Origin of the sequence: Flavobacterium sp. ALD4, assembly GCF_002836475.1 — a bacterium.
Taxonomy (GTDB): domain Bacteria; phylum Bacteroidota; class Bacteroidia; order Flavobacteriales; family Flavobacteriaceae; genus Flavobacterium.
Genome location: NZ_PJBJ01000030.1, coordinates 692,056 through 807,398 on the forward strand (window position 1 = coordinate 692,056; position 115,343 = coordinate 807,398).

The following is a 115,343-nucleotide window of genomic DNA, read 5'->3' on the forward strand; positions in this document are numbered from 1 at the left end:
TATGCGCCACTAAATCATCCCTACTGCTGTCTTCAGTAATAAATGTTCTTAATTTAGCATCTTTAATCGCTACTTTCTCAGTACGGATCTTAACTGAAAGTACTTCTTCTAAGGAATCCTCATTTAAATTATCTGCGTTTTTGAGAATATAATTTTTCTTTCTTTGATTTAAAAAATCCTGAGCTGCTTCCACTAAGCCATAGAATGATGTTTCAGCCGTATTAGGAATATATGAAAAAACAGTATTGTCCGTATCTTGATCTATGGCACTAAGAACTGCTGGCAAAATTAATCTTCCCAGATTTTTTCTTTCTTGATATATTTCAGCATCACTTCCTCTAGAGAAATAGATTCTTTCAAAAGAACAGGCTTTTTTCACTGTTGGTGTCAAAATTTCCTGCATCGAAACAGTCCCGTTTTTCTTGATTATTAATGCTTTTCCCGGGTCTATTTCATGTACCGCTTCAAAAGGGACATTAAAAACCGTTTGAATAACTGGTCTTTCAGAAGCTACTACTACTACTTCATCATCCTGATAAAAATAAGCGGGACGTATCCCAGCAGGGTCTCTAAACACAAATGAATCTCCATGTCCCAGAAGTCCTGCCATAGCATAACCACCATCTAAGTTTTTAGAAGCCCTGGTTAATATTTTTGCTACATCTAATTTTTCCGCAATAACCGGAGAAGCTTCTCTTTTTGATAAACCGTCATTTTTACATTCTTGGTATAAATCAGTCACTTCATCATCAAGAAAATGACCTATTTTTTCCATTACGGTAACAGTATCCGCCATCTCTTTTGGATGTTGACCTAATTCAACCAGACTCTGAAAAAGTTCCTTTACATTAGTCATATTAAAATTCCCGGCTAATATCAGGTTCCTGTGCATCCAGTTGTTCTGACGCAAAAAAGGATGAACACTCTCGATACTATTTTTCCCGAATGTTCCGTAACGAACATGCCCTAAAAACAATTCCCCTACGTACGGAATATTTGCTTTTTGAAGCGCCACATTATCCGCATATTCAGGATGTGCAGCCATTTCCTCATTTACTCTGTCATTTATCTGAGCAAACACATCTTGGATTGGTTGCGCATGATTCGATCGCACTCGACTAATATATCTTTCACCTGGCTCCATATCAAGCTTTATACTTGCAAAACCAGCACCATCTTGTCCACGGTTGTGTTGCTTTTCCATTAGGAGATACATTTTCTGTATTCCGTAGAAAGCAGTCCCGTATTTTTCTTTATAAAATTCAAGCGGTTTAAGTAGTCTAACTAAGGCTATCCCACATTCATGTTGTAAAGCATCGCTCATCGTGTTGTAGTTTGTTGTGTTGTTGTTTTCTAAAATAAAATCCTACAAATAGTTTGTAAGACTAATAATCAAAAAAGCCCCGTTTCCGGGGCTTTAAGACATTATAATTCTATATCAAATTGTGTTAAGGATTTGAATTGTTTCAATCTTGACACTACTTCCTTCTTATCCAAATCAATCATTCTTTCTGTACCAAATTTCTCGACACAAAAAGAAGCTAAGTTAGAGCCATAAATAATGGCATTTTTCATATTTTCGAACGACACGTTTTCACTTTGTGTAATAAATCCTGCAAACCCACCCGCAAAAGTATCTCCCGCTCCTGTTGGATCAAAAACCTCTTCCAATGGTAAAGCCGGTGCAAAGAAAACCTGAAGATCATGAAACAGTAAAGCACCATGTTCTCCTTTTTTAATCACAACATATTTTGGCCCCATAGCTTGAATTTTGGCCGCTGCTTTAACCAACGAATACTCTCCGGAAAGTTGTCTTGCCTCCTCATCATTGATTGTAATTACATCTACACGTTTCATTACATCAAGTAATTCAGGCAATGCACAATCTATCCAGAAATTCATGGTATCTAAAACAACTAATTTTGGTTTCGTTTCCATTTGGTCCAAAACTCCGCTTTGTACTAATGGATGCAAGTTCCCAAGCATCACAACATCGGCATTTTTATAGTCCTCTGGAACTTTAGGCTGGAAATCAGCCAAAACATTTAATTGTGTCTCTAAAGTATCTCTTGTATTTAAATCGTTATGATAACGACCGCTCCAAAAGAATGTTTTCCCTCCTTTAACTACTTCAAGACCAGAAATATCAATATTTCTTTCAAGGAGTAAATCCAAATATTCCTGCGGAAAATCATCGCCCACTACAGAAACTATCGCTGATTGCAAATTAAAAAAAGAAGCGGAAAGACCTATATAGGTTCCTGCACCACCTAAGATCTTATCTGTTTTACCAAAAGGAGTTTCAATTGCGTCGAAAGCGACCGTTCCGACAATCAATAATTTGTTCATTTTATGAGTTTGGAATTAAAGCGCAAAGGTAGTTTATAAGTTACAATATTGCAAAGGTTCAAACTCGGAAAGTTTTCATAAAACTTTTCCTTCTTCCTTCTCATAAAAAGCATCTATTGACAACGGAGTGCTTTGTGTAGCCATAACGGCAAGTACGTCACATCTTTCATTCTGCGGATGATTATTATGCCCTTTTATCCATTTAAAATCGACTTGATGATTTCTATAAGCCACTAAGAGACGCTTCCATAAATCAGCATTTTTTCGATCTACAAATCGTTTTTTCTCCCAACCAAAAACCCATTTTTTCAATACTGAATCAACTACATACTTGGAATCAGAAACGACAAGTACTTTTGTATTTGGATTCTTTAATTTTTCCAGGCCTACAATTACTGCTAACAACTCCATCCTATTATTAGTCGTTAGCCTAAACCCTTCATAAAATTCTTTGCTGTAGGTTTTACCCATTTTCACGCTTTCCATAACTACTCCATATCCTCCTTTACCAGGATTTCCTTTAGCAGCACCATCCGTATATATATGTACGTCGTAATTCATTATAGTTAAAATAGATTTGTGCAATATTAGAAATGAAACTTTAAATACCTACTCCAATAATCCCGCGATTACCTTAGGGAAAAATTCCTGCTCTAATTCATGGATTTTTTCAGCGATATCTTCTGGCGTTTCGGTTCCAGTTAAGGTTACCTTTTTTTGAAAAACAAGTCCACCTTCATCATAATTTTCGTTTACATAATGAATACTTATACCGGTTTCCTTTTCCTTATTCTCAACAATTGCCCTATGAACATTCATTCCGTACATCCCTTTTCCACCATATTTTGGCAGCAATGCAGGGTGTATGTTTATAATTTTATTGGGATAAGAAACAATAATATTTTGAGGGAATTTCAATAAAAACCCAGCAAGAACAATTAAATCCGGAGCAATTGTGTTTATCGTTTGTAATACCTTTCCTTCAATTAGTTCTTCTTTCGAAAAAACCTCTGTTCGTATTTTATTATTTTCTGCTCGTTCAATTACCTTGGCAGTTGGGTTGTTTGTCAAAACTGCCACCACTGTTCCAGTTTCACTTGCAGCAAAATACTTTATAATATTTTCAGCATTAGTACCCGATCCGGAAGCAAAAACAACTATTTTTTTCATAATCCACCTAAGTTTAGATTACGCAAAAAAAGGAATAAAAAATGAAAATAAATAACATTAGGAAATCTTTGTTAAAATTTATTTTATAATTTAGTTGACACATTTATCAACTTATTCGTTGTTTTAAAATAAAGTTTTTTATTTTTGCCAACAAATTAAATTCTAAAATTAAAGATTATGTCAGACATTGCATCAAGAGTAAAAGCGATTATCGTAGACAAATTAGGTGTTGACGAAAACGAAGTTGTAACAGAAGCAAGCTTCACTAATGATTTAGGGGCTGATTCATTAGACACTGTTGAGCTTATTATGGAATTCGAAAAAGAATTTGACATTCAAATTCCAGATGATCAAGCAGAAAACATTGCTACTGTTGGTCAAGCTATTTCTTATATCGAAGAAGCTAAAAAATAATAATTTAAACACCCGCCTACTATCATGTATGCGGGTGTTATTATTTTTTTTTAAAAATTAAATTCAAGATTGATTTTCAATCAAAAGATATTTATTGTAATACCCATGGCTCTTTTGTAATAATAATACAGTGAAGAAAGCATGGGTTTTATTTGTTTAAAGATAACAAAATATATACGTTATGGTATTAAAGCGAGTTGTTGTGACGGGTTTAGGAGCTCTTACTCCTATTGGAAATAATGTTCAAGAATATTGGAATGCTCTTATCAACGGTGTTAGCGGAGCTGCCCCAATAACTTATTTTGATCCTGCTAAATTTAGAACTCATTTTGCATGCGAATTAAAGAACTTTAATGCTGAAGATTTTTTAGACAGAAAGGAAGCCAGAAAAATGGACCGATATGCGCAATATGCCATGGTTGCTTCTGAAGAAGCTGTGACTGACGCTGGATTTGATTTTGAGAAACTGGATAAGGACAGAGCAGGAGTAATTTGGGGATCAGGTATCGGTGGATTAGAAACTTTTCAAATAGAAATGTTGAACTTTGCTGCGGGTGATGGTACTCCAAAATTCAACCCTTTCTTTATTCCAAAAATGATTTCGGATATCGCTTGCGGTCATATTTCAATAAAATATGGCTTTAGAGGACCTAATTTCGCAACTGTTTCAGCTTGTGCTTCTTCTACAAATGCAATAATTGACGCGTTTAACTATATTAGATTAGGACATGCAGATGTAATGGTAACCGGAGGTTCTGAAGCTGCAGTAACAATAGCAGGTATGGGTGGATTTAATGCCATGCATGCATTATCCACAAGAAATAATGATCCAAAAACGGCTTCCAGACCAATGGACAAAGACAGAGACGGCTTTGTTTTAGGGGAAGGTGCGGGAGCATTAATTCTTGAAGAGTACGAACACGCAATCGCTCGTGGCGCAACTATTTATTGCGAAATTGGTGGTGGAGGTATGTCTGCTGATGCTTATCACATTACAGCACCCCATCCTGATGGGTTAGGTGCGAAAAACGTAATGCTAAACTGCTTGAGAGATGCGGGATTAAAACCGACAGATGTTGACGGAGTCAACATGCACGGTACTTCGACTCCGCTGGGAGATTTAGCAGAATCTAAAGCAATCACACATGTATTTGGTGAACACGCCTACACAATGAACTTAAATTCAACAAAATCCATGACTGGTCACCTTTTAGGTGCGGCTGGAGCTGTTGAAACTATCTCCTCTATTCTTTCTATGAAATACGGAATAGTTCCTCCAACAATAAATCATTTTACAGATGATGAAAATATTGACCATAAACTGAACTTCACTTTTAATGTTGCACAAAAAAGAGAAATGAATGTTGTCATGAGCAATACGTTTGGTTTTGGTGGACATAATGCTTGTGTATTAGTTAAAAAATTAGACTTGTAATCTAAATGAATATAATAAAAAAAATATTTTCAAAATCCCGTTCAGTAGAAGACGGGATTTTTTTTGATTCCATTCAAACTATTTTAGGCTTCTCCCCTAAGAACATAGATCACTACAGAAAAGCATTTACGCACCGTTCCACTAGTAAGCTTAATACTGAAGGGCACCCCATTAATTACGAACGATTGGAATTTCTAGGAGACGCCATGTTAAGCTCAGTGATTGCAGCTCATCTGTTTAACAAAGCACCGCAAGGAGACGAAGGTTACCTCACCAAAATGCGTTCAAAAATTGTCAGCAGAGAACACTTGAATGAATTAGGTAAAGATTTAAATCTAATTCGGTTTATCGAAAGTAAGGTTCCTGTACAGCATTTTGGAGAAAACATACACGGCAATATTTTTGAGTCTTTAATAGGAGCAATTTACCTAGATAGAGGTTATGAATACTGCGAAAAATTCATTCAAAAAAGAGTAATTGTTCCCTATGTGGATATTTCCCGCTTAGAAGGAAAAGTAATCAGCTACAAAAGCTTGGTTATAGAATGGTGTCAAAAAGAGAAAAAAATATTTCATTATGATATTTATGAAGACAACGGAATAGACGGGACACGTTTCTTCGGCGTAAAATTAAGTATCGACGGTAAAGTAATTGCAAAAGCAAGAGCTACCTCAAAAAAGAAAGCAGAAGAAAAAGCATCTCAGCGCACCTATTTTGCTCTACAGGAAAAAATAGATAAGAAATAACATCTATTTATATAAAGCTATTACGTTTTCGTTAGCAAATTAAACAAAACAACCTGAATTAGTACATCATAACTTATTTGGATACATTACATTTACAACTTATTTTATCATCAAATGGCAATTCATAAACTGAATCTTGGCGAATTTGACGAAGTAGATTACCATCTTATTGCTATACATACTTCATTGGAGGATTATCGAATAGCCTATTTCATCAACCAAAAGCTTCCTATAAACTTAGGTAAAAGTAAGGATGAAGTTCAAATCAGCATAAAAGAAGGAGAGACAAAATTTTCCCGATTTTATTATTATGATTCAGAAAATGTAATTTCCTGGAATTTGATTCAAAACAAAAACGAAGTATCGCAACAAAAAAAAGATCCTGTCCAAAATTTATTTTCACATATAGCACTGGAAATTTCTACAAAAGTGTACTTACTTCCAGAATTTAAAAAAGCAGATTATTTTTTAAAAATTGAACACACAGAAGACACGATGAATGTCTCAAAAATAAGAACAATATTAAATACCATTGATAGCATATCCGCTGTTTATACTGTAGATACAAATCAAATAAAATCAAAAAACAATTTAATTTTTTAACACAAATGATTTCAAACAAAAAAACCAAAATTGTAGCGACACTAGGGCCTGCATGTAGTACAAGAGAGATTATAAAAGACATGATTGACGCAGGAGTAAATGTGTTTAGAGTAAATTTTTCTCACGCCGATTATGCTGATGTCAAAGAAAAAATGAAAATCATTAGAGATCTTAATGATGAGTATGGATACACAACGGCAATACTTGGAGACTTACAAGGACCAAAGCTTCGTGTAGGAGTAATGAATGAAGGAGTTGTGGTACATGACGGTGATTTAATTACGTTTACAACGGCTGAAGACATTCTTGGAACGGCACAAAAAGTGTTCATGAAATATAAAAACTTTCCAAATGATGTTAATCCCGGAGAAAGAATTTTATTGGACGACGGAAAACTTATTTTCGAAATTGTCGAAACTGACAAAAACACAGAAGTAATTGCCAGAGTAATACAAGGTGGAGAATTGAAGTCTAAAAAAGGGGTAAACCTACCTAATACAAAAATATCTCTTCCTGCAATGACAGAAAAAGATATTGCTGATGCTATTTTTGCCATTGAACAAAAAGTAGATTGGATTGCACTTTCTTTTGTAAAAACACCTCAAGATTTAAAAGACCTACAAAATCTGATTGCGGAACATTCCGATTATAAAATTCCGATTATTGCCAAAATCGAAATGCCGGAAGCATTAGAAAATATAGATAAAATCGTTGCTTATTGTGATGGATTAATGGTAGCTCGTGGTGACCTTGGGGTTGAACTTCCTGCACATGAAGTACCTTTAGTTCAAAAAGAATTGATTCGCAAAGCAAAAATGGCGCGAATTCCAGTTATTGTCGCTACTCAAATGATGGAGACAATGATTACTAGTTTAACTCCGACAAGAGCTGAAGTAAATGACGTTGCCAACTCCGTAATGGATGGTTCGGATGCCGTAATGCTTTCAGGAGAAACTGCTACAGGTAATTATCCCGTACAAGTAATCGAGAAGATGACACAGATTATTAAAGCTGTTGAAGACTCTCCGTTAATTCAAGTGCCTCAGAACACACCGCAAATAAAAACAAAGCGTTTTATCACTAAAACAATTTGTCGTCATGCTGCAATTATGGCTGACGCAATCAAAGCGAAAGCAATTTGCACTTTGACAAATAGTGGTTATACGGCATTTCAAATATCTGCTTGGCGACCATCAGCACATATATTAGTGTTTACATCAAACAAAAGAATCGTTACACAACTGAGTTTGTTATGGGGAGTAAAATCATATTACTATGATAAGATCGTAAGTACTGATGACACCGTAACTGATGTTAATGAAATCGCAAGAGAAAAAGGATACGTATCTAAAGGTGATTTCCTTATCAATTTAGCCGCAATGCCTATTAAAGAAAAAGGAATGGTCAATACCATGAGAGTTTCAGAAATAGAATAATCAAAATTATAGTATATCAGAAACCGTCTTGTCAGAAATTAAACAGGACGGTTTTTTTGTGCTTAATTTTATTTTACCTTTGCAAAAATAAATTTTACTTAAGATGAATTATAAAACTAAAAATCCGTTTTTAACTAATAAATCTTTTTCAGCTACAACAGCATCAAGAAAAGAAGAAGTGCACCATGCCTCTGTTATTGGTTACGACCAAGAAATGACTTTGTCAGGCACAATGAATAAAACATTACTGTTATTTTTGTTGCTTACTGCCTCTGCCATGGTGATTTGGTGGATGGCATTTAATGGCACAAATCCCATAGTACCGGCAATTGGCGGCGCTATAGCAGGATTAGTTCTGGTAGTTATTGCTGCCTTCAAACCACAATACTCCCCTTATTTAGCGCCTGGATATGCCTTATTCGAAGGTCTGTTTATTGGTGGAATCTCTGCTATTTTTGAAGCTAAATATCCTGGAATTGTAATACAGGCGGTTGGCGCAACATTCGTAACATTTGCAGTCTGTTTGGGATTATATAAATATAGAATTGTAAAAGTAACAGAGCAGTTTAAATCAGTTGTAGTGGCGGCCACTCTTGCTATTGCCACTTATTACATTATTTCGTGGGTAGTTTCGATGTTTACTAGCTTTGCACCTGTTCACCATGGCAATTCGATGATGAGTATAGGAATTAGTGTATTTGTAATTATCATCGCCGCTTTGAATTTATTCTTGGACTTTGATAGAATTGAAAAAGGTGTGGAACAAAAAATGCCTAAATATATGGAGTGGTTTGGCGCGATGGGACTAATGATTACTCTTGTTTGGTTATACATTGAGTTTTTAAGATTGCTTTCTAAACTTTCAAGTAACGACTAATCAAAATTTGACATTAAAAAAAAACCCTTTCCATTGCTGGAAAGGGTTTTTTTATGCTGCTTTTTCAAAAGCTATAAAATGAGATAATTTCCCTTTTAAATTAAATACTGGAAACCCTTTGATAAGACATATATAGATTTCACCATTCTTATTATAATTCACAACTGTTTTCTCAAAAGGTTGCTGTAACTGGATTGCTTGTCGGATTTCACTAGAAGTTGTTAAATTAGAGTTGTCCCCTTGAAACATTTTCGGGCTTTTCCCTATCACTTCTTTTTCTATATATCCATTCATTTTAGTCATATTATGTGACGCAAACACGATTTCTAATTTAGCGTCAGTAACGATGACTACTTCCTCTTTCAGCATGTTTTTGAAATCCCAATCATTTTCTGTCCATTTACTATTACTTGCAATTACACTTAGTTTATTACAATCTTCATAGATTTTCTTTACTTCATCTAAGTACTCACGGTGAAAGTTCCATGACATAACAGGTGTAACAGCAATATCAAGGCTATTATAATACTTTGCGAGTGCGATATCGTATTGTTTAAAATCTATCATAGAAACTATTTTAGAGCAAATATAATTTTAATTAAAAAAATAAAACACTATTTCACATCATTTAACTATTGTTGAAGATGATTAAGTGCCACTTAAAAAGCAAATTTCAACTGTACCACGACAGCTTTCTTTAGCTCTGTATTTAAATTATTTAAGGAAATCCCTAGCAATCGCACGGAATCTTTCATGCGTTCCTGATACAAAAGTTCTTTTATCGTTTCTAAGATTAAACCCTTGTCAGAAATAAAATAAGGTAAGGTTTTACTTCTAGTTTGTTGAGTAAAATCACTGTATTTTATTTTCAAAGTAACCGTTTTACCAGAAATATTTTGTTTTTTAAGTCTTATCTCTAATGTATTTGCAATATGTTCAAGTTGCTCCATCATAAATATCTCTGACGAAAGATTGATATCAAAAGTATGCTCCGCAGCGACTGATTTCGTAATTCGATTTGATTTCACCTCGCTATTATGAATCCCCCGCACTACATTATAATAGAAGCTTCCTGATTTCCCAAAATGTTTTTCCAGAAATTCCAAAGTTTTGCTTTTTAACTCAACACCCGTAAATATTCCCAATTGATACATTTTTTCGGTAGTCACTTTTCCAACACCATAAAATTTACGAATGGGTAACTCTTCCAAGAAATCAATTACATCCTCTGGATTTACTGTTTTTTGTCCATTGGGTTTGTTGTAATCACTGGCGATTTTAGCAACAAATTTATTCACTGATATTCCTGCTGATGCGGTTAGCCCTACTTCATTAAAAATACGCAAACGAATTTCTTCCGCCAACAGACTGGCACTAGGGTTTCCTTTTTTATTTTTGGTAACGTCTAAATAAGCTTCGTCCAGTGAAAGCGGTTCCACCATATCAGTATATTCCCTAAAAATGGTATGAATTTTGCTCGAAATCTCTTTGTAGCGATCGAATCGCGGACTGACGAAAATAAGTTCAGGACAGTTTTTCTTTGCCATAAATCCACTGATAGCACTTCTGACGCCAAATTTCCTTGCTTCATAACTCGCTGCCGCAACAACACCTCGATTTTCAGAACCACCAACAGCGACAGGTTTCCCTCGCAAGGAAGGATTATCCATTTGCTCAACAGACGCGTAGAAAGCGTCCATGTCGATGTGTATAATTTTTCTATTTGAAGTGATCTCGGACATGATACAAATTTAAATAGGTTTTCTATTAAAACATTCTATTGGACTATAAATATTTGATACATTTGAATTCCTCATAGTCCAGTCCAGAAGCGTCGGAAAAAGGGGTATTCCTATTATTTTTTCTGTAACCTGAATTTACTTCAGATTAAAAAATAAAAGAATGTAATGTACAATCGTAATAAGCTACTACTACAAAAAAAAAATATAATTTCAAATGATAGAAATAGAACGAAAATTTTTAGTCACATCAGATCTATTTAAAGAAGAAGCTTTTTCTCAAAACCGCATTAAACAGGGCTATTTAAGCTCAATTCCTGAACGGACAGTTCGAGTTCGAATAAAAGGGGACAGAGCCTACATAACGATAAAAGGAGCGTCAAACGAGACGGGTATGTCCCGTTTTGAGTGGGAAAAAGAAATTCCTGTAACCGATGCCGAAAAACTACTGTTACTGTGCGAAAAAGGGGTTATTGACAAAACTCGCTTTGAAGTAAAAGTAGGCAGCCACACGTATGAAATAGATGAATTTTACGACGAAAATAAGGGCTTAGTTATTGCCGAAATAGAGCTTCAGTCTGAAAGTGAAAATTTTGAAAAACCAAGCTGGCTAGGAAAAGAAGTGACGAATGACAATCGCTATTACAACTCTAATTTAAGCAACAATCCATTTGTAAATTGGAGCTAATTATTTTTTAAAAACCTCAATCGTTACCGTCATAACCCCTGCGCCTTTGTTTTTTGCTATTTCCATGAACGCTTTTTTAGAAAGGTCAATATTTCTGGATTTTACAAACGGTCCTCTGTCAGTTACCTCTACGATAACAGATCGTCCATTACCTTGATTCGTAATTCTTAATTTAGTTCCAAAAGGAAGTTTTTTATGAGCAGCAGTATATTTATTCCTATCAAATAATGCCCCACTAGCTGTTCTCCTACCGTGAAACTTATCAGCATAATACGAGGCATGGGCATCTTTTTTGTACACGACTAATTCACCTATCGTATCTTTTTTGACTTCTTGCTGAAGTATTACTACTTTGGACTTTTTAATAGTGTCTTTGGATGCTATAGTCTTTGGAATGGCAGATTGTTGAATTAACGTTTTTTGATTATTTATAGTTTGGCTTTGACTACTCACCAATGCAACAATTGTAAATAAAAATAGGACTGTTATTGATTTTCTCATTATTAACTTTTTAGTTCGAATCTGTTTAAACAAAAACCATACCTTGATGAAAAAAGCCCTATAAATAGGGCTTTTTTATGATTTTTTAGAACCACATTGACCATGGAATTCTACTCAATATAAGCAATAATCCCAATCCGTAAAAAATAGAAAAGGTCTTAAATTTAAAGTCACTTGTTGTCAATTTTTTGTGTTTTGTCCATCCTATGGTGATTAATGCAATCGCAATAATATTAATTAAAGGATGCTCTAACGAAGTCAATCGCAATGCTTTATCAGACATTTGTCCCAATGAAGCAAAACCAAGCGGAGAAACAAAATACAAAATCAATCCGATTAATAATTGAGTATGCGTTCCTATCAATCCGAAAACTGCAATTTTTCTGTCTTTGGCAGTAAATTCTTTTTTGGAAAACATCCCAATAAAAGCATTAACTACTGCAATCACCAATAATAAAAGAGCGATATAAGCCCAACCTGAATGAAACTTTTGAATAAATTCGTACATAAAGTAAATGTTATTTTTTAAAAACAAATATAAACAAAAAAGGTGTAAAAAACCACTTATTGCTATAAGCTAAAGTGGCTGCCTAATTAATATTATATAAAAAACTGCCTAAAATTAATTTTAGGCAGTTTTTATAAATTTAGATTAAAGTCCTACAAAAATGGATGTAATACTTTATCTACTACTTGAATTACTACATTAGTACCTTGAATATTAAACGTTTTAATTGTACCATTAGTAGTCCCTACTACATCGTTAATTTTTACAGTACCAACTAAAATTGTAAATTTATTAGGCGTATATAAAGTTGTAATCAAAACGTCAGCAGAAGTAGAGTATGAAGTAGTTGAACTTGGAGCTCTATTTCCATTCTCTACATGATATTTCAAAATATTTGTTACTTGACCGCCCGTTTTTCTGTTAATCCCTGATATAATTTTAAATTCATCTCCTGCATCCATCAATTCAAGAATACTCCGTTCACATGTCATAATTACTATATTTTTATAGCAACTATCCTAGTAAAAAGACTAAATACGACTACAACTAGCAAAATACAAACAAACTCAATGAGAGCTTTGTACTACTAGCCTGTTTTTTAAAATACAAATATTACTAAACAAAAAAGCCCTCATTTCTAATCGAAATGAAGGCTTTTAAGAATAAAAAATTTGATATCAAAAATAGAATTATTCGAAAGAATATCTCACACCAACTTGCATTTGCCATCTTGAAGATTGCAATCCTAAATCATCAACTTGATTGATTCTATTGGCATTATTAGGATCAAAACTAAATGTTGGTGTCGTTTTATCTGCTAAGAATCCTTTTTGTTCAAGTAACTGAACTTGACCAAATGATACAAAATATCTCTTATCCCAATTTTTGTTAAGTAGATTAGTGAAGTTAAACACATCAGCTGTCAACTCTATCTTGTGACTCTTTTTGTTAACATTTATTGAGAATTCATGTGCTAATTTTAAATCAACAACATGACTCCACTTTAAACGATCGGCATTTCTTTCAGCATACTTACCTTTACGGCCTCTTAAGTAGCTATCTCCTTCTATAAAAGCACTAAGTGCTTCCCACTGTTGATCAGCTGTAAAATTTGAATTTGAAACTAAGTTTATATCTGCTCTATTACCCGGCACGAAAATCAATGCTGAAGAACTAAATGTATCTTGCAGCAAGTTTCCTCTATCATTGTAAACATAACTAAACGGTGATCCTTGAGATCCTTCGTAGAAAAGTCCAATTGTAGTTTTCATATTTTCAGACCACTTGAATTTTACAGACGAATTGCTCAAAAATCTATGTCCCTGATCAAAATCAGATCTTGAAATTCTATCAATTGCATTAGAACCATTTACTGTTTCAATGTTATTCCACTGAGAACTGTTTTGAGAAGATGTAGCATCTAACAATACAGTAGATTTCCCATAGGCATAAGTTGCAGAAATATTAGCATCAACAAGATCAGATGCGAAATTTTTAGTTACTGTGATTGATGAGTTCCAAGCTTTACCTGCGCTTGTATTTGAACCTAAGAAAATACCAACGTACGTATTATCAATACGGTTATTTCTTTCATTATATCTTGGTCTTGTATCAGCTCCAATTAAATTTGAGGTTGAATTACCAAGATTTACGTTTTCATAAGTAACCGCAGATATATTATCGTTATAAATAATCTCACCAGAAACCACAAATCCTGCTGGCAATTTTTGATCTACTGCAAAGCTCGCTTTAAACACTTGAAGTAATTTGAAGTTTTTAGCAAACAAATCAACATTTCCTCCCAGCTTTCCACTTCCAGGCAATGGACCTAGAGCAGTACCGTTATTATTAAGCTGGCTTTCTACACTTGTATCTGGATTGAAATTAGGCGTTCCCTTACTAATATCAATTGCACCTTGAGAAACTCCATTATTATTATATGCACCACCTGGCCATACTAAAGGTAATCTAGAAGTAAAAATACCTAGACCTCCTCTAAATTGAGTAACTCTGTCTCCATTTAAATCATAATTAAATCCAACACGAGGAGAATAATGAGCTGTAGTAGCTATTCTATCACCAACTATTGCACCTTGAAGATTTTTACCTGCAGCGTTTAACAAAGGTATCGTTCTAGTTTTTAAATCACTATTTACAGTCCCTTTATCCCAAACCGGTACATCAACTCTTAAACCGTAAGAAAGTTTAAAGTTATTAGTAATTTTAAAATTATCTTGAATATAAGCCCCAAATTGGGTAACATTAAATTCTGCAGCTCCTTGAGAGTCATCCCCTGAACCACCAAATAATGAATACCCTAAACAGTATCTATCTGGTTTAGCGTCATCCAAAAAGTCTTGCAGAGTGCTATACCTGTAATAACCAAAGTTTCTTCCAACAAACACATTTTTAGCGTAAGAAAATTCATTGTGAGTTCCTATCGAAATATTATGTTTCCCTACATTGATTTCAAAGTTGTCAGACACTGTAAGAATTCTTTACTTTAATAAATTTGCGGTTGAAAATGCCTCAGCTCCAAAATACATCCTTCCTGAACCATCAATGATTTCTACACTAGGAAAAGGATCACCAATAGGGTCTCTGTTATCATCTACTACTGTATAACCGATCACTAAATTATTTGAGAATTTATTACTGAAACGTGAATTTAATTCAAGCGCTGTAGAATTTGTTGTAGAAACAAAGTTTTGAGAACCATTCAAGAAATTTATACCTCTTGAAGAAGATCTATTTGGTGAAAAATTAGTTGCTTTTACATAACTATTTTTAACAGATAATTTATGGTTGTCATTAATATTCCAATCTATTTTAGCAATCAACTTATCACTTACTAATGTACTTATATTATTAGTAAAAGAACCTGGATTATAATTATAATTATCTCCTAAGTAATTTACAAGTTCTGGTATTCTAGCGCCACTGTTCCCTAAATAATCTTTGATATCAAAAGGATTTGGTGTAGCATTATCTTGTCTTTCGTAATTGATAAAATAAAACAATTTATTTTTTGTAATAGCACCACCGGCTCTTACACCATAAGTTTGAGCAGAAAAGTCAGCTAATTTTTCTCTTGTACTAGTACTTCCAGCTTCTGGAGGAGTTTTCCCTGCTAATGCTTGATCTCTGTAGAAAAAATAAGTAGATCCTTCAAAATTATTTGATCCAGAACGAGTAATAGCACTAATTGCGCCTCCTGCAAATCCAGATAATTTAACATCAAATGGAGAAACACTTACTTGGAATTGTTCAATTGGATCAAGAGATATTGGGCTAACTTCCGTTTGACCGCCATTAGTACCGTTCGAAGATAATCCAAAAAATCATTATTAACAGCTCCATCAATATAGATCGCATTATACCTATTATTTTGACCTCCAATAGACAAAACATCATCTCCACTAATCTGTGCCTGCGGAGTTAACCTTGCAAAGTCAGCTATATTTCTTGACAATGATGGCAGCTTAGGAATTGAAGCAGAAGAAGTAGCCGAGCTTGACATTCCGTAATCGCTTTCTATATCGTAAGGCAACATAATACTAGTAATTGTGGAATTCGTTTTTACTTTGTTGCCTTAGTGTACATACATTAATCCTTAAAAATAGTGTTAAAAAAAATATTCACAAATCTATTTGCTCCTAAAAGAGTCCATACTAAAGCTCACACAACATTTGGAGTCACTGCTTGTAAAAACAATAAATTTAGCTGTAACTATTAAATTGGCTATAGTTGAGTTGATAATTACGATCTCCACTAATAAGAGTAATGGATGAAGCATACTATGAAAAAGCAAGAATAACATATTAGGATTTAGGTGTAATAACATATTAATAGAAAGCATAAAAAAAACCACGCTTTAAAGCGTGGTTTTGACATTTAATTGGTTTAAAAATTCAAACATGAATTAATTTCAACATTCTAACTAAAGTTAGTTTCCAGTAAATTATTAAAAAAAATACTTTTTACTTAGAAAGAATACCTAGCTCCTACTTGAAGTCTCCACGTTTGAGTAAAGGTTGAGTTATAATCGTATGTACTAACTGGGTATTCACCACTAACTTTATTAAATGAGTAAGAAGGAACATTGTTAGCATCTTTTCCCTCATATTTTAAAATTTGACCCCTACCAGAGATATTGTTGTTTTTATCAACACCCCATTCTGAATTTAACATATTCCCTACATTTATAAAATCCATACTAAATTGTAGCGTATTAGTTCTTCCACCTACTTTAAAATAATATTCACGTAATAATCTTAAGTCAAAACTATTAACCCACGGGCTAAGGGCAGCATTGGCTTCAGCATATTTACCTTTATTCGCTTTCAAATAGCTATCTTGTTCCATAAAGTTAAAGAATGCATCTTCGCTAGCAGTGTCGATGAATTTAATATCCCCTTTCGCTTTTGGTATGTAAATTAAATCTGCAGCAATGCCATCTCCGTTCATATCATTCGAATACGTAAAGCTATTTCCGTAAGGAGAGTAACCTGAATAGAACAAATTAATAAAAGAAGCAGATTTTAAAATATCATTTGACCAAGGAAGTTTATACGATACAGATGCAATTACTTTGCTTGGCACCACATATTGAGAACGTTGAAGGTCTGGCAAATGTGGCCCATTAACTGTAACTAATCCATCATATGCAGAACGTGCATTACTACCAGGCATGCCAGAAATCTCCTGAGATTCAGTATAAGTATATGCTGCCATTAATTTCAAATCCTCTATTGGTTCTGAATTAACTGTAATATTTCCTATAGTACTAAAACCTTTGCTTGTGTTTGATAACACGTATGCATTTCTTCTATTATAACTAATATCTGCCCTAGCTGGGTAAACATACCTGTCATCAGCACCAGAAAAACGATCCCATGTGGAATCTGGCTGCTTTAAATCATAGTTTTTAAGCATCACACCATTCATAGTTTTTGTATAAATTCCTTCAACAGTAACTGATAATGGGAAAGAAACAGGAACTTGGTAATCTAAGGCTAGAGAAGATTTCCATACTTGTGGCATTTTAAAATTAGGATCTACACCATTAATATCGCGTGGTAAAACACCATCCTCAGGAGTAATTGTATTTGGCAAATTTAATCTTTGAATCATTTCATTTACATCAGTAATCATTGGGCCTGCTAAACCCGCTAAGGCTGGATCAACCTTTTTCACAGAACCATCGAAATTATATGTGGTAGTAGCTGCATAACTTCCCTGAACCATACCTGAGTTGGTTGGCATGTTGGTGAAAAAAACCAATGGCAATCTTCCAGAAAAAATACCAGTTCCTCCACGAAGTTTCATTGATTGATCTCCTTTTATATCCCATGAAAAACCAACTCTTGGAGAGAACTGAACATTGGCATCTGGCCATTTACCAGTATCAATTTTTCTTCCACCAAAATCTAGGTCATAAATAGAGTTATTTCTTAGAATATTATCTTCATACTTCAAATAATCGGCACGGATCCCATAAGACAACTTAAAGTTAGGATTAACATCCCAATCATCCTGAAGATAAACTCCAAATTGATTGAAAGCAACTTCAGCAGTTGGATTTAACTCGCCATCGTAACCATAAGTCAGCGCAAAGTCTCTTGGAGCAGCTTGATTTATAAAATCATCAACACTAGCATAACGATAATAACCTGTCCCATTTCTCATATAAGAATTATTTGCCAACTGGTGCTCAAAACTTAGACCACCTGTTATTTTATGGTTATCTAAATAATAGGTCAAATTATCTGTAATTGTGAATGTGTTGTTGTTAACGGCATTATTCCAAGTAAATAGCTCATAGCCAGCAGATATATAAGGTTCAAGAACCTGTGCTCCAGCTGTTGTTACCCCATTCATGATATCAATAAACGGAAAAGGAGAAGAATTTGAACCACGTGCATCTTGTATTTTTGAAGATGTAATAAGGAGCTGATTTGAAAACTTATCTGAAAATCTACTATTTAAATCTAATGAAAGTGAATTCACAATGTTATCCGTAGAATAGATAGAATTAGAAAAAGCCATGGAATATTGTGATATACGATCCATTGCTCTGTTACGGACACCAGCATCTGTTGAGTTACCATTAGTTGGGCTCCATCCTTGGTTTTTAGTATGGTTATAACGCACACTCAATTTGTTTGCATCGTTGATATTCCAGTCAAGACGTACAAGAATTTTTTTATTAGTTTCATCAGCAGGATAATCACTATATGAACCTGCATCATAGCCATAGTTAGTACTTAAATGCTCTTTCACCCTTTCCATATCCGCAATACTAGTGCGTGAAAGTAATAAATCAAGGTTTGCAACACCATCTTCTGAAGGTCTCCAATTAACAACTTGTCCTGGACGAACTATAGATTCTGCATTAACAAAAAAGAATAATTTATTTTTAATAATTGGACCTCCAAAAGTGAAACCTTTAGTTGTTGTTGATGCCTCAGGGCGTAATCCAAAATCAGCATCGCCAATTTTATTGCCTCGCATATCTTGGTTGGTGAAATAAGTATAAGCAGTACCTTTAAATTTGTTAGTTCCCGATTTAGTTATAGCATTGATACCACCACCAATAAAATTAGATTGACGCACATCAAAAGGAGCTATTACTACTTGAATTTCTTCAATAGCATCTATTGAAATTGGACTTCCTCCACCTGGTAGGCTAGAACTCAATCCAAAGTTGTTGTTAAAGTTAGCGCCATCAATTGTAAAGTTAGTCGAACGACCGTCTCCACCAGCAATGCTCATTCCATTAGCATATGGAGAAAGACGAGCAATATCAGTAATACTCCTATTAATTGTTGGCATAGCCGTTATTTGCGCATTAGATATGTTGGTTGTTGCTCCTGTTTTATCTCCTGAAAACTTTGTTCTCTTTGTAGAAATAACAACTTGATCTAAAAAAACATTTTCCTCATTTAAAATAACATTATGAAGATAAGCTGAACCTAGCCTAATCGTAATATTATTAGTTGTGTTTTTACCATATCCAAGATAAGATACTTCAACACTGTAAGGGCCACCAACACGCATCCCTGGTAAATTGTAATTTCCTTCGGAATTTGTTACACTACCGTAGGTGGTGCCTGAAGGAGTATGAGTTGCAATTACTGTTACGCCTACAAGAGGTCCTACAGCATCTGTAACTCTCCCAATAATACTAGATGAAGTGACCTGAGCCATCATAACTGAAGAACATAATAATGTTACAGTCAGTAATAAAAGCCGATTAATTTTTTTCATTGTCTCCATTTTTTGTTTTTTGTTATTTTTGCCAAAATTATAACAATTTTAACTAAAAAGGTTAACACAGTGTTAAGAAAAAACTTTCGTTTTATTGATTTTGGATAAATAAAAACTACTAATTTCATTTATTTTGCTTAATTAGTACGGAATTAATAATTTTAATTAATTTTAATAATTAATACTTTTAATTAAATGAAAAATTAATAGGAATACGATAAAAGTGAAAGGACCTTTTTTTTACTTAAAATCAGATCTTTACACCTGTAAAAAAGGCAACTTATTTCTTCAAAAACAATCCAAAACAAATGCAGCCGAACCTCCTTTATTGTTTTTTTAGAAATTGTAAAACAAGCTATAATTCCATGTTCTTCCGAAACCAAAATTTACATTATTGGACGTATCAATTCCCTTAAACAGTTGAGCATCCTTATACGTTTGGTATGAGACAGCGGTATCAAAATCCGTCTGACTTTTTATGATATCCGTTTTTGATTCTGAGATATAAACCGCATCCAAAACGTTATTCACATTTAATCTAAAAAGAACCGAGTCACCTCTATTTTGACCCAATAGCAACTTATAAGAGACACCGGCATCAACTAAACCATACGACGGCAATTTCAAAGAGCCTTTATCTGATACACTTGTTAAATATGTTGGATAAAATCAGCATATAAATTGGTAGCATAAAGATAGTTCGCATCTATTTTCACCCTTTTTACCAGCTCATAAGTTGCACCAATTGCCGCTGTACTTTGCGCCGCATTACCCACTTTAACTTTATCCAAATACAATACGTTTGCACCTGCTCCAAATAATTGATTGGAAAGAGTATATCTCGTACTTGTCGCATTTCCGTTATAAAACCAATTGCCATAAGACAACATACCGTTGACCATCAATTTATTTATAGGCTTAAAATTGAAGTCTAACTCTACCCCCTGATGCGTTTTACTTAAACCCTCATATAAAAAATAACCATTAGGGTTTTCTAAAGTACCCGCAACTACAGTACGATCGCCCACAGTCTGAAAACGGTCTTTCCAGGTCGTTCTGTATAAGTTTAGATTTGTAGTGAATTTTGAAGAATGAAATCCGTACCCTGATTCCATACCTACAATTTTTTCGTTGGTTAAATTATCATTTACATAATTTCTACCAAAAGGATATACCGCATACATAAAAGGTTGTTTTGAATAATACCCTGAATTCACAAATAGATTATGATTCTCATTAATATTATAATTCAAGCACGCTTTAATGTTTCCACCCACTATTTTCTTGAAATCGGTTTCTTGATTTCCACTTGCGTCTGTAAATCTAAAATAATCAATTCTTTTGAAGACTTCTTGGAAAAGGCACCTTGTACAAAGGCAGTTAAATTGTTTTTAGAATACTCTAATTGAGCAAATGCCCCTAACCAATTTATTTTACTGTCTGTATCACAAGTTATCTTTTCCTGATAATCTGAATTCCAAAATGGATTAATACTTGGCCTTACACGATAGGTATTTGTAATAATATTAGGTTGCGGAGCATTAATATCTCCATCGGAATCCGTTAAATTATCTCTATAGGCATCCCCTCCTAATAAATCATTTAAAACACGAAAGTGACTTCCTTTATAAGTTCTTAAATCCACTCCGACATCTAACGTGATCCCTTCAGCAATTTTTGTATTTAAACTTGCCGCCCCGTCATACCAGTTATGCAAATTCGTATAAGCAGCCTTAGTGATACCTGTTGCATTATTGTACGCATACGGATTTGCCGCAGTACCCGAACCCGTTCTTCCGGACTCATCAGAGTTTATATACAATCCATTAGTCAAAATCCTAGTTTGACGAACTCCGTTAATTAAAATAGCATTACCACTGTTCCATGCGTAAATCTTATCATAATCACGACTTCCGTCACTGTTTGCAAAATTATCATCCGTGTATTGCAACCCTCTTATTCCTCCGCTATCTGATGTTCCACCACCGCCTGCCCACGAACCGTATAAAACCGCAGAAAGCTTCGTTTCCTCGGATATTTCAAAGCCCTAGCTGAATGACGCCACCGGCTTATGATAATAGTTCGTTCTCATGTTGAACGCTTCGCCATTTAAATATTCGACATCTATATTTAGCTTTCTATTTGGTTCACCGCTAGCTCCATATTTCAAATAGTCTGCAATAGAGATGTTGGTAGTTTTTTGATCATGCCAGTAAGTACTACCAGTAAAAATAAACTGAAAACTATTTTTAAGATTTAATTCATAGCCTAAGCCAATAAAGTAATTTTTTGCTCTAAATTGAGTTCCATCAACGTAACCGTCACCACGAGTTTGGCTAAATAGTACTACAGCCGAAAGTCCATTGGCCATTTTTCTTTTGGAATAAGTGGCTTTATATTTAAAATAATAATTATTCCCAAAAGTAGAACTGACCGTTCCACCCTCTTTGTTATCAGCCGTTTTTATTATTATAAAACAAAAGCCCCTGTTTTTGAAAAACAAGAGCTCTACATCATATCGGTTTTAGTGAAAAATTAAAAGAAATATAATTCCAACTCTTTCCTTTAACCTCACAATTCTATTTATTCTTCAAATAATAATCCAAAAGAAATGAAGTTGAACTATCGTGATTGCTTATTTCTTTCGAATTAAGTTCTTCTAGAATAGAGTTGGCCAGTTGCTTTCCAAGCTCCACTCCCCATTGATCAAAACTAAAAATATTCCAAATCACTCCTTGCACAAAAATCTTATGTTCGTACAATGCGATTAAAGACCCTAATGCTTTTGGAGTCAATTTTTCAATTAAGATGGTGTTCGTAGGCTTATTTCCTGCAAAAACTTTAAAAGGCAATAGGAATTTTGCTCTCTCGGCATCAAGTCCTTGTTTATCAAATTCAGCCTTTACCTTTTCTGCTGTTTTTCCGTGCATTAGAGCTTCCGTTTGTGCAAAATAATTAGACATCAGTTTATCATGATGCTCTTCATCGCCATACAACGGTTTTACAAATCCAATGAAATCTGAAGGGATTAACTTCGTTCCTTGATGAATTAACTGGAAAAAAGCATGTTGCGCATTAGTTCCGGGTTCTCCCCAAATAATAGTTCCAGTCTCGTAGTTAACAGGTATCCCGTCTCTACCCACACTTTTACCATTACTTTCCATTGTTCCCTGTTGTAAATAAGGAGCTAGTTTTTGAAGATATTGTGTGTAAGGAATCAACGCTTCGCTCTCCGCTCCAAAAAAATTATTGTACCAGATACTCAACAAGGCAAGAACAACCGGCATATTCTGATCAAAATCAGCCGTTTTAAAATGGTCATCCATTTCATTTGCACCACTTAACAATTCATCAAAATTATCAAAGCCTATCGCTAAACTTATGGTTAACCCAACGGCACTCCATAATGAAAAACGACCGCCAACCCAATCCCACATCGGGAAAACATTTTCTGAATTAATTCCAAATTCAGTCACCTTTTGAATATTGGTGGAGACAGCCACAAAATGTTTGGCTATATCTTCTTGCGTTGTTCCAAATTCCTTAGATAAAAACCATTCTTTGATGGTTTCGGAGTTTGTTAACGTCTCTTGAGTTGTAAACGTTTTAGAAACAACAACAAAAAGGGTTGTTTCAGGATTCAGCTTCTTTATGATTTCATTTACATGATCTCCATCTATATTCGAAACAAAATGAACATTAAACTGATTTTTATAAAACTGCAATGCTTCAACAACCATCGCCGGACCTAAATCAGAACCCCCAATACCAATATTTACAATATCAGTGAAAGGCTTCCCTGTGTATCCCGTTCTTTCTCCTGCTATTATTTCATTCGAAAAAGCTTTAACCTTTCTTTTTACATCATAAATTTCAGGAACTACATTTTGCCCGTTTACATTTATAACCGCTGATTCTTTTGCTCTTAAAGCAGTATGAAGCACCGCTCTGTTTTCAGTTTGATTAATTATCTCCCCGGCAAAATAATCCGAAATTGCCTTTTTTAGACCAACCTCATTTGCCAATTCCAATAAAAGGTCTATTGTTTCTTGATTGATAATATTTTTTGAATAATCTATTAGAAAATCATTCCATTTCAGGTGAAACTTTGCTGTTCTACTAACATCCACTTGAAACATCTCCTGCATCGTGGCATTTCGCATATCATCAAAGTGCTTTTGTAGATTTTTCCAAGACGCTGTATTTGTGGGGTTTATTGTATTTAAAGCCATTTTTATTTTAATTCAAGTATTAATCCTGTTTTGGCAAAAATACTGAAATTAGTTTTAATTGCTTAACCCTTTTAATTTATATCACAATTTAGCGGGAATTGAAAAGATATTATCATCGTAAAAAAGAAGGGAGGGCCATTATTTAATATAAATAATGGCCCTCCCTAATAAATCATCTTATCATAAATTAACTCAAAGGAAACCCATTAATTTATAAATTACCAACGCTGTCTAACTCAAACTTCAACGGCTCAATAGTCGTTAAAAAACGAGCTCTATTAGCACTTCTCATTGGCTCTCCTCCTGGTAATTTTAACTTTAGGGCATCAACTTGTCTTCCGTTTTTCCAAAAACGATAACATACATGAGGTCCCGTCGCCAGACCTGTACTACCGACCCTACCAATAACATCTCCTTGATTTACATGTTGACCACGTCGAACCAAAATTTTTGACATGTGTAAGTATTGAGTCGAATACGTCCCATTGTGTTTCACTTTGACATAGTTACCGTTTCCTGCAGTATACCCTGTTCTTTCCACCGTGCCTGAAGCAGTAGTAGTAATTGGCGTTCCTCTTGGTGCGGCATAATCGGTTCCTTTATGTGCTTTCCATCTGTGCTGTACAGGATGATACCTATTCATGGAAAACCGGGAAGTCAATCTGCTGAATTTAATAGGTGTTTTAAGAAAGAAATTTTTTAAGGTTTTTCCATCCTCGTCGTAATACCCTACTTGCCCAGAGGCGGCATTTTGAACATATGGGAAGGCATAAATAATTTTTCCCTTATATTCGAAAAACGAAGCTTCCAGATCCTCAACGCCATTATAAACAGAATCATTAATAAATCTTTCCGTAAAAGTAACGGCAAAACGATCCCCTTTCTTTAGTTTAAAAAAGTCAATAGACCATGAATATATTTTTGTGATTCTACTCGCTAAAGCAGCCTCTACTCCGGCATTCCCAAGAGTTTCAGATAACGACCCTTTTAAAACGCCGCCTATAGTTCGTCTTCTGATAGTAATTGGTCTCGTTTTTTTATAAGCCACTATCGTAGTATCACGAAAATCGAATACATAGTAGTTCAAAGCATCTGGTTGATACACAAAAACCTGTAGCTTATTTGTTTTATCTTTTGACCTAAGCATCGTGTAAGCTCTGTTAGGTCTAATGTAACGAACATTAAAAGTATCCCTCACGCTTTTTACGATCTCGAACACTTTTCGGTCGCCGATGTTTTGTTTACTTATAATTGTACCAAAATTATCTCCCCTTTTAATGGTATCCTGAACGACATTAAATTCAGAATAATTAAATCCAAAATCAGAATTCTCTGCTATCGGTTTAACGGTTTTAACTTTAGTCTTTGCTTCTGGTTTATCATTGGATTCATTGCATGATAGTATTGATGTTAATACTATTAAAATAATTAATACTTTCTTCAAACCGTATTTTGTTTTTTAATTCAACTTATATTTCTACACCCCAATTTGCCAATTCCTCAGCGCTCCACAACTCTGGAAAGAATATCCTTCGCTGGTATTTTGGGTGCATGTATTTTCTCCAATCACTTCCTCCCGTTGCCTCTCCAGTACCTTTTCCGCTTTGGTCAATATATTTAATGGCAACATTCAAATGCTGCATGACCCAGGTGATATTAACGGTATGGTCAAAATGACGCATCGCTTTTATCAACTCAGGGTTTTTCTGGTCGCCATCTGGAAGTTGTTTGAATTTCTGCCAGATATTAATGGAGTTGTACTCTTCCATGTGGTCCAAGAAGGTTTTTTTGTATTTTCTTTCAAATTCTTCTAACAAGTACGACTTCTTGCCTGTTGCGTAGTCTTTACCCGCGGCTTGCCAATATAAATGTTCAAAAGCATGTTCGTAAGGAGTATCTCTATCGATAGAGCCTCTGTACCTATTATCAATAAGGTTAATCAAGTCAGTAGAAGAAAATTCAATTAATCTGTACTGGGCACTTTGAAAACCACTAGCAGGAGTCAAGGTGTTCCTGAACTTCATATATTGTTCCACTTCCATACCATTTTCCATAATACTGAAAGAGGTGGTGAGCATATCAAAATACCGACTGATTCTCATTAATCTTTCTGCGAAGAAATCAGTTTTAATATTTTGACAATAGGCAATTTGATTCATTTCCCAAAGAATCATCTTGAATATCAATTCATTCACTTGATGATACATTATAAAAACCATTTCATCCGGAAGTGTTGTCCTCTGAGTTTGTATATTTAATAAGGCATCGGTCTGGATATAGTCCCAATACGTTATTGGTTTGGACCAAAGTAAGCCTTCTAAGTGCGTTTCTGTTTTTTGGTCTATGGATGCATATTTTTTCTCAATTTCGTTTAAAATAGCTTCTGCATTCTGACTAATGTTCATTATCTTTTTATTTTAAATGGATTGTTCAGTCCTTTAAATTCATCCAAGTCCGCTTTTATTGACCCTACTGCTAAATCAGCTTTTATTCGAATAGGTAACCTGTTGTCGTCGTCTGAAATCCAAACCGTTAGACTCTCCTGTTCTTTAAAAACACGACCTGATTGCACCAAAGGTTTAAAGACCATGGATGACACAACACCAAATTTAGTCGTAATATCTTCACGACCTACAAACTTTAACTTAAATTTTGTGGTTTCATCATCAATAAACATATTAATGACAATAGACTCTCCTTGATTGATTTTATCAATATTAGGATAATTCCTCAAATAATAAAATGCAGATAAGATGTCTTGAGTATTTTTTGGAGTGACAAAAGTTTTTTCGTTTCTGTTTTTATAATCTTTCACCAAAACACTACTGGCTGATTGATTAAAAAAACCTTCTTGATTTTTAATATACCCTCCTTCATTGATCTTCCTCAAATACTTTAGGGGATTACCGGATTCCTTATCGATATAACTTTCATACAAGTCGTCCACTTTGAAAAAAAAGCGAGACATTCCTGTCGTATATCCTTTACCTACAACATGGAACGTTTTTTTATTGTTTACTACGGCGTCTTTGACCTCCAGCGTTGCATACCCAGCATTTACAAAACCATAATGGATTCGGAATTTAAACCATTCACCTACATCGTAAGCGTCTTCTTGAGGAGCATCGAAACTTACCGTTAATATCAATAATAAGAATAGTATATATTTTTTCATAACTTACTTTGTCTGTTTCATTAACTGAACTTGCAAATTCTGTTCCAAATATATTAAAACAAAAAAACTCAGTCAAATAATGACTGAGTTTTTATGCTATTAACTAACCAAAAAACTATAAATTATGAAATTTATATCAATACGGAAGGAAACCACCCCTTCCTTTTTGCGAGTGCAAAGGTAGTTAACAAAACTACATTTTTAAACAAAAAATGAAGTTTAACACATCATCAATAAAATCACATGTTGTTCGTCCTTTATTTTTTAACATAATGTAAAAAAAATAGGTTTTTACAGCGTTCCTCGCAATGCTTGCTCTCTCTCTATAGACTCAAACAACGCTTTGAAATTACCCGCCCCGAAGCCTTTGGCCCCCATTCGTTGAATAATTTCAAAAAACAAAGTCGGTCTGTCTTGCACTGGTTTTGTGAAGATTTGCAATAGATACCCTTCTTCATCTGCATCTACCATTATAGCCAGCTTCTCTATTTCATTTAAATCCTCCTTCATCATTTTCATGTGGTCTCCCAATCGTTCTGGAATCGCTTGATAATATGTATGAGGTGGAGCAGACAAAAATTCCACACCTCTGGCTTTTAGCTGACTTATTGTTTTAATGATATCATCGGTTGCAATGGCAATATGTTGTATTCCCGGTCCACCATAAAAATCAAGGTACTCCTCAATTTGCGATTTTTTCTTACCTTCTGCAGGTTCATTGATTGGAAACTTAATGCGTCCGTTTCCGTTGCTCATTACCTTACTCATCAAGGCTGAATATTCTGTGTTAATTTGTTTGTCATCAAAAGAAAGGAAATTCACAAACCCCATTACATCTTCATAGAACTTAACCCAGGTATTCATTTCATTCCAACCTACATTCCCAACCATATGGTCAATGTATTTTAATCCGGTTGGCTCTGGATTGTAATCAGATTTCCATTCTTTATAACCCGGCAAGAAGATACCCTTGTAATTTTTACGCTCAACAAAAATATGAACGGTTTCTCCGTAGGTATAAATCCCCGAGCGCACCACTTCACCAAATTCATCTTTTTCAACTGTAGGCTCCATAAAAGAACGAGCACCACGCTTCATTGTTTCTTCGTAAGCACTAGTGGCATCTTCCACCCAAAGAGCAGCTACTTTCACTCCATCTCCATGCTTTCTCAAATGGTCATTTATAGGAGAGTCTTGAGTTAAAGGTGTAGTAAGAACGATTCGCACCTTGTCTTGCATCAACACATAAGAAGTCCGATCTTTCACTCCTGTCTCTAAACCTGCGTAGGCTAATGACTGGTACCCGAAAGCCGTTTTATAATAGTGTGCTGATTGTTTTGCATTTCCTACATAGAATTCTACATAATCGGTTCCTAATAAAGGAAGGAAATCTTGTGCTCCTTCAAATATTTTTTCCAGTCCGTATTCTACTGATTTTACTTCTTTATCCATTTTTATATATTTTTTATAATTCGGTTTTTTATTATGACCGAAAATGTTGTTGATTGTTCTAAAGCCTAGCCCTGATAACAGTGAAAATCCTTTTTTGAGGTTTTTTAACCGAAAAAAGATTGTAACGAATAGCAGGAAAAAGCTCCTTATTTAAATTGACATACTAAGTGAGTTTGTGTGCTTCCATACAATGACTTACTCAACCCAAGATTTATAGTACTCACCATCATCAATTCCCATCGCTTCTTCTGTTACCATAAGCGTCCTAAAAGTATCAACCATTACGGCCAACTCATGTGTTTCCTTATGACCGATGCTTCTTTCCATCGCTCCCGGTGCAGGACCGTGTGGAATCCCTTTTGGGTGTAGTGTGATATGCCCCTGTTCAATGTTATTTCTACTCATGAAATCACCGTCAACATAATACAGTACCTCATCACTATCTACATTACTATGATTGTAAGGAGCGGGAACTGATTTTGGATGGTAATCATACATCCTTGGCACAAAAGAACAGATCACAAAGGCGGATGTTTCAAATGTTTGATGCACTGGTGGCGGTTGGTGAACACGTCCTGTTATTGGTTCAAAATTATGAATGCTAAATCCGTATGGATAATTATAGCCATCCCAACCCACTACATCAAAAGGGTGAGTGGCATAAACTACCTCATGTATCATTCCTTCTTTTTTAATTTTAATAAGAAAATCGCCTTTTTCATCATGAGTCTCGAGCTCCGTTGGCAAAATAAAATCACGCTCACAAAATGGAGCATGTTCTAAGTGTTGCCCCGACTCATTTTTGTATCGTTTTGGCGTATAAATTGGCGCAAAAGATTCTACATACAGCAATCGATTGACCGCTGTATCAAAATCAATTTGATATATAACCCCCCTTGGGATAATGAGGTAATCTCCATACTCAAACGGGATATTTCCCATCATAGTACGTAATTTCCCCTTGCCTTTGTGAATGAAGATCATTTCATCAGCATCCGCATTTTTATAAAAATAATCACGCAATGATTTCTGTGGTGCCGCTAACCCTATAGTGCAGTCTTTGTTGACAAGTAGTGCTTTTCGACTGTCGAGAAAATCATCTTCTGGTTTTAGATCAAATCCCTTTAGCAATAAGGATTTAATGTTTTTGCCAATGGCAATTTTAGGCTCTACAGAATAGGACTTAAGAATTTCTTTTACTTGTGTAGGTCGGTGAACATGGTACAACAAGGCAGAATTACCGCTAAACCCTTCTGTTCCAAAAAGTTGCTCGTAATAAAAACCTCCTTCAAGTTTTTCAAATTGTGTGTGTCTTTTTTGAGGGAAAGTCCCTAATTTATGATAAAACGGCATAATAAATTTAAATTAGAAGATTAGAAATAAAATAATTAGAAAATTAAACACCTTTTCTAATTAAACCGATATTACAGACTTAGATAATGACATAATTAGACCATTTTCCCAATTAATAAAATCCAATTAAACAACTTAAATATATTATCTAATTTCCTAATTGACCTCATTATCTAATTGACCTCTTACTCAGGATTTCTCTTGATGAAGAATTGAAGATAATCCAATAAACCTAGCCATTTAGTTTTCATTATAACAAATATCGGGATTTATATTGATATATATTAAATTTAAAATAAAAATCCAACACTAAACCATGTATACCCTTTTTTGGTTTCCGGAGACCATGTATGTTTAATTTCTATTGGGCCAATGATCGTTTCTAAACCATAACCAACTGCATAACCTGAATATTTAGGCAGCGAAACCCATCCAACGGATTCAAACAACCGGTCTCCCAGGTTCGCGAAATTTGCAGAAAAATTCAAATGATTTTTTTTATAAAACTCATAATCAATGGTCCCTGTCGACTTAATATAACTATTAGCTGCTATACTCAAAAAATCATATCCATAAAAATGCCTGAAATTATTGATTTGATTGTAGCCGTATCCTCCAAGTACAAAGTTGAAAAATGTAACACTATCATTTCCAAATGAAAACCCAGCTTCTGTTTGAATTTTAAGCGTTGTGTTTTTAAGGATTGTAGCCGCGAATCCAAAATCAGTTTTTGCAATAGAAAACTGGTTAAACATATTTGTATAGTCAGAAGAAACTAAAAAAGACTGTATGTCTCCAGAAAAATACCACCCTTGTTTAGGAAAATACTTATCGTCAAATGAATCATAATTCATGTAAGCAAAAAGACTTAAGTAATCACTTTTATCGATCACAGGATTACTATTAGCCAATGTTCCTGATTTAATTTTTAAAAGCTTATACTCTAACCCTCCTCCGATAAGAAATTTTTGCACAAATAAAGATTGAAAATAAACTTGATTTGTCATGTCCGAAAAATCAACATTGATTGAATTCACTCCCAAAACATCAAAATCTAAAGTGCTTATTTCTCTGGCTATGTTTTTATTGAATTGATTAAAATAGGATTTAAATCCAAAACTTAAATTGTAACCATTTTCAATATAATAGCCAAAATTATACCTGAAGTTATCTCCTAGCACAACATCCAGCGATGCAACATCATTTTTAAATAACGTTTTTTTACGAGTTAAGTTGACCAAAACAGCACTCTTAAACAAGCCATCATAATGCAACCCGAATTTTAAATACGATTTTGTTGTGTTTTCTTTTAACGTGAGATTTAAATCATCCCCTAGCTCGTTTGCTTCTAGCGTATAATTAATGGTTCTGAAGTTTTCTGTCGCATTGATATTATTTATACCCGCTTCTAACTGCTTATAAGTGATTTTAGCCCAAGGTTTAAATCTTAGTTTCCCTTCCACATAATCTTTAGTATAATTATCTAATTCATTACAGTTTATCTTTACTAACTGTAAACTATCTGTTACGATTTTTAATTTGGGCTTTTGATATTTATTTGAATCACCTACTAATGCTTCTATTTTTTCATACACTGCAAATGTTGCCTCCTCGCCTTTTACAATGATTTCTTTTCCTTTATCAAATGATATCACACCGTAATCTTGAATATCCGGTTTAATGTAAATATCAGTTTTTCTTATATTGTCCTTCATTTTTTCTATCGAATGAAGATTTGTAATTTGTACCAAAATTTTTGTAGCATCTTTGAGAGAATTTCTATCTCTTAAATCGTCTTGCACGTCTACACCAATTATTATATCTGCACCAAGCTTTCTTACTTCATCGATAGGGTAATTATTAGTCACTCCTCCATCTACTAAAAGTCTACCCTCTATTTCTAACGGAGAAAATAAGGAAGGAAATGCGGAGCTTGCCATCATAGCTTCTGCCAGACTCCCTTTATTTAACAAAACCTCTTCCCCTGTTTCTATATCAGTAGCCATGCATAAAAAAGGAATTTGTAATTCATTAAAGTCCCTTACATGCCTTACGTGCCTTGTAATTCTACTTAATAAATTAAAATTATACATCCCTTTAGAAAGTGCTTCTGGTATTCCAATTTTAAAATTATTGAATGGTAAAACAAGTGCATACAATTCATCATTTCTTTTTTCATAAAAGTTCTTAGAAGACCTTGGAATAAAATCACTTATCAATTCATCAAAATTTGTCGATTGAAAAATAGAATCAATTTGAGCTGCGGTATATCCTGAGGCATAAAGCCCCCCAACCACTGAACCCATACTCGTTCCTCCAATGTAATCGATTTTTAAACCTGCTTCTTCAAGGACTTTCAAAACCCCTATATGCGCAAAACCTTTGGCACCGCCGCCGCTTAAAACCAAGCCTATTTTCGGTCTGTCCTGTTCTTGTGAAAACAAGGTCAAACAACTAAATAAAAAAAAAAGTAAGAGGCTCTGTTTTTTCATAAAAAGCATGGAGTTTTTAATGGCGTTGCTGTTTATTTAATTAATATTTCACTTAAAGTCATTCAGTTACCATTTTGTAAAAGTCGACAATTTTTTTGGCTTTTGAAGCACCTATAACATCCGAAATCTCCTTTTCTGTTGCTAATTTCAATCTTTTGACACTTTTAAAATGTTGTATTAACGCTAACATGGTTTTTTCGCCAATCCCGGGGATAGATTCTATCGAAGAATTTAACGCTGCTTTACTCCTTTGGTCTCTGTGATGCGTGATTCCAAATCGATGCGCTTCATTTCGCAATTGCTGAATTACTTTCAACGTTTCTGATTTTTTATCTAAATACAAAGGAACCGAATCTCCAGGGTAAAATAATTCTTCCAGTCTTTTGGCTATACCAATTATCGCTATTTTTCCTCTCAATCCTAAATCATCGATGCTTTTTAGCGCAGCCGATAGTTGTCCTTTTCCCCCATCAATAATTATCAACTGCGGCAAAGGCTGATTCTCCTCTAACAGTCTTTTATACCTGCGATACACCACTTCGGTCATTGAGGCAAAATCATCCGGTCCTTCAACCGTTTTAATATTAAAATGACGATAATCTTTCTTACTGGCCTTACCATCCTTAAAAACCACACAAGCAGCAACTGGATTGGCTCCTTGAATATTTGAATTATCAAAACATTCAATATGCCTTGGTTCAAATGACAGTCGCAGATCTTTTTTCATTTGCGCCATGATTCTATTAGTATGCCTATCTGGATCTACAATTTGTAATTGTTTCAATTGTTCGATTCTGTAAAACTTCGCATTTCGAACAGAAAGATCCAGAATTTGTTTTTTATCTCCTAATTGCGGTACTGTCACTTTTAAATGTTCTCCTAAATCTACCGCAAACGGAACAATAACTTCCCTGGATAATAACTGGAAACGCTCTCGGAGCTCTATTATGGCCAATTCTAATAATTCCGCATCCGTTTCCTCCAGTTTCTTCTTGATTTCCATGGTATGGGAGCGAATAATCGAACCATGTGAAATTTGCAAAAAGTTCACGTAAGCGGCACTTTCATCAGAAACGATCGAGAATACGTCAATATTAGTGATTTTTGGATTTACGATAGTGGAGCGCGACTGATAATTCTCAAGCACTTCGATTTTCTCTTTTATCTTCTGCGCTTCTTCAAAATACATATTCTGGGCTAATTCCATCATTACCCTTTTAAAGTCTTTCATGCTTTCTTTAAAATTTCCTTTCAGTATTTCTCGAATGGCATCCACTTGCTTTTGATAATTCTCTAAAGATTCATACCCCTCACAAGGCCCTTTACAATTCCCTATATGATATTCGAGACAAACTTTGAACTTCCCGTTTTCTATGTTCGATTTACTTAAATCATAGTTACATGTTCTCAATGGATAAAGCTCTTTTATCAGCTCTAGGATCGTATTCACTGTTTTAAAACTAGTGTACGGGCCAAAATATTCCGAGCCGTCTTTTACCATTCTCCTGGTGGCAAAAATTCGTGCAAAAGGCTCTTTTTTTATGCACAACCAAGGGTAACTTTTATCATCGCGTAACAATACATTGTAGCGCGGCTGCAACGTTTTTATAAGATTGTTCTCTAACAGTAGGGCATCCGTTTCCGTAGGGACCACAATGTGTTTGATGGTTACAATTTTTTTTACCAATACATTCGTCTTGGCAGTATCATGAATTTTATTGAAATAAGAAGAAACTCTTTTTTTCAGGTTCTTGGCTTTCCCCACATACAATATTTTGCCGTCCTTATCATAATATTGATATACACCGGGACCATCAGGTAAGGTTTGTATTTGAAGTGCTAGAGTTGGGTTTTGCATTATAATGTTATTTCACAAAGATACATCTTGATTTAGCGAGATGCATATCATTCTTATTAGTTTGAACTTATCTATTTAAGTCCAAATTTACGAATTACAAATAATAATCTCTAATTTTGATTTTTTTTAATACAATATGAAAAACATAAAGCCCATAATCATTTTAGGAGAATCCATATTGCCAGGCGAAAGCAAAACAATTGATATGGAAATTGCTAAACTACACAACACCGCAGAACTAAAAATCCCAATAATAGTCAGGCGTTCTAAAATCGATGGTCCCATTGTGCTTTTTTCGGCGGGAATTCATGGAGATGAAATCAATGGCGTTGAGATTGTTCGTCAACTTATCACGAAGAAAATCAACAAACCTAAAAAAGGAACCATCATTTGCATTCCCATAATTAACATGTTCGGTTTTCTTAATAAAAGCAGAAAATTTCCTGATGGCAGAGACTTGAATCGCGTTTTTCCGGGGAGCAAAAATGGCTCTCTTGCCAGTCGCTTTGCGTATTACATGCTAACTGAAATTATGCCATTAGTTGATTACGCAGTTGATTTTCATGCAGGAGGCGCCAGCCGATTCAATGCCCCTCAAATTCGTCTCGCTCCAAACAATCCGGAATTAATAACATTGGCCAATGTCTTTAATGCCCCGTTTACTTTATTCTCTAAAAACGTTCCCGGTTCATTTAGGAACGCAAGCCATAAATTGAACGTGAAAATGTTACTTTTTGAAGGTGGAAAATCCCTCGACATTGACGAATCTGTTTCAGATGCCGGAGTGCAAGGTGTAAAACGACTTTTGAGTCACCTTGATATGTTAGATCCAAAACACAGTATTGAGGAACCGGAATCGGAGACTATTTATATTGAAAAATCGTCCTGGATAAGAGCGCAATGTTCCGGTTTATTACACGATAATGGCTGCATAGGCCATTACGTTCATAAAGGCGCCCTTCTTGCTGTCATTACGGATCCTTTTGGTGAGTTTGAACGAAAAGTAAACGCCCCTAACGATGGCTACATCATCAATGCAAACCTTTCTCCTATTGTTTATCAAGGCGATGCTGTTTACCACATAAGCAAAACAATTAGAGATGGAAAGTAACAAAAAGGAATTACGCACAAAGTACAAAGCCTTAAGGAGTCAACTTTCTGATAATGATGTAGAAACCATGAGTTTGGCTATTACAAACCTCTTACTTACACTTCCTATTTGGGAGAAAAGGTATTTCCATATTTTTCTACCCATTACAGAACAAAAAGAAGTAGATACTGAATTAATCTTGCACTTACTTTCTGGAAAAGACAAAGAAATAATCATCTCAAAAGCTGATTTTGATAGTCGTAAGATGACTCACTTCCTTTTGACAGACAATACGAAAATCAAGAAAAATGAGTATAACATTCCCGAACCTGTTGATGGAATTGAAGTTCCTTCAAATAAAATTGAAGTTGTTTTTGTGCCGTTATTGGCATACGACAAACAAGCGCACCGCGTGGGATATGGCAAAGGCTTTTATGATAAGTTCCTAGGAGAGTGCAGTCCCGGAACCATTAAGATTGGACTTTCCTTTTTTGAAGCTGAGGAATCGATTACCGATATTTATGAAGATGACATCCGGATGGATTATTGTATCACTCCAAATAATATTCATAAGTTCGAATAATAAAACCTAAATTCGCGTCCTAAAAATATTTTAAATTATGAAAGTTATTAAAGCTTCAAAATTTGCCGTAACCCTTCTGGTTATTCTGTTTACCATATCATTGTCAAGTTGCAGTTTCAGGACAACCACACACCGCTCTAATTATAAAGCGAAAAAGATTCCTCCAGGACAAGCAAAAAAAATTCATGGAGATAAAAGCGCCAAAAATTATGCACCAGGGCATAATAAAAGATAAAAAAAAAGACCAATTCAGAATCTGAATTGGTCTTTTTTTTTATCTGAGTTTTTAATACTAACTTTTATGAAAAGCTTTTTTGTTGAAAAATATCAATATTCCTACACCTGTGGAAATGGCCATATCGGCGATATTGAAAACGGCATTAAAGAAGGTGAAATCTCTCCCGCCCCAAAGAGGCAACCAATCAGGCAGGTTTCCATGCCAAAACGGAAAATAAAACATATCGACTACTTTACCGTGAAAATAGGTGCCATAGGGCTGTTCTGAAAATAGTGTAGCCAATTGAGAGTGGCTATCGTCAAAAATTACACCATAAAAAACAGAGTCTATTATGTTACCGAAAGCTCCTGCAAGTATTAATGCGATAGCTACAACCAAGTAATTTGAACTGTGTTTCCTTTCTACCGAATCCCACAACCAGTACCCAATTCCACCAACAGCAACAAGTCTAAATAGAGTTAGAAATAATTTACCGTATGTCCCAGGAATTTCAGTACCCCATGCCATTCCTTCATTTTCAATGAACAGAACTTTGAACCATTTGAAAACTTCCACTTCTTCTCCTAATACAAAATTAGTTTTTACATATATTTTCGAAACTTGATCAACGATTAATATTATGAAGATAAGTAGATACGATTTTCGTAATGACATTTTATAAATTTTAAGTGGGGCAAAAGTAGTTAAATTCTAAAAATTAAATTCCAAATCCCAATAATTTTATAACTTATTATTGGAATTTGGAATTTTACTATTGAAATTTTAAATTTCTTATCGTTGCGAGTTTTTAGCCTCTATACTCATGGTCGCATGAGGAACAATTTTCAGTCGCTCTTTGCTAATTAGTTTACCTGTAACTCTACATACACCGTATGTTTTATTCTCTACACGGAATAATGCATTTTTTAAATCACGGATAAACTTCTCCTGACGGATCGCTAATTGTGAGTTCGCTTCTTTAGACATAGATTCACTGCCTTCTTCAAATGCTTTGAATGTAGGTGATGTGTCGTCAGTTCCATTGTTCAAATCATTCATGTAAGCACTCTTAATCAAGTCTAAGTCTAATTGTGCTTTTTGTATTTTATTCAAAATTATCTGTTTGAACTCTGCCAAATCAGCGTCAGAGTATCTTGTTGGTGCCTCTACCATAATCTATTTATTTGTTATTATTATTATTATTGTTTTTATCTCGTCAAATTCTATTTCAGTACCGTCATGGATATTATCTACAAAAACCAATTCTTCTGTTAGTGTTTCTGATTTAATATATTCCACATTCCCTTTTACTGCCTCTTCCAGAGTATCATTTTTTTGCAAATGTACTTTGATTTTATCCGTCACTTCAAATCCCGAATCCTTTCTGATATTTTGAATTCTGTTGACTAACTCCCTTGCAATTCCTTCCTTTTTCAATTCCGGAGAAATGACTATATCAAGTGCTACCGTTATTCCGTTTGAATTAGCAACCAACCATCCTTCAATATCTTGGGACGAAATTTCTACATCTTCTATTGTTAAAGTTATGCTTTTTCCTCCAATAACTAATTCTAATGTCCCATCGCCTTCCAACTGATTGATTTTATCAGGAGAAAAACCCTGTATCTCTTTGGAAATCAATCCCATATCTTTTCCGAAGCGGGGCCCCAAAGTCTTAAAATTAGGCTTAATTTGCTTCACTAAAACCCCAGAGGCATCATCTAAAAATAGGATTTCTTTAACGTTTACCTCTGCTTTTATAAGGTCGGAAACTGCTTCAATTTCAAGCCTCTGTTTCTCGTCAAGTACTGGAATCATTACCTTTTGCAGAGGCTGACGTACCTTAATCATTTCCTTTTTACGGAGTGATAAAACTAATGACGAGATAGTTTGTGCCTTCTGCATTTTACTTTCTAATGATTTATTAACAAAGTTTTCAACGTACTTTGGAAACTCAGACAAATGTACACTGTCAAATTTTTCTGATTGCGTTGTCAGAGTTAAGTCTCTGTAAAGCTTATCCATAAAGAAAGGTGCGATAGGCGCTCCTAATTTGCTTACTGTTAATAGGCAGGTATACAACGTTTGATAGGCTGCAATTTTATCCTGTGCATATTCTCCTTTCCAGAAACGTCTTCTACACAATCTAACGTACCAGTTACTCAAGTTTTCCTGTACGAAATCAGAAATAGCACGAGCAGCTTTTGTCGGTTCATAGTCAGTATAAAAACCATCTACGTCCTTTATCAAGGTATTCAATTCTGAAATGATCCATTGATCGATTTCAGGTCGTTCCTTTAATGGAATTTCATCCTCCTCATACTTAAATCCGTCGATGTTAGCATACAAACTAAAGAACGAGTAGGTATTGTAAAGGGTACCAAAGAATTTTCTACGGACCTCAGCAATTCCTTCAAGGTCAAATTTTAAATTATCCCAAGGATTTGCATTCGATATCATGTACCATCTTGTGGCATCCGGCCCATACTCTGCTAATGTTTCAAAAGGATCTGCTGCATTCCCTAAACGCTTAGACATTTTTTGTCCATTTTTATCCAGAACCAGTCCATTTGAAACTACATTTTTATAGGCTACTTTATCAAAAACTAACGTCGCAATTGCATGTAGCGTATAGAACCATCCACGAGTCTGATCCACACCTTCAGCAATGAAATCTCCCGGAAAATCTTTATTCGCGTCAATTTTATCCTTATTTTCAAAAGGATAGTGCCATTGTGCATACGGCATAGAACCACTGTCAAACCACACATCAATCAAATCCGCTTCACGCTTCATTGGTTTTCCAGAAGCAGATACTAAAGTGATTTCATCAACTACGTTTTTATGCAAGTCAACTAAATCATAATTGTCGTCATCCATATTTCCAATTTCGAATCCTTTAAAAGGGTTTTCTTTTTGAAATCCGGCCTGAATTGACTTTTCTATTTCGTTGTATAATTCTCCTATCGAACCTATTAAAACTTCCTCCTGTTTGTCTTCTGTTCTCCATATTGGCAATGGGATCCCCCAAAACCTAGAACGGGATAGATTCCAATCATTGGCATTTTTAATCCAATTCCCAAAACGGCCTTCTCCTGTCGATTTTGGCTTCCAATTAATCGTTTCGTTTAACTCAAACATTCTGTCTCTGACCTCCGTGATTTTTATAAACCAAGAGTCTAAAGGATAGTATAGGATTGGCTTGTCCGTTCTCCAGCAATGTGGATAACTATGGACATATTTCTCCACCTTAAATGCTTTATTTTCTTCTTTTAAACGAATTGCAATCTCAACATCAACAGAGCGTTCTGGTGCTTCACCAGCATTATAATATTCGTTTTTTACATATTTACCGGCATACTCACCTACGTGCGAGGTAAACTTCCCTTGTAAATCAACTAATGGAACTGGAGTGCCATAGGCATCAAGAACTAACATTGGCGGAATTTCAGGCACTGCCTCTTTCGCTACTTTTGCATCATCTGCACCAAAAGTAGGTGACGTGTGAACGATTCCTGTTCCATCCTCAATTGTAACAAAATCTCCTGAAATTACTCTAAAAGCATTTTCAGCATTTTGATACGGGAGTACTAATGGCATTAATTGTTCGTATTTGATTCCAACTAAATCCGCTCCTTTACATTCAGCAAGTACTTGGTATGGAATTTTCTTGTCTCCTTCTTTGAAATTTTCAAAATCAGTTAGATCTTTACTTTCATAAAATCCTTTCCCGAATTGTTTGCCAACTAAATTCTTAGCCAAAATCAAATTCGTTAAAGAAAAGGTATATTGATTGAACGTTTTTACTAAAACATAATCGATTTTTGGACCGACAGTCAATGCAGTATTAGATGGCAAAGTCCAAGGGGTTGTTGTCCAAGCGAGGAAATAAATCTCATCAAGGTCTAAAACTGATGCTTTATAATGTTGTAGATTTTTTGAACTGATGTAATCATAAAACTTCGAACATAATTGTTCTCTTGATGATTCTAAAACTTTAAATTGGGCTACAACAGTCGTATCCGTTACATCACGGTAACTTCCTGGCTGATTCACTTCGTGAGAACTCAATCCTGTTCCTGCTTTTGGAGAATATGGCTGAATGGTGTAGCCTTTGTACATCAAATCTTTATTATAGATTTGTTTAAGCAACCACCAAACCGTTTCCATATATTTAGGTTTATAAGTCACGTATGGATCTTCCATATCAACCCAGTACCCCATTTTCTCAGTCAGATCATTCCATACATCAGTATAACGCATTACGGTTTTTTTACAAGCCTCGTTATATTCCTCGATGGAAATAGACTTTCCTATATCTTCTTTTGTAATACCTAATTCTTTCTCGGTACCTAATTCCACCGGTAATCCGTGCGTATCCCAACCCGCTTTACGCTTCACTTGGAATCCTTTTTGTGTTTTATATCTGCAAAAAATATCTTTAATAGCACGTGCCATTACATGGTGAATTCCCGGTAATCCATTTGCCGAAGGCGGACCTTCAAAAAATACGAAAGGGGGGTTCCCTTCACGTGTAGCTACACTTTGCTCAAATATGTTTTCTTTCTTCCAAAAATCAAGTACTTCTGATGCTACTGTTGGTAAGTCAAGTCCTTTGTATTCAGTAAATTTTGTGCTCATTTTATCCTTTTCTTTAATCGAAATGCGAAAGTAAGGAATTTTCAATAATTAAACGAAAATTTCACGAATTGACACCGATTTTGTTTATCGACACGATTTAATCACTACAATTTCTTATAAACCCCATCTTTTAGTTACTATTTTTCACTATCATCTAACTCAAAAAATTCATTTACAGATTTCCCAAATAACAATGATAATTTTAAGGCTAATAACGTTGACGGTACAAAACGATTTGTTTCAATTGAGTTTATTGTTTGCCTAGAAACGCCTATTTTCTCTGCCAGTTGCTCTTGCGTAATATTTAAAATGGCCCGTTCAATTTTTAGCTTATTCTTCATTGTACGCTTTTTTTAACGACCTAAAAGTAAGAATCTGCATAGTCAGCAAAAATGCTAAAAGAGGAATATCTTTATTACCTTCCATTCTTGGCGCTGATGAAAAAGCAAACACAAAGGCATAATTAATAAATGGCATCATCAAATTTATGAGTACCGCTTCTATTACAGTATAGTTATAGGATTGCATTCGGGTTTTTGCAATTAATTCATCTTCTATTTTTTCTTTTGAAATTGAAATCACAATTAACCTTAAAACTGCAAAAGTCCAAGCGATTCTGTGAAATAAATCTTGGTGTTCAAGCTCCCCAAATAGATTGAAATAATGAAAACTAAAATGATTGAACTAATAAACAATACTAAGCCAATTATTTTAAATTTATTTGGAAGCTGGTAGCCGTTAATTTTATCGATTTTTTCAATAGCCTCTTCTTGTTCTGATTTTATTTTCACAAGCAAAACAATTAAAGTTTGCTTTTCTTAAAGAACAACAAACTTGATTTAAAAAGAAACATACTTTACTTTTTAAGACGAAAATTGTTTTTCGAAAAAATTTTAACTTTATGAAAAAATCTCTTTTAAAACATCCAACGATTTTGGTTTCTTGAATCCATCGAGATGATGTCGATAATAATTAATCAATATTTTTAATAGCAGCTGTCTTTCGATAACGTGAAAAATCTTTTGATCGGTATCAAAGCGCAAAGTAATTAGTTTTTTAAACAAATTACTCTCATGCTCACTCAAAGAACTAATAGCGTGAAAGGGAGTAAAAACACCCTCAGTCATTTCAAAAAAAGGCATATCCATATCAGAGGTGTCAGGATAAAACCCTAGATATTTTGTAATCTCCAGCATCAAAATCAAATGAAAATTAGCCATTTCATCGTGATTGTCCAGCCAAAGCAAAGCCGCTTCTAGAAAGTCAAAAAGTGATTCGTTTTTTTCCTCTTCACGTATTGAATGATGTAAAACTTCAGAAACAAACATGACAATAGTACTTTTATAAATATTAGTGTGTATGGTCTGGAAAGGAGTGCTGACTTTTATCTCTTTAAAATTCTCTAATGTGCCTTTGTTCTTATGAACGGCCTCTATTTCTAGGATTGTTAAGGGTTGGAAATAAGCTATTTTCTGATTGGATTTTCGTCCTGAAAAGGCATCCCTAACAAAATAGGACTTTAATCCATGAGATTGGGTAAAGCATTTTACTATCAAACTTTTTTCCTGAAATTTTATCGACGAAAGAACTATCGCTTTTGTTTTAACTTGCATGCGTGTTTAAAATTTAACGGATGATCATTACTTTTTTAACTTTAGTTTCCACTCCGTCTTGCGCCGATATAAAAATCATATATACCCCCGAAGCCACCTTATATTTCCCAAAAGCAGTAGTATCCCATTCCATTGTGCCACCTTCTGAAATAGCTTCATATACTAAATTACCAGCAATATCGGTGATTTTTACATTGGCCCTATTGATTAATCCCGCAATTTTTACCGTTCCGTCATATTCAGGTCGAACTGGATTTGGATACACATAAACATTCGTTAAATCTTCACTAGCTTTTGTAGCGATTCCTTTAAACGAAATCATTCCCTTGGCTGTGGCTATAAAAACTTCGCCAGTTACATTGTTTATATCAATGTCATTAATAACGTTACTGGGCAAAGGAGAATTATTTATCGTAAAATGATACTTAGTTTCCTGACCGTTTGGCGACACCAGAAACAATCCGGAATCTGCGGTACCTATCCATTTATTGTTTGCTCCATCCACGGCAATATCTGTGATAAATTGCTCATAAAGTAATTCTTGAGCAAGATTATCATCTAATATAATTATAGGATTAGCCGTAAGCTGACTCCCTGTTTGAAAACTCCCCACATTGGACAATATGCGCAGACCTTTTATTGTACCTATCCACAATTGATTTCTGTTATCTACAGCGAGGGCTCTAACATCTGAAGCCGGTAAATTTCCAGTATCCGTACCTATTGTGATTCTTTTAAAAGTATTACTACTTTCGTTAAAACCTACAACACCGTCTCTATTTGTTGCCATCCATTTTGTACTATTTTTATCAATGACCATTCTACCAAAACTATTATCTTCACTAGAATCTAATATATTATCAGTCGAAAAACGCTGCCACTGCCCATCCGTTTTTACCACTTTTAATCCGTTTTTCACCCTACTGTTCGTCACCCAAAGATTTCCTGATTTATCAAATGCCGCCCCATTTATTCGAACATCAAAATAGTTTGGACCCACAAATGTTAATGACTCTAAGCCGCTGTTGGTTTGACTATATAAAAATGTAGGTTTGTCCGCTTCTATTTTTAATAATCCCGAAAAGAAAGAACTGGCATATACTTCATCCTCTTTATTAGGGTTCACGGTTATTCTACATATTGATTTCGCGCCTAAAACAGAGGTGTACGGGATATTTAACCATCCGTTTTTACTGAATTTACTGATGCCGTAACTATCTAAATCATACGGATTATAAGAAACATCATAGTCTCCGTAGACTGCCCACAAGGAACTTGAGGTAGCCTGAAAGGCAAAAATATTGTTTCGCAAAGGTCCCATGGGTGTTGTGTTTTCAAAAGCAGAAACCATGACAATTGTAGTAGTTAGTAAACCATTTTCTTTTGTACCAATGTAAATTACATCGTTAATACTAGTCGCACAAGTAAAAACAGGACTATAACCCGTAACTTGAACGTTGTTTATTTGACGTACTAAACTTAATTGTTCACCATAGACATAGACACTGGCAGCGGTAGTTACGATTAAATAATTCCCAGTTGCGCGGATGTCGAGAGCAGAATCTGGTAATGTCGAAAACTCGATAAAAGAATTTGTACTGGTGTCGTATTTATTTATATTTCCGGAATCGCTAACTGCAATCAACTCCGCAGCAAAGGCTTCTATGCCAGACCAACTACCAGACGCACTCCTAACCCATTGCTTGTAATCATTTAAATTTTTATTTATAATGGAAGCACTTCGGACGCCGTTATTTGTGGCGGCATAAATAAAACCATTATGAATGGCTGTTTGTCTAACACTTATTTCTGTACCAGCATCCCCGATGAAATAAGTATCGCCAAAAAGCATACTCTTTAAATTAAATTGCACAATACCAAAATCACAGGAAATATAAACAACCCCATCAAATTCCGTGAAATGATTCACTTTTTTCCTATTTGCAGGAAGTTGCTTATTGATAATATCAACTACTTTCAACATGGCGCCATCAGCTTCGTTAATCACGACTATAAGGCCGTTTTCATAACCTACCAGTGTTTTATCAAAAACGGCACTGTAATAAAGGGCGCTGATTGTCTGGCCTGAAAGCCCATCAATAGTATTGGTAGTTTTGATTTGGTTATCGGTCGTGTTTTTAGAAAACAAAGCGTTTTCTGAGGCAGCAAAAATTGTGGTAGATGAGACAGAAACATCCTTAATATCATTGTATGAAAAATAGCCCTGCCACAGCAAGTTATTTTGGGAAAATCCCATTTGTGAGATTAAAAAAATCAGAAAGCTATAAAATATTATTTTCATTAAATAGGGTACTTATGATTCACAAATATAACACAAACCAAAGTATTCGGTTTTTGGTATAACCAAAAAAAATGCCTTCTACTCAATCCCGGAATATCGGAATGGTAGAAGGCATTCAATTTATTTAAAAAAAGATTTATACCACTCCTTGAGCAAGCATAGCGTCAGCCACTTTTACAAAACCAGCAATATTTGCCCCCTTTACGTAGTCAACATATCCATTTGAATCAGAACCGTACTTCACACATGAAGAATGAATATTAAGCATAATTTCTTTTAATTTTTGATCTACCTCTTCAGATGTCCAGCTCAATCTCAATGAGTTTTGAGACATTTCTAATCCTGAAGTTGCAACACCCCCTGCATTTGCTGCTTTTCCTGGAGCAAACAATAATTTTGCTTTCTGGAACACAATAACTGCGTCTGGCATAGTTGGCATGTTAGCCCCTTCAGCCACACAAATACATCCGTTTGCTACTAAAGTTTTAGCTTCCTCTTCGTTCAATTCGTTTTGAGTTGCACAAGGTAATGCAACATCACATTTTACTTCCCATGGGCGTTTTCCCGCGATATATTTAGCGTTTGGATATTTCTCAACATACTCGCTAATTCTTCCTCTTAATTCATTTTTAAGCTCCATTACAAAAGCTAACTTTTCAGCATCAATCCCTTCAGCATCGTAGATGTACCCAGCCGAATCTGACATAGTAACTACTTTACCACCTAATTGAGTTGCTTTTTCAGTAGAATATTGAGCAACATTTCCAGAACCTGAAACAACAACTGTTTTACCTGCGAAACTACTCCCCTTAGTTTCCAACATACTTTGAGCGAAGTATACGTTTCCGTACCCGGTAGCTTCGGGTCTTATTAATGAACCCCCGAAAGAAAGTCCCTTACCCGTTAAAATTCCTGTAAATTCATTTCTCAGTCTTTTATATTGACCAAACATAAATCCAACTTCTCTTCCTCCAACACCGATATCTCCAGCAGGTACATCCGTATTTGAACCAATGTGCCTGGACAATTCAGTCATGAAACTTTGACAAAAACGCATTACTTCATTATCTGATTTACCTTTAGGATCAAAATCAGCACCCCCTTTTCCACCACCCATTGGCAATGTGGTTAAGCTATTTTTAAAAGTTTGCTCGAATGCTAAAAATTTTAAAATACTTAAATTTACAGAAGGATGAAAACGAAGTCCTCCTTTATATGGTCCGATAGCGGAATTCATTTGTATGCGATAACCTCTGTTTACTTGAGTAGCTCCTTTATCGTCAATCCAAGCTACGCGAAAAGTAATGATTCGGTCAGACTCAACCATTCTTTCCAAAAGCATTTTGTTTTGGTATTTTTTATTTTCTTCAATGAAAGGAATTACTGTTTCAGCAACTTCTAAAACTGCCTGTAAGAATTCTGGCTCGTTTGGGTTTCTTTTTGTAACCTCTTCAATAAAAGTAGTTATACTTTGTGACATGATTATTAGATTATTAACGTTTAAGAAAACGTTTTCGTTAGTGGTTGCAAATATACGTTTTCTAAGATTACCTCTTAATACTATTTAACTATATCTTGGCGAATTATCTTTTCAATACTAATTCCATAAAAAATTAGCTTTTGAAGTTGTGAATTACTGAAAAACGTTGTACTTTTCTTATGCAATTCAGCTTTTAATTATTTATTTTAAAATTTATTTTTAATGGATGAATGATGTTTTTTATATATTTGTAAGGACTTGAAATTTTAACAAAAAATGCTCAAACACGTTGCTCCCTTTTTATTTGTTCTATTGGGTTTTTCATTCAATGCAAATGCGCAATTCGGCTTTTCGCATGAAGTAGGCATAATAGCCGGACCTGTGGCTTTTCAATCGGATTACGGACAGCGGTATAACCTAAATACAAATGCAGGGAATACGGGTCTAGGAATCGGGATTATTCATTATATCAATTTTTCCTATGAAGCAGAATGTAACTGTTATACTCCTGACACTTATTTTAATGACCACTTTAAACTACGTAGTGAACTCTCCTATAATAAAACTGATTTAGAACATTTTGGAGAGTGGGTATCCCCTGAGCGTAACAGTCTTGGCGCAAAGCAACTGCGAGCAATGAAAGGAAGCACAGCAGTTACTAATATAGGTGTACAATTAGAATATTTCCCTTTCAGTATACGAGATTTCACTGCGAGAACGGGTAGTTTGGGGCCGTTTATAAGTCTTGGAGGTCAATTCAGTTACTATAACGCCAAAGCCTATTCCACATTAGGCCCTTTAGGTACACCAATAACTACATTCCCAAAATACTTAACCCCAACTGACAATCGCCCTTATGGTTTTTCTACAGAGGGGGGTACAGTTTGGTCAGTTGTTTCCAGTGTAGGAACCCGTTATAAATTAAGCCCATTAAGGGACTTAATGATTGATTTGAGATTTCAATATTTTTTTTCCAATTGGGTAGATGGTTTAAATCCAAATCCTGAGATTTACAAAGAGAATAAAGCCAACGACTGGTTAGTCTGGCTTAATGTTGGTTATATCTACTACCTGCAATAGGCCTGAAAATTTTATAGAAAAGCCCAATTCTAAGATTTAGAATTGGGCTTTTTTATGGATTATTACTCTCAAAGAAAGAGGAAGGTACTAAGCTATTTATGCTAATGCTCTTTTTAAATCGTCTATTAAATCATCTGCATCTTCGATACCTACGCTCAAACGAACTAAATCATCTGTGATTCCAATTTCTTTTCTTTTATCTTCCGGAATCGATGCGTGTGCCATCATTACCGAATAGTTTGCCAGTGACTCTACTCCACCTAAAGATTCTGCGAGAGTAAACAGCTTTATTTTTTCAAGAAAATTAATTGCATCTTCTTTTTTACCGGAGACGAAATTGAAAGAAACCATTCCTCCAAAACCACGCATTTGGTTTTTAGCAATTTCATGAAAGGGATCACTTGGCAGTCCTGGATAATAGACGGTTTTGACTTTTGGATTATTATTCAAAAATTGAGCAATTTTCTCTCCATTTTCGCAATGTCTTTGCATTCTTAAATGCAATGTTTTTATTCCTCTCAGCACTAAAAAGCTATCCATAGGTCCCAATATCGCTCCGGTAGCAAATTGTTGAAAATGCATTTGTTTCCCTAATTCTGCATCTTTCATAATCAAAGCGCCTGCCATAACATCAGAATGTCCTGCAAGGTATTTTGTTGCTGAGTGCATAACGATATCCGCCCCTAAATCCAATGGATTCTGCAAATACGGCGTTGCAAAAGTATTATCAACAGCAAAAAGCACTTTATTGGCCTTAGTGATTTTAGCAATTGCTACAATATCTACCAATTTCATCATCGGATTGGTTGGCGTTTCGACCCAAACTAATTTGGTGTTTTCATTAATTAATGACTTGAACTTTTCCATGTCATTCATATCTACAAAATGGAATACTATACCTGAATCTTTATATATTTTTGTAAACAATCTGTAAGTTCCTCCGTACAAGTCATCCATAGCAATAACTTCATCACCTGCTTTCAATCCTCGCATCAAACAATCTGTTGCCGCCAATCCCGATGAAAAAGCCAATCCTCTTGCTCCATTCTCGATACTTGCTAGTGCATTTTCTAAAGCGGTTCTTGTAGGATTTGCAGTTCTGCTGTATTCATAGTCCCCAATAGGCTGCCCCGGACTTGTTTGTGCGAATGTAGTTGTTTGATATATGGGAGGCATAACAGCCCCTGTACTTGGATCGTGATGTTGCCCGCCGTGTATTGTTTTAGTATTGAATTTCATATGGTTTTATTTTCAGTTTTTCCTTGCTACACAAACTTACCCATTAATTTATTCTTAGGAAGCAACAAGTTGCTACCTTTGTCTTTAATTAACACTTTTTTGAGATGAAAAATTACATCCTTTTTGCCTCTTTATTCTTTCTGTTGGCACGTTGTGAAAAAGAACTAGTTTTTGAAAATCAGTCTTTTGAAAAGAAAACAAGTTTGGCCTGCAAGGACCATTGCCCTCATATCAGTGTGCAAATTCCTATTGCCAAAGACGTCCCAATCGTGGCCGACAGCATCAATAAAAAAATATTCTCTGTTTTGAAAGAGATTGTGTACTTTGGAGAAAAGCCTTATGTCCCGACCGATTACAAGGGGCTAGTCAGCTCATTCATAGATTCGTACGAGAAACTGCAAAAAGATTTTCCAAAAGATTCTTTTGGATGGGAAGCTGAAATTGAAGGTAAAGTAAAATACCTGTCTGAGAACATTATCAATATAGAAATCAAGCACTACACCTACACTGGGGGTGCTCATGGGTATCAAGGGCTACGTTCCTTACTGTTTGACCCCAAAACAGGAAAAACAATTTTACAACATCAATTGTTCAAGGATCGGAATGCCTTTAGAGCTTTCGCCGAAAAGAAATTCAGAAACAAATATAAAATCCCAAAAAACGAATCGATTAACGCAACAGGACTGCTGTTTGAAAATAACACTTTTCATTTGCCGCAAAACATATTTTATACCGATAAAGGATTGCTTTTATTTTACAATCCATACGAAACCGCCTCCTATGCCGACGGGACGAAAGAATTGTTGTTGTCCTATACAGAAGTCAATGAGTATTTATTGATTAAGTAGTTTGCCTTTTAAACCCTAGGTTTAGACACCTATTACAACCTTTGTCAAAGTTTCGAACTTTGAAAAAGGTTGTAATAGGTGTTGTTCGGTTTTATGAATACCCAAATCTTGAAACTCCCACAAAGCCTTTAGCCCCGATAGAAGTGGAAACCCTCGTGCACTCCATCCTTTTTTTTTCTGGCAGAAAAGAGCGACCGGAGGAAGCTCCTTTTATAGCATTGAAAAAAACAGTGGAATGAAGGAGGTTGTATCGAAAAGCGGGATTAGCTCCTAATACTAATCCCCTTAAATAAACTTACGAATACTCATTATAATTCCAATGTGCAACCCTTCGTGAAAGTCGTTGAAAGCCATCGCCTCTGAAGCGCTTTTTAGTACAATCCCTGCAGATGTTGGGTATTCCTGATAATTAGTGAAATTTTTATTTTGTAAATCGGTTTCGGTTTGATTGATTGTTTCCATAAGTAATGTTTGGATTTCATCGACCTCGGCTTGAGTCACAATATGTTCTGGCTTGGTTCCTTTTTTATATTTCTCGACCATTTCGTCTGAAATCATCATAGGCATTCCCGATAATTTGTAAACCAACATCTGCTGAACGACAACGATATGGGCAATATTCCAGATTAAGTTATTATTGTATCCTTCCGGAATTTTATTCAATTGTTCCAAAGTATACCCCGCCAGCATTTGAGATACTATTTTCCTGCTTGTTCTGGTAAGTTCTAATGTTTCTTGCATTTTTCTAATTTTTTTATAAAAATAATCATTTTCCATCTCAAATGAATTTTCTTTGCACAAAGAAAATGAAGTTTATTATGAAATGAGCATTGTCATAAAGTAGTTGCAAAGGCCAATGATGATGCACCAATTACAGATGGTCAGTAAAAACAATAAATACCAACATATGAATAAAATATACTATATCGCTTCCTGCGATACCTGTCGAAAAATTATAAAATCGTTACCAAAGGGCAATGACCTTGTATTTCGTGACATCAAACAAGATCCACTTACAACAGAGGAACTAGAGGAAATGTACCAACTTTCAGGAAGTTATGAAGCGTTGTTCAGCAAAAAAGCCCAGTTGTATAAGTCTATGAATTTAAAGGACAAGTCCTTGACCGAAGAAGACTATAAAAATTACATTTTAGAGCATTATACTTTTTTGAGCCGACCTGTTTTTGTCATTGAAAATGGCGTTTACGTTGGCGGAACCCAACAAAACATGCTTCAAGTAATGAAAGCATTGGCTAATGTCTAAAAGGAATGTTGCGCTGTTTGGTGCTACTATTGTTTCCGTAATTTATGGGGTGACTTTCACCATAGCAAAAGATGTAATGCCAAAGTACATTGATGCTTATGGTTTTATTTTGCTAAGGGTAAGTGGCGCTATGCTTTTGTTTTGGCTGTCCTGGTTGTTTATGCCAAAGGAAAAAATAGCCCTCAACGATTTTCCACGGATTATTGCTGCCGCATTCTTTGGTGTCGCTTTTAACATGCTTACATTTTTTAAGGGATTAAGCCTTACTTCCCCTATTTCGGCATCCGTGATTATGGTTACCACCCCAATGATTGTGTTAATTCTTTCGGCAATTATCATGAAAGAACGCATGCGAAAACGCATGGTTACGGGTATTATTCTAGGGTTAATAGGCACGGGATCTCTTATATTATACGGCCGATCAATCGGCAGCGCCACAAACGCGAGCCTCGGTAATATGCTGGTCTTAATAAATGCCGTGTCTTACGGTTTTTACCTGATAATCGTAAAGAAATTGATGGATAAATACAATGCCTTCACCTTTGTGAAATGGATCTATTTATTCGGATTTTTAATGGTCCTGCCTTTTGGCTGGAGCCAATTTGAAGCAGCTGACTGGGCAGTGGTACCCACATTGGTCTATTGGAAAATAGGATTCGTGGTGGTGATCTCCACCTTTATCACCTATTTGTTGAACCTGCTTACGATGAAAGAATTAAAACCAACAACCGTTGCTGTTTTTATTTATCTCCAACCGGTTTTTGCCACGGTATTCGCCATTGGCTTAGGCAAAGATGAATTAAATCTGGTGAAAACACTATCGGCAATTTTGATATTTGTGGGTGTTTATTTGGTGACACAGAAGAGAAATTAATTTATGCTCCATGCTCACTGTTAATGATGTTAGAAAGAGTTCTATCAAAAACTGCGACTACCGCTAAAAACGGAACACTGAATACTTTTTATTACCTTTGAACTCTTTTAGAAAATTATATGATACAATCAATGACAGGTTTTGGTAAAGCAACTATTCAATTACCAACAAAAAAAATAACAGTAGAAGTAAAATCCTTAAACAGTAAAGGTTTAGATTTGAATGTGAGAATGCCTTCCCTTTACCGCGAAATGGAATTGGGTTTACGTACTCAAATTGCTTCAGCACTAGAAAGAGGAAAAGTAGATTTTTCTATTTTTATCGAAAGCACCGCTGAACAAACTACTACTAAAGTGAATGTGCCAATCGTGAAAGCATACATCAATCAATTAAAAGAAATTGATGCAGATGCAGATCAAACAGAATTGATGAAAATGGCAGTAAGAATGCCTGACGCAATGAAAATTGAGCGCGATGAAATTGATGAAAATGATTGGGCACAAATTAAAGTCGTGATCGAAGAAAGTTTGAATAACATTAAGACTTTTAGAAGAGATGAAGGACTTTCATTAGAAAAAGAATTTCAATTGCGAATAGGAAACATTCGTCAGTACATGACTGAAACTTTAGCATTGGATCCGGAACGCGTTAAGGCTATAAAAGACCGTTTACAAACTGCTATTGATGAGTTGAAAGTAAATGTCGATGAAAATCGTTTTGAACAAGAATTAATATATTATTTAGAGAAACTAGATATAACCGAAGAGAAAGTACGTTTAACAAATCACCTGGATTATTTCTTGGATACCCTAAACGGAACAGAAGCTAACGGGAGAAAACTAGGTTTCATTACCCAAGAAATGGGTCGTGAAATTAATACCATGGGGTCTAAATCCAATCATGCACAAATGCAGAAATTAGTCGTTCAGATGAAAGACGAATTAGAAAAAATTAAGGAACAGGTTTTAAATGTGCTATAATATTCACTTGTAGCGACTAGCTTTATTAGGTCTGTTTTTACAACCTTTTATTAAATTACACCTACAAGGTTTTAAAAACCTAGTAGAAAAGAATAACAACACTACAATGAGCAAAAGAGGAAAATTAATCGTGTTTTCGGCACCTTCGGGATCCGGAAAAACGACGATAGTAAGACATTTATTAAGTAAAGAAGATTTGAATTTAGAATTCTCGATTTCAGCAGCTTCCCGCGAACCAAGAGGTGAAGAAGCAACTGGAAAAGATTATTATTTCATGTCTACTAAAGAATTCAAACAACACATCAAGAATGACGACTTTCTGGAATGGGAAGAAGTATACAGAGACAATTTCTACGGAACTTTAAAAAGCGAAGTAGACCGCATCTGGGCCAAAGGGAAAAATGTGATATTTGATATTGATGTCGTTGGCGGACTCCGTATTAAACATAAATTCCCAGAAGAAACACTCGCTGTTTTCGTAAAACCGCCCAGCGTAGATGAATTGAAAAGAAGACTGAAAGAACGCTCTACTGAAAGTGAAGATAAAATCAATATGCGAATCGCTAAAGCTTCCGTTGAGTTAGCCACTGCCCCGCAGTTTGACACTATCATAAAAAATTATGATCTAGATACCGCCAAAGAAGAAGCGTATCGATTAGTGAAAGATTATGTAACCAAATAGTTATTACACAAAGATTCACAAAGAACAGTAAGGAGAGATCCACAAAAAGTTTGTAAAGTACTTCATGCGTCTTGGCGAAAACTTTGTGAATCTCTGTGAAACAAAATATTTATGAAAATAGGACTATATTTCGGAACTTTCAACCCCATTCACGTTGGGCACCTGATCATTGCCAATCACATGGCTGAAAATTCAGACTTAGACCAGGTTTGGTTAGTTGTTACGCCACATAACCCTTTCAAGAAAAAAAGCACCTTGCTTGATGACTACCATCGTCTGCAAATGGCGCACCTTGCCACCGAAGATTTCCCAAAATTGAAACCCTCCGATATTGAATTCAAATTGTCGCAGCCTAATTATACGGTAAATACTCTGGTTCACCTAGAAGAGAAATTCCCGAATCATGAATTTTCGTTAATTATGGGAGAAGACAACTTAAAATCCTTGTACAAGTGGAAAAATTATGAGGTCATTTTAGAAAACCACGCCATCTATGTCTATCCTCGAATTTCATCTGAAGCTGAAATTCTAGATTTAAAAAATCACCCAAAAGTGCATTTGATTGACGCTCCCATAGTCGAGATTTCATCTACTTTTATTAGAAACAACATTAAGGAGGGAAAAAATATTCAGCCTCTTTTACCGGCTAAGGTGTGGGAATATATTGACCATAATAATTTTTACAAGAAATAATCACTCCAGCACAATCTTTAACTCTGTCTCAATCTCTTGAAAAGCGTTAATAAGATTATCATTTTTACCCGATAACAAGAAGACTTCTGTGCTGGGCATTTGCTTGCTGTCCCACACTATTTGCAGTTTTTTATCCTGAATAAATGGCCTGGCATTACAATTCCAGACTACCGCAACCCCAGTATTTTTTGAAAGCGCTTCCAGCATTTCATATTCAGAAGGGATAATAAAATTGGAAATCATAGAAGGCCTCTTTTTATTAAAAACGTACAGCCAAAATAATTTTACATGCGGAATGCCTGAATCATGATTGTACCATTTTTGCTTGTTTAACCAATGCTCCACTTCCGTGAACTCTTTGACTTTGATTTTGGATTTCACTTCTGCAGCATCAATATTCGATGATCCAACGATAATTTGTTTGATATCTCCCACCTTTTTCTGGACGGTATCAAAAGTGTCATACTTTTTAGTGACAATCGCAAAATTTAGTTTTTTGCTATCGACCAATTCGAAAAGCATTTCGTTTTCATGAAAACTAAAGTCAATATAATCAAATTTCGAAAGCAACGAACAGCCTACACTGCTGAACAGGTGCTGGGAAATTCCTACAGAAATTAATTGGTTCGTATTCACAGCTTTAGCTCGGAAACCATTCTCAACATTTTCTAGTCGGTCCAAAGCTTCAATGATTAAATTATTGAGTAACTTAGCATATTCCGTTGGCTCGACCCCTTTGGATTTTCTGTTAAATAATTTATAACCAACATGCGCCTCCAGCATTGACATCTGCTGACTTACAGCCGGCTGACTAATAAACAGCTCTTTAGCCGCTAATGAAAAGTTTCCGTTTTTATAAACGGATTTAAACGTTCTGTACCATTCTAAATTAACCATGATATAAATATATTTATTACAAACATAATTTAAATTATTTTTACTAATAACATATTCGCCGTAAATTTGTACAAAGAAATTAAAACATGAAAAAAGTAGCATTATTTGCCATTATAGCATTAACCGCAGGCTGTCTAGATACAACTGCACAAAATAAAAGAGATATGAAAAAAGTATTATTCGTTCTAACTAGTCACTCAGAATTAGGGAACACAGGAGAAAAAACAGGGTTTTGGACAGAAGAATTTGCAGCTCCATATTATGAGTTAGCAGATAAGGGAGTGATTATTGACATTGCAACCCCAAAAGGAGGTCAACCTCCTATCGATCCAAAAAGTGAAGATCCATCTGCAGCGACCGAGGACACAAAAAGATTTGACAAAGACACTGAATTACAAGCTAAATTAAAAATCACACACAAATTAGCTGATGTAAAAGAGTCTGATTATGATGCTGTATTTTATCCAGGGGGTCATGGACCGTTATGGGATTTAGCGACGAACAAAAATTCAATTGATTTAATTGCCGCTTTCTATACTAACGAAAAACCGGTAGCATTTGTTTGCCATTCACCTGCAGCGCTTAAAAATGTAAAAGTGAACGGAGAGTTCTTAGTGAAAGGAAAGAAGCTGACTGGCTTTTCTAATGCTGAAGAAGCAGCAGTAGGTTTAACAGATGTTGTTCCATTCTTATTAGAAGATGCTTTACAAGCAAACGGCGCTACCTATTCATCAATAGAAGATTGGCATCCATATGCAGTAGAAGATGGTTTATTGATTACAGGTCAAAACCCAGCTTCTTCTAAATTAGTTGCTGAAAAACTATTGCACCAATTAAACTCAAAAAAATAAGCATGTTAAACTTTGAACTATATAACCCAACCAATCTTGTATTCGGTAAGGGACAAATAGAAAAACTAGGCGAACTTGTACCAAAAGGAGCTAAGATATTATTGGCTTACGGAGGCGGAAGCATCTTTAAAAACGGAATTCACGAACAGGTAATCAATAACCTTCAAGGACACGAAATCGTCGAATTTTCAGGTATTGAAGCTAATCCACATTTTGAAACTTTAATGAAAGCGGTTGCTATTGTTAAAGAACAAAAAATAGATTTTATTCTTGCAGTAGGTGGTGGATCCGTAATTGACGGTGTAAAATTTATTTCTGGAGCCGTTAACTACAAGGGTGACCCAATCGAAATTTTGCAAAAACGTATCTTAATTAAAGAAAATGCAGTGCCTTTTGGAACTGTATTAACTTTACCAGCTACAGGAAGCGAAATGAATTCTGGCGCTGTAGTTACTATTGAAGCTACGAAAGAAAAACTAGCGTTTGGTGGTTCTGCTTTGTTTCCTAAATTCTCTATAACTGATCCAACAGTAATTCAATCTTTACCAAAAAGACAATTGCAAAATGGTGTGGTTGATGCCTACACTCACGTGATGGAACAATACTTAACATATCCTCATGAAGGATATTTACAGGATAGAATTGCAGAAGGAATTCTACAAACCTTAATCGAAGTTGGTCCTAAAGTGGTAGAAAACCCAAAAGATTATGCTTTAGCATCTAACTTTATGTGGAGTTGTACTATGGCGTTAAACGGATTGATCCAAAAAGGCGTACCTAGCGACTGGGCAACACATATGATCGGTCATGAATTGACTGCTATGTACGGAATCGATCATGCGCGTACCTTGGCTGTTATCGCACCAAGCTTATACAAAGTAATGTTTGAAACCAAAAAAGAAAAATTGGCACAATACGGAAAACGTATTTTCAATTTAACCGGAACTGACGATGAAATCGCAAACGAGGCAATCAATAAAACAGTTGAATTTTTCCACACAATGGGAATGGATACTAAATTATCTGATTACACAAAAGACTATGATAAAACCGCTGATTTTATTGTTAATCGTTTTGACGAAAGAGGCTGGAAAGGTTTAGGAGAAAAGCAAAACGTCACATTAGATAAAGTGAAAGCTATCGTTGAAATGAGTTACTAGCTTGAAATGGTGAAAAACCAACTAACAATAAAAAGGCGTTCTTGAATTAAATTCTAGGACGCCTTTTTTGCTAACACCAAAACAAAACTAACTAATTCAAATCTCATAATATGCTAAATAACTTAACTGATAGCAAGTTACAACGTTAAAAAAATATCTATATTGCATGAAATTATAAAATATTTTCTATTTTTATAATTTCATGCTTTTTTTTAATAACAAAGCCTACAGTATGAACACTTATTTTTTGTTTAATCAATCCATTTTTAAGTACTTTTGATTAAATTTAATAAACAGATGAGCGGAAAAATAAAATTTGCAGTTATTGGTGGTGGAAGTTGGGCAACAGCGATAACAAAAATGTTATGCGTAAATCTTTCTGAAGTTTCGTGGTATATGCGAAATGAACCAGCGATTGCACATATAAAAAAGTATAAACACAATCCGAATTATTTGAGTTCCGTTGAATTTGATACAAAAAAGCTAAAAATAACAAGCGATATTAATGAAGCAGTTGCCAGTGCTGATTATATTATCTTCGCCATACCCTCCGCTTTTTTAAATGGAGAATTAGAAAAATTGACTGTTTCTCTGCAAGACAAAGTAATCTTTTCTGCTATCAAAGGAATCGTTCCTGAAACGAGTATGATTGTAGGAGAGCATTTTCACTTTAAATATGACATCCCTTATCATAACATCGGCGTAATTACAGGTCCATGCCACGCTGAAGAAGTAGCCTTAGAGCGTTTATCCTATTTAACCATTGCTTGCGGCGATGCCGAGAAAGCAAAAGTAGTCGCAGCACATCTATCAGGAAATTATATTAAAACGAAGATTACTGATGATATCATAGGAACTGAATATGCGGCGATGCTTAAAAATATTTATGCCATAGCAGCAGGGATAGCGCACGGTTTGGGCTATGGAGATAATTTCCAATCCGTATTGATGAGTAATGGAATTCGGGAGATGAAAAAATTCATCAAGAAGGTCCATAAAATGAAGCGTAACATAAATGATTCGGCCTATTTGGGTGATTTATTGGTAACCGGATACTCTGTTTTTTCAAGAAACAGGATGTTCGGAAACATGATTGGAAAGGGCTATACGGTAAAAAGCGCCATGATGGAAATGAGCATGGTTTCTGAAGGGTACTACGCCACGAAAAGCGCTTACAAACTCAATCAGGGCTACGGCGCAAAAACGCCTATTATAGATGCTGTTTATGAGATTTTATATGAAGGAAAAGATGCCAGAGCCGTTTTCAAGAAATTGACGGATAAACTCGATTAAACAAGATTTCCTATTCTTTTAATTCAGTCCCTAAATAATATGACAATCTCTTTTCCTAAAACAAGCATTGCTTTCGTTAGCAGAACTATCTTTTATTCTGTTTTTTAATGTTTTGCAACGCTTCCGCTCAAGAGATTAGCGGAGAACAATTATTGGAAAAAGCAATCCATTACCACGACCCAAAAGGCAACTGGGATCAATTTAAAGGCAAACTTTCCTTAGGCATGAAAGGACCAAAGGTAATGAGCGGTTAAGTGAAATAAGTATTGATTTGACTCATCAGTATTTTAAACTTAGTACGGTTAAAAATGGCCGAGCAGTCGAATACGTCGTAAGTAATGGTAAATCCATGTTTAGCCTGGATGGTAAAAAGGAGTTTACCGATGAGGAAGTGAAAACTTTTAATCTTACCGAAGCACGAGCTCAATTGATGGAAAACTACTATACTTACTTGTACGGGTTACCCATGAAGCTTAAAGAGTCCGGAACCATTATTAATTCAGCGGTAAAAAGAAAAGATTTTTTGGGTAAGGAATATCTCGTCTTAAAAGTCAAATACGACGAGGGTATCGGCAAAGATTCCTGGTATTTTTATTTTGACCCAAAAACTTATGCTTTAAAGTATACCAGTTTTACCATGATGTAACTAAAAATGATGGCGAACATATCCTTCTAAGTGACGAAGAAAATTTTTCTGGAATCAAAATACCCAAAGTTAGGGCCTAGTACATCAACAAAGACGAAAGTTATTTAGCTACAGACACCTTGAACAAGGTTACCGATTTATAAAAAAATGCACACTATTTTTTAGAAGTGAAAAATAAAAAGCAGCTATCCCTTTTTAAAATAAAGGTGTAGCTGCTTTTTTTTATAATAATTCAGGAAATCTTTATCTCACGATAATTCCGTCAACAAACAAAATAGGCACTTCTTCTATCGCAGCTAAGTTGATGGAATCCGCTTTAAATATAAATTTCTTATCGTGTAATTTATCTCCGATAAAAAAAGTAACCATGAACTCATTGTTCAACACTAAAACGCTTTTTTCTAACATTTCTATTTTTACAACCGAAACTGGAGGTACTTCCACAAAGGCATGGCGCAACAATGATGTTTTTTTCATTTCACCATCGATCGTTCCAAATGCTTTAGAAACAACCATCACACTTTCGATAAGAAAATCACTGTCATTCACTAAATAAGCATACCATACTTTTTCCATAAAGTCGTCACTCCATTCTTGGACTGCAGCTACGAAAACGTTCTCTACTTCAGGGATAATAATATCTGCTTTCATGTTTTTGGTATAAGTGATTGGTCCTTAGTTTTTAGTACTAAGTCTGTAGCGCAAAAAAAATTACGATTGAATAAAGACTAAGGGCTTTTTTAAATTTTAAATAGTGGCTTTAAATTGCTCTAAGAAACGAATGTCATTTTCATAAAACATACGAATATCACCAATTTGATAGTTCAACATGGCGATTCTTTCAATTCCCATTCCGAAGGCGAAACCAGTGTATTCTTCTGGATCGATGTCGCAATTTTTAAGGACATTAGGATCTACCATACCACAACCACCAATTTCTAACCAACCGGTTCCTTTGGTAATTCTATAATCTGTTTCGGTTTTTAAACCCCAATAAATATCAATTTCCGCACTAGGTTCCGTGAACGGAAAATAAGAGGGCCGCAAGCGTATTTTTGATTTACCAAACATCTCTTTAGTAAAATGCAATAAAGTTTGTTTCAAGTCGGCAAAAGAAACATCTTTGTCAATGTACAAGCCTTCTACTTGGTGAAATATACAGTGAGAGCGGGATGAAACGGCCTCGTTACGAAAAACTCTTCCCGGAGAAATCGTTCTAATAGGTGGCTTATTTTCCTCCATGTAACGCACCTGTACAGATGAAGTGTGTGTACGCAACAAAATATCTGGATCAGTCTGGATGAAAAAGGTGTCTTGCATGTCACGTGCCGGATGGTATTCCGGAAGGTTTAATGCTGTAAAATTATGCCAGTCATCTTCGATTTCCGGCCCTTCTGAAACATTGAAACCAATATTAGAAAAAATATCTATAATCTGGTTTTTTACTAATGAAATAGGGTGACGGGAACCAATAGTTACCGGTTCAGACGAACGCGTCAAATCACCGTAAAAACCTTTAGTTTCTTCTTTGCTTTCAAAAACTTCCTGAATGCTTTTTACTTTTTCTTCTGCAGAGGATTTTAACAAATTAATTACCTGTCCAAATTCCTTTTTTTGGTCATTAGGAACATTCTTAAACTCGGCAAAAAGTTCTTTCAAAAGTCCTTTACTACCAAGAAACTTAATTCTAAAGGCCTCTAATTCTGCTTTATCTTGCGTAGAGAATGCTTGCGCTTCCCCAATATATTCTTTTATCTTGTCTATCATTTTCATCCAATAATTGAGAGTGCAAATTTAAGCTTTTTTTATTTACTAAGTATACAGTCGCAGTCGCAGTTTTCAGTAATATTGAGTGAAAACTGTTACTGAATACAGAATATTGTTTAAGATATCAACTCTCTTTCGATAAAATAACTTACGATAGCTTCTTTCATTAACACGGATTGCTCTCCCGCTTTAAGCGTTGGCAACTCCTCTTTGACACTATAATGCGGCCAACCGTCTTCATCAAAAAATTCGAATTCATAGAATCCGTAAGGCTCTAATAATCGGCAAATCGCAATATGCATCAGGTTTAATTTCTCGTCTTTTTTGTATTCACGATGTACTTTCCCGAGTTCCTGGACCCCAATCAAATAAATGATAGCATCTAAATCTAGGTCTTCTCCTTGTGAAAATTGATTGGAAAGTATGTTTACAAGCTGTTCCCAGCGTTCTTTAAGTTGATTGTCTCTTGACATTTATTTAGGAAATAGAATAAAGAATAAAGATAAAAGACTTCATCCTTTGAGTTTTAAAAATTTAATTTTGGCAAAGATAGGAACTACGTTTTTGACTTCGGGATTTTCTATTCTCTATTTTCTTTAATCTTTTAATGATTTTGCTCTTTTGCTTTCTTTTCTCTTTGTTCCTCTCTCTATTTTCTTTATTCTTTTATCTTTGCTCTATTCTCTTTATTCTTTAACTATGAGTTTTTTAGATATTGTTTTAGGTGCATTACTTCTTTACGCTTTATTCAAAGGCATGAAAAATGGGCTTTTTATTGAACTGGCTTCCTTGATTTCACTTATTTTAGGAATCTACATCGCAATAAAATGCTCCTATATGGTAAGAGCAATGCTTGCCAATCACGTTTCCTGGTCACCAAAATATATTGAAATCATCGCTTTTGGCCTCACTTTTGTAGCTGTGGTAGTAGCCGTTCATCTATTGGCAAAAGTACTGACCGGGATTATGGACTTTGCGTTCTTGGGTATATTCAATAAACTGGCTGGAGGTGCTTTTAGTATTCTAAAAACCATTTTGCTTTTAAGCATTGTGATTAATCTTTTTCAGAAAATTAATGTAAACAATATGATTGCGAAAGAAGAGACGCTCAATAATTCAATCTTTTACAATCCCATTCAAGAAGTCTCAAAATACATTTATCCCTCATTAGAAAAGTGGTATAATGATTTCAAAGAAACCAGTAAGTCAGAATAGTGTTCGTTTCTTAAAATATTTGAACACCAAAAAGCGGCAGACTAAACTATAACCTACTTCACTTCCCTGATGGCATCACTTTCAATCCAACCTTCCGTGCCATCCGTTAACTGGACTTTTTTCCAACTGTCCACCTTTTCTTCAACGTAGACTTTCGCCCCTTCATGAAGCATAAAAATAGCGGAACTTGCTTTTTGTGGCTCGCTTCTTACCTCTGCAATTTCGGCAAAAACAATCGCCGGTTTTTCACTATCGTAATGGCTTTTTTCAAAAATGGCCGCTGAAATCACAATCAGAATAACAAAAATAAGTGCAAACATTACAAAAAACGCAATTCTTTTGACAACCGTAGTTTCTGAAAAATAATAGCCTAAAAAAACCAATAAAAACGAAATTGCCGATACAACCGCAATCCACGCCCAGGTATTGTAATGGTGAATTCCGGTGAAATCACGAAGCAGCTTTCCAAATCCTACTTTTGGGATTACTTTTACTTCATCAATAGTTCGTTTTTGGGCAAATTTAAGGTTATTTAAGACCTCCCTATCATTGGGACTAAGCACTAAGGCCTTCTCATAGCTATAAATAGCCGGTGCCACTTTATTCAATTTATAATAACAGTTCCCGAGGTTAAAATACAATTCTGAAGAATGCTGGTTTGTTTTCAATACACTTGCATAAGCATCTATGGCTTGCTCGTATTTCCCCGTTTTGTACAAAGCATTCCCGGTTTCAAAGCCGCTTTGGGCAAAGAAAACTTGAGTTGTAAGTAATAATATATAAAAAATATTCTTCATTTCGAGTAGGGTCAATTACAAATTATTTATTGTCCATTGTTATATCTGCTTTTCCAAATCAGAAATTATCGATACTGCTTTATCATAATCTTTTTGGATGGTAGCACTGGATGAAGGAGCGTATCTAGCAATTTCACAATTCTCAGTCAGCGCGATAAAATCATCCACTGCCGCAGGATTTGCATTCCTAGTCAACAAGAGTACTTTGATATTATCTTTACTCATTTCTGAAGTTTCAATATGTAATTTAGCTTTCAAAAAGTTGTGCATTGCTTTCTCAAGGGCTACATAAAACGGTTCTTTATTATTAATTTGTTTTTTGGCTTGCGATAAATATTTCTTTGCCAGCTTGTTGTTTCTTCTTATCCTATTCCCTACTACATCTCCGTCAATGGCTTCTTTTTTCTTCTTAAGCAATACAATTACCGGCAGCATCAAAAAAGGAAGAAACAATAATCCATAGAACAACATAGAACCAAGAAAATCATCTTCAGCAACCGCCACCAGATTTGTTTTCAACTTGATAAACTTGAATTGCTCTGTATCTAAAATTTTATTTTTACCGTTTTCTGAATTCGAAGCAGTTGCATTATTAGCTGTGGGGCCGTCTAAAACAGTCACCATAACCTCTGGAGCATTTATGGTTTTGTATTTCCCCGACCTAGGGTCAAAATAAGAAAATTCCATTGCTTTTACAGGGTAATTTCCTTTGTACTGTGGTATAATAGTGTAACTGTCAGAAATTTTCCCTGACGTTCCCGACAATGAGGTATTCACATTTTCACTATGAACTGCATCATACATTTCTAATGCATTTGGGACAACTGGCTTAGGTAAACTGAATAACTTCATGTTCCCTTTTCCCGTAACGCTTACAATCAAATCAAGACTCTCCCCGTTTTTAAGACTCGTTTTTGTGGGTGTCACTTTGAAATCAAAATTCCCTACAGCACCTGAAAAATCAAGTGGCTTTCCTGCTTCAGGAAGTGCTCTTACATTAATCGTTTTAGAACCTGCAGATACTCTTTTACTATCCTCAGCAATGACAACACGACCATAAACATCTCTTCGATTCGTAGGCAACTGCACATCGATATCTAATGATAGCGGCTCGATGGTTAATTTACCTGATTTTTGCGGATATAAAACTGCTTTTTTAAGAACTATATAACGATAATTCTCCCCTTTAAACATTCCTTCTTCGGCAGTCAATTGTTTAATCTCAATGTTTTGACTCCAAAAATCATTATATTTGGGTTTGTTGAGTTCTCTAAAATTGCTTATCCCAATATTATTACTGAAATACAATTTATAAACCACCGTTATGGGCTCATTTACATAAGGATTTATCTTAGAAATATCAGCAATTAAATACAAATTATCATCTACTGAAATGCTGCTATCATTAGGGTCTCTAGGTTGCTCAACGGCAGCGGTGACATTTATTTTTACCGGATCGGTTTTATATACCTGTCCATTGTATTCAATAGTAGCCTGCTTGATCGTAAGATTTCCTTTTTGATTGGGTACAAGATAATAAGAGTATACCTTTTCAAAACTACTTCTTCCGTTAACCCATGACTGACTCACTTGTTGACTGGGTCCTGCAATAATCCTGAATCCCTCAAAAGAAGGTTGGTTAAAGTTATCGCCATCAATGTTCATAGCAAAATCAACCCGCAGTCTTTCGTTCAATCCGAGCGTGGTTTTACTCACTTTAGCGTCAAATTGTACTTGAGCTAAAAGTCCTTGAAAACTAAACAGTATTAAAATTAAATATCTCTTCATCTTTTATTCAATCCTTATCTTTACTTTCGGATTTATTTTATCCTCTTTTTTACAACTGTACCTTAAGTACTCCAACAAACAAACCTGAATTACCAATCTTTTTCGGTTTGTGTTGGTTTTCCTTTTACTTTTTGGGCATTCACTTTATCTTGAATTTTCTTTTCCTCATTGTTAACTGCATCCAAAAGATTTTCTAATCGTTGCTTAGAAATCCCGCCCGGTTTTGGTTTTTGCTGATCTTCGGGTTTATCATCCTTGTTCTTCCCGTCTTTTTTATCCTTGTCCTTGTCATCGCCCTTGTCGTCCTTCTTATCCTTATCTTTCTTGTCCTGATCTTTTTTGTCTTTGTCTTTGTCTTTGTCTTTTTTATCCTTATCCTTTTTGTCGTCCTTAGGCGGATTTTCTTTCAACATCTTTTTTGCCAATGCGTAATTGTATCTTGTTTCCTCATCCGAAGGTTTGTTGCGCAGGGCGTCTTTATAGGCTTCGACGGCTTGCGTATAATTTTTTTCTTTCATAAACACATTCCCTAAATTATGATAGGCTTTGTGTTTTTGAGCTCTTGACTTAGTGTTTTTAATTGCTTTTGCATAAGCAAATTTAGCTTCAGACGCTTGGTTCTGTTTGTAAATGGCGTTTCCTAAATTGTAAGGCGCAACAGTTCTGTTCGGGAATTTTGAATTTGAAATCCTATAGTTGGCTTCTGCATCAGCAAATTTATTGTCTGCATATTCCTCATTTGCCTTAGGTAAACTTTTATCTTTCTCTTGCGCAGATACACCTCCCAGCCCTAAAAGGAGAAGTGAGAAAGCAGTAAATATGTATTTTTTAAAATTCTTCATTTTTATTAAATTATGCTACTCCTTACAGGTTCAACCCTGAAGGAACAGACATTTATTTTTCTTCGTTAAATAAATTCAACTTCCTTACCCAGTTCGTTTTCTTTTCAAACAAAAACAGATCCAAAAACAACAAAACAAATGCGAATCCAAGAAACCATTGAAACTGCGATTGAAAATCAGCCATTTGCGTAGACTCAAATTCAGTTTTTTGAATATTGTCTAACGAGCCCTTAATGTATGCTAGCACTTCCTTCGTGTTATTCCCATTGATATAGCCTCCTTTGGTCGCTTTAGCAATTGTCTCCAGACTGGCACGGTTTAATTTTGTTACAACAACCTCATCATTATTGTCTCTTTGATAACTTGCTACGACGCCGTTTTTCTTTAAAGGAATAGTCCCTCCTTTTTCGGTTCCTATACCTATCGTAATGATTCTCATTCCCTGCTTATTCGCTTCTTCTGCCGCTGCTTGGGCACCTTCAGAATGGTCTTCTCCGTCAGAAATCAGAATCAGCAACTTACTCGTTTTGCTCTTGTCGTCAAAATAGGTTGAAGACAGTTTTATAGCTTCATCTAACGATGTTCCTTGAGAAGACACCATTTCGGTGTTCATACTTTGCAAAAACATTTTTGCCACACTGTAATCAGTGGTAATGGGCAGCACCGGAAAAGCACTACCTGCATACGCCACAATCCCTATTCTGTCATTTCCTAATTCATTAATTATTTGCGAAACAATCTGCTTGCTTTTTTCTAATCGGCTTGGAGCAACATCTTCGGCAAGCATACTTTTGGAGACATCCATCGCAAAAACGATATCAATCCCTTCTCGTTTTACCGTCTCCATTTTAGTTCCAATTTTTGGATTTACCAATCCAAAAATCAATCCTGTCAAAGCTAAAATAATCGCAACCAATTTAAAAATAGGTTTAAAAACAGAACGTTCCGGACTAAGTTTCTTTACCAATTCTAAATCCCCAAATTCGCGTTGCTTTTTTCTTTTCCAATAGAAATTGAAAAGAAATAATACCACCACTACCGGCAATATAAAAAGTAAGTATAAATATTTTATTTCGTCTAATTCCATTTTTAGTATTCAGTTTGCAGTTCCCAAAAAGTGGTAATCATTCACTTTTCTCTTCTAAGCAAATTAGTAATAGTTACTCTTCAATTAAATTCCAGTTTTCACATCCAGTCATTCTATCCTTCGGAGGGGGCTGGGGGGAAAGTCCTATATAAAACTTCTGTAAACCGTGTTCCTCAACCCAATTTCGGCTAATATTAAAAAACCGGCAAGCCAAACAAAAGGCCTGTATTTCTCATCATAGTCATAGAATTTTAACTCCTCAATTTCGGTTGTTTCTAATTTATTGATTTCGCCGTAAATCTCAGCTAGTTTACTGTTACTTGTTGCTCTAAAATAGCGCCCTTCCGTTTTATTGGCGATACTTTTCATTAGTTTTTCATCAATTTCAACTTTCATCATTTGGAATAAAAACTGACCGTTTGGACCCACCGCGTATGGAAACTCTGCCATTCCATTTGTTCCAATACCTATGGTATATACTTTTATACCATATTGTTTTGCGATATCTGCCGCCGTTTCCGGTTCAATAAAACCTGCATTATTCACCCCGTCTGTTAGCAGGATAATCACTTTACTCTTAGCTTTACTATCTTTCAAGCGGTTTACCGCTGTTGCCAATCCCATCCCTATTCCGGTCCCGTCCTGTAAAACATTATCGTATTTTATACTTTTGATGGCCTCCAGAACAACAGCTTTATCACTGGTGACCGGTGTTTTTGTATAGGCTTCAGAAGCATAAACAACAAGTCCTATTCTGTCATTGGGTCTTTCATCAGCAAAGTCAGCCGCCACTCTTTTCAACGCTTCCATCCTGTTAGGTTTCAAATCTTTGGCAAGCATACTCCCTGATACATCGACTGCCATAACGATATCTATCCCTTTTGTTGTTTTTGTTTTATTGCTTATGTCAACCGTTCTGGGTCTAGCCATAGCCACAATCAAAGAACTCAATGCAACTAATCTTAATACGCTCAAATAAGGCTTCAGCTTTGCCAATAAAGATTCCGAATATTTAAACCCCTTAATTGAACTTATTTTTAAAGTTGCTGATTGATGGTTTCTTTTCAAAACCAGCCAAACTATAGCAATTGGAATCAAAAGAAACAACCAGAAAAACTCAGGATTTAAAAATGTGATATTTCCCATTACTTACTTACTTACTTACTTGTATTAATTCGACAGAGCTCAAAACTCGATCTGATATTTCATTCGCATACGAATCCCCTTCTTCATGGAAAATCATGATTTGTTGTAATCCGCCTTCTTGACTAAATAACACCACTTCATAATACAGCTTTTCACTGCTTTTAGAATCGATATTGAATCTCGAAAAAGTCCCGTATGATTTTAAACCACTTACCCCTTCTTTAGTATCAAAATCCTCTTGTTTCACAATCATATTTTGCGCCCCTTGCGATTCCAATGTCTGCAAGGTAACTTCCATTGATTTCTTCAAATCAATTTCCGCTTCTTGCTTGTATTTAATGGTCGAAACCATCAAGTAAAAGTTATCCATAAAACTACCATAGGCAAAAGATTGCATTTCTTTAACCAGTTGCAATCCATTTTTGGGAAGCGATTTCGTTAAATCAATTCTTTTAAGCACTTTCGGAGTTTCAATGGCAACCCCAGGGTTTCCATAGGTACTTATTATCCATTCTCCCTCGAGTAATTCTTTTGTTGGATGCCCAATTATAGTATCTTTTACATAGTCAAATCCTTTGGTCGCAATAAAATAAGTAGTCGTTGCTAACAATAAGAAAAGAACGGAAGCTACTGCAATAAGAATGCGCTTACTTCTCTTTTTCTTTAATTGAATTTGGATCTGTTTTTGTTTTTGTACTTCATTCAGTAAAGCATCCTCTTCGATTTCGATTTCTACAGGAATAGAACTGTCCAATGTGAGAATTGCTTTTTGTAGTTTATTTCGATCCTCTGTAATTTCGTAATCTAAGGGTTTAGATTTGGCAAATTTTACTAAATCGGCTTGTTTTAAAACGCGCTCCAGGTTCTCTATGGTCTCCTGTGAAACCGTCATTTTCTTTCTCACGGAGGCCGCTCTAAGACCAAGAATTAACTCGGAAGTAGTACTTTCCATAGCTGGAATATCTATTGCCTCTTCAATGTAATTACGGGCAATATCCGTCAATTCGCTATAGTAGGCCTTCACTTCTCCTTTTTGCCAAAGCTCTTTTTGTTCTAAGGTATTTAGTAAGCTGGTCGCTTTTTCTATCGGTGTTTTGTACACCTCTTCTTCAATCTTTTTCTTTTGTTGTCTTTTAACAAACCAATACACTAATGCTCCAATTCCAAGAATAAGCGCTACTATCAAAAGGTATTTCCACCAGTCACCTATAGAATCCTTTACCGGAACGATGTCTTTAATATCATACATCTTTTGTTTTAAAGTATCCACTTCAACATTGGCAACTTCAACCGAAATTGAATCTGTCAAATACGTTTTGCTGTTGATGAAAATCTTTATACTCGGAATCGTATATTTTCCGGAATCAAACTGTGTTAATCCGTATTTCTTGATTAATTCATAACGATCATTATTTTTGACCGTGTCTATGGGATAAGACCGAATTACTTCTAGAGCCCCGATGTTTTTGAGATTTGGAAAATCAACTTTAGACAAAGTGTCCACCGACGTTTTCACCGTCAATTTAAACTCTGCGCCAATTTTGTTCTTAGTCGTATCTATGCTAGTCATCACTCGCTTTTGCTGGGCAAAAATAGAAGTGGAAAAAAGCAAAATTAGTAGGTATATGTTTTTCTTCATTTTTTATGTTTTCCCCTATAATCTCCTCCACTTTCCGGAGGCGGGAGAGGGGCTTCTATCTCGATTTAAAATAGCTTAATAATTTGGTCACATAACTTTCGTCAACCCTGGTGTTTACCACCCCGGAACCTGACTTACTGAATGTTTCCTTGAAATAATTTAATTTTTCATTATAGTGTTTCTCGTAATTGAATCGAACTGTTTTTGAACCGGTATCAATTAATTGCGTTTCCCCTGTTTCAGCATCGAGCATCGACACCATACCCATATCCGGCATTTTTTGTTCCCGAATGTCATACACTCGAATTCCTGTGATGTCATGTTTTTTGGCTGCGATCTTCAACGTATGCTCATAATCCTCCGCCATGAAATCAGAGATAACAAATACAATCGCTTTCTTTTTCTGGGTGCTAGATAAAAATTTTAAAGCTTGAGCAATATCGGTTTTAAGGCTTTTAGGTTCAAACTCTATCAATTCACGAATGATCCGCAAAACGTGTGACCGTCCTTTCTTTGGTGGAATGTATAACTCAATTTGGTCTGAAAATAAAATCAACCCTATTTTGTCATTATTCTGTGTTGCCGAAAAAGCCATAGTAGCGGCAATCTCCGTAACAATATCTTTTTTGAATTGGTTTTTAGAACCAAAACTTTCCGATCCTGAGATATCTACCATTAGCATCATGGTCAATTCGCGCTCTTCTTCGAAGACCTTTACGTGGGCTTCATTGTAACGTGCTGTAACATTCCAATCAATAGCACGAATATCATCCCCATATTGGTATTGTCGTACTTCACTGAAAGTCATCCCCCGTCCCTTGAATGAAGTGTGGTATTCCCCTGAAAAGATATGATCACTCAATCTTCGGGTTTTAATCTCTATTTTTCGTACTTTTTTTAAAAGCTCTTTTGTATCCATCTTCTTTAGTTATCAGTCCCAGTAATCAGTCCCAGTGACCAGTATTGTAAAAACTGAAACTGCGACTCTATACTGCAAACTAAATTTAAGGCACCTCTACTTCATTTATGATTTTATTGATAATATCAACAGAAGTAATGTTTTCCGCTTCTGCTTCATACGTTATACCAATTCTGTGGCGCAATACATCGTGAACAACGGCGCGAACATCTTCTGGAATTACATAACCACGACGTTTTATAAAAGCATAACATTTGGCAGCATTGGCTAAATTGATACTTCCCCGCGGAGAAGCTCCAAAACTGATTAAGGGTTTCAAGTCGGCCAGTTTATATTTTTCTGGGTAACGGGTTGCAAAAATAATATCAAGTATGTATTTCTCGATTTTTTCGTCCATGTACACTTCGCGAACCGCTTCCTGTGCGCGTAGAATTTGTTCTACCGAAACGACTTGATTTACTTTCTCGTAGCTTCCTTTTAAGTTTTGACGAACGACCATGCGCTCTTCATCCATTTTAGGGTAGTCAATAACCGTTTTCAACATAAAACGATCGACCTGTGCTTCCGGGAGCTGGTAGGTTCCTTCTTGTTCAATTGGGTTTTGAGTTGCCAATACCAAGAAAGGTCTGTCCAGTTTAAAAGTAGTATCACCAATAGTTACTTGTTTTTCCTGCATCGCTTCTAATAACGCAGACTGCACTTTAGCTGGCGCACGGTTAATCTCATCTGCTAAAACGAAATTGGCAAAAATAGGCCCTTTTTTTATGGAGAATTCATTTTGTTTAATGTTGTAAATCATTGTTCCCACAACATCTGCCGGCAATAAATCCGGTGTAAACTGTATTCTACTGAACGATCCGTGTACCGCCTGGGCAAGTGTGTTTATGGCTAATGTTTTTGCTAATCCCGGAACACCTTCCAGTAAAATATGTCCTTGTCCAAGAAGTCCAATCAACAATCTTTCAATCATGTGCTTTTGACCCACAATCACTTTATTCATTTCCATTGTCAAGAGATCGATAAATGCGCTCTCTCTTTCTATTTTTTCATTGATTGCTCTAATGTCTAAAGTCGATGTATTTTCTTCCATATCGTTTTATTTAAAACCTTGATTTTAATGCCTTATATTTGAGAGTGCAAATTGAATTATTTTTTAGAGGTAAGATGTTAAAAAATGGTTAAAACTTCGAATAAAGCGCTAATTTTAAGGATGAATTATGATACAATTTTTATATTTTTAAGAACTTTGAAAAATATACTTTGAATTAAGAAAAATACGAGTTTCAGTAAAAAATAAAAACCATGAACAAAACGACATTATCGCCTATTATTGCAGGCACTATGAATTGGGGAGTTTGGGATAAAAACCTAACTTTAAAAGAAATGCTAAACATGATTCATATCTGTTTAGAAAACAAAATCACCACCTTTGACCATGCCGATATTTATGGTTCTTACACCACTGAAGCTGATTTCGGAAAAGCATTTGCTTCCAGCAAAATAGCCCGAGAAAAAATGCAACTGATATCCAAATGTGGGATCCAAATGCTGGCTGAAAACCGAGATAACAAAATCAAACATTACGACTACTCTAAGTCACACATTATCTGGTCAGTTGAACAATCGTTAAAGAATTTAAAGACTGATTATTTAGATGTATTTTTGTTGCACAGACCGAGTCCGTTGATGCAGTCGGATGAAATTGCCGAAGCGGTGGAAAAACTAAAATCAGAGGGAAAAATACTTGACTTTGGACTCTCTAATTTTACTAGTTCCCAAACCGAATTGATTCGTCAAAAAACAGAAATCAGCTACAATCAGGTACAATTTTCGGCTACGAATTTTGAACCTATGGTTGATGGAAGTTTTGATTATATGCAACTGAATAATATTCGCCCAATGTCTTGGAACCCTTTAGGATTTGTTTTCAGAAAAGATATTCCTCAAACCCATCGATTGAAGAAAATATTGGCAACATTAGTTTCAAAATACCATCTAGGTGCCGATACGATTTTACTCGCTTGGGTTTTACAACATCCGGCCAAAGTGCTTCCTATTGCAGGTACGGTAAATATCGCCAGGATACAGTCGTTGATGAAAGCAGTCGAACTAGACCTTGAAAAAGAAGATTGGTTTGCCATCTGGGCAGAAAGCATGGGCGAAGATGTACCTTAAATTGAGTGCAATTGCAATTCTAAAAAAGTAACAATGAAATCCAATAGTAATGATTTCGACAGAAACAATAAACCATGACTAAAACAGCCCTAATAACCGGTGCGACTAGCGGAATCGGTAAAGCAACCGCCGAAATCTTAGCGAAAAATAACTACAAAATTATCCTTTGCGGAAGACGCGAAGACCGAATGGCCGAACTTTCAAAAGAACTTTCAAAACTGACCGCGGTACATACTTTACTTTTTGATGTACGCGATAAAAAAGCCGTTTCAGAAAGCATCGCTTCTTTACCTGAAGCGTTTTCTACAATCGATATTCTTATTAACAATGCGGGCAATGCGCATGGCTTGGATCCCATTCAAACTGGTGATTTAGACGATTGGGATGCTATGATCGATATTAACGTAAAAGGATTGTTGTATGTTTCGAAAGCCATAATCCCCCAAATGATTGAAAGAAAATCAGGCCATATTATCAATATCGGTTCCACTGCCGCAAAAGAAGTATATCCAAACGGTAATGTATATTGTGCTACAAAACATGCAGTTGATGCTCTAAATCAAGGCATGCGAATGGATTTAAATCCGTTCGGAATAAGAGTGGGTGCAATCCATCCTGGAATGGTACAAACTGAGTTTAGTGAAGTGCGTTTTAAAGGAGATACGGATAGAGCGGAAAAAGTGTACCAAGGGTTCACACCCTTGCAACCAGAAGATATTGCCGATATTATTCACTTTGTAGTATCGAGACCGTATCATGTCAATATTGCCGATTTAGTCGTAATGAGTACTGCACAAGCTTCTTCTACGATTATAAAAAAAGATTAAAGCAACGCATTATAGAGTAATTAGTTTTTTTAAACACATAGCAACAAAGCTTATATTGTAGTTTTTGTAGGAGTTTCACTTTTTTTTGAAGTAGAACATAGCTTTGTAAATAGATACCAAAGGCCGGACAAACTATAGAGTCCTTCTTTTTGCTCTGTTTCTATGTGTTTTAATTTTTAAATGTTTTCAGCCTACGGGTCAATAAGTAATAACCGTAACCTAAATGATCAACAAGCGCCTTTTAATTAAAAATCTGCTCGCTCAAAATGATGAGAGTAGCTTTTATGACAAAAAGCGCCAGTTAAACTTGCACACTCGTGAAGGAAAAGCAAAGTTTTTAAAACACATTTGCGCCTTATCAAATTCCAACCCTGCCAATAATTCCTATATTGTAGTAGGCGTCGAAGATCAAGACAATGAAATAGTGGGAGTGGATTTTTTTGATGACAGCCACATTCAGAACTTAGTGAATGCCTATTTAGAAAACCCACCCAAAATTCAATATGAAAATGTCCCTTTCCCAAACTTACCAAAAGACAAAGTAATTGGATTAGTAACCGTAAAACCAAAAAACAACACCTCCTACTTTAAAAAAGGAATTCATACTATTCCAATCAATAGTGTATTTATTAGACACGGCAGTAACACGATGCCGACAGAAGAGAAAATTAAAAAGAATTTTCAAAACTCGGAAACCGTAATCGGGATTGAGAATAATGCCAGAAACAACATCAAATACACCCTAGATGGCGTATTTGATTTCATGAATTTTCGCCACAAAGACATGGCACCGGAGTACAAAGTATTCAAAGAATTATTTGTTATTTGCTGGGCAGGAACTCCAAAAAAAGTACGAGACAAAACGTTTTTGTCACGTGTCGACATTGAACTGATCAATGAGCAAATTAAATTGTTTTATTCCGATCAAGATGTGGTTACCATTACTTACGATGAGGATACTTTTACTATTATTGAATATCTCTCTTTGGGCCTGAACGATAAAACGAGTTATTATCCCTTGGAGAAACAAACCATCTGTTTTTATGAAAATGGGTATTACAAAATAGAAAACGAGATGCTTTTCCAACCACCAGAATTCAGCCAAAAAATGCTATATCACATTTACAATTCGAATCTTGCTTTGCTGGCAAAACTAAAAAAAGGACTGACATTAACTGTGAGTGAACACAAGGACCTTGAAAATGTACCCTCGACATTCATGATCTGTTACCTCAACGGATTTGATGATGCCAAAGGAAAACTGGTGGAAGCCAAGCCCCTCTTAAAGCCTTTTCCCCAAATTTATTTATCTTTTAAAGAAGCGATGCGGATTTTGAGAAAGATGAAGTACGACGTACACTAAAAAATTTAAGTCCGCATAAGTCAACCAACGAATCATACCTTGGCTTAAAAACTTGCGCTCAGAATTGCTGAGTGCTCTCGAAGCCCGTCTGAATTTGAAAAAAAAATACCAAAAAACATAGGAAAACATTAACACTAGCGATGTTCCTTTAAAAAGAAGTTCCTTCTACTGCTGTGTGTTAAAAATGACAAGCGGCAACAAAAAGGTCATTGATGAAGCTGGTAATAATTCGAATAATTAAAAGCGATAAGACGATAAGTGTATTCATTGCTTGAAGATTTGTTTTTGTAAAATTAACGAAAAAAAACAGAGTAAACAATCACTAAAAGTAGTGATATTTCTGTAATACAAAATCAACCTTTTTATTTCAAAACCAACACTTTAAAAAACAAATCGACAACATATTCCGCTCGTCCCTTCAATCCAACTACCCTCAAATTTGAGGCACCCTTTTTCTACAAAATAATCTTCTCCACTTATTGCTTTTTATACGATTATCCCATGAGACCGACCGATAGGGTTGCACCGGTTGTGAACTATTAGACTTAAATAAAACATTACAAACACAATCAAAGCTCTTTTATTTCTCATACTATTTGCCGTTCTAATTAATTTTAAGGTAAAAAATTAATTAAAAATTATCACTTCCCAACTCTTTTACTTATTTTTATGGATTAGAAAAACAACACTGTTGCTGTTTTTTTGTAATCGCGATTGACAATACACAAAATGAGAACATTAGTTATAGGTGACATACACGGAGGCTTACGTGCACTACACCAAATCATGGAAAGAGCCAAAGTTACTGCAGAAGACACTCTGATTTTTTTAGGGGATTACGTTGATGGCTGGAGTCAATCTCCACAGGTCCTTGATTATTTAATTGAATTGAATACTACAAACAGCTGCGTCTTTATCCGAGGCAATCATGATGAATTATTATTGCACTGGTTAAAAGACAGCAAAGACAATCTTATGTGGTACAAGCATGGTGGCGAAGCAACTGTACTTGCTTATGAAAAAGTAGATGCCGTTACAAAACAATTGCATGTTGACTTTTTACTTTCGTTAAAAGACTACTATTTAGATAAAAAAAGTCGGCTTTTTGTTCATGCCGGATTCACGAACATGAATGGGGTTGCTTATGAATTCTTTCCAAAATTATTTTACTGGGACAGAACCTTGTGGGAAACTGCTCTGTCATTAGACCGAAGTATCAAACCCAACGATTTACTCTATCCGAAACGATTGACTCTGTATGACGAAATCTATATAGGCCACACCCCTGTGACCCGAATTGGTAAAACCGAACCCGTCCAGATGGCTTGTGTCTGGAATATAGATACAGGAGCCGCTTTTAAAGGACCTTTGACCATACTGGATGTGGACACAAAAGAATTCTGGCAAAGCGAGCCCTTGAGCACTTTGTATTTTGACGAAAAGGGAAGGAATTAAAATTTAATACGTTAATTTTTTCCGAATAGTTTTAAAATATCTATAAATATGAAAAAGTAATCACATTGTTATTACTGTCGTCCGTTTGGCTTACAAGCGCGCACGCCTTCAAGGGAAATAGAGATGTTAAAGGTCAAGTAGGTTTAAATACCCAAGACGTAGGAACAGGTATCTTTTTATCTTCTGATTTCGGTATTGGTAAAACATGTCCTTGGGACTGACCGCTAACTATTTATTGTCGGTTAACGAGGACGAGTTTGGAAACATTCCGGATTTTGCACAACGGGTAGATTTGAAAGCACGATTTAATGCTAATATAGGGAATGTATTGAAAATGGAACCAAACATGGATATTTATCCGGGCTTGGATTTAGGTCTGCATAACTTTGGCGCACATCTTGGTTTCCGTTATTTCTTTACCGATGGTTTTGGATTATTTGGTGAAGCTGGCGTACCGATAGCTAAATACGACAAAAACACAAGTGGATTTGACCGTTTAAACAATCAGTTTGTTCTAAATATTGGAGCATCATTTAATTTGTAGCACAAACGAATTACTACATTTTTACAATAAAAAAGGCAATTTGAAAATTTCAAATTGCCTTTTTTAGTTTATGTCTTCTATGTACTACAAGTCAAATTTAATTCCTTGTGCCAAAGGCAAGGAAGTTCCGTAATTAATCGTGTTGGTTTGACGACGCATATACACTTTCCATGCATCTGAACCCGACTCACGTCCTCCACCAGTTTCTTTTTCACCACCAAAAGCACCACCGATTTCAGCACCGGAAGTTCCGATGTTTACATTGGCAATACCACAATCAGACCCTGCAACAGATAAGAAATGTTCTGCTTCTCTTAAATTGTTAGTCATAATCGCAGATGATAATCCTTGAGCCACTCCGTTTTGAAGTTCAAGCGCATTTTCTACTGTTCCCGAATATTTCAATAAATACAATACTGGAGCAAAAGTTTCGTGTTGTACGATTTCAAATGAATTTTCCGCCTCTGCAATTGCAGGTTTCACGTAACATCCACTTTCGTACCCTTCTCCTGAAAGAACACCACCTTCAACAAGGATTTTTCCACCTTCTTCCACTACTCTAGTCAACGCACTATTGTACATTGCGACTGCATCCGTATCGATTAGCGGTCCAACGTGATTGTTTTCGTCTAATGGATTTCCGATGCTTAACTGCTTGTAAGCTGCAACAACAGCATCTTTAACTTTATCGTAAATGCTTTCATGAATAATTAAACGACGTGTTGAAGTACATCTTTGTCCTGCAGTTCCCACAGCTCCAAAAACAGCACCAATAACGGTCATTTTAATATCAGCATCCGGTGTAACGATGATTGCATTGTTTCCACCTAATTCCAATAATGATCTTCCCAAACGACCGGCTACAGTTTGAGCAACGATTTTACCCATACGAATAGAACCTGTTGCAGAAATTAACGGTACACGTTTGTCATTAGTCATCATTTCTCCCACTTTATAATCTCCGTTGATCAAACAGGAAATTCCTTCTGGAAGGTTATTTTCTTTAATTACTTCAGCAATTATGTTTTGACAAGCAATTCCGCACAACGGTACCTTTTCTGATGGTTTCCAAACGCAAACATCACCAGCTATCCAAGCTAAAGCTGTATTCCAAGCCCAAACCGCTACCGGAAAATTAAACGCTGAGATAATCCCGACAACTCCCAAGGAGTGATACTGCTCATACATTCTGTGCTGTGGACGTTCAGAGTGCATCGTTAATCCGTGTAATTGACGAGAAAGACCCACTGCAAAATCACAGATGTCGATCATTTCCTGAACTTCACCATATCCTTCTTGTAATGATTTCCCCATTTCGTAAGAAACCAATTTACCTAAAGCTTCTTTATTTTCACGTAATTTCTCTCCAAACTGACGTACGATTTCACCACGTTGCGGTGCCGGCATCAATCTGAATGTTTTGAAAGCTTCGGTAGCGGACTCCATTACTTTCTCGTAATCTGCCGCTGTAGAAGTTTTAACTTTCGCTATCAATTGACCATCTACAGGAGAATAACTTTCAAGGATTGCTCCATTTGAAAAATGATTTAATCCTGTTGAAGTTCCTTCATTTATGTCCTTTATGCCCAATTGTGCCAAAGCCTCTTTCATTCCGAATTGATTTGCTATTGTTATCATTGTAACTTATTTGTTATAAATTGTTATATTATTATTTTTGTAAAGATATTGTTTAAAGACTTATTATACAAAAATCACCTTATAAAATATCTTTAAGAATAGGGAGTACCTTCTAAACACCGCTTCTTTTCTGCAATTCTTCTCGCTTGAAAAAATATAGGTTTATGCCCTTGATTTCATAGCCCCGATGGAAGTGGCATCCCATGGTATTATTGCGACGGACGAAGCAATAACGCCATGGATATAACGGACAGCGGGAAATAGCTCCAAATAATTAAAAGGATACCTTCTAATTAATTACTATTTATCCGTAAACCGAGAGTCGGTTTCCATAACTGTTCCACATTTTACGCAGGTTCTCAACGCCAGCGACTCGTAAAAATTTTTAAAATGAGGTAGAAAATCTTTTTCGATGTCGTTTAGCTCAAAATATACCTCATGTAGTTTATGGTTGCAGTTCTCACAAAACCAAAGTAAACCGTCAGTGTAGCCCTGCCCTGCTCTTTTTCGTTCAATCACCAAGCCTATTGAACCCTCTGAACGGGAAGGGGAATGCGGTATTTTTGCAGGGTGCAGATACATATCACCTGCATGAAGCTCTAACACATTGCGTTCTCCATTTTCTTGAGTGATGATTGTTATAGAACCCTCAAGTTGATAAAACAATTCTTCAGTCTCATTGTAATGAAAATCTTTTCGCGCATTTGGACCCGCGACAACCATTACAATATAATCAGCGGAATCGGTATATAAATTTTTATTCCCAACAGGCGGTTTCAGCAATTGACGGTTTTCATCAATCCATTTAGTAAGGTTGAAAGGTTTTGAAATTGCCATTTTATGCGAGTTATTAAAATTAATGTTGCGCTAAGTTACTAAAAAGTCCCAAGCGGAAAAATATTTAAAATAATAAACTAGTACCATGTGCAATTAATGTAGCAACCGCCGGGACGCAGAACGAAAACTACATTACTAAAATTCGTTTTAGCTCAATAAAATCCATACCTAACTGACTTCTTACTTAACCTCTTTTATCAGATAAATATAAACTGGAAAATGATCACTGTAACCAACTTCACTCGGAGAATGTCGTTTAGGGTATCCTTTATATTGACCAGAAGTTTGTATCAAAAAAGCCTTGTTATATATCCCTGCTTTCCAATAGTTGAAAGAAGAGAAATCTTGCTGAATCAGCGACTGGGAAACCATGATTTGGTCAAAGATATCCCATGAATCTCGGTACGCTATAGTCCCCAAACCTTTTTTGGCCATTTCCTCAAAAGGATTGTAAACCCCTAATGGGAGCACATCCGCTTTACTGGCTTTGGCGCCAAGTGCTATTTTGACACTTTTATTGTAAGGCCCGTCATTTAAGTCTCCCATGGTTAATACTTTTGCATTTGGGTTTATCCGCTGCAAAGAATCTATTATTTTTCTATTTAATTCCCCTGCTGCTTCTCTAAAAGGACTTGATTTTTTCTCCCCTCCTGATCGTGACGGCCAATGATTAATAATAATATTAATTTCTTCCCCGTCCAGAAATCCGGTCACTAATAGCTGATCTCTCGTAAAGACACGATTATTAAAATTGCTTATTTGTAAAGTATCGTCCGTTTTTTCTTCTGCTTCTAATTTGGAACCCAGTTTTTTTAACACTTCCTTACGGTATACTATTAATGGAATATTGGTATAAGTCGTTGGTCGGAAATATTGTTTTTGATACAATAACGCCACGTCAATCCCTCTCTTGTCTGGGGAATCAAAATGGATTATTCCATACTGTTTATTAAGGAAATTTGACTCCTTGATTAAATCTTCCAGAACGCCTCTGTTCTCTATTTCAGAACAGCCAATAAATGTAGGGGAATTTGCGTTTTCTGAAGAGCCTATTTCGAGCAAAACACGGGAAAGATTCTGTAGTTTTTGATTGTACTTCCTGGAAGTCCAATGTTGGGCTCCTTGTGGCGTCCACTCATCATCATTTGTAGCGGGATCATTGATGGTGTCAAAAAGATTTTCAAAATTGTAGAATGCAACGGTATGGATCGCGTATTTTTTTTGCTGCCCAAATCCATTTACTACCGGTACAATAAAAAACAACACTAAAATCAATCGTGCAACTCTCATGTTTGATTTGTAAAAAATTAATTATAACCTCTGCACTGATAACTCTTGAAGTAAAAATACTTCATTTTCAGAACAAAACGCGAATTATTTTTGAAATTCAGTATCTTTGATTTTAAGTCAATTTTACTGACTTGCATTATTTTAAATATCCCAGAAAAACAAAAATATGCACACTACCCGATTTTGGTCTATAAATAGTAGTTTTGGTTTTTATAAAGCCTTACTTTTATTTTTTGTTTTACACTCTTTCAACAGTCAAGCCAATACACTAATGACAACACCACCTATTTTACAAAAAGGAGATACCATTGCAATTTTGGCAACAGCCAGAAAAAATATTGACAACAACTTGCAACCTGCCATAGATTTATTACACCGTTGGGGACTGGAAGTGGTCATCGGCAACACAATCGGGTTGGATGATAATCAATTGGCTGGCACTGATGCGCAAAGAGCAGCCGATTTTCAGAAGCAATTAGACAATCCAAACATTAAAGCGATTTGGTGTGTAAAAGGCGGTTATGGGACGGTTCGAATTATTGATTTACTGGATTTTACCAAATTTAAGCAAAGTCCAAAATGGATTGTTGGTTTTAGCGATATTACTGTTTTACATAATCATTTAAATACCATGGGGTATAAAACCATTCATGGAATTATGCCTATCACTTATCCGAGAGCCACTACGGAGGCAATTGAAAGTCTGAAACTGGCTTTATTTGGCAATCCCATACGTTACGAAATCGAACCTAACGCCATGAATCGGTTTGGGACCGCTTCAGGCGAATTAGTAGGTGGGAATTTATCAATCTTATACAGTTTATTAGGTTCTAACTCAGCTCTTGATTGTACCGATAAAATCTTGTTTATAGAAGATTTAGATGAATACCTGTATCATATCGATCGCATGATGATGAATCTAAAACGCAATGGTTGCTTGGAAAGTATAAAAGGAATTGTTGTGGGCTCCATGTACAAAATGAGGGACAATGATATTCCATGGGGAAAAAATGCCCTTCAAATAATAGAAGATGTCACTAAGCAATACAACATTCCCGTTGTCTACAATTTTCCGGCTGGACACATCCGCGACAACAGAGCGCTGGTTATGGGAAGCATGGTTCATCTTGATGTCAGTGCCAAAAAGAGTGTTTTAATATTTGACTAGAATAATCCTCCTTCCGGCCCCCTTCCTCCCGATAGCTATCAGGAGGAAGGGGCGACTTAATGGAAGTAGACTTTGAATGTGTATGCTACTAAATGAATACTGTTTTTGAATTTTGATTAACGATTTTTGATTGTGGAAGTTTGGGCACTGAATACTGTAAACTAAAGAAATGGCAGAACATAATGAATTAGGTAAGCTGGGAGAGGAAATGGCGGTCGAATTCCTTAGGAAAGACGGTTATACTATTTTAAATACCAATTGGACTTTTCAAAAAGCAGAAATTGATATCATTGCCAAAAAAGAAAACACCCTCGCTATCGTTGAAGTGAAAACCCGATCCTCATTGGAATTTGGTTTGCCGCAGGATTTTGTGAAACCCAAAAAAATTCAGCTACTCGTAAAAGCGGTTGACGCCTATGTCAATGAAAAAGATCTGGCCGTTGAAGTCCGTTTTGATATCATTGCCATCCATAAGGAAGGTAAATCTTTTGTTATTGAACATCTTATAGATGCCTTTTATCATTTTTAATTGTATTTTCTTGATGTTGTATTTGTAACAAAATGTTTTTTATTTATATTTGCACTGTGTTTTGACACATAAAAAATATTAGATTATGAAAACTGTCTCTTCAATTGTTGAAAATTATATCAAAACAAAGCCTTTTCTTTTAAACGCACTATCTCTTGGAATCATTAATCTGACTTCATTGTCCAGAAATATAATGTCAGAATTAGAAAGTGAGTTTGGCAAAGAAGTAAAGCAAGGGGCGGTTGTAATGTCATTAAAGAGACTAACTGAAGAACTAGATTTTAGATTAAACCACAAAATCAATAAAGTAATAAAAAACATAGGTGAAATCACCGTACGTTCTGCTTTGACTGATTATACGTTCTCCGTTTCTGAAACGGTTTTGAACAAACAAGCAGAATTAATATCTGACATCAATGCTTTACCTGATGTGTTTTATACCTCATCTAGAGGGGTAAATGAAATCAACCTTGTCGTAAGCAATAGTGTAAATCACTTGGTTGACAAGCATTTTGTAAGTGAAAAATTGATTCAAAAACTGGACAATCTGGCATCAATCACCGTTAAATTACCTAAAGAAAATATTGTCGTTCCCGGTATTTATTATTTCATCTTTCAGCGTTTGGCCTGGGAAGGAATCATCATCAATGAAGTAATCTCGACTTCTAATGAGTTTACTATTTTAGTAAGTGAAGAACAGGTAGACGTTGCTTTTAAAGTGATCAAAGATTTGAAAAACTAAAACAAAGACTTAGAATTTATAGCGGAAGCTTCCCTCTTTCAAAAGGTGGAAGCTTTTTTTATGCTTCATTATCTCCCAACAATTTCATCAACTCCAATGCTCTTCTCGTCGATTTAACATTGTCAAAAGTCAACAACAACTTCAACCCTGTCTTGGTTTCTTTTTCTTTAATCTTACAGATTGAACTTTGTTTTTGAACAAAATTCATTACTGACGTAAAGCGCTTCGACTGATAATAATCAGATTGTTGATCTGACACAAAATAACCGATCATTTTACCTTGCTTTAGCACTAGTTTCTCGATTCCTACTTGAGTAGCAATCCACTTGATACGAATACTATTCATTAAAGCAATCGCTCTTGGTGGCATAGGCCCAAAACGATCAATCAATTTTATTTGGAAAAGCTTCAACTCTTCTTCATTTTTTATAGTCCCTAATTCGCTATACAAACTCAATCGTTCACTAATGTTATTGATGTATTCATCAGAGAACAACAATTCAAAATCAGTTTCGATTTGCAGGTCTTTTACGTACTCCTTCGTTTCTAAATTATTCTCTGTAGGATACAAGTCCTTGAACTCGTTTTCCTTAAGCTCTTCAATGGCTTCGTTCATGATTTTCTGATAGGTATCAAAACCTATTTCGTTGATAAAACCACTTTGCTCGCCTCCCAATAAATCTCCCGCACCACGAATTTCCAGATCTTTCATAGCGATATTAAAACCGCTTCCTAAGTCGCTGAATTGTTCCAATGCCTGAATTCTCTTTCTAGCATCATCCGTCATCGCTGAATACGGCGGACAGATAAAATAACAAAAAGCCTTCTTGTTGCTTCGTCCCACACGACCGCGCATCTGATGCAAGTCAGACAAACCAAAATTATTGGCATTATTGATGAAAATCGTATTGGCATTGGGAACATCTAAGCCGCTTTCAATAATGGTAGTAGCCACCAAAACATCAAATTCTCCGTTCATAAAAGCCAACATCAATTCTTCCAGTTTCTTCCCTTCCATCTGACCGTGTCCTATTCCAACTCTAGCATTAGGTACCAAACGCTGAATCATTCCTGCGACTTCTTTTATGTTTTCGATTCTATTATTAATAAAAAATACCTGCCCGTTACGTTGAATCTCATATGAAATAGCATCCCGAATCAACTCTTCGCTAAAACCGACTACATTGGTATCAATAGGATACCGGTTGGGCGGCGGAGTCGTAATGATCGATAAGTCACGTGCCGCCATCAAAGAGAACTGCAAAGTTCTAGGTATTGGCGTGGCGGTCAATGTCAACGTATCGACGTTAGCGGCAATAGTTTTTAATTTGTCTTTGACATTAACCCCAAACTTCTGCTCTTCATCAACAATCAGCAAACCTAGGTCTTTAAAAACTACATTTTTATTGACCAATTGATGAGTTCCAATAACGATATCTAGTCTTCCCTCTGCTAAATCTTTTATAGTTTCTGCTTTTTGTTTGGCAGTTCTAAATCGGTTTAAATATCCAATGGTAACTGGCATGTCTTTTAATCGCTCCGTAAAAGTACGGTAATGCTGATAAGCTAGAATAGTTGTAGGAACTAGAATAGCAACCTGCTTACCGTTATCCACAGCTTTAAAAGCAGCCCGAATGGCAACTTCCGTTTTACCAAAGCCTACATCACCACAAACCAATCGATCCATGGGACGGTCGCTTTCCATATCAGCTTTTACTTCCTGCGTTGATTTAGTTTGATCTGGTGTATCCTCATAAATAAAAGAACTTTCTAATTCGTTTTGCAAATAACTGTCAGGCGAAAACTGAAACCCTTTATCTAATCGCCTTTTAGCATACAGCTGAATTAAATTGAACGCAATGTTTTTTACTCTTGCCTTTGTTTTTTGTTTTAAAACTTTCCAGGCATTCGAGCCTAATTTATAAATTTTAGGCGGTGTCCCGTCTTTACCTGTATATTTTGAAATTTTGTGCAGCGAATGAATACTAACGTACACAATATCATTATCCGCATAAACCAGTTTTATAGCTTCCTGTGTTTTGTTCTCGACCTGTATTTTTTGCAAACCTCCAAAGCGTCCAATTCCATGATCGATGTGTGTTACATAATCCCCAACGGACAGCGTTGTCAATTCTTTTAAGGTGATATTTTGTTTTTTCGAATAGCTGCTTTTAATGTTGAATTTATGATAGCGTTCAAAAATCTGGTGATCCGTGTAGCAGGTAATTTGGTTTTCTTCGTCAATAAAACCTTGGTACAAAGGCAAAACAATAGTATTGTATTGTTTACGCACGTTCTCGGCATTTGTTTCGTCTAAACTTTCAAAAATATCATGAAAACGTTTGGCCTGTGCCTCATTAGAACAAAACAAATAGTTTTTATACCCGTTAAATTGGTTTTCACTCAAATTGTTAAGTAACAGATCAAATTGCTTGTTGAAAGACGGTTGTGGCTGAATGTAGAATTCAAATTTATGGGCGATTCTAAAAATCGGTTTAACACTCAGTTCCACTATCGAAAAATCTAAGGCTCTTTTTATAAAACTCTTTTGGTTTAAAAATAATTGATCTGGCGTGGCATGTTTGATGTCTTTCGATAATTTTTCAAAAGCTTCTTCCGCTCGGTCAAACTGCTTATCCAATTGTGAAAATAAATCTTCTGAATTTTGGATAAATAGCACCGTTTTTTCCGAAATATAATCTAAAAAACTTTCTCTGTTTTCCTGAAAAACTTTGTTCTCCACATTCGGAATTATCGTGATTTTCTTTTGCTTCTCTAAGGACAATTGCGTCGCTACATCAAAACTACGGATGCTCTCTACCTCGTCCCCAAAAAACTCAATTCGGTATGGGTTATCATTCGAAAAAGAAAACACATCGACGATACCTCCACGAACAGAAAACTCTCCCGGTTCTGTAATGAAATCGACTCTTTTGAATTCATATTCGAATAAAACCTCATTGATGAAATCAATCGATATCTTATCACCTACAGACACTTTTAAAGTGTTTTTTTCCAAATCTCTACGGGTAACTACTTTTTCAAATAGTGCTTCGGGATAGGTTACGATTACAGCCGGTTTCTTGCGGGAATTGATTCTGTTAAGCACTTCGGCACGAAGCAAAACATTGGCATTATCCGTATCTTCAATTTGGTACGGACGACGATAAGAGCCTGGATAAAATAGGACATCCTTGTCACCAATCATTTGTTCGAGATCATTCAAGTAATAGGCCGCTTCTTCTTTATTATTTAAAATGATCAGGAACGGAGCGTCTGCTTTTTTGAATAGCGCACGTATTACAAAAGACACTGCTGATCCCAGCAAGCCATCGAGATGCAATTTAGTTTGATTATTTTCCTGTAAACGGTCAATAATTTTTTGAACTTTAGGGGAATTATCGAAGATATTATATAGGGCAGCTTTACTCAACTCTTGGGATATTTGGATCAATCATAGTTTGATTATTATTTGGAATGGCTCGTGAGTCATCCATCATTTTCATTAATTCAGATTCCCCTTCTTCTGCGGGAATTTTACTTTTCTCAACGATTTTATCCATCTGCCTCTGTAACGAAGCTAGCTCATTGTTGATTTCGGCAATCAAATGAACCACCTTTTTATCTGAAATAACATCCAAATGAATGTACAGGTCTAGCAATCGTACTTTAGTGATTAGTGTTGAGATTCTACTTTTAATTTGTGGTTTATTAAATTGAATCGGCACATTCTCATTCAATGCCATTGCTTTTTTAGAGATGGCTGTCGCTTTTTGTTGAAATGCTCCAATAGTCCTTTTCGGTTTTTGAGCCAGTTCAGTCAAAAACAGACGAAGCTCATTCCAGGTAGCAACACTTTCTTCTGCAGTGGTATTTATGGGTGTATCATAAAAATCCCAACCTTTTTTTATGTTAGAAAAAACGACCTCCTTTTTTTTGGCGTCTTTTTCATTTTCTGCTATCCTTTTTTGGTTATCATCTTTACAAGAAGTAAGGCTAATAATCAGAAAAAGAAAGGGTATTATTTTATATTTCATAGGAATGCTGTCTATTGTTTTTAGAGCCCTTTGTCATTAGCAAAGCCACTTTTGTCTCGCCGTCAAACTTCTTTTACGCTCATTTTATTGCGATTACAACAAAGTACAAAGTTACAAAGTAAATTTATAATTACAGATTCGAATATGTAAATTCCCATTCAATGCCAAACACTACGTTTATAGCATCAAAAACGCTAAAATAAGGAACAGAAAAGTATCATTTCAGGTGTTTTTATAACGGATTTATAATCCCGAAAGAACTCGGCAAAAATATTTGCGAAAACGTTACCTTTACCGCTCAAAAAATAATCAATATGAGTACGAAAATATTAATTATAGGCGCTTGTGGACAAATAGGTACCGAGTTAACACATTCTCTTAGAAAAATATACGGAGCTGATAATGTTATCGCTTCTGATATTCGAAAACTAAATAACGACGTTGTTAATTCAGGTAAATTTGAAGTAATAAACGCATTAGATTTCAATCAGATTGAGCACCTTGTGGAAGTTCATAAAATCGATGAAATCTATTTGATGGCAGCATTACTGTCAGCAACAGCAGAAAAAAACCCTGCTTTCGCCTGGGATTTAAATATGAATTCTTTATTTCACGTTTTGAATTTGGCTAAAGCCAAAAAAATAAAAAAAATATTCTGGCCATCAAGTATTGCTGTTTTTGGTCCAACAACACCAAAAGAAAATACGCCTCAATATACCATCATGGAGCCGTCTACGGTATACGGAATCAGCAAACAATCCGGTGAAAGATGGTGTGAATACTACCATAATATCTTTGGTGTGGATGTAAGAAGCATCCGTTACCCCGGATTAATCAGTTATTCCTCACCTCCTGGTGGTGGAACTACGGATTATGCTGTAGATATTTTTCATAAAGCATTAGCCGATAAAAAATACGAGTGCTTTTTATCTTCAGAAACTAAAATGCCAATGATGTATATGGATGATGCCATTGCCGCAACAATCCAAATTATGCAAGCGCCAGCAGAACATATTAAAATCCGTTCTTCGTATAACCTGGCCGCAATGAGCTTTACGCCAACAGAAATCGCAGCGGAGATCAAAAAACACATTCCTGAATTTACGATTAGCTACGAACCGGACTTTCGTCAAAAAATCGCCGACAGCTGGCCTGCGAGTATAGACGACAATGACGCTAGAACGGATTGGAACTGGAAACATAAATATGATCTAGAAACTATGACAACGGATATGCTGGAACATTTGAAATAATCCAAAAAAATAAGAATACAAAAAAGTCTAGCTTGAAAACTAGACTTTTTTGATTTGAGAACAATTAAGCCACAAAACATTTATCAGTTATATTACCAATGTTTATAATTAGTGGTAAAGAATCATTACCGAAGAAAATGTATGAGGAAGGAACATTAGTATATTATTATATAAATCGATAATGCATCATACTCCTTGTTTCTTAAATAGCATTGGCGAAAGGTTTCCATTAAACTCTATTGATAAATATATATCATTACCATCTTGAGTAATACCATTTATGCATCGCAATATATTTTTTCCTGTACTTTTTATCAACTTTAAGTACTCATCTTTCGAATCAATTTTATTTTTACAAGACGTGTTTGTGATGGTAAAATCAGATGTGTTCAAAAGTTTCTCTGCATAGTATCTTTTGCAATTACCATCTAACGAAAAGATCCAAATACTATTAGAGTCAACATCCGAGAACCATGAACCAACAATTCTGTCCTTAGTAGATTGTTGATTGAATATATCTATTATTGTGAAAAAAAGTACAATTACCGAGGTAAGCAAAAATACAATTTTAGCTAAAATAATTTTTGTGCTATTTTTTATGATTTTTTTGTTAGTAGTTAATCTTGTTTTTGGCTCAACTAAAGCTACTATCAAACAATAAAAATTATTATTTTTTATTGGGCTTTTCTTAGGTACTGAATAAAAAGTCAGAAAACCTTAGCTCAGCAGCTACAGTGTATAGGAGTAATCAAATAGCTTAAGAGATATTGCCCAAATACTACCGCAGTGATACTAATCGCCCGTTTACTTTTTATTACACTCTAAAATGATCAAGTCAGCCAGCAAACGACCTGATTTCATAGCAGCGTTTATGGAACCGTTTAACAAATGGTCGCCACAGCAATATAGATTGTCGTTGATTTTCATATCAGTAACTGTCAAATCATCTTTAAGAACAGTGAGGTTTGGCAATGCGTATTTAACTTTATAGGTCTTTAAATGCGACCAATCTTCTACTTGTTTCCCGAACCAAGGCTCTAGTTCCTCTTTAATTTTTTCGGCTAATTCCTCGCCCTCAAAATCTAAGATCCCATTACAGGATACCGAAATTAAAACTTTCCCCGCGGGAGCATAGGCTGAACTGACGTTTGTCATGACAGTCAAGTTGTTTACCACTTTTTCCTTTTCAGAGGCGTTTAAAATTACAACTGCTTTGTTTGAAGGTGCAATCGTAGTTTGAAAGTAAACATTAGTAACAGAACGATATTGGGTTTCAACATTACTTTTTAATTTCGAAACAAGTTCGTTTGCCTCAGTGGCAAGAATAATAATATCCGATTTTATTTCAGCACCCGTGCTGGTGAAAATACTGTTTTCACGAATGTCGACGACTTTTGTATTGTATAAAAAAGTATCTGCAGGCAATTGACTAGCCAGTTGTTTTGGGATTTCTTCCATCCCTAATGCGGGAAGTGCGGCGTCACCTTCTGAAAACATTTTCATAACAAAATCAAACATCCTGTTGGGAGTTTCTAACTTATTTTCGAGAAAAATTCCTGAGAAAAAGGGTTTGAAAAAACGATCAATCATTTTCGAGCTGAATCCGTAACTTTTCAATTGCTCCAAACTTGACTTTTGCTCTTGCAAAAAGATGCCCTTAATCGATTTCCTGATTAATTTTTGCTTCAATACGAAAGTATTAATTTTGTCTTTCAAAGATCCCACTGGTGCAAAAACCGTAGCAAGTAAGGCCGACGGTCTTCTAAACGGGTCGGCTATCTCAAATTGACCTCCATCATAAAGTACAGTAGCTCCGGGCAAAAAAGTCTTAAGTTGTAATGCCTCATAATCCAAAAGCATTTTCGCTTCTGGATAAGAAGTCAGTAAAACTTGAAAACCGCGATCAAGCCTGAATCCGTCAACGATATCTGTCTTTATGCGTCCACCTGCTCTGTCACTGGATTCTATGATTTTCACAGAAAAGCCCTCGCGATGCAAATGTAACCCTACTGAAAGTCCCGAAATTCCTGCGCCAATAATCGTTATACTTGGTTTCATGTCTTTTTATAAAATCGTTTACTACAAATTTAGTGTTTCCTTTCGTCGAACACAATACTCTCCTTTTCCTAAACACAAAAAAGGTCGCGAAATATAAATTTAGCGACCTTTTGCTTTTATTCTAGAATTCCATTTTTTGTAAACATGGTACGCAATTTGGCAAATTCTGATTCTGATTTTACTTCTAATAAATCACGGGTTTTTCCGTTCTTTAATTCTATGAAATATTTTTTTCTTCCTAAAAAAACCCGCTGATTCAACCCTTTTATTTGGTCGACTGGTATTTTCTCCATTCCTGTTTTTTTAAAAATGGAGTTATAAAGTATTACAATCGAAATAGTTCCTAATATCAGCCATATTATTTTTATGAAGCCAAAGCTTGCTTTTACATCTGATAAATTTAGAATCGCATTCACCAGGTTTAAAACCATCAGTAAGTTGATTAAAAAGAGATGATTTTTTAGAGCGTCCTTAATCTCAATAGATTTGTTAGATTTGTTATAATTAATATTCATGAATCAAGACTTAAAGATAGTGCCACATTTTTATTGTTTATAAACATTGTTATCTTGTTTTACATCAGCCATTAATCCGCTTGGATCGATAGTGATTTTCTTGATCGTACTCTTTGATTTCCCAATAGTAAAATCATAGTTAGAAGCTGCCCAAGTCCAATCGCTTAAAACCGTTCTTTTTACCGCAGGCATTGGATTCTCTTTTTCGTAATGCATCTGGCGCAACGGAATGTAAAAGCTTTCCATAGTTCCGTCAGTATACTCTACTAATAAGTCAATAGGCATAGGCATTAGACCAATTCGTTCTAAACTAACTGTAGTTTTTTCACCGTTCTCAGTTACGATTTTGATACCGTAATCAATCGTGTTCAAAGTCTGAGTCCAGTCCACTAAATACCAATCCAGATTAGCTCCAGAAACGCGCTCTGCTGATCTTTTAATGTCATTTGGCGTAGGATGTTTGAACTTGAAATCATGGAAATACCTTTTGATGGTTTCGGCCAATTTATCTTTTCCAATCACGTAATTTAATTGTGACAAAAATATACTCCCTTTTACATAAGAAGAAATACTGTATGGTCTGTTTTCGTCATAACGGTCTCCATGGGTAGTTTGTGGTTGCTCTTTCCCAGAATTCACTAAACTATAATACGCTCTATAATTTCCTTCTAAGGGGTTTGCCACTTTTTTAGTTGCAAATTCATTTTCTGCTAAATCTGAAACATAGGTTGTAAATCCCTCATCCATCCAAGGGTGTTTTGATTCATTGGAAGCCAAAACGTGTTGGAACCAAGAATGCCCCAACTCATGTGTAGCTGTTCCATAAATCCCTTCGAGTGTACCGTTTCCTAACATTAAGGTACTCATCGCATATTCCATTCCTCCATCTCCACCTTGAATAAATGAATATTGTTTGTACGGGTAATTCCCAATATTTTTATTGAAAAAATCCATCACATTAACCATCATCGGCTCTAATTTCTTCCAATTTTCAATAGTTTTCGGATAGTTTTTATAGAGGAAGTGTAAGTCAACATCGTTTGGTCCTTTTACGATATCGTGCATGTAATTTTTGTCGGCAGCCCAAGCAAAATCATGAACCATTGGCGCTACAAAATGCCAAGTCAACATTTTCATTTTCTTAGGATAGTTTACGTTAACACCGGCGTCTTCGTATCCGTGTCCAATTTCGTTTTGATTTTCTAAATAACCCGAACCTCCCAAAGTATATTCTTTGGCGATCGTGATATTTACATCAAAATCTCCCCACACACCGTGAAATTCTCTAGCGATATAAGGATCCGCATGCCAACCCTCAAAATCAAATTCAGCCATTTTAGGATACCATTGCGTCATTGACAATTCAACTCCTTCTGAATTATTTCTTCCAGAACGACGAATTTGTACAGGAACCTGTCCATCAAAATCTAAAGTAAAAGTAGTTTTAGTATTAGGTAATATTGGTTGTGCCAAAGTAACTTCAAGTATTGTCCCTACTGTTTTTGCTTCAGCAGTAACGCCGTCTTGCTTAAAGTTCGAAATCTTTAAATACCCAATTTCATCTGGTTTTAAGCCTTCGATACGACTAACCTTAACTTCTTTACCGTCTACTTTTACTTTGTTTACCATTCTCCCGTCAGGATCTTTGATGCTGTGTAGTCTCGCATCCATCTCGCTTCCGGGCTGAAATGCATTATTAAACAAATGATAATATACCTTTTTTAAGGTATCAGATGAATTGTTACTATAGACTAATTGCTGCTTTCCTTTGTATTGGTAGTTTTTCACATCCATCGTGACATCCATCTTGTAGTCAACGTGTTGCTGCCAGTATGTGGAGCTTTGCGCGACAAGTGAACTAAAATTAAGTGTGACAATCGCTAATAAAATAATTTTTTTCATGGTATTTAAATAAAAAAATGGAAGGACTGTTGTCCTTCCATTGGATTTGTAACTATACTATTTATTTTCTTGACATTTTATCTGCCATTAACAATGCGTTGTATGCATTTACTATTTTTCCTGATTTAGACAAAGCAGTAAAAGAACGGCTGTCTTTTGGATTTCCTGCCACCACGACATTTTCAGTAATTGATACACCTGAATCCATCAAAATATGTTTTACTTGCGATGCTGTTAATTTTGGATAGTAAGAACGAATTATAGCAGCAACTCCAGCAACGTTTGGAGAAGCCATTGAAGTTCCTTGTAAATATTTGAAAGTATCATTTGGTGTTGTTGCATAAATTTTTACGCCAGGTGCAAAAACATCAACGTTCACTTTCCCAATGTTAGAGAAACGCGCCACGACTTTATCACCATACTCAAAATTCAAAGCACCAATAGTTAACATATTGTCTGCATATTCTGTTTTTTTATCATCAGAATCGTTAGGGAAGTTTTCATTACTATCAATATCTTTTCCATCATTTCCCGCAGCGTGTACTATCAACACGTCTTTCTTCTCTGCATATTTGATAGCATCATATACCCATTTCTTGTGCGGAGAAAAGCTTTTCCCAAAACTACCGTTGATTACTTTTGCACCGTTATCAACTGCATAGCGAATTCCAAGTGCGATATCTTTATCATATTCATCTCCGTCTGGCACAGCACGAACGGTCAAAATTTCAACATTGTTTGCAATTCCGTCTCCTCCAATACTGTTATTTCTAACCTGAGCAACGATTCCTGCAACGTGCGTTCCGTGAAGAATTTCTTCTTTGTCTGGACCCATCACATTGTTGTTTCCGTATTTTGTGTCGGTGATATCGTTTGGATTATCACCCACTACTTTTCTGTAATCTTGCTTTAGATTATCTCCATTAAGAATAGTCGTCATTCCATCAATATCTCCTTGAATTGCTTTCTCTAAATCAACAACACTCATGCCATAAGATAGCATTCTTTGCATTGTTGCTTTGCTTTCTAAAATTGCGCTGTCTTTGGAATCAATTGCATTTACTTCATCAACAGTATATACACGCTTGGATAAATGCTTTTCTATAACTTGATCTGCACTCGCCGTTAAAGTTAACAGTCCCTCTAAACGAGTTTTTCCTGCTTTGGCTTGAGCTATTTTGTCATCATTGATTTTCTTAGCTTCCTTATACGTTACCGCATCTACTAAGGTTTTATCTTTAATAATTCTTTCGTATTCCAAATTCTCTTTAGTGATATCGCCAAGAAAGTTCCAACCGTGAATATCATCAACATAACCGTTATTGTCATCATCTATACCATTACCCGCAATTTCTTTTGAGTTGGTCCAAATTACCGATTTTAAATCTTCATGTTCGATATCAACACCTGAATCTACAATTCCAACTATTACTTTTACTCCCTTTTTATCTTTCAGAAGTTCTGAATACGCTCTGTCAACACTCATTCCTGGAATCGTATCATTTACGATGTCCAAATGACTCCAACGTTGTAATTCATTTTCTTTTAAAGGGGCTACTTTTTTAATATTTAAAGGGGCGCTTATTAAGGCTACCGAACTAAAACTTGAAACTTGTTTTTGAGCTCCACATCCAGCCAAAACCAAAAAGGCAAAGGCAGAAAGGCAAATGGGTTTAATGCTATTCATTTATTATTTTATTTATTAAATTGTAAATTTTGGTCTAAAATACTTGATTTTGTTACATTATAAAAACGATTAACACTATCTTAAGATTTCGTCCGCTTTAAAAACTTCCTTCAATCGCACGCCTTTTTCGGTATGTTGCACGGTAACTATCTCGTTGTGCGCATCGTGTTCCAGGAACAAATAGTAATCATTGTCGGCTGCGGTAGTCAGGAATTTAGTCTTCTCCGGCATAGTCAACAACGGTCTTGTATCATACCCCATTACATACGGAATAGGTATATGTCCGGCTGTTGCCAATAAATCTGCCATAAAAACAATCGTTTTGCCTTTGTATTGAATATGGGGAATCATCTGCTTGTCGGTGTGGCCATCAGCAAAGAAAATCCCAAACCCCAGTTCTGATTGCTCCAGAAAGTCCCCTTCGGGCCTTTTGATAAAATTAAGCTGCCCGCTTTCTTGCATCGGCAAAATATTTTCCGACAAAAAAGAAGCCTTTTCTCTCTGATTGGGTTTTGTTGCCCATTCCCAATGACTTTCATTACTCCAAAACTTGGCGTTTTTGAAAGCAGGTTCGTAGCCTGTTTTGTCCTTGTTCCATTGTACACTTCCACCACAATGGTCAAAATGCAAATGCGTCATAAAAACATCGGTAATGTCATCGCGGTCAAAACCATGTTTAGCCAGCGATTTATCCATGGAGTGTGACCCCCAAAGCGAATAGTACCCAAAAAACTTCTCTGATTGCTTGTTTCCCATTCCGGTATCAATCAATATCAAACGGTTGCCATCTTCAATGAGTAGACATCTTGCAGCAATATCAATTAAATTATTGGCATCGGCAGGATTGGTGCGGCTCCAAATGGTTTTTGGTACAACTCCGAACATTGCGCCACCATCTAATTTAAAATTCCCGGTTTCTATAGGATACAGTTTCATTTTTTTAATTTTTCAATTCAAAAGAATGAAAAAGTAAAAAATTCCATTTAGATTGTCTTACCATTTAACAAATAAGAGACCTCTCTTTGAATCTTCGTCTTTTTCATAAAGAGATCGCAATTTATGAAAACTACTGTTTAATTTCTAAGAACAAGCTTTTTAATTTTGGGTTTTCTTTATACGGATAAGACTTGTCCTCAACCATCTGATTAATATAATCAATTCTTTCTCCACTGACAGGATGTGAACTTAAGAATTCGGGAATTGAAATAAACGTCTTATCCTGTAAACGCTTTAATAGATTAGACATTCCCATAGGTTGATTTGGTTTTTATTTAAAATGGCAAAACCTTCTAAATCTGTATTTTTTTTCAAATTCTTTTGAAAAAGAAAGTGACTGCAAACTATTAACAGTAGTCCCCATTATTGCCATGATACCATTAGCCTCGCCTAAAATTGCCAAAACAAATAAATATCCCTACCAGTTTCTACATAATATTTTTTATCCCATGCCTCTGGTTTACGTGAGTCACTTCATGACCCAGCGATCCCACTAACTCATCCTAATTTTTCATAGACTCAATAACACCTGAATAAATAACAACATTTGCGTCAGGAAGCACAAACGCATCTGCGATATCAGAATCATCCATTTTAAAATGCAGCTTTTTAGTATTGCGTAATTTTAGCTCCTTAGCAAATAAATTTAAAGTGTTCGTTTTAGCCGAGTCATCTGAGCTAAAAAACATGTTTTACTCGATAAAGGTTTCCCATAATTTATTGTCTTACTCTTCTGGAATCAACACTACTGATTTTTCAACTATCCACGGAATTACTTACGAGTAAGACAATACTATGAAAACCATAATAGGACAGTAAAAACAGCATCACAAATCTAACATTACCTAATAAATATTTACGTAAATTAATTGTCATCCAAGGACCATAATTTCCGATGGTAATAATTGTAAAGAAAATCCACTTGAAGAAATTTTGAATCAATTCGTTTCTATCCCCCCTATAACCAAAACGAATCCCTCTCCAAGAAATTCTTGACATTCTATAGCGGTAAGAACCGTGAATTGCCAAAGGTAATATGGTAAAAATCCCCGCATAAAATAAAATAGGCACAAGTATTCTTGTTTCGGATAAATCAACAATCACGTAAGCCAATATACTCAGCAGAACAAATAATAAAATGACTTAAAAAAAACCTTTAAACATTTATTTTCCAGTGCCATTAAATGCAAATTCACCTCCTTCTAGCGACGTTTCTCCGTAATGATATTGCAATCTTCTTGCTTTTGCCCAAGGGTAATAAAAACCTAAAGTGCTAATTGTTAAAAGCCAATTGACAGTGATCACTCCAAAAAAGTCACCTCCATTTCCTTGAAATCCCAGCGTATGGCTTTTAGCCTTTGACAATTGTTTTTCCATTTGCGATAACGTTAATTCTTGTTAATATTTTAGGAATATAATTTATTTTTTTAATTCAACCATCTAAATCAATAATTTCTATTTTGCCATTTGTTATATAAATGTTATCAGGTATGGAAAAAGGTTTTTAAACACTATCTTTGTCGTTAATTTAGACAAAATCAATATAACAATGATACAGGTTTCAGATACTGCCAAAAAGAAAATCATCGATTTGATGAAAGAGGACGGTTTTGACGCTACTAAAGACTACGTTAGAGTAGGTGTGAAAAGTGGTGGCTGTTCCGGTCTGTCTTATGATTTAAAATTTGACAAAGCCAAGAGCGAAGACGATAAAATATTCATAGACAATGAAATAACAATTGCAGTGGAGAAAAAATCTTTCCTTTATTTAGCCGGAACAATATTAGAGTTCTCTGGCGGAATAAACGGAAAGGGATTTATTTTCAACAACCCAAATGCAAATAGAACTTGCGGATGTGGAGAGAGTTTCTCTCTTTAAAATTAACAATTTTGAATCCACGATTTAATTTCTATTTAGATAAAATAATAAAATTTAATTTTTCAATTTTTGAATCGTTAAGTTTTTCAATTTAAAAATATGCCAAAATATACAGAAGACGATTTAAAAATCGAACTCGAAACTAAAGAATATAAGTACGGTTTTTATACCGAATTAGAAGCGGACACTTTTCCTATTGGCTTGAACGAAGATATTGTTCGTGCTATTTCGTTGAGAAAAGAGGAACCACAATGGATGACTGACTGGCGTATCGAGTCTTTTCGTGCTTGGCAGGAAATGACAGAGCCAGAATGGGCTAATGTTCATTATGCAAAACCAGACTTTCAGGCGATCTCCTATTATTCAGCACCAAAAGCGGTAGACCCGAATAAAACATTAGACGATGTCGATCCAGAGCTTTTAGAAATGTATAAAAAGTTAGGCATCTCTGTTGATGAGCAAAAGATGATGAATAACGTAGCTATGGATATCGTAGTCGATTCCGTTTCAGTCGCAACGACCTTCAAAAAGTCGTTAGGTGAAAAAGGAATAATCTTTATGAGTATTTCTGAAGCTATTAAAGAACATCCAGAATTAGTTCGTAAATATTTAGGAACAGTCATTCCACAGAAAGACAACTTTTATGCCGCATTGAACTCAGCTGTTTTCTCTGACGGATCGTTCTGTTATATTCCAAAAGGTGTTCGTTGTCCAATGGAACTTTCTACTTATTTTAGAATCAACCAAGCGGGAACAGGACAGTTTGAGAGAACCTTACTAATTGCAGATGAAGGAAGTTACGTAAGTTATCTTGAAGGTTGCACCGCACCGAGTCGTGACGAGAACCAACTGCATGCCGCAGTAGTGGAATTAGTCGCCTTAGACGATGCCGAAATCAAATATTCGACTGTACAAAACTGGTATCCAGGAAACAAAGAAGGTAAAGGTGGAGTTTTCAATTTTGTAACAAAAAGAGGAATCTGTGAGAAAAATGCAAAAATCTCATGGACGCAAGTAGAAACCGGTTCTGCCGTAACTTGGAAGTATCCATCTGTTATACTTAAAGGAGACAATTCAGTTGGAGAATTTTACTCGATTGCTGTTACCAATAATTTTCAACAGGCTGACACCGGAACGAAAATGACTCATTTAGGTAAAAATACCACATCAACTATTATCTCTAAAGGAATTTCTGCTGGACAGTCTCAAAATAGTTATCGTGGTTTAGTGAGAATTTCACCAAATGCAGATAACGCGAGAAACTTTTCGCAATGCGACTCCTTATTAATGGGTAATAACTGTGGAGCACATACTTTCCCTTACATCGAAAGCAAAAATCCATCTGCAAAAATTGAACATGAGGCTACAACGAGTAAAATTGGTGAAGATCAGGTTTTCTATTGCAATCAACGTGGAATTCCAACTGAGAAAGCAATCGCTTTAATCGTAAATGGTTTCAGTAAAGATGTACTGAATAAGTTACCGATGGAGTTTGCTGTGGAAGCGCAGAAACTATTGGAAATATCTCTTGAAGGTTCAGTAGGATAATTTTCCTACTACAAAAAGAGAATCAAATGAATCTTAATACCTTAAAGGGTTTAAACTAAAAAACTAATGTTAAGCATAAAAAATCTACACGCCTCAGTTGGAGGTAAGGAAATATTAAAAGGAATCAATCTAGAAGTAAAAGCAGGAGAAATTCATGCAATAATGGGACCTAACGGTGCCGGAAAAAGTACGCTTGCGTCAATCATTGCTGGAAACGAAACCTATGAAGTAACCGAAGGTGAAATCATTTTAGAAGGAGAAGACCTTCGTGAATTAGCTCCTGAAGAGAGAGCACATAAAGGAGTTTTCCTTTCGTTTCAATATCCGGTAGAAATCCCTGGAGTTTCAGTTACCAATTTCATCAGATCTGCGATTAACGAAACTCGCAAAGCAAACGGTGAAGAAGACATGCCAGCGAACGAAATGTTAAAAGTGATCCGTGAAAAATCAGAATTACTAGAAATCGACAGAAAGTTTTTGTCTCGCTCCCTAAACGAAGGTTTTTCAGGTGGAGAGAAGAAACGTAATGAAATTTTCCAAATGGCTATGTTAGATCCAAAATTGGCAATTCTTGACGAAACTGATTCTGGTTTAGATATTGATGCACTTAGAATTGTTTCTAATGGAGTAAACAAACTAAAAAGCAATAAAAACGCCATCATTGTTATCACGCACTACCAAAGATTACTAGATCATATCGTTCCTGATTTTGTACACGTACTTTACGATGGAAAAATCGTAAAAACAGGCGGTAAAGAATTGGCGCATGAACTAGAAGAAAAAGGATACGACTGGATCAAATTAGAACAAGAAGCATAAATTAGTTAACAGTTTTCAGTTATCCGTTTTCAAAACTTATAACTCATAGCTCACAACTCATAACTAAACAAAATGGATTTAAAAGAAAAATTACTATCGTCTTTTATGGCTTTTGAAGAGCGAATCGATGTTCATTCAGAACTTTATGATGTACGCACCGCAGCCATAAAAAACTTTGAAAATAAGGGATTCCCAACAAAAAAAGACGAAGCCTGGAAATACACTTCGCTAAATGCACTCTTAAAAAATGACTTTACTGTTTTTCCAAAACATGAAAGCTCTGTTGAGTTTAGCCAAGTAAGAAAATATTTTTTACATGAAGTAGACACCTACAAAGTCGTCTTTGTTGACGGTGTTTTCAGTTCGTACTTGTCTTCGACAACGCACGAAGGAATAGATGTTTGTTTAATGTCTTCGGCGTTGAATAAACCCAAGTACAAAATGATTATTGATAACTACTACAATCAAATTGCCAACAAGGAAGAAAGTTTAACTTCGTTGAATACGGCTTTTGCCATCGAAGGGGTCTATGTCAACATACCAAAAAGCAAAGTCGCTGACAAACCTATCGAAATCATGTATTTCTCAACTGGAAGCGAAGCAGCACTAATGGTACAGCCAAGGAATTTGGTAATTGTAGGAGAGAATTCACATGTTCAAATTATTGAACGCCACCAAAGCTTAAATGAGAATCCGGTATTGACTAATTCAGTAACCGAAATTTTTGCTCAAAAACGAGCTATTGTAGATTACTATAAGATTCAAAATGACAAGCTGACTGCAAATTTGATTGACAACACCTATGTGTCTCAAAAGCAAGAAAGCAGCGTTGCAGTGAATACTTTTTCTTTTGGAGGAAACCTAACCAGAAACAACTTGAATTTCTACCATTTTGGAGAAAGAATAGTAAGTTACTTGAATGGAATTACAATTATTGGAGAGAAGCAGCACGTAGACCATTACACTTTGGTGCAGCATGCTACTCCAAATTGTGAAAGTCATCAAGATTATAAAGGAATCTTTTCTGACCGTTCGACCGGTGTTTTCAACGGGAAAATTTACGTAGAAAAAGAGGCCCAAAAAACAAACGCATTCCAAAAAAACAATAATATCTTGTTGAGTGATAAAGCGACTATAAACGCTAAGCCACAACTAGAGATTTTTGCGGATGACGTAAAATGCTCACACGGTTGCACTATTGGACAATTAGACGAAAGCGCTATGTTCTATATGCGTCAACGTGGAATTCCAGAAAAAGAAGCAAAAGCTTTATTAATGTACGCGTTCTCGAATGCCATTATCGAAAGTATCAAAATACCTGAACTGAAGCAAAGAATCACCAAAATTATCGCTAACAAATTAGGCGTTAAAATTGGATTTGATTTGTAACACAATTGAGGACCTAGAATAATTTAACCCTTTCAGAGTTTTGAGCTTTGAAAGGGTTTTTTTTATTTTAGAGCAATCTCCAGCTCCCGACTATCCAGTCTAAAAAATAATTATGGCGTTCCAATAAGGAGTTAAAATAGGATTGGATTTGTATTAAATTCTGAACCACAATCCCCCTGATTATCGGGGTGCAAGGTTTTACGCAAAGGATTAAAAGCTTTGTGAACTTAACGCTTTTCCTTTGTGCTCTTTGCGGTTAGACCTCATTTTAATAAGAAAAACATTCCGGCTAAACCCCTTAGTTCTTCAAACTACCGATCACTCCTTTCAAAAATCCATTAAAATCGAAATCGGGATCTTCTTTTAAGCCCATGCGTACGATAACCAAGTCCAATGATGGAATGATAGCTACCATCTGTCCTTGAAAACCGCTACAATAAAACATATCCCGAGGCGCATCTGGAAACTTACCACCCGCATTTAACCAAAACTGCGCCCCATAAGCACCCTCTGAAGTTGCGGTGGGGGTTGCGACATATTTCACCCAACTCTCCTCTAGAATCTGCTCCCCATTCCAGTTTCCTCTGTGCAAGTACAATAATCCGAATTTTGACCAATCACGCGTCGTTGCCCAACCGTAAGAAGAGCCCACGTAATTACCCGACATATCCGCTTCAATTACCATGGAGTGCATCCCGATTTTATCAATCAACTCCGCATACCAAAAATCTAAATATTCCTGATGTGTTTCGAACTGACTTCTTAAAATATAGGACAGTAAGTTAGTCGTCCCAGAGGAATAGTTCCAATGGGTGTTAGGTACAAAAGCAGCTGTCTTCTCTAATTGTATCCTTCCCATATTCCGAGACTGAAATAACATCGTTGTAGCATCACAAATCGTACTGTAATTCTCTTCCCATTCCAATCCAGAATTCATATGAAGCAAATCGTTTGTGGTAATATTTTTACGTTTATCTTGCTGCCACTCCTCTATTGGAGCTGGTTTGTATATATCATATTTTCCCTTTTTTTCCAGTATTCCAAAAATGGTGGACGTAATGCTTTTGGTCATCGACCAACCCAGAATTTTACTGTCTTTATTAAAACCCATATCGTATTTCTCAGCAATAATTCGGTCCTTGTGTATGACAATAACAGAACGGGTTCTTTTGTCCTTTTTTACTCCAGTATCAAAGGCATTGGCTACTGCCGCATTCAATTTAGCATAATCAACTGAACTAAAAACAGTGTCTTTAGATTCTTGATTCCCGTAAGGAAAAGCTAACCCTGAAATGATTTTAATTCTTTTAGGAACGTTGTACGGGGTAGTCTCATCAAAATCAGCATCTATCAACATAGCTCCCAAACCTTCCCGATAGATCGCTTTTCGTTCTTTCAATCCATAGACAGAAGCTGTCGCAAATTGTCCCTTTTCATCGATGACATTTGTAGCTAAATCTATTAAGTCAATATCATTGTCTCCTTTTTCAATTGTTTCTTTTGCACGCTTATCAATAAAATGTCCTGAAGCAATACTTTTAGCTGAGAAACCCGAAATTAAATCCAATTTGGGATATGTTATAAATCCGTAATAAAACAGACCTACAAAAGAGGCAAAACCAACGAGTTTCAATATTTTTTTCATTAGACAAAATTTTAACGCAATTTAGTAAAATATATCATTTTTGATACTATACGATATCTCTATGAAAGCATAGGAAACAAACATAAAAAAGAGCAATTTAACCCTAAAAACAATTTGTATTTCAGTACTTTTGTAACTATCAATTATTCTAAATAATTATGCTAGACATTCAAAAAATAAGAGCCGATTTTCCCATACTTTCACAAAAAGTTAATGGAAAACCTTTAGTTTATTTCGACAACGGCGCCACATCGCAGAAACCACAAATTGTGATTGATGCTATTTCAAAATACTACCAAGAAATTAATGCCAATATTCATCGCGGCGTGCACACTTTAAGCCAGTTAGCTACTGATGCTTATGAGATTTCGCGGGGTAAAATTCAAAATCACATCAATGCTAAATTTTCTCATGAAGTGCTATTTACTCCTGGAACCACTTTTGGAATTAATTTAGTTGCAAACGGATTTGCCTCTATTTTAAAACCTGGTGATGAAGTATTAATTTCAGCAATGGAGCACCATAGTAATATTGTGCCTTGGCAAATGCTTTGTGAAAGAACAGGTGCGGTACTAAAAGTCATTCCTATGAATCAAGAAGGGGAACTGATCATGGCCGAATACGACAAGTTACTTTCAGAAAAAACTAAAATTGTTGCTATAATCCATATTTCAAATGCACTAGGTACAATCAACCCAATCAAGTATATGATTGATCAAGCGCATACCTATGCAGCAGCTGTTTTAATCGATGGAGCACAAGCTGTTCCCCATTTAAAACCCAATATGCAAGAGTTAGATTGTGATTTTTATGTTTTTTCAGGACATAAAATATGCGGCCCAACGGGTATAGGGATTTTGTACGGGAAAGAATCTTGGCTAAATAAGCTACCTGCTTACCAAGGTGGTGGCGAAATGATTAAAGACGTATCTTTTGAGAAAACTACTTATGCTGGACTGCCTCACAAATTTGAAGCAGGAACGCCGAATGTTGCTGGTGGAATCGTTTTAGGAACTGCCGTCGATTATATGAACGAAGTTGGCTTTGAAAACATTCAAAAACAAGAACTTGAATTGTTAGACTATGGAACCAAGCGCTTATTAGAAATTGAAGGGTTGAAGATTTTTGGTACAGCAAAAGAGAAAACCTCAGTTATTTCATTTAACATTGAAGGCATTCATCCATATGATATTGGCACAATAATTGACAAATTAGGAATAGCGGTTAGAACAGGGCATCATTGCGCGCAACCGATTATGACTTTTTTCGATATTCCGGGAACAATACGAGCTTCTTTTTCTTTTTACAATACCAAAGAAGAAATCGATGTTATGGTTGAAGCGGTGAAAAGAGCAGCACTCATGTTGTCTTAACAATTTAAACGATGAAAATACTATCTTTACTATTATTGACTTTTCTTCTTGGAAAGAGCTGCGAAGGACAAAACAAGCAAGATCTAGAATCTGCCGTTATTGAATACACGGCGACTTCTAGAGGGTTTTACCAGAAAATATCTATTCAAGACCAAATGGTCTTAATTTCAAACGATAGAAGTGGAAACGACAAAGCCGTGGCTACGAAAATAGCTGCGGATGATTGGGAAGAGTTAGTGATTTGTTTCAAGAAAATAGAATTGAACAACCTGCCAACGCTGAAATCACCCACCGAAAAACGTTTTTATGACGGTGCGCCAATTGCTAATTTTAAAATCACGTTTAAAGGCAAAACCTATGAAACACCTAGTTTTGATCATGGTTTTCCACCAAAAGAAGTTACAAGATTAGTAAATAAAATAAATTCATTTGTAAAACAAAAAGATGAAAATTAAAGAAATACAAGACGAAATAGTAGACGAATTCTCCATGTTTGATGATTGGATGGAACGTTATGAATATATCATTCAGCTAGGCAAAAGCCTTCCATTGATCAAAGACGAATTCAAAACCGATAGTAATGTAATAAAAGGCTGCCAGTCAAAAGTATGGTTGCAAGGCGAAAAACACGATCAAAAAATCGTTTTCACCGCAGACAGTGATGCGATTTTGACGAAAGGCATTATCGCGATTTTGATTCGTACTTTTTCAAATCAAACCCCTAAATCTATTCTAGAAGCTGATATGGGTTTTATAGACGCCATTGGTTTAAAGGAACATTTATCACCAACGCGCGCTAACGGACTAGTATCCATGATTAAGAACATCAAAATGTATGCTTTGGCATTCGAATCACAAAACTAAATTATACTTTTTTTCAACCATTTGCTAAATATAAGTACATTTATGTGTAATCTCTTTTTAGGCTAAATGAATAATTTGCTTTCAAATAAGGTTTCAAAAAAAATTGTGACATGTAGAATATCAAGTGGATGACGCGGCTATTAAACTACACACACGTTAAGCCTATAGTATTTTTAGATAGATTATTTTCAATCAGCATTGATTATATCTTTTGATTACGATAAGCTGTCGCTAGAGTCAAACGTGATTTCTTTACTAAAAATCGAATGATTTAAGAGCTACAGGCTGTAGATAATATTGTCTCGATTCATATAACATGATTGATGTCCTGTATAAATCTTCTGGAATCGCTAATGAATCGATAATCGACTTTAAGTTAACAAACATTTTCTACGAAAGATAAAAAACATACGCAGGTAATTATTAACAAGGATTAGATCAAAATAAAAAAATAAGATATGGAACAAGAAATAGACACTAACGCATTAGGAGAGGCAATCGTAAAAAAATTAAAAACAATTTACGACCCTGAAATTCCTGTAGACATTTATGAATTAGGATTAATCTACGATGTAATGGTAAATACCGATTACGAAGTAAAAATTCTGATGACATTGACCTCGCCTAACTGCCCTGTTGCAGAAAGTTTACCACGAGAAGTAGAAGAAAAAGTAAAAACAGTCGAGCATGTAAAAGATGCTGAAGTAGAGATTACTTTTGATCCGCCGTGGAGCAAAGACTTAATGAGTGAAGAAGCAAAATTAGAATTAGGAATGCTTTAAAATAGTTTTCAGTTTTTAGTTTTTTGGTGTTCAGTTAATAACTAATCACTAAAAAACTGAACCCTGAACAATCAATATTTAAAAAATGGACGAAATAATTAATAAAGTCGCGACTAGCAAACTAGAGGTATTCGATTTAGAAGATCATTACCCGAAGGGTGTTCGATCTCAGGTCGACATTTCACAATGGCTCCTAGAAGGTTTTCTTTTGAAAGAAAAAGACTTTAGAGAACACCTGAAAAACCACGATTGGACTCAGTACCAGGGTCAATTTGTCGCTGTCAATTGCAGCACCGATGCAATTGTTCCGGCATGGGCTTCCATATTAGTTACAATTCAACTAGCCCCTTTCGCGAAGAAAATAGTAGACGGAAACATAGATGATTTAAATGCTGCTTTGTATGAAGAATTACTGGCTAAGATTGACTTTTCCGCATATGTTAATAAGTCAATTATTATAAAAGGCTGTTCGCAAAAGCCGGTTCCTACACGTGCCTATGTATTGGCCGCACAGTATTTACAACCCTACGCCCGTAGCATAATGTACGGCGAGGCTTGCTCTGCCGTTCCGTTGTACAAAGCAAAAAAATAGAATGAATTAAAAACACCGAGATATGAAAAAGTCACTACTTTCTATTGTTTTTATTTTGGCTGTACTCGTTGGACATGCTCAGGAAACTCCAAGGGACACGACCAAACTTTGGACAAAAAAAGGAAATCTTTCTTTACTATTTAACCAATCTGCCTACAACAAACAGTGGCTAGGCGGTGGAACATCGAACATAGCTGGGAATTTTGGCATTAACTATGACTTTAACTATAAAAAAGGAGACGTAGTTTGGGATAATAAATTTATTCTTGCTTACGGGTTAAGTAAAATTAAAGGTGATAATAGAACAGCCAAAACAGATGATCGCTTAGAGTTGAATTCTCTTTGGGGTAAAAAAGCAAATAGCGACTGGTACTATTCTATGTTTTTCAATTTTAAAAGTCAGATGGATACCGGCTATGATAAAAACATAGTAAAAATATCTCATTTTTTCTCACCGGCCTATTTCCAGTTGGGGCCAGGTATGCTATGGAAAAAAAGTGATAACCTGAGTGTGAATTTTTCTCCCGCTACGTCAAAGCTGATATTGGTTCATAATCACTTTACTGATTTTGGGCCGTCCTTTGGTGTTTTACAAGGAGACAGCTCCCGATTTGAATTTGGAGCTAGCGTTACAGGTTACTACAAACTCATTATAATGGCGAACGTTTCCATAGAGAACCGTTTGAATTTATATTCTAATTATTTGGATGATCCGCAAAATGTCGATATCGATTACCAGATGAATGTGGTCATGAGAATCAACAAATACCTAACAGCAAATGTCGCTTTGCAAACCATATATGATGACAATTCCGTTCAAGCAGTTCAAGTAAGGGAAATATTTGGGATAGGAGCTAATTATGGCTTCTAAAATTAAAAGCAAATTACAGCGGTTATCACGTAAGAAAAATCCCTTTTGAAAATTATTCAAAAGGGATTTTGTATTTTATAATAAAAAGGCTTAATTAATCGTCCTCATTGTCTTCATCTACTTCTTTCTCTATAGCATCTTTATAATCAGGATATAAAAACTTATTGTAAGGAAAACGCGTAATGTGAATTTGTCTTACCACTTCATAAAGACGTTCTCTTAATTCTTCAAAATTTTCTTTGTTTGTTGCCGAAATAAACAACGCATTTTCCTCTCCTACTCGACCCATCCAAGTGGACTTCCATTCTTTAAGGGTATAGTGTCTTGGTGTTTTTTCAGTCATTAAATCATCCTCATCAATCGTCAAATGGGAATAAGCATCAATTTTATTAAAAACCATAATTACCGGCTTATCACTTGCTTTGATATCCGTTAGCGTTTGATTTACCGAGGCAATATGATCTTCGAATTCAGGATGAGAAATGTCAACTACATGCAACAATAAATCAGCCTCACGAACCTCATCTAGGGTACTCTTAAAAGAATCAACTAGCTGTGTAGGCAATTTTCGAATGAAACCTACCGTATCAGAAAGCAAGAAAGGCAAGTTTTTAATAACTACTTTTCTAACCGTGGTGTCCAAAGTAGCAAAAAGCTTGTTTTCAACAAAAACATCACTTTTCCCGATGGCATTCATTAAGGTTGATTTTCCCACATTGGTATACCCCACCAAAGCCACACGAACCATAGCCCCGCGATTACCACGTTGCGTGCCCATTTGCTTGTCAATCGCTTTGATTTTATCTTTCAATAAGGAAATTCTATCACGTACAATACGTCTGTCGGTTTCAATTTCTGTTTCCCCAGGTCCACGCATTCCAATTCCCCCCTTTTGACGTTCCAAGTGAGTCCACATTCCGGAAAGCCTAGGTAGCAAGTATTGGCATTGTGCCAACTCTACTTGGGTTCTGGCATAGGAGGTCTCCGCTCTTTGCGCAAATATATCTAGGATAAGATGTGTCCTGTCGAGAATTTTGCATTCCACTATAACTTTAGAAATATTTTTTTGCTGCGAAGGAGTTAATTCATCATCAAAAATCAATGTTGAAATTTCATTCTCTTTTACATACTGATGTATTTCTTCAATTTTCCCTGTCCCTACAAATGTTTTGGGATTTGGTCGTTCCATTTTTTGTGAAAAACGTTTGACTACTTGTCCACCTGCTGTAAAGGTTAGAAACTCTAATTCGTCAAGATATTCTTTGAGCTTCTCTTCACTTTGATTTTGAGTTACAATCCCAACAATGGCTGTTTTTTCGAAATTTAATACTTCTTTTTCTAACATAATCTTTGAGTAAGATACAAATTTAAGGATTTATGGGCTACTTTCAGAATATATGTCTTCCTAAAAAACGAAAGATTTAAAAAATTATACTTTTTCTAGTGTATCAGAAATAAATGCAGTTACGCTCAGTCGTCAACAGTTTTAAAACACCGGTTCCCTTTGATGGCTAACAAATGCAACACTAATTTATTTAGCAAAAGGAATCGCTAATTCCTTTGTGTTTTTAGTTAATTTTACCCGACCTTAATTCCCTTTTAATGAATCGATTTTTGCCATTCTTCTTTGTTCTACTTTTCCCTACATTGCTTTTGGCTCAAGATAATTCAGCATCTTTACTGCGAGAGTTAGATCAGACAATCGAGAATCACCAATACTATTCCAACCAAAAAGAACATACAATTGACTCCCTTAAACAGCTTGTAAAACCTGCTATGAACGACCTTCAAAAACAGGAGATTTATGATCAACTATATGAAGAATATCGGGTGTATAAATCGGATTCCGCCTTGGTTTTTGCTCGAAAAAGTATGCAGATCGCAATTAGTCTGAACGATCCGAAAAGAAACGATCAAGCTGCGCTGAATCTAGCCTCCATAATGGGGACTTTAGGGATGTACAAAGAGGCTACTGAAATTCTTGCAAAAAACCCCGGCAATCGTTCTCCAGAATTAAAAGGTTATTATTACGTTGTAAATAGGGTTCTGTACGGCTATATGTATAATTATGCCACCTCCGTTTATGAAAAAGAAAAATATGCTGCATTAACACAAAACTATCGAGATTCGTCGCTGCTATATTTCCCAAAATAGGCCCGTCAACACCTCATTCTTCAAGCGGAACTATTAATAGAAAAAGGCCAAGAGAACCAATCATTACAGCAGCTTCTTGCCGTTTTCCCCACTATTTCTCTTTCTGATCCGGATAGAGCCGTTTTTGCCTACATCATTTCTCATGCCTATCATCAAAAAAAAGACCGAGATGCTGAAAAAAGATGGTTGGCCATCTCTGCTATTTCCGATTTGAAATTGGCTAAAAAAGAAAATATTTCACTGCGGAATTTGGCGTTTTTATTATACGAAGAAGGCGACATCGACAGGGCTTACAGCTACATACAACGCTCTTTGGAAGATGCGCTCTTCTGCAACGCCCGTTTAAGAACTTATGAGATATCCAAAATGATGCCCATCATCAGTGAAGCATATCAGCATCAGAATAAAATGAACCAAAAGCAACTCCTACTATTTCTGGGAAGTGTGAGTCTATTGACCGTCATTTTATTAATTGTCCTGATCCTGCTTTTCAAGCAGATGAAAAAATTAAAGATGGCGCAAAAAGACTTGAACGAAGCAAACTCACAATTATTAGAACTCAATGTGGCCATACAAACCAGCAATTTACAACTAAAAGAAACGAACAGCACGCTAACGGAAGCCAACCTTGTAAAAGACATCTACATTGGCAGATACATGGATCAATGTTCTGATTATATCGGTAAATTAGAAGGGTATCGCCGTAAATTGAATGTGATGGCAACAGCCGGTAAAATGAATAACCTCATCAGCGCCATAAAGTCAAAACAATTTATTGAAGCCGAACTAAAAGAGTTCTACACGAATTTTGACAAAACCTTTTTACTACTCTTTCCTGACTTTATCAAAGAATTTGAAGGGTTGCTTATTGATACTGAATTGACCCAGCTCAAAGATGGAGACCTTCTGAATACCGAATTAAGAATAGTGGCACTGATCCGTTTAGGTATTAAAGATAGTGCTAAAATAGCTGTTTTTCTTCGCTATTCAGTATCCACTGTTTATAATTATCGTTCCCAAATCAAGAACAAAGCAGCGGGGCCTCGCGAGGAATTCGAGGCTAATGTCATGCAAATAGGAACGAACACAAAGTAACATAACCTACGCTTTGCAACAACGTTTGACAGTCAATATAGTCTAACTGTTCCCTTTATAAGTTAAAAATTTACTACTTTTTTTTATTGTAAAACAACATTAATTACTTATTAATTAAGAACTTAAGCTAAATAAAACTATACGGAATCTACTTTTTTAAAATCACAAAAACATTCAAGGCATAAAGGGTATATATTTACTATATCGAAGTTACGTAAAAACAAAAAACATACTACGCCCAAAAAATAGTAATCTTTAATTTATTCCAAAAAATGAAACATTTAATTATCACTTCCCTTATCTGGCTTGCCTTATTCAGTGGTGCCCACGCGCAACAGTTAAAATCACCGAATGAAGCCTTTACAATGGACTTTTCGTTACAAAATGACGGAACGCCTACCTATGCTTTAAAATACAAGAGCAAAGAAGTTATAAAAACCAGTAAATTAGGTTTAACCCTAAAAAACGACGAAAAATCATTACTGAATGACTTCACGGTAGTGGATACGAAAACCGCCACATTTGACGAAAGCTGGAAACCGGTTTGGGGTGAAGTAGCCGAAATTCGCAATCATTATAATGAACTTGCCATTACTTTAACCCAAAAAGAAACAGACAGACAAATCATAATTCGTTTTCGTTTGTTTGACGAGGGTCTTGGTTTCCGTTATGAGTTCCCATCCCAGAAGAACCTTGCTCATTTTGTAATCAAAGAAGAAAGAACCCAATTTGCCATGGCAGGTGATCATACCGCTTTTTGGATTCCTGGAGACTACGATACGCAAGAATACGATTTTACGACTTCTAAATTATCTGAAATTAGAGGCTAAAGCGAAAAAGCAAAAACAGCCAATGTGTCCCAAACTTCGTTTTCAACTACAGGAGTGCAGACTTCATTAATGATGAAAACAGCAGACGGATTGTACATCAACCTTCACGAAGCGGCATTAATCAACTATTCTTGTATGCACTTGAATTTAGATGATAAAAATATGATTTTCGAATCTTGGTTAACTCCTGATGCAATAGGAGACAAAGGATATATGCAAGCACCAAATACTTCTCCTTGGCGTACTATTATGGTGAGCGATGATGCCCGAGATATTTTGGCTTCAAAAATGACATTGAACTTAAATGAACCTTGTAAAATTGAGGACACCACTTGGATTAAACCAATCAAATATGTTGGTGTTTGGTGGGAAATGATTACTGGTAAAAGTTCTTGGTCGTATACTAATGACTACCCTTCTGTTCAACTTGGCGTAACGGACTATTCAAAAGCAAAACCGAATGGTACGCATGGAGCAACTACAAAAAAGGTCAAGAAATATATTGATTTTGCTGCTGAACATGGTTTTGGAGGTGTTTTAGTAGAAGGATGGAATGAAGGATGGGAAGACTGGTTTGGTCATTCTAAAGACTATGTTTTTGACTTCGTAACTCCTTACCCCGACTTTGACGTGAAGGGAATCCAAGCGTATGCAAAATCTAAAGGAATAAAAATGATTATGCACCATGAAACTTCAGGGTCTGTTCGCAACTACGAGCGTTACATGGACAAAGCCTACCAATTCATGAAAGACAACGGATATGATGCTGTAAAAAGTGGTTATGTCGGGAATATTTTACCGCAAGGGGAAAGTAATTACAACCAATGGGTAGTAAACCATTATCAATATGCATTAGAAAAGGCAGCCGAATATAAGATTATGATCAATGCGCATGAGGCCGTTCGACCTACTGGAATAAGCAGAACGTATCCCAACTTAATAGGGAACGAATCAGCCAGAGGAACGGAGTACCAATCCTTTGGTGGCTCTAAACCCAACCACGTTACTTTATTACCTTTTACCAGATTAATCGGAGGCCCAATGGATTATACGCCGGGGGTTTTTGAAATGGATTTGAGCAAATTGAATCCAGACAATCATTCGCATGTAAACAGCACGATCGCAAACCAATTGGCTTTATATGTGACGATGTACAGCCCGTTACAAATGGCGGCCGATTAACCGGAGCATTACAATCGCTTTTTGGATGCTTTCCAATTCTTTAAAGATGTGGCTATTGATTGGACAGAAAGTAAATACCTAGAAGCAGAGCCGGGACAATACATTACTGTTGCTCGTAAAGCGAAAGGAACCAGCAACTGGTTTGTAGGGAATGTTAATGGTGAAACACCTCGTACGTCAAACATTAAATTTGACTTCTTGGAGAAAGGAAAAAAATACACCGCAACTATCTATGCCGATGCGAAAGATGCGCATTATAAAACAAACCCGCAAGCCTATGTCATCCGTAAAGTGGTTGTGACCAACAAATCAAAATTATCTCAATTGAGTGCACCGGGCGGAGGTTATGCCGTTAGCATCATTGAAATCAAAAAGTAATTAAAATACAAAGAGGCTGTCTATCAAGACAGCCTCTTTTATTATAGAACAATTATAAGCTAGAAATCTAGCTAATGAAATTTTAATCTTTTTAATTTACAGCGATTAATTTAACCTCAAAGATAAGCACGGAGCCACCTGGAATCCCACGGCTATCATTACTTCCATACCCTAAGTGAGACGGTACTAATAGCATACCGCTACCGCCAACTTTGAAATAAGGAATCCCTTCTGTCCATCCTTTGATTACTTGTTGTAAACCAAACGATATACCATCATCACTACTTTTATCAAATACATTTCCATTAGTATAAGACCCTTTGTAGGCTACAGTTACATTAGAGGATGATGTGGGTTGAGCTCCAGTTCCAGCATTATTAATCACATAATATAAACCTGTGCTGCTTTTTTGCGCAATCAATTTATTTGCGGCAATATAGTCGACAATTTCTTTTTCATTTTGAGCCGTATAATCAACATTCGATGATTTTTTTGTATCTGATATGCAAGAAACAAATAATAAAGAAACAAGTGATAATAAGATATATTTCATAATTTGATTTGATTTATAGAGCTGCAAATATATAAAATTACACGCTACATAAATCGCATATGTTTTATATGTCTAATAACCAATTTTACTTCCCAAAAACCTGTACATCATCCACCTGAAAAGCGCCGTCCAAAGCTAGATTTTTTCCGGAACCGATGTACTTGAAAGCGATGTTGATTTTCCCGGTGTAAGAGGACAAGTCTACTCCGCCGGAACCCACGAACTGATACCAAGGCGTGGACTGTTTGGGCAAAATCACCTTGAGCGGTGTCCAAGTCGCCTTACTGACATTCAAGCCGTCAAAATTAGTGGAAACAAATACTTCCAGCGAATTCAAAGGCCAATCCACATCAAGGTGATGTTGGGCGGTTCTAAAAGTCAGTATTTCATTGGTATGTGCATCCATATCAATTTTGGGCGAAATCAACCAAGCGATATTAGACAGCACTTTGGCTCCCGTGGTATTGAACTCGGCGTACCCATTTCCGGAATACACGGTTCCTTTCCAGAAGATGGTGCCACTCTGAACGATATTTGCCCATCCGGGAAGACTCAAATTGGTTTTATCCACCACCGTTTGGAAATCTTGGGAGAAAAAAGGGACTGTTCTTGGCGCAGTCATCACCACATCTTTTTCGGAACGCACCAGCAACTGATAATCCGAACCAAATTTAGTCAAAACCCCTCTCACCTTTCCGTTTCCAGCCGGCACCATCTTTTGGGCAAAATCAGCATAACTACTCGTTCTGAAAAGCACCTGATTCCCAAATTTATCTATCAGGCTCCAGTTAGTCGCGCCACCAACATTATTGGTCTCTTCAAAATAGTGTCGGCTAAGCGCTGCCTCGGTAAACTGAACATCAGACAATTCTACCAAAGTGTTTATATTGGCATCGGAAACTACATCTGGAATCGCAAGGCGCCGAACCAAAAGATCTTCGCCTAAAGTAGTACAGGAAGCGTGCAGCACGTTTTTATAGTCGTTTTGCGACAGTCGCCCCACGGCACCTTCATTATAAGAGTTGACATAAATCCCCCCGATACGAAGACTTCCATAATTGATATCGGTATACTGGTTTTTTAGTTTTACATATACTTTGTTTCCCACTCTGAAATCAACATAGGTATTGGTAGCATCCACAGGAACGCTAAACCCTACCGCAGGAGCTGTCGCCGTTCCAATAGTCTGCAAAGAAATAGCTTTGAAAAAATTGCCATTTTCATCACTAGAAACCACGTAGGCTTCAATTATATCGTCATATGTGTATTGGGTAACGATGGCGCCGGCATTAGTACGGACTTCCGCTACCGTTTTATTTGCGGTAAAATCTGGCTGGGTACAGCGCAGTTTTGGTATCTCCACCGCATCGTTTGCACAGCCTAAAAAACCAGTGGCAAACACCATCAAAAAAAGGAAACTATAGAAAGTGGATCTCATAAGTTGGGTTTTTTATATTTAAAAATTGAAGTAGAGATTAACGAAATACGTTCTTCCGTAGCCGTAAAAATATTTATTACCAAAAGAGGGTGTTCCGCTGGAAACATCCTGATTTAGTTGTCTGAAATTGGCATTTCTTGCTTGTTCGTAACCGCCCGTTTTATAGTTGGAGTCGAGTATATTATTGACGCTCGCAAAAAGCCCTAGATTTTTTCCTTTGATGCGCCATGATTTCCCTCCTATAAGATTAAGCAGTACCACAGGATCGAATTTTTCCTGCTTCAATAGTTCCCTCGCCCGTTCTTCCGTGGCTTCTGGAAAAGGAAACCCGCTGGCGGGATTAGTATAAAAACCATCCGTTCTTACTATCGGTGAAACATCAATGTAGCTGTCTGCCAGTAAATTAATATTGGCTCCTATCCACCAGTATTTAGGGTCTCGGTAGTCAATTCCCAATCCGTAAGCCTGTTGTGGCATGCCGGCTTGCCTGTAATTTTTTAAAAGCGCCGATCCAAAATCGAATGACGGGTTCGTGTTTTCTGTGGTAGCCACCGCATCGTTATTGATACTCACATTGGGATTACTGTCATAGGTAAACTTACCATATCCTGCTGAAAAATTTCCTTTTATCGTACTGGTGATTTGGTATTCAAAACTGAATTCCCCACCAATATTCTTTCGGTCCAGATGGGTCAGCGTTTGACTTACAAAAGCATTCGTATTCGTATATCCGGCGCCATTGTCAAAAATACCTTCCGCATAAAAAAAGGAAGTTTTAGTGGCATTTTTTATCGTCGAATAATAAGCCGTCAATCGCGCTTTTAGTTTTGGCGAACGAAAAACATAGGTCGCATCGAGGCTGTTTAGAGCTTCACTTTGTAATCCATCCACAATAGAATTATTCAATCGTGCATTCGGGAACGTATTTCGGATTGTGGGTGCTTTAGACAGGTGCGCCCCGTTGAAATTCAAGGATTGCTTGCCTGAAATTTTAAATAGGATACC

At 35.8% G+C, this 115,343-nt stretch carries 108 protein-coding genes and 3 pseudogenes (2 of these 111 only partly in view); 46 read left to right on the top strand and 65 right to left on the bottom strand.

All coding sequences use genetic code 11. The annotated features are described in order from the left end of the window. From CXF59_RS11695 to CXF59_RS11710, 4 genes are all read right to left on the bottom strand, one after another. On the bottom strand, positions 1-1,324 hold the 5' portion of the coding sequence (locus tag CXF59_RS11695) for an amidophosphoribosyltransferase (RefSeq protein ID WP_101137944.1). The gene continues 575 nt to the left of window position 1, outside the view; only the first 1,324 of its 1,899 coding nucleotides appear in the window; it begins with the start codon at positions 1,322-1,324; the stop codon falls past the left edge of the window. A gap of 101 nt (positions 1,325-1,425) precedes the next feature. Next, on the bottom strand, positions 1,426-2,349 hold the full coding sequence (locus CXF59_RS11700; RefSeq protein ID WP_101137945.1) for a PfkB family carbohydrate kinase: 924 nt from the start codon (positions 2,347-2,349) through the stop codon (positions 1,426-1,428). A gap of 75 nt (positions 2,350-2,424) precedes the next feature. Further along, the gene (gene rnhA / locus CXF59_RS11705) at positions 2,425-2,910 is read right to left on the bottom strand and encodes a ribonuclease HI (RefSeq protein ID WP_101137946.1); all 486 of its coding nucleotides are present in this window, start codon (positions 2,908-2,910) and stop codon (positions 2,425-2,427) included. A gap of 48 nt (positions 2,911-2,958) precedes the next feature. Further along, the gene (locus CXF59_RS11710) at positions 2,959-3,519 is read right to left on the bottom strand and encodes a phosphoribosylglycinamide formyltransferase (RefSeq protein ID WP_101137947.1); all 561 of its coding nucleotides are present in this window, start codon (positions 3,517-3,519) and stop codon (positions 2,959-2,961) included. A 177-nt stretch (positions 3,520-3,696) separates the two neighbouring features. On the opposite strand from CXF59_RS11710, the gene CXF59_RS11715 reads away from it, so the two are divergent. From CXF59_RS11715 to CXF59_RS11740, 6 genes are all read left to right on the top strand, one after another. Then, positions 3,697-3,933: an acyl carrier protein gene (locus CXF59_RS11715; RefSeq protein ID WP_007137004.1), complete on the top strand. Its 237-nt coding sequence runs from the start codon at positions 3,697-3,699 to the stop codon at positions 3,931-3,933. A gap of 181 nt (positions 3,934-4,114) precedes the next feature. Next, entirely contained in the window at positions 4,115-5,368 is a 1,254-nt protein-coding gene (fabF, locus tag CXF59_RS11720; RefSeq protein WP_101137948.1) for a beta-ketoacyl-ACP synthase II, read from the top strand. 5 nt (positions 5,369-5,373) lie between these two features. Then, on the top strand, positions 5,374-6,114 hold the full coding sequence (rnc, locus tag CXF59_RS11725) for a ribonuclease III (protein WP_101137949.1): 741 nt from the start codon (positions 5,374-5,376) through the stop codon (positions 6,112-6,114). 114 nt (positions 6,115-6,228) lie between these two features. Then, on the top strand, positions 6,229-6,717 hold the full coding sequence (locus tag CXF59_RS11730) for an IPExxxVDY family protein (RefSeq protein WP_101137950.1): 489 nt from the start codon (positions 6,229-6,231) through the stop codon (positions 6,715-6,717). 5 nt (positions 6,718-6,722) lie between these two features. Then, entirely contained in the window at positions 6,723-8,153 is a 1,431-nt protein-coding gene (pyk, locus tag CXF59_RS11735; protein ID WP_101137951.1) for a pyruvate kinase, read from the top strand. A gap of 103 nt (positions 8,154-8,256) precedes the next feature. Further along, positions 8,257-9,030 carry a Bax inhibitor-1/YccA family protein gene (locus tag CXF59_RS11740; RefSeq protein ID WP_101137952.1) on the top strand — a complete coding sequence of 258 codons (774 nt, stop codon included), beginning with the start codon at positions 8,257-8,259 and terminating at the stop codon, positions 9,028-9,030. A gap of 51 nt (positions 9,031-9,081) precedes the next feature. Here CXF59_RS11740 and CXF59_RS11745 read toward each other — a convergent pair whose 3' ends face one another. After that, entirely contained in the window at positions 9,082-9,597 is a 516-nt protein-coding gene (locus CXF59_RS11745; protein WP_101137953.1) for a PAS domain-containing protein, read from the bottom strand. A gap of 92 nt (positions 9,598-9,689) precedes the next feature. After that, complete coding sequence (gene dinB, locus CXF59_RS11750; RefSeq protein ID WP_101137954.1) at positions 9,690-10,772, bottom strand: DNA polymerase IV; 1,083 nt, start codon at positions 10,770-10,772, stop codon at positions 9,690-9,692. Between the two features lie 214 nt (positions 10,773-10,986). Here dinB and CXF59_RS11755 point away from each other — a divergent pair, with 214 nt between their 5' ends. After that, complete coding sequence (locus CXF59_RS11755) at positions 10,987-11,457, top strand: CYTH domain-containing protein (RefSeq protein WP_101137955.1); 471 nt, start codon at positions 10,987-10,989, stop codon at positions 11,455-11,457. On the opposite strand, the gene CXF59_RS11760 is transcribed toward CXF59_RS11755, so the two are convergent. The 19 genes from CXF59_RS11760 to uvrC form a co-directional block, all read right to left on the bottom strand. Beyond that, positions 11,458-11,958 carry a septal ring lytic transglycosylase RlpA family protein gene (locus CXF59_RS11760; protein ID WP_101137956.1) on the bottom strand — a complete coding sequence of 167 codons (501 nt, stop codon included), beginning with the start codon at positions 11,956-11,958 and terminating at the stop codon, positions 11,458-11,460. It abuts the gene before it with no gap. Positions 11,959-12,043: 85 nt separating this feature from the next. Further along, positions 12,044-12,466: a hypothetical protein gene (locus tag CXF59_RS11765; protein ID WP_101137957.1), complete on the bottom strand. Its 423-nt coding sequence runs from the start codon at positions 12,464-12,466 to the stop codon at positions 12,044-12,046. Between the two features lie 152 nt (positions 12,467-12,618). Then, the gene (locus CXF59_RS11770; RefSeq protein WP_101137958.1) at positions 12,619-12,957 is read right to left on the bottom strand and encodes a fasciclin domain-containing protein; all 339 of its coding nucleotides are present in this window, start codon (positions 12,955-12,957) and stop codon (positions 12,619-12,621) included. 198 nt (positions 12,958-13,155) lie between these two features. After that, complete coding sequence (locus tag CXF59_RS15440) at positions 13,156-14,952, bottom strand: TonB-dependent receptor domain-containing protein (RefSeq protein ID WP_232758838.1); 1,797 nt, start codon at positions 14,950-14,952, stop codon at positions 13,156-13,158. A gap of 12 nt (positions 14,953-14,964) precedes the next feature. Beyond that, positions 14,965-15,486, bottom strand: coding sequence for a hypothetical protein (locus tag CXF59_RS15445; protein WP_232758840.1), 522 nt, complete (start codon positions 15,484-15,486; stop codon positions 14,965-14,967). A 233-nt stretch (positions 15,487-15,719) separates the two neighbouring features. Continuing rightward, positions 15,720-16,019: a hypothetical protein gene (locus CXF59_RS15450; RefSeq protein ID WP_232758842.1), complete on the bottom strand. Its 300-nt coding sequence runs from the start codon at positions 16,017-16,019 to the stop codon at positions 15,720-15,722. Between the two features lie 431 nt (positions 16,020-16,450). Then, entirely contained in the window at positions 16,451-19,678 is a 3,228-nt protein-coding gene (locus tag CXF59_RS11780; protein WP_232758844.1) for a TonB-dependent receptor domain-containing protein, read from the bottom strand. A gap of 393 nt (positions 19,679-20,071) precedes the next feature. Then, positions 20,072-20,362 (bottom strand): TonB-dependent receptor, encoded by a 291-nt coding sequence (locus tag CXF59_RS11785; RefSeq protein WP_157824572.1) that lies wholly within the window; start codon positions 20,360-20,362, stop codon positions 20,072-20,074. 23 nt (positions 20,363-20,385) lie between these two features. Further along, the gene (locus CXF59_RS11790; RefSeq protein ID WP_157824573.1) at positions 20,386-20,988 is read right to left on the bottom strand and encodes a TonB-dependent receptor domain-containing protein; all 603 of its coding nucleotides are present in this window, start codon (positions 20,986-20,988) and stop codon (positions 20,386-20,388) included. 23 nt (positions 20,989-21,011) lie between these two features. Then, a complete protein-coding gene (locus tag CXF59_RS11795; protein WP_101137962.1) occupies positions 21,012-21,686 on the bottom strand; it encodes a hypothetical protein in 675 nt (224 codons plus the stop codon). Positions 21,687-21,782: 96 nt separating this feature from the next. Further along, a complete protein-coding gene (locus tag CXF59_RS11800) occupies positions 21,783-22,106 on the bottom strand; it encodes a hypothetical protein (protein WP_157824574.1) in 324 nt (107 codons plus the stop codon). A 208-nt stretch (positions 22,107-22,314) separates the two neighbouring features. Continuing rightward, complete coding sequence (gene pgi, locus CXF59_RS11805; protein WP_101137964.1) at positions 22,315-23,967, bottom strand: glucose-6-phosphate isomerase; 1,653 nt, start codon at positions 23,965-23,967, stop codon at positions 22,315-22,317. 211 nt (positions 23,968-24,178) lie between these two features. Continuing rightward, positions 24,179-25,411, bottom strand: a complete 1,233-nt coding sequence (locus CXF59_RS11810; RefSeq protein ID WP_101137965.1) for a peptidoglycan DD-metalloendopeptidase family protein — start codon at positions 25,409-25,411, stop codon at positions 24,179-24,181. Positions 25,412-25,436: 25 nt separating this feature from the next. Beyond that, the gene (locus CXF59_RS11815) at positions 25,437-26,372 is read right to left on the bottom strand and encodes a tryptophan 2,3-dioxygenase family protein (protein ID WP_101137966.1); all 936 of its coding nucleotides are present in this window, start codon (positions 26,370-26,372) and stop codon (positions 25,437-25,439) included. Continuing rightward, on the bottom strand, positions 26,372-27,142 hold the full coding sequence (locus CXF59_RS11820; RefSeq protein ID WP_101137967.1) for a DUF3108 domain-containing protein: 771 nt from the start codon (positions 27,140-27,142) through the stop codon (positions 26,372-26,374). Before CXF59_RS11820 ends, CXF59_RS11815 begins: the two co-directional genes overlap by 1 nt. 291 nt (positions 27,143-27,433) lie before the next feature. After that, positions 27,434-28,594, bottom strand: a complete 1,161-nt coding sequence (gene hppD, locus CXF59_RS11825) for a 4-hydroxyphenylpyruvate dioxygenase (protein WP_101137968.1) — start codon at positions 28,592-28,594, stop codon at positions 27,434-27,436. 195 nt (positions 28,595-28,789) lie between these two features. Further along, entirely contained in the window at positions 28,790-29,947 is a 1,158-nt protein-coding gene (locus tag CXF59_RS11830; RefSeq protein ID WP_101137969.1) for a homogentisate 1,2-dioxygenase, read from the bottom strand. A gap of 290 nt (positions 29,948-30,237) precedes the next feature. Then, positions 30,238-32,439, bottom strand: a complete 2,202-nt coding sequence (locus tag CXF59_RS11835; RefSeq protein ID WP_198554690.1) for a patatin-like phospholipase family protein — start codon at positions 32,437-32,439, stop codon at positions 30,238-30,240. Between the two features lie 58 nt (positions 32,440-32,497). Then, a complete protein-coding gene (gene uvrC / locus CXF59_RS11840) occupies positions 32,498-34,297 on the bottom strand; it encodes an excinuclease ABC subunit UvrC (protein ID WP_101137971.1) in 1,800 nt (599 codons plus the stop codon). A 136-nt stretch (positions 34,298-34,433) separates the two neighbouring features. On the opposite strand from uvrC, the gene CXF59_RS11845 reads away from it, so the two are divergent. The 3 genes from CXF59_RS11845 to CXF59_RS11855 are packed head-to-tail and all read left to right on the top strand — an operon-like array spanning position 34,434 to position 36,205. Continuing rightward, on the top strand, positions 34,434-35,408 hold the full coding sequence (locus CXF59_RS11845) for a succinylglutamate desuccinylase/aspartoacylase family protein (protein ID WP_101137972.1): 975 nt from the start codon (positions 34,434-34,436) through the stop codon (positions 35,406-35,408). After that, positions 35,398-35,970 (top strand): 5-formyltetrahydrofolate cyclo-ligase, encoded by a 573-nt coding sequence (locus CXF59_RS11850; RefSeq protein WP_101137973.1) that lies wholly within the window; start codon positions 35,398-35,400, stop codon positions 35,968-35,970. Before CXF59_RS11845 ends, CXF59_RS11850 begins: the two co-directional genes overlap by 11 nt. Positions 35,971-36,007: 37 nt before the next feature. Next, positions 36,008-36,205 (top strand): hypothetical protein, encoded by a 198-nt coding sequence (locus CXF59_RS11855; protein WP_101137974.1) that lies wholly within the window; start codon positions 36,008-36,010, stop codon positions 36,203-36,205. 57 nt (positions 36,206-36,262) lie between these two features. Here the strand turns inward: CXF59_RS11855 and CXF59_RS11860 are convergent, their stop codons facing one another. From CXF59_RS11860 to gdhA, 8 genes are all read right to left on the bottom strand, one after another. Continuing rightward, entirely contained in the window at positions 36,263-36,862 is a 600-nt protein-coding gene (locus tag CXF59_RS11860) for a lipoprotein signal peptidase (RefSeq protein ID WP_101137975.1), read from the bottom strand. 117 nt (positions 36,863-36,979) lie between these two features. Then, entirely contained in the window at positions 36,980-37,360 is a 381-nt protein-coding gene (locus CXF59_RS11865; protein ID WP_101137976.1) for a TraR/DksA C4-type zinc finger protein, read from the bottom strand. 3 nt (positions 37,361-37,363) lie between these two features. Then, a complete protein-coding gene (ileS, locus tag CXF59_RS11870; protein WP_101138537.1) occupies positions 37,364-40,828 on the bottom strand; it encodes an isoleucine--tRNA ligase in 3,465 nt (1,154 codons plus the stop codon). A 137-nt stretch (positions 40,829-40,965) separates the two neighbouring features. After that, positions 40,966-41,169, bottom strand: a complete 204-nt coding sequence (locus CXF59_RS11875; protein WP_101137977.1) for a helix-turn-helix transcriptional regulator — start codon at positions 41,167-41,169, stop codon at positions 40,966-40,968. Then, positions 41,159-41,410: a hypothetical protein gene (locus CXF59_RS11880; RefSeq protein ID WP_101137978.1), complete on the bottom strand. Its 252-nt coding sequence runs from the start codon at positions 41,408-41,410 to the stop codon at positions 41,159-41,161. Before CXF59_RS11880 ends, CXF59_RS11875 begins: the two co-directional genes overlap by 11 nt. A 317-nt stretch (positions 41,411-41,727) precedes the next feature. Continuing rightward, positions 41,728-42,441 (bottom strand): DNA repair protein RecO, encoded by a 714-nt coding sequence (gene recO, locus CXF59_RS11890; RefSeq protein ID WP_101137980.1) that lies wholly within the window; start codon positions 42,439-42,441, stop codon positions 41,728-41,730. Between the two features lie 13 nt (positions 42,442-42,454). Next, positions 42,455-44,698 (bottom strand): T9SS type A sorting domain-containing protein, encoded by a 2,244-nt coding sequence (locus tag CXF59_RS11895; RefSeq protein ID WP_101138538.1) that lies wholly within the window; start codon positions 44,696-44,698, stop codon positions 42,455-42,457. Between the two features lie 181 nt (positions 44,699-44,879). After that, entirely contained in the window at positions 44,880-46,223 is a 1,344-nt protein-coding gene (gene gdhA, locus CXF59_RS11900) for an NADP-specific glutamate dehydrogenase (RefSeq protein WP_101137981.1), read from the bottom strand. A 276-nt stretch (positions 46,224-46,499) separates the two neighbouring features. Here gdhA and CXF59_RS11905 point away from each other — a divergent pair, with 276 nt between their 5' ends. After that, the gene (locus CXF59_RS11905; RefSeq protein WP_101137982.1) at positions 46,500-47,303 is read left to right on the top strand and encodes a glutamate dehydrogenase; all 804 of its coding nucleotides are present in this window, start codon (positions 46,500-46,502) and stop codon (positions 47,301-47,303) included. Positions 47,304-47,399: 96 nt separating this feature from the next. On the opposite strand, the gene CXF59_RS11910 is transcribed toward CXF59_RS11905, so the two are convergent. Further along, a complete protein-coding gene (locus CXF59_RS11910; protein ID WP_101137983.1) occupies positions 47,400-48,542 on the bottom strand; it encodes a cystathionine gamma-synthase in 1,143 nt (380 codons plus the stop codon). A 104-nt stretch (positions 48,543-48,646) separates the two neighbouring features. Here CXF59_RS11910 and CXF59_RS11915 point away from each other — a divergent pair, with 104 nt between their 5' ends. Continuing rightward, positions 48,647-49,390 carry a DUF3298 and DUF4163 domain-containing protein gene (locus CXF59_RS11915; RefSeq protein ID WP_198554691.1) on the top strand — a complete coding sequence of 248 codons (744 nt, stop codon included), beginning with the start codon at positions 48,647-48,649 and terminating at the stop codon, positions 49,388-49,390. Positions 49,391-49,449: 59 nt separating this feature from the next. Beyond that, positions 49,450-49,629: a hypothetical protein gene (locus tag CXF59_RS11920; protein WP_101137984.1), complete on the top strand. Its 180-nt coding sequence runs from the start codon at positions 49,450-49,452 to the stop codon at positions 49,627-49,629. Positions 49,630-49,675: 46 nt separating this feature from the next. On the opposite strand, the gene CXF59_RS11925 is transcribed toward CXF59_RS11920, so the two are convergent. Then, positions 49,676-50,131, bottom strand: coding sequence for a DinB family protein (locus CXF59_RS11925; protein WP_101138541.1), 456 nt, complete (start codon positions 50,129-50,131; stop codon positions 49,676-49,678). A gap of 166 nt (positions 50,132-50,297) precedes the next feature. On the opposite strand from CXF59_RS11925, the gene CXF59_RS11930 reads away from it, so the two are divergent. The 5 genes from CXF59_RS11930 (at position 50,298) to nadD (ending at position 53,883) form a co-directional block, all read left to right on the top strand. Further along, entirely contained in the window at positions 50,298-50,654 is a 357-nt protein-coding gene (locus CXF59_RS11930; RefSeq protein ID WP_101138540.1) for an arsenate reductase family protein, read from the top strand. Beyond that, entirely contained in the window at positions 50,647-51,528 is an 882-nt protein-coding gene (locus tag CXF59_RS11935; protein ID WP_101137985.1) for a DMT family transporter, read from the top strand. Before CXF59_RS11930 ends, CXF59_RS11935 begins: the two co-directional genes overlap by 8 nt. Positions 51,529-51,647: 119 nt before the next feature. Beyond that, positions 51,648-52,508, top strand: coding sequence for a YicC/YloC family endoribonuclease (locus CXF59_RS11940; protein ID WP_101137986.1), 861 nt, complete (start codon positions 51,648-51,650; stop codon positions 52,506-52,508). 106 nt (positions 52,509-52,614) lie between these two features. Further along, positions 52,615-53,190 carry a guanylate kinase gene (gene gmk / locus CXF59_RS11945; RefSeq protein WP_101137987.1) on the top strand — a complete coding sequence of 192 codons (576 nt, stop codon included), beginning with the start codon at positions 52,615-52,617 and terminating at the stop codon, positions 53,188-53,190. A gap of 111 nt (positions 53,191-53,301) precedes the next feature. Continuing rightward, on the top strand, positions 53,302-53,883 hold the full coding sequence (gene nadD / locus CXF59_RS11950; RefSeq protein ID WP_101137988.1) for a nicotinate (nicotinamide) nucleotide adenylyltransferase: 582 nt from the start codon (positions 53,302-53,304) through the stop codon (positions 53,881-53,883). On the opposite strand, the gene CXF59_RS11955 is transcribed toward nadD, so the two are convergent. Next, positions 53,884-54,780, bottom strand: a complete 897-nt coding sequence (locus CXF59_RS11955; RefSeq protein WP_101137989.1) for a LysR family transcriptional regulator — start codon at positions 54,778-54,780, stop codon at positions 53,884-53,886. A gap of 86 nt (positions 54,781-54,866) precedes the next feature. Here CXF59_RS11955 and CXF59_RS11960 point away from each other — a divergent pair, with 86 nt between their 5' ends. The 5 genes from CXF59_RS11960 (at position 54,867) to CXF59_RS15790 (ending at position 58,730) form a co-directional block, all read left to right on the top strand. After that, on the top strand, positions 54,867-55,631 hold the full coding sequence (locus CXF59_RS11960) for a type 1 glutamine amidotransferase domain-containing protein (protein ID WP_198554692.1): 765 nt from the start codon (positions 54,867-54,869) through the stop codon (positions 55,629-55,631). 2 nt (positions 55,632-55,633) lie between these two features. After that, on the top strand, positions 55,634-56,791 hold the full coding sequence (locus CXF59_RS11965; protein ID WP_101137990.1) for an iron-containing alcohol dehydrogenase: 1,158 nt from the start codon (positions 55,634-55,636) through the stop codon (positions 56,789-56,791). A 297-nt stretch (positions 56,792-57,088) separates the two neighbouring features. Then, positions 57,089-58,084, top strand: a complete 996-nt coding sequence (locus tag CXF59_RS11970) for an NAD(P)H-dependent glycerol-3-phosphate dehydrogenase (RefSeq protein ID WP_101137991.1) — start codon at positions 57,089-57,091, stop codon at positions 58,082-58,084. Positions 58,085-58,191: 107 nt separating this feature from the next. Continuing rightward, on the top strand, positions 58,192-58,338 hold the full coding sequence (locus tag CXF59_RS15785) for a hypothetical protein (protein ID WP_369828561.1): 147 nt from the start codon (positions 58,192-58,194) through the stop codon (positions 58,336-58,338). 17 nt (positions 58,339-58,355) lie between these two features. Then, on the top strand, positions 58,356-58,730 hold the full coding sequence (locus CXF59_RS15790) for a DUF6503 family protein (RefSeq protein ID WP_369828562.1): 375 nt from the start codon (positions 58,356-58,358) through the stop codon (positions 58,728-58,730). Positions 58,731-58,973: 243 nt separating this feature from the next. On the opposite strand, the gene CXF59_RS11980 is transcribed toward CXF59_RS15790, so the two are convergent. The 3 genes from CXF59_RS11980 to CXF59_RS11990 all read right to left on the bottom strand — a co-directional run bounded on the left by CXF59_RS11980 (position 58,974) and on the right by CXF59_RS11990 (position 60,970). Then, complete coding sequence (locus CXF59_RS11980; RefSeq protein ID WP_101137992.1) at positions 58,974-59,381, bottom strand: hypothetical protein; 408 nt, start codon at positions 59,379-59,381, stop codon at positions 58,974-58,976. Positions 59,382-59,477: 96 nt separating this feature from the next. Then, positions 59,478-60,497 carry a phenylalanine--tRNA ligase subunit alpha gene (gene pheS / locus CXF59_RS11985; protein WP_101138543.1) on the bottom strand — a complete coding sequence of 340 codons (1,020 nt, stop codon included), beginning with the start codon at positions 60,495-60,497 and terminating at the stop codon, positions 59,478-59,480. Between the two features lie 116 nt (positions 60,498-60,613). After that, entirely contained in the window at positions 60,614-60,970 is a 357-nt protein-coding gene (locus CXF59_RS11990) for a hypothetical protein (RefSeq protein WP_101137993.1), read from the bottom strand. Between the two features lie 226 nt (positions 60,971-61,196). On the opposite strand from CXF59_RS11990, the gene CXF59_RS11995 reads away from it, so the two are divergent. Next, positions 61,197-61,712 carry a CvpA family protein gene (locus tag CXF59_RS11995; protein ID WP_101137994.1) on the top strand — a complete coding sequence of 172 codons (516 nt, stop codon included), beginning with the start codon at positions 61,197-61,199 and terminating at the stop codon, positions 61,710-61,712. 53 nt (positions 61,713-61,765) lie between these two features. Here the strand turns inward: CXF59_RS11995 and CXF59_RS12000 are convergent, their stop codons facing one another. The 8 genes from CXF59_RS12000 to CXF59_RS12035 form a co-directional block, all read right to left on the bottom strand. Then, positions 61,766-62,509 carry a tetratricopeptide repeat protein gene (locus CXF59_RS12000; protein WP_101137995.1) on the bottom strand — a complete coding sequence of 248 codons (744 nt, stop codon included), beginning with the start codon at positions 62,507-62,509 and terminating at the stop codon, positions 61,766-61,768. 39 nt (positions 62,510-62,548) lie between these two features. Continuing rightward, a complete protein-coding gene (locus CXF59_RS12005) occupies positions 62,549-64,297 on the bottom strand; it encodes a BatD family protein (RefSeq protein WP_101137996.1) in 1,749 nt (582 codons plus the stop codon). A gap of 89 nt (positions 64,298-64,386) precedes the next feature. Continuing rightward, on the bottom strand, positions 64,387-65,139 hold the full coding sequence (locus tag CXF59_RS12010) for a tetratricopeptide repeat protein (RefSeq protein ID WP_101137997.1): 753 nt from the start codon (positions 65,137-65,139) through the stop codon (positions 64,387-64,389). 52 nt (positions 65,140-65,191) lie between these two features. Further along, positions 65,192-66,226, bottom strand: a complete 1,035-nt coding sequence (locus tag CXF59_RS12015; RefSeq protein ID WP_101137998.1) for a VWA domain-containing protein — start codon at positions 66,224-66,226, stop codon at positions 65,192-65,194. Positions 66,227-66,370: 144 nt separating this feature from the next. Further along, positions 66,371-67,372, bottom strand: coding sequence for a VWA domain-containing protein (locus tag CXF59_RS12020; RefSeq protein ID WP_101137999.1), 1,002 nt, complete (start codon positions 67,370-67,372; stop codon positions 66,371-66,373). Between the two features lie 7 nt (positions 67,373-67,379). Continuing rightward, complete coding sequence (locus CXF59_RS12025) at positions 67,380-69,011, bottom strand: BatD family protein (protein WP_101138000.1); 1,632 nt, start codon at positions 69,009-69,011, stop codon at positions 67,380-67,382. 55 nt (positions 69,012-69,066) lie between these two features. After that, complete coding sequence (locus tag CXF59_RS12030) at positions 69,067-69,930, bottom strand: DUF58 domain-containing protein (RefSeq protein ID WP_101138001.1); 864 nt, start codon at positions 69,928-69,930, stop codon at positions 69,067-69,069. 85 nt (positions 69,931-70,015) lie between these two features. Next, complete coding sequence (locus tag CXF59_RS12035; RefSeq protein WP_101138002.1) at positions 70,016-71,020, bottom strand: MoxR family ATPase; 1,005 nt, start codon at positions 71,018-71,020, stop codon at positions 70,016-70,018. Between the two features lie 212 nt (positions 71,021-71,232). On the opposite strand from CXF59_RS12035, the gene CXF59_RS12040 reads away from it, so the two are divergent. The 5 genes and pseudogenes from CXF59_RS12040 to CXF59_RS12060 all read left to right on the top strand — a co-directional run bounded on the left by CXF59_RS12040 (position 71,233) and on the right by CXF59_RS12060 (position 76,294). Further along, positions 71,233-72,105, top strand: coding sequence for an aldo/keto reductase family oxidoreductase (locus CXF59_RS12040; protein ID WP_101138003.1), 873 nt, complete (start codon positions 71,233-71,235; stop codon positions 72,103-72,105). A 74-nt stretch (positions 72,106-72,179) separates the two neighbouring features. Continuing rightward, entirely contained in the window at positions 72,180-72,932 is a 753-nt protein-coding gene (locus CXF59_RS12045) for an SDR family NAD(P)-dependent oxidoreductase (protein WP_101138004.1), read from the top strand. A 223-nt stretch (positions 72,933-73,155) separates the two neighbouring features. Beyond that, positions 73,156-74,295 carry an ATP-binding protein gene (locus CXF59_RS12050; protein WP_101138005.1) on the top strand — a complete coding sequence of 380 codons (1,140 nt, stop codon included), beginning with the start codon at positions 73,156-73,158 and terminating at the stop codon, positions 74,293-74,295. Between the two features lie 729 nt (positions 74,296-75,024). Continuing rightward, positions 75,025-75,750 (top strand): metallophosphoesterase, encoded by a 726-nt coding sequence (locus CXF59_RS12055; RefSeq protein ID WP_101138006.1) that lies wholly within the window; start codon positions 75,025-75,027, stop codon positions 75,748-75,750. Between the two features lie 65 nt (positions 75,751-75,815). Further along, a pseudogene (locus CXF59_RS12060) lies at positions 75,816-76,294 on the top strand (DUF6646 family protein). Positions 76,295-76,378: 84 nt separating this feature from the next. On the opposite strand, the gene CXF59_RS12065 reads toward CXF59_RS12060, so the two are convergent. The 3 genes from CXF59_RS12065 to CXF59_RS12075 form a co-directional block, all read right to left on the bottom strand. After that, positions 76,379-77,932, bottom strand: coding sequence for an aldehyde dehydrogenase family protein (locus CXF59_RS12065; protein WP_101138007.1), 1,554 nt, complete (start codon positions 77,930-77,932; stop codon positions 76,379-76,381). Between the two features lie 300 nt (positions 77,933-78,232). Continuing rightward, positions 78,233-78,769: a 3-hydroxyanthranilate 3,4-dioxygenase gene (locus CXF59_RS12070; protein ID WP_101138008.1), complete on the bottom strand. Its 537-nt coding sequence runs from the start codon at positions 78,767-78,769 to the stop codon at positions 78,233-78,235. Between the two features lie 180 nt (positions 78,770-78,949). Further along, complete coding sequence (locus tag CXF59_RS12075) at positions 78,950-80,059, bottom strand: endonuclease (protein WP_101138009.1); 1,110 nt, start codon at positions 80,057-80,059, stop codon at positions 78,950-78,952. 166 nt (positions 80,060-80,225) lie between these two features. Between CXF59_RS12075 and CXF59_RS12080 the strand changes: the two genes are divergently transcribed. The 3 genes from CXF59_RS12080 (at position 80,226) to CXF59_RS12090 (ending at position 82,498) form a co-directional block, all read left to right on the top strand. Continuing rightward, complete coding sequence (locus CXF59_RS12080; RefSeq protein ID WP_232758847.1) at positions 80,226-81,227, top strand: LD-carboxypeptidase; 1,002 nt, start codon at positions 80,226-80,228, stop codon at positions 81,225-81,227. 169 nt (positions 81,228-81,396) lie between these two features. Next, positions 81,397-81,756, top strand: coding sequence for a YraN family protein (locus tag CXF59_RS12085; protein WP_101138010.1), 360 nt, complete (start codon positions 81,397-81,399; stop codon positions 81,754-81,756). A gap of 85 nt (positions 81,757-81,841) precedes the next feature. Further along, positions 81,842-82,498, top strand: a complete 657-nt coding sequence (locus tag CXF59_RS12090) for an aspartate kinase (protein ID WP_101138011.1) — start codon at positions 81,842-81,844, stop codon at positions 82,496-82,498. A 58-nt stretch (positions 82,499-82,556) separates the two neighbouring features. Here CXF59_RS12090 and mfd read toward each other — a convergent pair whose 3' ends face one another. Beyond that, positions 82,557-85,877: a transcription-repair coupling factor gene (gene mfd / locus CXF59_RS12095; RefSeq protein WP_369828579.1), complete on the bottom strand. Its 3,321-nt coding sequence runs from the start codon at positions 85,875-85,877 to the stop codon at positions 82,557-82,559. Between the two features lie 46 nt (positions 85,878-85,923). Further along, positions 85,924-86,535: a hypothetical protein gene (locus tag CXF59_RS12100; protein ID WP_101138013.1), complete on the bottom strand. Its 612-nt coding sequence runs from the start codon at positions 86,533-86,535 to the stop codon at positions 85,924-85,926. 314 nt (positions 86,536-86,849) lie between these two features. Here CXF59_RS12100 and CXF59_RS12105 point away from each other — a divergent pair, with 314 nt between their 5' ends. Beyond that, the gene (locus CXF59_RS12105; RefSeq protein ID WP_101138014.1) at positions 86,850-87,788 is read left to right on the top strand and encodes an L-threonine 3-dehydrogenase; all 939 of its coding nucleotides are present in this window, start codon (positions 86,850-86,852) and stop codon (positions 87,786-87,788) included. A 186-nt stretch (positions 87,789-87,974) separates the two neighbouring features. Here the strand turns inward: CXF59_RS12105 and CXF59_RS12110 are convergent, their stop codons facing one another. From CXF59_RS12110 to CXF59_RS15455, 8 genes and pseudogenes are all read right to left on the bottom strand, one after another. Continuing rightward, on the bottom strand, positions 87,975-88,442 hold the full coding sequence (locus tag CXF59_RS12110) for a hypothetical protein (RefSeq protein WP_101138015.1): 468 nt from the start codon (positions 88,440-88,442) through the stop codon (positions 87,975-87,977). Between the two features lie 150 nt (positions 88,443-88,592). Then, on the bottom strand, positions 88,593-89,846 hold the full coding sequence (locus CXF59_RS12115; RefSeq protein ID WP_101138016.1) for an NAD(P)/FAD-dependent oxidoreductase: 1,254 nt from the start codon (positions 89,844-89,846) through the stop codon (positions 88,593-88,595). A gap of 116 nt (positions 89,847-89,962) precedes the next feature. Continuing rightward, the gene (locus CXF59_RS12120; protein ID WP_157824575.1) at positions 89,963-90,361 is read right to left on the bottom strand and encodes a hypothetical protein; all 399 of its coding nucleotides are present in this window, start codon (positions 90,359-90,361) and stop codon (positions 89,963-89,965) included. A 30-nt stretch (positions 90,362-90,391) separates the two neighbouring features. Continuing rightward, positions 90,392-92,263 (bottom strand): M1 family metallopeptidase, encoded by a 1,872-nt coding sequence (locus CXF59_RS12125; RefSeq protein ID WP_101138018.1) that lies wholly within the window; start codon positions 92,261-92,263, stop codon positions 90,392-90,394. A gap of 61 nt (positions 92,264-92,324) precedes the next feature. Further along, entirely contained in the window at positions 92,325-93,950 is a 1,626-nt protein-coding gene (locus CXF59_RS12130; protein ID WP_101138019.1) for a S8 family peptidase, read from the bottom strand. A 75-nt stretch (positions 93,951-94,025) separates the two neighbouring features. Next, positions 94,026-94,886: an MBL fold metallo-hydrolase gene (locus CXF59_RS12135; RefSeq protein ID WP_101138020.1), complete on the bottom strand. Its 861-nt coding sequence runs from the start codon at positions 94,884-94,886 to the stop codon at positions 94,026-94,028. Between the two features lie 563 nt (positions 94,887-95,449). Beyond that, complete coding sequence (locus tag CXF59_RS12145) at positions 95,450-95,635, bottom strand: hypothetical protein (protein WP_101138022.1); 186 nt, start codon at positions 95,633-95,635, stop codon at positions 95,450-95,452. Positions 95,636-95,702: 67 nt separating this feature from the next. Continuing rightward, positions 95,703-96,323 (bottom strand): annotated as a pseudogene (locus tag CXF59_RS15455) (DUF898 family protein). A gap of 172 nt (positions 96,324-96,495) precedes the next feature. On the opposite strand from CXF59_RS15455, the gene CXF59_RS12160 reads away from it, so the two are divergent. From CXF59_RS12160 to sufD, 4 genes are all read left to right on the top strand, one after another. Continuing rightward, positions 96,496-96,825, top strand: a complete 330-nt coding sequence (locus tag CXF59_RS12160; RefSeq protein ID WP_101138025.1) for an iron-sulfur cluster assembly accessory protein — start codon at positions 96,496-96,498, stop codon at positions 96,823-96,825. Positions 96,826-96,924: 99 nt separating this feature from the next. After that, a complete protein-coding gene (gene sufB, locus CXF59_RS12165) occupies positions 96,925-98,373 on the top strand; it encodes a Fe-S cluster assembly protein SufB (RefSeq protein WP_101138026.1) in 1,449 nt (482 codons plus the stop codon). Between the two features lie 66 nt (positions 98,374-98,439). Continuing rightward, positions 98,440-99,192: a Fe-S cluster assembly ATPase SufC gene (gene sufC, locus CXF59_RS12170; protein ID WP_101138027.1), complete on the top strand. Its 753-nt coding sequence runs from the start codon at positions 98,440-98,442 to the stop codon at positions 99,190-99,192. Positions 99,193-99,264: 72 nt separating this feature from the next. Then, on the top strand, positions 99,265-100,581 hold the full coding sequence (gene sufD / locus CXF59_RS12175; RefSeq protein ID WP_101138028.1) for a Fe-S cluster assembly protein SufD: 1,317 nt from the start codon (positions 99,265-99,267) through the stop codon (positions 100,579-100,581). Positions 100,582-100,879: 298 nt separating this feature from the next. Here the strand turns inward: sufD and CXF59_RS12180 are convergent, their stop codons facing one another. Continuing rightward, positions 100,880-102,226, bottom strand: coding sequence for a serine hydrolase (locus tag CXF59_RS12180; protein ID WP_101138029.1), 1,347 nt, complete (start codon positions 102,224-102,226; stop codon positions 100,880-100,882). Positions 102,227-102,384: 158 nt separating this feature from the next. On the opposite strand from CXF59_RS12180, the gene CXF59_RS12185 reads away from it, so the two are divergent. From CXF59_RS12185 to CXF59_RS12210, 6 genes are all read left to right on the top strand, one after another. Continuing rightward, positions 102,385-103,599 carry an aminotransferase class V-fold PLP-dependent enzyme gene (locus CXF59_RS12185; protein WP_101138030.1) on the top strand — a complete coding sequence of 405 codons (1,215 nt, stop codon included), beginning with the start codon at positions 102,385-102,387 and terminating at the stop codon, positions 103,597-103,599. Between the two features lie 11 nt (positions 103,600-103,610). After that, complete coding sequence (locus CXF59_RS12190) at positions 103,611-104,054, top strand: hypothetical protein (protein ID WP_101138031.1); 444 nt, start codon at positions 103,611-103,613, stop codon at positions 104,052-104,054. Beyond that, on the top strand, positions 104,044-104,463 hold the full coding sequence (locus tag CXF59_RS12195; RefSeq protein ID WP_101138032.1) for a SufE family protein: 420 nt from the start codon (positions 104,044-104,046) through the stop codon (positions 104,461-104,463). Before CXF59_RS12190 ends, CXF59_RS12195 begins: the two co-directional genes overlap by 11 nt. A 458-nt stretch (positions 104,464-104,921) precedes the next feature. Next, on the top strand, positions 104,922-105,245 hold the full coding sequence (locus tag CXF59_RS12200; RefSeq protein WP_101138033.1) for an SUF system Fe-S cluster assembly protein: 324 nt from the start codon (positions 104,922-104,924) through the stop codon (positions 105,243-105,245). Between the two features lie 85 nt (positions 105,246-105,330). Next, positions 105,331-105,837: a DUF2480 family protein gene (locus CXF59_RS12205; RefSeq protein ID WP_101138034.1), complete on the top strand. Its 507-nt coding sequence runs from the start codon at positions 105,331-105,333 to the stop codon at positions 105,835-105,837. Between the two features lie 22 nt (positions 105,838-105,859). Continuing rightward, positions 105,860-106,708 (top strand): DUF3078 domain-containing protein, encoded by an 849-nt coding sequence (locus CXF59_RS12210; protein WP_101138035.1) that lies wholly within the window; start codon positions 105,860-105,862, stop codon positions 106,706-106,708. 94 nt (positions 106,709-106,802) lie between these two features. Here the strand turns inward: CXF59_RS12210 and hflX are convergent, their stop codons facing one another. Beyond that, positions 106,803-108,053, bottom strand: a complete 1,251-nt coding sequence (gene hflX, locus CXF59_RS12215; RefSeq protein WP_101138036.1) for a GTPase HflX — start codon at positions 108,051-108,053, stop codon at positions 106,803-106,805. Positions 108,054-108,310: 257 nt separating this feature from the next. Between hflX and CXF59_RS12220 the strand changes: the two genes are divergently transcribed. The 3 genes and pseudogenes from CXF59_RS12220 (at position 108,311) to CXF59_RS12230 (ending at position 112,347) form a co-directional block, all read left to right on the top strand. Then, positions 108,311-108,862: a hypothetical protein gene (locus tag CXF59_RS12220; RefSeq protein ID WP_101138037.1), complete on the top strand. Its 552-nt coding sequence runs from the start codon at positions 108,311-108,313 to the stop codon at positions 108,860-108,862. 186 nt (positions 108,863-109,048) lie between these two features. Further along, positions 109,049-109,957 carry a DUF6377 domain-containing protein gene (locus CXF59_RS12225; protein WP_157824577.1) on the top strand — a complete coding sequence of 303 codons (909 nt, stop codon included), beginning with the start codon at positions 109,049-109,051 and terminating at the stop codon, positions 109,955-109,957. Between the two features lie 272 nt (positions 109,958-110,229). After that, positions 110,230-112,347: pseudogene (locus tag CXF59_RS12230) on the top strand (glycoside hydrolase family 97 protein). A 91-nt stretch (positions 112,348-112,438) separates the two neighbouring features. On the opposite strand, the gene CXF59_RS12235 reads toward CXF59_RS12230, so the two are convergent. The 3 genes from CXF59_RS12235 to CXF59_RS12245 form a co-directional block, all read right to left on the bottom strand. Further along, on the bottom strand, positions 112,439-112,900 hold the full coding sequence (locus CXF59_RS12235; protein WP_101138039.1) for an FKBP-type peptidyl-prolyl cis-trans isomerase: 462 nt from the start codon (positions 112,898-112,900) through the stop codon (positions 112,439-112,441). An 85-nt stretch (positions 112,901-112,985) separates the two neighbouring features. After that, complete coding sequence (locus tag CXF59_RS12240; RefSeq protein WP_101138040.1) at positions 112,986-114,338, bottom strand: DUF5689 domain-containing protein; 1,353 nt, start codon at positions 114,336-114,338, stop codon at positions 112,986-112,988. An 18-nt stretch (positions 114,339-114,356) separates the two neighbouring features. After that, positions 114,357-115,343, bottom strand: the end of a protein-coding gene (locus CXF59_RS12245) for a TonB-dependent receptor (protein ID WP_101138041.1). 1,851 nt of this gene lie beyond the right edge of the window; only the last 987 of its 2,838 coding nucleotides appear in the window; the start codon falls outside the window, past its right edge; it ends in the stop codon at positions 114,357-114,359.

Excerpts from the sequence above, each read along its gene's own strand:
- CXF59_RS11845 (WP_101137972.1), top strand. The coding sequence starts at position 34,434 with ATGAAAAACATAAAGCCCATAATCATTTTAGGAGAATCCATATTGCCA.
- CXF59_RS12025 (WP_101138000.1), bottom strand. The coding sequence starts at position 69,011 with ATGAAGAAAAACATATACCTACTAATTTTGCTTTTTTCCACTTCTATT.
- CXF59_RS11960 (WP_198554692.1), top strand. The coding sequence starts at position 54,867 with ATGAAAAAAGTAGCATTATTTGCCATTATAGCATTAACCGCAGGCTGT.
- CXF59_RS11930 (WP_101138540.1), top strand. The coding sequence starts at position 50,298 with ATGAATAAAATATACTATATCGCTTCCTGCGATACCTGTCGAAAAATT.
- CXF59_RS12235 (WP_101138039.1), bottom strand. The coding sequence starts at position 112,900 with ATGAAATATATCTTATTATCACTTGTTTCTTTATTATTTGTTTCTTGC.
- CXF59_RS11815 (WP_101137966.1), bottom strand. The coding sequence starts at position 26,372 with ATGAACATTAGTCAGAATGCAGAAGCTATTTTAAACGAAATTGAGAAA.
- CXF59_RS12180 (WP_101138029.1), bottom strand. The coding sequence starts at position 102,226 with ATGAAAAAAATATTGAAACTCGTTGGTTTTGCCTCTTTTGTAGGTCTG.
- CXF59_RS11995 (WP_101137994.1), top strand. The coding sequence starts at position 61,197 with ATGAGTTTTTTAGATATTGTTTTAGGTGCATTACTTCTTTACGCTTTA.
- sufB (WP_101138026.1), top strand. The coding sequence starts at position 96,925 with ATGCCAAAATATACAGAAGACGATTTAAAAATCGAACTCGAAACTAAA.
- CXF59_RS12100 (WP_101138013.1), bottom strand. The coding sequence starts at position 86,535 with ATGAAATATAAAATAATACCCTTTCTTTTTCTGATTATTAGCCTTACT.
- CXF59_RS11955 (WP_101137989.1), bottom strand. The coding sequence starts at position 54,780 with ATGGTTAATTTAGAATGGTACAGAACGTTTAAATCCGTTTATAAAAAC.
- CXF59_RS11715 (WP_007137004.1), top strand. The coding sequence starts at position 3,697 with ATGTCAGACATTGCATCAAGAGTAAAAGCGATTATCGTAGACAAATTA.
- CXF59_RS12125 (WP_101138018.1), bottom strand. The coding sequence starts at position 92,263 with ATGAAAAAAATTATTTTATTAGCGATTGTCACACTTAATTTTAGTTCA.
- CXF59_RS12030 (WP_101138001.1), bottom strand. The coding sequence starts at position 69,930 with ATGGATACAAAAGAGCTTTTAAAAAAAGTACGAAAAATAGAGATTAAA.
- CXF59_RS12185 (WP_101138030.1), top strand. The coding sequence starts at position 102,385 with ATGCTAGACATTCAAAAAATAAGAGCCGATTTTCCCATACTTTCACAA.
- CXF59_RS11755 (WP_101137955.1), top strand. The coding sequence starts at position 10,987 with ATGATAGAAATAGAACGAAAATTTTTAGTCACATCAGATCTATTTAAA.
- CXF59_RS12105 (WP_101138014.1), top strand. The coding sequence starts at position 86,850 with ATGAGTACGAAAATATTAATTATAGGCGCTTGTGGACAAATAGGTACC.
- CXF59_RS12075 (WP_101138009.1), bottom strand. The coding sequence starts at position 80,059 with ATGAGAGTTGCACGATTGATTTTAGTGTTGTTTTTTATTGTACCGGTA.
- ileS (WP_101138537.1), bottom strand. The coding sequence starts at position 40,828 with ATGAGCACAAAATTTACTGAATACAAAGGACTTGACTTACCAACAGTA.
- CXF59_RS11965 (WP_101137990.1), top strand. The coding sequence starts at position 55,634 with ATGTTAAACTTTGAACTATATAACCCAACCAATCTTGTATTCGGTAAG.
- CXF59_RS12070 (WP_101138008.1), bottom strand. The coding sequence starts at position 78,769 with ATGGCAATTTCAAAACCTTTCAACCTTACTAAATGGATTGATGAAAAC.
- CXF59_RS11770 (WP_101137958.1), bottom strand. The coding sequence starts at position 12,957 with ATGACATGTGAACGGAGTATTCTTGAATTGATGGATGCAGGAGATGAA.
- pheS (WP_101138543.1), bottom strand. The coding sequence starts at position 60,497 with ATGATAGACAAGATAAAAGAATATATTGGGGAAGCGCAAGCATTCTCT.
- CXF59_RS12145 (WP_101138022.1), bottom strand. The coding sequence starts at position 95,635 with ATGTTTTTTAGCTCAGATGACTCGGCTAAAACGAACACTTTAAATTTA.
- pgi (WP_101137964.1), bottom strand. The coding sequence starts at position 23,967 with ATGGCTTTAAATACAATAAACCCCACAAATACAGCGTCTTGGAAAAAT.
- CXF59_RS11835 (WP_198554690.1), bottom strand. The coding sequence starts at position 32,439 with ATGAAAAAACAGAGCCTCTTACTTTTTTTTTTATTTAGTTGTTTGACC.
- CXF59_RS11730 (WP_101137950.1), top strand. The coding sequence starts at position 6,229 with ATGGCAATTCATAAACTGAATCTTGGCGAATTTGACGAAGTAGATTAC.
- CXF59_RS11940 (WP_101137986.1), top strand. The coding sequence starts at position 51,648 with ATGATACAATCAATGACAGGTTTTGGTAAAGCAACTATTCAATTACCA.
- CXF59_RS12015 (WP_101137998.1), bottom strand. The coding sequence starts at position 66,226 with ATGGAATTAGACGAAATAAAATATTTATACTTACTTTTTATATTGCCG.
- CXF59_RS11780 (WP_232758844.1), bottom strand. The coding sequence starts at position 19,678 with ATGATGGCTCAGGTCACTTCATCTAGTATTATTGGGAGAGTTACAGAT.
- CXF59_RS12200 (WP_101138033.1), top strand. The coding sequence starts at position 104,922 with ATGGAACAAGAAATAGACACTAACGCATTAGGAGAGGCAATCGTAAAA.
- CXF59_RS12130 (WP_101138019.1), bottom strand. The coding sequence starts at position 93,950 with ATGAATAGCATTAAACCCATTTGCCTTTCTGCCTTTGCCTTTTTGGTT.
- CXF59_RS12010 (WP_101137997.1), bottom strand. The coding sequence starts at position 65,139 with ATGAAGAATTTTAAAAAATACATATTTACTGCTTTCTCACTTCTCCTT.
- CXF59_RS12005 (WP_101137996.1), bottom strand. The coding sequence starts at position 64,297 with ATGAAGAGATATTTAATTTTAATACTGTTTAGTTTTCAAGGACTTTTA.
- sufC (WP_101138027.1), top strand. The coding sequence starts at position 98,440 with ATGTTAAGCATAAAAAATCTACACGCCTCAGTTGGAGGTAAGGAAATA.
- CXF59_RS12190 (WP_101138031.1), top strand. The coding sequence starts at position 103,611 with ATGAAAATACTATCTTTACTATTATTGACTTTTCTTCTTGGAAAGAGC.
- CXF59_RS15785 (WP_369828561.1), top strand. The coding sequence starts at position 58,192 with ATGTTTTGCAACGCTTCCGCTCAAGAGATTAGCGGAGAACAATTATTG.
- pyk (WP_101137951.1), top strand. The coding sequence starts at position 6,723 with ATGATTTCAAACAAAAAAACCAAAATTGTAGCGACACTAGGGCCTGCA.
- CXF59_RS11875 (WP_101137977.1), bottom strand. The coding sequence starts at position 41,169 with ATGAAGAATAAGCTAAAAATTGAACGGGCCATTTTAAATATTACGCAA.
- CXF59_RS12000 (WP_101137995.1), bottom strand. The coding sequence starts at position 62,509 with ATGAAGAATATTTTTTATATATTATTACTTACAACTCAAGTTTTCTTT.
- CXF59_RS12080 (WP_232758847.1), top strand. The coding sequence starts at position 80,226 with ATGCACACTACCCGATTTTGGTCTATAAATAGTAGTTTTGGTTTTTAT.
- recO (WP_101137980.1), bottom strand. The coding sequence starts at position 42,441 with ATGCAAGTTAAAACAAAAGCGATAGTTCTTTCGTCGATAAAATTTCAG.
- CXF59_RS12135 (WP_101138020.1), bottom strand. The coding sequence starts at position 94,886 with ATGAAACTGTATCCTATAGAAACCGGGAATTTTAAATTAGATGGTGGC.
- CXF59_RS12160 (WP_101138025.1), top strand. The coding sequence starts at position 96,496 with ATGATACAGGTTTCAGATACTGCCAAAAAGAAAATCATCGATTTGATG.
- CXF59_RS11990 (WP_101137993.1), bottom strand. The coding sequence starts at position 60,970 with ATGTCAAGAGACAATCAACTTAAAGAACGCTGGGAACAGCTTGTAAAC.
- CXF59_RS11980 (WP_101137992.1), bottom strand. The coding sequence starts at position 59,381 with ATGAAAGCAGATATTATTATCCCTGAAGTAGAGAACGTTTTCGTAGCT.
- uvrC (WP_101137971.1), bottom strand. The coding sequence starts at position 34,297 with ATGCAAAACCCAACTCTAGCACTTCAAATACAAACCTTACCTGATGGT.
- CXF59_RS11915 (WP_198554691.1), top strand. The coding sequence starts at position 48,647 with ATGAAAAATTACATCCTTTTTGCCTCTTTATTCTTTCTGTTGGCACGT.
- CXF59_RS12115 (WP_101138016.1), bottom strand. The coding sequence starts at position 89,846 with ATGAAACCAAGTATAACGATTATTGGCGCAGGAATTTCGGGACTTTCA.
- hflX (WP_101138036.1), bottom strand. The coding sequence starts at position 108,053 with ATGTTAGAAAAAGAAGTATTAAATTTCGAAAAAACAGCCATTGTTGGG.
- CXF59_RS11970 (WP_101137991.1), top strand. The coding sequence starts at position 57,089 with ATGAGCGGAAAAATAAAATTTGCAGTTATTGGTGGTGGAAGTTGGGCA.
- CXF59_RS12240 (WP_101138040.1), bottom strand. The coding sequence starts at position 114,338 with ATGAGATCCACTTTCTATAGTTTCCTTTTTTTGATGGTGTTTGCCACT.
- CXF59_RS11745 (WP_101137953.1), bottom strand. The coding sequence starts at position 9,597 with ATGATAGATTTTAAACAATACGATATCGCACTCGCAAAGTATTATAAT.
- CXF59_RS11760 (WP_101137956.1), bottom strand. The coding sequence starts at position 11,958 with ATGAGAAAATCAATAACAGTCCTATTTTTATTTACAATTGTTGCATTG.
- CXF59_RS11865 (WP_101137976.1), bottom strand. The coding sequence starts at position 37,360 with ATGGTAGAGGCACCAACAAGATACTCTGACGCTGATTTGGCAGAGTTC.
- CXF59_RS12220 (WP_101138037.1), top strand. The coding sequence starts at position 108,311 with ATGAATCGATTTTTGCCATTCTTCTTTGTTCTACTTTTCCCTACATTG.
- CXF59_RS12210 (WP_101138035.1), top strand. The coding sequence starts at position 105,860 with ATGAAAAAGTCACTACTTTCTATTGTTTTTATTTTGGCTGTACTCGTT.
- CXF59_RS11765 (WP_101137957.1), bottom strand. The coding sequence starts at position 12,466 with ATGTACGAATTTATTCAAAAGTTTCATTCAGGTTGGGCTTATATCGCT.
- CXF59_RS12195 (WP_101138032.1), top strand. The coding sequence starts at position 104,044 with ATGAAAATTAAAGAAATACAAGACGAAATAGTAGACGAATTCTCCATG.
- CXF59_RS11820 (WP_101137967.1), bottom strand. The coding sequence starts at position 27,142 with ATGAAAAAATATATACTATTCTTATTATTGATATTAACGGTAAGTTTC.
- CXF59_RS11710 (WP_101137947.1), bottom strand. The coding sequence starts at position 3,519 with ATGAAAAAAATAGTTGTTTTTGCTTCCGGATCGGGTACTAATGCTGAA.
- CXF59_RS11800 (WP_157824574.1), bottom strand. The coding sequence starts at position 22,106 with ATGGCCAATGGACTTTCGGCTGTAGTACTATTTAGCCAAACTCGTGGT.
- CXF59_RS11740 (WP_101137952.1), top strand. The coding sequence starts at position 8,257 with ATGAATTATAAAACTAAAAATCCGTTTTTAACTAATAAATCTTTTTCA.
- gmk (WP_101137987.1), top strand. The coding sequence starts at position 52,615 with ATGAGCAAAAGAGGAAAATTAATCGTGTTTTCGGCACCTTCGGGATCC.
- hppD (WP_101137968.1), bottom strand. The coding sequence starts at position 28,594 with ATGGATAAAGAAGTAAAATCAGTAGAATACGGACTGGAAAAAATATTT.
- CXF59_RS12020 (WP_101137999.1), bottom strand. The coding sequence starts at position 67,372 with ATGGGAAATATCACATTTTTAAATCCTGAGTTTTTCTGGTTGTTTCTT.
- CXF59_RS12045 (WP_101138004.1), top strand. The coding sequence starts at position 72,180 with ATGACTAAAACAGCCCTAATAACCGGTGCGACTAGCGGAATCGGTAAA.
- CXF59_RS12120 (WP_157824575.1), bottom strand. The coding sequence starts at position 90,361 with ATGAATATTAATTATAACAAATCTAACAAATCTATTGAGATTAAGGAC.
- gdhA (WP_101137981.1), bottom strand. The coding sequence starts at position 46,223 with ATGTCACAAAGTATAACTACTTTTATTGAAGAGGTTACAAAAAGAAAC.
- rnc (WP_101137949.1), top strand. The coding sequence starts at position 5,374 with ATGAATATAATAAAAAAAATATTTTCAAAATCCCGTTCAGTAGAAGAC.
- rnhA (WP_101137946.1), bottom strand. The coding sequence starts at position 2,910 with ATGAATTACGACGTACATATATATACGGATGGTGCTGCTAAAGGAAAT.
- CXF59_RS12085 (WP_101138010.1), top strand. The coding sequence starts at position 81,397 with ATGGCAGAACATAATGAATTAGGTAAGCTGGGAGAGGAAATGGCGGTC.
- CXF59_RS11855 (WP_101137974.1), top strand. The coding sequence starts at position 36,008 with ATGAAAGTTATTAAAGCTTCAAAATTTGCCGTAACCCTTCTGGTTATT.
- CXF59_RS11700 (WP_101137945.1), bottom strand. The coding sequence starts at position 2,349 with ATGAACAAATTATTGATTGTCGGAACGGTCGCTTTCGACGCAATTGAA.
- CXF59_RS11910 (WP_101137983.1), bottom strand. The coding sequence starts at position 48,542 with ATGAAATTCAATACTAAAACAATACACGGCGGGCAACATCACGATCCA.
- CXF59_RS12090 (WP_101138011.1), top strand. The coding sequence starts at position 81,842 with ATGAAAACTGTCTCTTCAATTGTTGAAAATTATATCAAAACAAAGCCT.
- CXF59_RS12035 (WP_101138002.1), bottom strand. The coding sequence starts at position 71,020 with ATGGAAGAAAATACATCGACTTTAGACATTAGAGCAATCAATGAAAAA.
- CXF59_RS12055 (WP_101138006.1), top strand. The coding sequence starts at position 75,025 with ATGAGAACATTAGTTATAGGTGACATACACGGAGGCTTACGTGCACTA.
- dinB (WP_101137954.1), bottom strand. The coding sequence starts at position 10,772 with ATGTCCGAGATCACTTCAAATAGAAAAATTATACACATCGACATGGAC.
- CXF59_RS11925 (WP_101138541.1), bottom strand. The coding sequence starts at position 50,131 with ATGCAAGAAACATTAGAACTTACCAGAACAAGCAGGAAAATAGTATCT.
- CXF59_RS11895 (WP_101138538.1), bottom strand. The coding sequence starts at position 44,698 with ATGGGATTTTCCCAAAATAACTTGCTGTGGCAGGGCTATTTTTCATAC.
- sufD (WP_101138028.1), top strand. The coding sequence starts at position 99,265 with ATGGATTTAAAAGAAAAATTACTATCGTCTTTTATGGCTTTTGAAGAG.
- nadD (WP_101137988.1), top strand. The coding sequence starts at position 53,302 with ATGAAAATAGGACTATATTTCGGAACTTTCAACCCCATTCACGTTGGG.
- CXF59_RS11850 (WP_101137973.1), top strand. The coding sequence starts at position 35,398 with ATGGAAAGTAACAAAAAGGAATTACGCACAAAGTACAAAGCCTTAAGG.
- CXF59_RS11830 (WP_101137969.1), bottom strand. The coding sequence starts at position 29,947 with ATGCCGTTTTATCATAAATTAGGGACTTTCCCTCAAAAAAGACACACA.
- CXF59_RS12065 (WP_101138007.1), bottom strand. The coding sequence starts at position 77,932 with ATGATAACAATAGCAAATCAATTCGGAATGAAAGAGGCTTTGGCACAA.
- CXF59_RS12050 (WP_101138005.1), top strand. The coding sequence starts at position 73,156 with ATGATCAACAAGCGCCTTTTAATTAAAAATCTGCTCGCTCAAAATGAT.
- fabF (WP_101137948.1), top strand. The coding sequence starts at position 4,115 with ATGGTATTAAAGCGAGTTGTTGTGACGGGTTTAGGAGCTCTTACTCCT.
- CXF59_RS12205 (WP_101138034.1), top strand. The coding sequence starts at position 105,331 with ATGGACGAAATAATTAATAAAGTCGCGACTAGCAAACTAGAGGTATTC.
- CXF59_RS11905 (WP_101137982.1), top strand. The coding sequence starts at position 46,500 with ATGCTCAAACACGTTGCTCCCTTTTTATTTGTTCTATTGGGTTTTTCA.
- CXF59_RS11860 (WP_101137975.1), bottom strand. The coding sequence starts at position 36,862 with ATGTCATTACGAAAATCGTATCTACTTATCTTCATAATATTAATCGTT.
- CXF59_RS15450 (WP_232758842.1), bottom strand. The coding sequence starts at position 16,019 with ATGTTGCCTTACGATATAGAAAGCGATTACGGAATGTCAAGCTCGGCT.
- CXF59_RS12040 (WP_101138003.1), top strand. The coding sequence starts at position 71,233 with ATGAACAAAACGACATTATCGCCTATTATTGCAGGCACTATGAATTGG.
- CXF59_RS11935 (WP_101137985.1), top strand. The coding sequence starts at position 50,647 with ATGTCTAAAAGGAATGTTGCGCTGTTTGGTGCTACTATTGTTTCCGTA.